General features: G+C 63.6%; 112 protein-coding genes, 1 tRNA gene, 1 pseudogene and 1 riboswitch (2 of these 115 running past the window's edge). Of the genes and pseudogenes, 56 read left to right on the plus strand and 58 right to left on the minus strand.

Features of this window, described 5'->3' with window-relative positions:
• The 4 genes from LSG43_RS02525 to LSG43_RS16670 all read right to left on the minus strand — a co-directional run.
• Window positions 1-2,367 carry the 5' portion of a VWA domain-containing protein gene (locus tag LSG43_RS02525; protein ID WP_231801037.1) on the minus strand. Its footprint begins 444 nt before the window's first position, so the window shows 2,367 of its 2,811 coding nt (coding positions 1-2,367); it begins with the start codon at window positions 2,365-2,367; its stop codon lies beyond the left edge, outside the window.
• Between the two features lie 115 nt (window positions 2,368-2,482).
• Window positions 2,483-3,322 carry an amino acid ABC transporter permease gene (locus LSG43_RS02530; RefSeq protein WP_231801038.1) on the minus strand — a complete coding sequence of 280 codons (840 nt, stop codon included), beginning with the start codon at window positions 3,320-3,322 and terminating at the stop codon, window positions 2,483-2,485.
• Between the two features lie 65 nt (window positions 3,323-3,387).
• Window positions 3,388-4,185 carry a transporter substrate-binding domain-containing protein gene (locus tag LSG43_RS02535; protein WP_231801039.1) on the minus strand — a complete coding sequence of 266 codons (798 nt, stop codon included), beginning with the start codon at window positions 4,183-4,185 and terminating at the stop codon, window positions 3,388-3,390.
• A 139-nt stretch (window positions 4,186-4,324) separates the two neighbouring features.
• On the minus strand, window positions 4,325-4,684 hold the full coding sequence (locus LSG43_RS16670; RefSeq protein ID WP_439651991.1) for a YegP family protein: 360 nt from the start codon (window positions 4,682-4,684) through the stop codon (window positions 4,325-4,327).
• 126 nt (window positions 4,685-4,810) lie between these two features.
• On the opposite strand from LSG43_RS16670, the gene LSG43_RS02545 reads away from it, so the two are divergent.
• Both LSG43_RS02545 and LSG43_RS02550 read left to right on the plus strand, forming a co-directional pair.
• Entirely contained in the window at window positions 4,811-5,092 is a 282-nt protein-coding gene (locus LSG43_RS02545) for an Rdx family protein (protein WP_231801040.1), read from the plus strand.
• Window positions 5,093-5,275: 183 nt separating this feature from the next.
• Window positions 5,276-5,908 carry a peroxiredoxin gene (locus LSG43_RS02550; protein WP_231801041.1) on the plus strand — a complete coding sequence of 211 codons (633 nt, stop codon included), beginning with the start codon at window positions 5,276-5,278 and terminating at the stop codon, window positions 5,906-5,908.
• Between the two features lie 60 nt (window positions 5,909-5,968).
• Here LSG43_RS02550 and LSG43_RS02555 read toward each other — a convergent pair whose 3' ends face one another.
• Genes LSG43_RS02555 through LSG43_RS02570 form a run of 4 tightly spaced genes read right to left on the minus strand, consistent with a single transcriptional unit; the run spans window position 5,969 to window position 7,991 of the window.
• Complete coding sequence (locus LSG43_RS02555; protein WP_231801042.1) at window positions 5,969-6,556, minus strand: DUF2799 domain-containing protein; 588 nt, start codon at window positions 6,554-6,556, stop codon at window positions 5,969-5,971.
• 29 nt (window positions 6,557-6,585) lie between these two features.
• Window positions 6,586-6,990 carry an MmcQ/YjbR family DNA-binding protein gene (locus tag LSG43_RS02560; protein ID WP_231801043.1) on the minus strand — a complete coding sequence of 135 codons (405 nt, stop codon included), beginning with the start codon at window positions 6,988-6,990 and terminating at the stop codon, window positions 6,586-6,588.
• Window positions 6,987-7,640, minus strand: a complete 654-nt coding sequence (gene msrA, locus LSG43_RS02565; RefSeq protein ID WP_231801044.1) for a peptide-methionine (S)-S-oxide reductase MsrA — start codon at window positions 7,638-7,640, stop codon at window positions 6,987-6,989. Before msrA ends, LSG43_RS02560 begins: the two co-directional genes overlap by 4 nt.
• Before the next feature lie 24 nt (window positions 7,641-7,664).
• Entirely contained in the window at window positions 7,665-7,991 is a 327-nt protein-coding gene (locus LSG43_RS02570) for a hypothetical protein (RefSeq protein ID WP_231801045.1), read from the minus strand.
• A gap of 291 nt (window positions 7,992-8,282) precedes the next feature.
• Here LSG43_RS02570 and LSG43_RS02575 point away from each other — a divergent pair.
• A tRNA-Ser gene (locus LSG43_RS02575) sits at window positions 8,283-8,372 on the plus strand.
• A 124-nt stretch (window positions 8,373-8,496) separates the two neighbouring features.
• Here LSG43_RS02575 and LSG43_RS02580 read toward each other — a convergent pair.
• On the minus strand, window positions 8,497-8,688 hold the full coding sequence (locus tag LSG43_RS02580; protein ID WP_231801046.1) for a hypothetical protein: 192 nt from the start codon (window positions 8,686-8,688) through the stop codon (window positions 8,497-8,499).
• Window positions 8,689-8,776: 88 nt separating this feature from the next.
• Here LSG43_RS02580 and LSG43_RS02585 point away from each other — a divergent pair, with 88 nt between their 5' ends.
• Window positions 8,777-9,670: a LysR substrate-binding domain-containing protein gene (locus LSG43_RS02585; RefSeq protein WP_231801049.1), complete on the plus strand. Its 894-nt coding sequence runs from the start codon at window positions 8,777-8,779 to the stop codon at window positions 9,668-9,670.
• 2 nt (window positions 9,671-9,672) lie between these two features.
• On the opposite strand, the gene LSG43_RS02590 is transcribed toward LSG43_RS02585, so the two are convergent.
• From LSG43_RS02590 to LSG43_RS02630, 9 genes are all read right to left on the minus strand, one after another.
• Entirely contained in the window at window positions 9,673-10,827 is a 1,155-nt protein-coding gene (locus LSG43_RS02590; RefSeq protein ID WP_231801050.1) for a metal ABC transporter permease, read from the minus strand.
• Between the two features lie 3 nt (window positions 10,828-10,830).
• Complete coding sequence (locus LSG43_RS02595) at window positions 10,831-11,958, minus strand: metal ABC transporter permease (protein WP_231801052.1); 1,128 nt, start codon at window positions 11,956-11,958, stop codon at window positions 10,831-10,833.
• The gene (locus tag LSG43_RS02600) at window positions 11,958-12,764 is read right to left on the minus strand and encodes a metal ABC transporter ATP-binding protein (RefSeq protein WP_231801053.1); all 807 of its coding nucleotides are present in this window, start codon (window positions 12,762-12,764) and stop codon (window positions 11,958-11,960) included. Before LSG43_RS02600 ends, LSG43_RS02595 begins: the two co-directional genes overlap by 1 nt.
• An 80-nt stretch (window positions 12,765-12,844) precedes the next feature.
• Window positions 12,845-13,825, minus strand: coding sequence for a metal ABC transporter solute-binding protein, Zn/Mn family (locus tag LSG43_RS02605; protein ID WP_231801054.1), 981 nt, complete (start codon window positions 13,823-13,825; stop codon window positions 12,845-12,847).
• A gap of 128 nt (window positions 13,826-13,953) precedes the next feature.
• The gene (locus LSG43_RS02610; protein WP_231801058.1) at window positions 13,954-14,586 is read right to left on the minus strand and encodes a GNAT family N-acetyltransferase; all 633 of its coding nucleotides are present in this window, start codon (window positions 14,584-14,586) and stop codon (window positions 13,954-13,956) included.
• Window positions 14,576-15,931 carry a beta-N-acetylglucosaminidase domain-containing protein gene (locus LSG43_RS02615; protein WP_231801060.1) on the minus strand — a complete coding sequence of 452 codons (1,356 nt, stop codon included), beginning with the start codon at window positions 15,929-15,931 and terminating at the stop codon, window positions 14,576-14,578. Before LSG43_RS02615 ends, LSG43_RS02610 begins: the two co-directional genes overlap by 11 nt.
• Before the next feature lie 4 nt (window positions 15,932-15,935).
• Window positions 15,936-16,775, minus strand: a complete 840-nt coding sequence (locus tag LSG43_RS02620; protein WP_231801061.1) for a carbohydrate ABC transporter permease — start codon at window positions 16,773-16,775, stop codon at window positions 15,936-15,938.
• Window positions 16,759-17,631 carry a carbohydrate ABC transporter permease gene (locus tag LSG43_RS02625; protein WP_231801062.1) on the minus strand — a complete coding sequence of 291 codons (873 nt, stop codon included), beginning with the start codon at window positions 17,629-17,631 and terminating at the stop codon, window positions 16,759-16,761. Before LSG43_RS02625 ends, LSG43_RS02620 begins: the two co-directional genes overlap by 17 nt.
• A 41-nt stretch (window positions 17,632-17,672) precedes the next feature.
• Window positions 17,673-18,935, minus strand: coding sequence for an ABC transporter substrate-binding protein (locus LSG43_RS02630; RefSeq protein ID WP_231801063.1), 1,263 nt, complete (start codon window positions 18,933-18,935; stop codon window positions 17,673-17,675).
• Between the two features lie 165 nt (window positions 18,936-19,100).
• Between LSG43_RS02630 and LSG43_RS02640 the strand changes: the two genes are divergently transcribed.
• Both LSG43_RS02640 and LSG43_RS02645 read left to right on the plus strand, forming a co-directional pair.
• Window positions 19,101-19,847 (plus strand): GntR family transcriptional regulator, encoded by a 747-nt coding sequence (locus LSG43_RS02640; RefSeq protein ID WP_304622642.1) that lies wholly within the window; start codon window positions 19,101-19,103, stop codon window positions 19,845-19,847.
• Window positions 19,848-19,897: 50 nt separating this feature from the next.
• Complete coding sequence (locus LSG43_RS02645; protein ID WP_231801067.1) at window positions 19,898-20,638, plus strand: SIS domain-containing protein; 741 nt, start codon at window positions 19,898-19,900, stop codon at window positions 20,636-20,638.
• Between the two features lie 4 nt (window positions 20,639-20,642).
• On the opposite strand, the gene LSG43_RS02650 is transcribed toward LSG43_RS02645, so the two are convergent.
• Window positions 20,643-20,960 (minus strand): ArsR/SmtB family transcription factor, encoded by a 318-nt coding sequence (locus LSG43_RS02650; protein WP_231801069.1) that lies wholly within the window; start codon window positions 20,958-20,960, stop codon window positions 20,643-20,645.
• A 346-nt stretch (window positions 20,961-21,306) separates the two neighbouring features.
• Between LSG43_RS02650 and LSG43_RS02655 the strand changes: the two genes are divergently transcribed.
• The 9 genes from LSG43_RS02655 to LSG43_RS02695 all read left to right on the plus strand — a co-directional run bounded on the left by LSG43_RS02655 (window position 21,307) and on the right by LSG43_RS02695 (window position 31,243).
• Entirely contained in the window at window positions 21,307-21,864 is a 558-nt protein-coding gene (locus LSG43_RS02655; RefSeq protein WP_231801071.1) for a sugar transferase, read from the plus strand.
• A gap of 73 nt (window positions 21,865-21,937) precedes the next feature.
• A complete protein-coding gene (locus LSG43_RS02660; RefSeq protein WP_231801073.1) occupies window positions 21,938-22,909 on the plus strand; it encodes a sugar-binding transcriptional regulator in 972 nt (323 codons plus the stop codon).
• A gap of 190 nt (window positions 22,910-23,099) precedes the next feature.
• Window positions 23,100-24,410 (plus strand): ABC transporter substrate-binding protein, encoded by a 1,311-nt coding sequence (locus LSG43_RS02665; RefSeq protein ID WP_231801074.1) that lies wholly within the window; start codon window positions 23,100-23,102, stop codon window positions 24,408-24,410.
• Window positions 24,411-24,695: 285 nt separating this feature from the next.
• Window positions 24,696-25,568 (plus strand): carbohydrate ABC transporter permease, encoded by an 873-nt coding sequence (locus tag LSG43_RS02670; protein WP_231801075.1) that lies wholly within the window; start codon window positions 24,696-24,698, stop codon window positions 25,566-25,568.
• A 2-nt stretch (window positions 25,569-25,570) separates the two neighbouring features.
• Window positions 25,571-26,401, plus strand: coding sequence for a carbohydrate ABC transporter permease (locus LSG43_RS02675; RefSeq protein ID WP_231801076.1), 831 nt, complete (start codon window positions 25,571-25,573; stop codon window positions 26,399-26,401).
• 12 nt (window positions 26,402-26,413) lie between these two features.
• A complete protein-coding gene (locus LSG43_RS02680) occupies window positions 26,414-27,412 on the plus strand; it encodes an ABC transporter ATP-binding protein (RefSeq protein ID WP_231801077.1) in 999 nt (332 codons plus the stop codon).
• Between the two features lie 41 nt (window positions 27,413-27,453).
• On the plus strand, window positions 27,454-28,929 hold the full coding sequence (locus LSG43_RS02685) for a mannitol dehydrogenase family protein (RefSeq protein ID WP_231801078.1): 1,476 nt from the start codon (window positions 27,454-27,456) through the stop codon (window positions 28,927-28,929).
• Window positions 28,929-29,666 carry an HAD family hydrolase gene (locus LSG43_RS02690; protein WP_231801079.1) on the plus strand — a complete coding sequence of 246 codons (738 nt, stop codon included), beginning with the start codon at window positions 28,929-28,931 and terminating at the stop codon, window positions 29,664-29,666. The genes LSG43_RS02685 and LSG43_RS02690 overlap by 1 nt, the downstream gene beginning before the upstream one ends.
• On the plus strand, window positions 29,663-31,243 hold the full coding sequence (locus LSG43_RS02695; RefSeq protein ID WP_231801080.1) for an FGGY-family carbohydrate kinase: 1,581 nt from the start codon (window positions 29,663-29,665) through the stop codon (window positions 31,241-31,243). The genes LSG43_RS02690 and LSG43_RS02695 overlap by 4 nt, the downstream gene beginning before the upstream one ends.
• A gap of 114 nt (window positions 31,244-31,357) precedes the next feature.
• Here the strand turns inward: LSG43_RS02695 and LSG43_RS02700 are convergent, their stop codons facing one another.
• From LSG43_RS02700 to LSG43_RS02735, 8 genes are all read right to left on the minus strand, one after another.
• Entirely contained in the window at window positions 31,358-32,083 is a 726-nt protein-coding gene (locus tag LSG43_RS02700) for an SIMPL domain-containing protein (RefSeq protein WP_231801081.1), read from the minus strand.
• A gap of 151 nt (window positions 32,084-32,234) precedes the next feature.
• The gene (gene cobO, locus LSG43_RS02705) at window positions 32,235-32,867 is read right to left on the minus strand and encodes a cob(I)yrinic acid a,c-diamide adenosyltransferase (RefSeq protein ID WP_231801082.1); all 633 of its coding nucleotides are present in this window, start codon (window positions 32,865-32,867) and stop codon (window positions 32,235-32,237) included.
• Window positions 32,867-33,220, minus strand: a complete 354-nt coding sequence (locus LSG43_RS02710) for a cupin domain-containing protein (RefSeq protein ID WP_231801083.1) — start codon at window positions 33,218-33,220, stop codon at window positions 32,867-32,869. The genes cobO and LSG43_RS02710 overlap by 1 nt, the downstream gene beginning before the upstream one ends.
• Before the next feature lie 108 nt (window positions 33,221-33,328).
• A complete protein-coding gene (gene cobN / locus LSG43_RS02715) occupies window positions 33,329-37,039 on the minus strand; it encodes a cobaltochelatase subunit CobN (RefSeq protein ID WP_231801085.1) in 3,711 nt (1,236 codons plus the stop codon).
• Window positions 37,039-37,473: a hypothetical protein gene (locus tag LSG43_RS02720; protein ID WP_231801086.1), complete on the minus strand. Its 435-nt coding sequence runs from the start codon at window positions 37,471-37,473 to the stop codon at window positions 37,039-37,041. Before LSG43_RS02720 ends, cobN begins: the two co-directional genes overlap by 1 nt.
• Before the next feature lies 1 nt (window position 37,474).
• Entirely contained in the window at window positions 37,475-38,527 is a 1,053-nt protein-coding gene (gene cobW, locus LSG43_RS02725; RefSeq protein ID WP_231801087.1) for a cobalamin biosynthesis protein CobW, read from the minus strand.
• Window positions 38,524-39,222, minus strand: a complete 699-nt coding sequence (locus LSG43_RS02730) for a CbtA family protein (protein WP_231801088.1) — start codon at window positions 39,220-39,222, stop codon at window positions 38,524-38,526. The genes cobW and LSG43_RS02730 overlap by 4 nt, the downstream gene beginning before the upstream one ends.
• A gap of 20 nt (window positions 39,223-39,242) precedes the next feature.
• Entirely contained in the window at window positions 39,243-39,422 is a 180-nt protein-coding gene (locus tag LSG43_RS02735; RefSeq protein WP_231801089.1) for a CbtB domain-containing protein, read from the minus strand.
• 42 nt (window positions 39,423-39,464) lie between these two features.
• Window positions 39,465-39,699, minus strand: a riboswitch (cobalamin riboswitch).
• A gap of 89 nt (window positions 39,700-39,788) precedes the next feature.
• Here LSG43_RS02735 and LSG43_RS02740 point away from each other — a divergent pair.
• On the plus strand, window positions 39,789-40,766 hold the full coding sequence (locus LSG43_RS02740; protein ID WP_231801090.1) for an aldo/keto reductase: 978 nt from the start codon (window positions 39,789-39,791) through the stop codon (window positions 40,764-40,766).
• 9 nt (window positions 40,767-40,775) lie between these two features.
• Here LSG43_RS02740 and LSG43_RS02745 read toward each other — a convergent pair whose 3' ends face one another.
• From LSG43_RS02745 to LSG43_RS02765, 5 genes are all read right to left on the minus strand, one after another.
• Entirely contained in the window at window positions 40,776-41,777 is a 1,002-nt protein-coding gene (locus LSG43_RS02745) for an ABC transporter ATP-binding protein (protein WP_231801091.1), read from the minus strand.
• A complete protein-coding gene (locus LSG43_RS02750) occupies window positions 41,774-42,754 on the minus strand; it encodes an ABC transporter ATP-binding protein (protein WP_231801092.1) in 981 nt (326 codons plus the stop codon). Before LSG43_RS02750 ends, LSG43_RS02745 begins: the two co-directional genes overlap by 4 nt.
• Window positions 42,751-43,698 (minus strand): ABC transporter permease, encoded by a 948-nt coding sequence (locus LSG43_RS02755; RefSeq protein ID WP_231801093.1) that lies wholly within the window; start codon window positions 43,696-43,698, stop codon window positions 42,751-42,753. The genes LSG43_RS02750 and LSG43_RS02755 overlap by 4 nt, the downstream gene beginning before the upstream one ends.
• A gap of 8 nt (window positions 43,699-43,706) precedes the next feature.
• Window positions 43,707-44,690, minus strand: a complete 984-nt coding sequence (locus LSG43_RS02760) for an ABC transporter permease (RefSeq protein ID WP_231801094.1) — start codon at window positions 44,688-44,690, stop codon at window positions 43,707-43,709.
• Window positions 44,691-44,763: 73 nt separating this feature from the next.
• The gene (locus LSG43_RS02765; protein ID WP_231801100.1) at window positions 44,764-46,341 is read right to left on the minus strand and encodes an ABC transporter substrate-binding protein; all 1,578 of its coding nucleotides are present in this window, start codon (window positions 46,339-46,341) and stop codon (window positions 44,764-44,766) included.
• Window positions 46,342-46,919: 578 nt separating this feature from the next.
• Between LSG43_RS02765 and LSG43_RS02770 the strand changes: the two genes are divergently transcribed.
• Both LSG43_RS02770 and LSG43_RS02775 read left to right on the plus strand, forming a co-directional pair.
• Window positions 46,920-47,465: an RNA polymerase sigma factor gene (locus LSG43_RS02770; protein WP_231801101.1), complete on the plus strand. Its 546-nt coding sequence runs from the start codon at window positions 46,920-46,922 to the stop codon at window positions 47,463-47,465.
• Entirely contained in the window at window positions 47,458-48,063 is a 606-nt protein-coding gene (locus LSG43_RS02775) for a hypothetical protein (RefSeq protein WP_231801102.1), read from the plus strand. Before LSG43_RS02770 ends, LSG43_RS02775 begins: the two co-directional genes overlap by 8 nt.
• A gap of 41 nt (window positions 48,064-48,104) precedes the next feature.
• Here the strand turns inward: LSG43_RS02775 and LSG43_RS02780 are convergent, their stop codons facing one another.
• Window positions 48,105-48,464, minus strand: coding sequence for a VOC family protein (locus LSG43_RS02780; RefSeq protein WP_231801103.1), 360 nt, complete (start codon window positions 48,462-48,464; stop codon window positions 48,105-48,107).
• Between the two features lie 187 nt (window positions 48,465-48,651).
• On the opposite strand from LSG43_RS02780, the gene LSG43_RS02785 reads away from it, so the two are divergent.
• Window positions 48,652-49,104 (plus strand): RrF2 family transcriptional regulator, encoded by a 453-nt coding sequence (locus tag LSG43_RS02785; RefSeq protein WP_231802773.1) that lies wholly within the window; start codon window positions 48,652-48,654, stop codon window positions 49,102-49,104.
• Here LSG43_RS02785 and nagA read toward each other — a convergent pair.
• Genes nagA through LSG43_RS02800 form a run of 3 tightly spaced genes read right to left on the minus strand, consistent with a single transcriptional unit; the run spans window position 49,101 to window position 52,048 of the window.
• Window positions 49,101-50,255 (minus strand): N-acetylglucosamine-6-phosphate deacetylase, encoded by a 1,155-nt coding sequence (gene nagA, locus LSG43_RS02790; RefSeq protein ID WP_231801107.1) that lies wholly within the window; start codon window positions 50,253-50,255, stop codon window positions 49,101-49,103. The two genes, LSG43_RS02785 and nagA, sit on opposite strands and share 4 nt — an antisense overlap.
• Window positions 50,252-51,262 (minus strand): SIS domain-containing protein, encoded by a 1,011-nt coding sequence (locus tag LSG43_RS02795; protein WP_231802775.1) that lies wholly within the window; start codon window positions 51,260-51,262, stop codon window positions 50,252-50,254. Before LSG43_RS02795 ends, nagA begins: the two co-directional genes overlap by 4 nt.
• A 33-nt stretch (window positions 51,263-51,295) precedes the next feature.
• Entirely contained in the window at window positions 51,296-52,048 is a 753-nt protein-coding gene (locus LSG43_RS02800; RefSeq protein ID WP_231801108.1) for a GntR family transcriptional regulator, read from the minus strand.
• A gap of 385 nt (window positions 52,049-52,433) precedes the next feature.
• Between LSG43_RS02800 and LSG43_RS02805 the strand changes: the two genes are divergently transcribed.
• The 5 genes from LSG43_RS02805 (at window position 52,434) to LSG43_RS02825 (ending at window position 57,636) form a co-directional block, all read left to right on the plus strand.
• On the plus strand, window positions 52,434-53,705 hold the full coding sequence (locus tag LSG43_RS02805; RefSeq protein WP_231801109.1) for an ABC transporter substrate-binding protein: 1,272 nt from the start codon (window positions 52,434-52,436) through the stop codon (window positions 53,703-53,705).
• Window positions 53,706-53,790: 85 nt separating this feature from the next.
• Window positions 53,791-54,726 (plus strand): carbohydrate ABC transporter permease, encoded by a 936-nt coding sequence (locus LSG43_RS02810; RefSeq protein WP_231801110.1) that lies wholly within the window; start codon window positions 53,791-53,793, stop codon window positions 54,724-54,726.
• Window positions 54,726-55,565 (plus strand): carbohydrate ABC transporter permease, encoded by an 840-nt coding sequence (locus tag LSG43_RS02815; RefSeq protein WP_231801111.1) that lies wholly within the window; start codon window positions 54,726-54,728, stop codon window positions 55,563-55,565. The genes LSG43_RS02810 and LSG43_RS02815 overlap by 1 nt, the downstream gene beginning before the upstream one ends.
• A complete protein-coding gene (locus LSG43_RS02820) occupies window positions 55,562-56,620 on the plus strand; it encodes a Gfo/Idh/MocA family protein (RefSeq protein WP_231801113.1) in 1,059 nt (352 codons plus the stop codon). Before LSG43_RS02815 ends, LSG43_RS02820 begins: the two co-directional genes overlap by 4 nt.
• Window positions 56,621-56,634: 14 nt before the next feature.
• Window positions 56,635-57,636, plus strand: a complete 1,002-nt coding sequence (locus LSG43_RS02825; protein ID WP_231801115.1) for an ABC transporter ATP-binding protein — start codon at window positions 56,635-56,637, stop codon at window positions 57,634-57,636.
• Here LSG43_RS02825 and LSG43_RS02830 read toward each other — a convergent pair.
• Genes LSG43_RS02830 through znuC form a run of 3 tightly spaced genes read right to left on the minus strand, consistent with a single transcriptional unit; the run spans window position 57,633 to window position 59,672 of the window.
• Window positions 57,633-58,034, minus strand: coding sequence for a Fur family transcriptional regulator (locus LSG43_RS02830; protein WP_231801116.1), 402 nt, complete (start codon window positions 58,032-58,034; stop codon window positions 57,633-57,635). The genes LSG43_RS02825 and LSG43_RS02830 overlap by 4 nt on opposite strands.
• The gene (locus LSG43_RS02835) at window positions 58,034-58,840 is read right to left on the minus strand and encodes a metal ABC transporter permease (RefSeq protein WP_231801117.1); all 807 of its coding nucleotides are present in this window, start codon (window positions 58,838-58,840) and stop codon (window positions 58,034-58,036) included. The genes LSG43_RS02830 and LSG43_RS02835 overlap by 1 nt, the downstream gene beginning before the upstream one ends.
• Window positions 58,833-59,672 carry a zinc ABC transporter ATP-binding protein ZnuC gene (gene znuC, locus LSG43_RS02840; RefSeq protein ID WP_231801118.1) on the minus strand — a complete coding sequence of 280 codons (840 nt, stop codon included), beginning with the start codon at window positions 59,670-59,672 and terminating at the stop codon, window positions 58,833-58,835. Before znuC ends, LSG43_RS02835 begins: the two co-directional genes overlap by 8 nt.
• Window positions 59,673-59,790: 118 nt before the next feature.
• Between znuC and LSG43_RS02845 the strand changes: the two genes are divergently transcribed.
• Window positions 59,791-60,852, plus strand: coding sequence for a zinc ABC transporter substrate-binding protein (locus LSG43_RS02845; protein WP_231801119.1), 1,062 nt, complete (start codon window positions 59,791-59,793; stop codon window positions 60,850-60,852).
• Between the two features lie 113 nt (window positions 60,853-60,965).
• On the opposite strand, the gene LSG43_RS16575 is transcribed toward LSG43_RS02845, so the two are convergent.
• Both LSG43_RS16575 and LSG43_RS02855 read right to left on the minus strand, forming a co-directional pair.
• On the minus strand, window positions 60,966-61,928 hold the full coding sequence (locus LSG43_RS16575) for an isoprenylcysteine carboxylmethyltransferase family protein (protein ID WP_231801120.1): 963 nt from the start codon (window positions 61,926-61,928) through the stop codon (window positions 60,966-60,968).
• Window positions 61,929-62,361: 433 nt separating this feature from the next.
• Entirely contained in the window at window positions 62,362-62,850 is a 489-nt protein-coding gene (locus tag LSG43_RS02855; protein WP_231801121.1) for a hypothetical protein, read from the minus strand.
• Between the two features lie 230 nt (window positions 62,851-63,080).
• On the opposite strand from LSG43_RS02855, the gene LSG43_RS02860 reads away from it, so the two are divergent.
• Both LSG43_RS02860 and LSG43_RS02865 read left to right on the plus strand, forming a co-directional pair.
• Window positions 63,081-64,100: a LacI family DNA-binding transcriptional regulator gene (locus LSG43_RS02860; protein WP_231801122.1), complete on the plus strand. Its 1,020-nt coding sequence runs from the start codon at window positions 63,081-63,083 to the stop codon at window positions 64,098-64,100.
• Window positions 64,101-64,190: 90 nt separating this feature from the next.
• Complete coding sequence (locus LSG43_RS02865; RefSeq protein WP_231801123.1) at window positions 64,191-65,180, plus strand: cobalamin biosynthesis protein; 990 nt, start codon at window positions 64,191-64,193, stop codon at window positions 65,178-65,180.
• Window positions 65,181-65,207: 27 nt separating this feature from the next.
• Here the strand turns inward: LSG43_RS02865 and LSG43_RS02870 are convergent, their stop codons facing one another.
• The gene (locus LSG43_RS02870; RefSeq protein ID WP_231801124.1) at window positions 65,208-65,957 is read right to left on the minus strand and encodes a cobalt-precorrin-6A reductase; all 750 of its coding nucleotides are present in this window, start codon (window positions 65,955-65,957) and stop codon (window positions 65,208-65,210) included.
• On the opposite strand from LSG43_RS02870, the gene cobA reads away from it, so the two are divergent.
• Genes cobA through cbiB form a run of 4 tightly spaced genes read left to right on the plus strand, consistent with a single transcriptional unit; the run spans window position 65,938 to window position 70,571 of the window.
• Window positions 65,938-66,855, plus strand: a complete 918-nt coding sequence (cobA, locus tag LSG43_RS02875; protein ID WP_231801125.1) for a uroporphyrinogen-III C-methyltransferase — start codon at window positions 65,938-65,940, stop codon at window positions 66,853-66,855. The genes LSG43_RS02870 and cobA overlap by 20 nt on opposite strands.
• A complete protein-coding gene (locus tag LSG43_RS02880; RefSeq protein WP_231801126.1) occupies window positions 66,842-68,140 on the plus strand; it encodes a cobyrinic acid a,c-diamide synthase CobB in 1,299 nt (432 codons plus the stop codon). Before cobA ends, LSG43_RS02880 begins: the two co-directional genes overlap by 14 nt.
• A complete protein-coding gene (locus LSG43_RS02885) occupies window positions 68,137-69,606 on the plus strand; it encodes a cobyric acid synthase (RefSeq protein WP_231801127.1) in 1,470 nt (489 codons plus the stop codon). Before LSG43_RS02880 ends, LSG43_RS02885 begins: the two co-directional genes overlap by 4 nt.
• The gene (cbiB, locus tag LSG43_RS02890; protein ID WP_231801129.1) at window positions 69,603-70,571 is read left to right on the plus strand and encodes an adenosylcobinamide-phosphate synthase CbiB; all 969 of its coding nucleotides are present in this window, start codon (window positions 69,603-69,605) and stop codon (window positions 70,569-70,571) included. Before LSG43_RS02885 ends, cbiB begins: the two co-directional genes overlap by 4 nt.
• Here the strand turns inward: cbiB and cobU are convergent.
• Entirely contained in the window at window positions 70,568-71,107 is a 540-nt protein-coding gene (gene cobU, locus LSG43_RS02895; RefSeq protein WP_231801132.1) for a bifunctional adenosylcobinamide kinase/adenosylcobinamide-phosphate guanylyltransferase, read from the minus strand. The genes cbiB and cobU overlap by 4 nt on opposite strands.
• 151 nt (window positions 71,108-71,258) lie before the next feature.
• Between cobU and LSG43_RS02900 the strand changes: the two genes are divergently transcribed.
• Genes LSG43_RS02900 through edd form a run of 4 tightly spaced genes read left to right on the plus strand, consistent with a single transcriptional unit; the run spans window position 71,259 to window position 76,237 of the window.
• Window positions 71,259-72,134 (plus strand): glucosamine kinase nucleotide-binding domain-containing protein, encoded by an 876-nt coding sequence (locus LSG43_RS02900; protein WP_231801134.1) that lies wholly within the window; start codon window positions 71,259-71,261, stop codon window positions 72,132-72,134.
• 27 nt (window positions 72,135-72,161) lie between these two features.
• Entirely contained in the window at window positions 72,162-73,643 is a 1,482-nt protein-coding gene (gene zwf / locus LSG43_RS02905; protein WP_231801136.1) for a glucose-6-phosphate dehydrogenase, read from the plus strand.
• A gap of 29 nt (window positions 73,644-73,672) precedes the next feature.
• Window positions 73,673-74,371 carry a 6-phosphogluconolactonase gene (pgl, locus tag LSG43_RS02910; RefSeq protein WP_231801138.1) on the plus strand — a complete coding sequence of 233 codons (699 nt, stop codon included), beginning with the start codon at window positions 73,673-73,675 and terminating at the stop codon, window positions 74,369-74,371.
• Window positions 74,372-74,422: 51 nt separating this feature from the next.
• Complete coding sequence (edd, locus tag LSG43_RS02915; protein WP_231801139.1) at window positions 74,423-76,237, plus strand: phosphogluconate dehydratase; 1,815 nt, start codon at window positions 74,423-74,425, stop codon at window positions 76,235-76,237.
• Window positions 76,238-76,297: 60 nt separating this feature from the next.
• Here edd and LSG43_RS02920 read toward each other — a convergent pair whose 3' ends face one another.
• The 10 genes from LSG43_RS02920 to LSG43_RS02965 all read right to left on the minus strand — a co-directional run bounded on the left by LSG43_RS02920 (window position 76,298) and on the right by LSG43_RS02965 (window position 85,483).
• Window positions 76,298-78,307, minus strand: a complete 2,010-nt coding sequence (locus tag LSG43_RS02920; RefSeq protein ID WP_231801140.1) for a BCCT family transporter — start codon at window positions 78,305-78,307, stop codon at window positions 76,298-76,300.
• Between the two features lie 114 nt (window positions 78,308-78,421).
• Entirely contained in the window at window positions 78,422-79,159 is a 738-nt protein-coding gene (locus tag LSG43_RS02925; RefSeq protein WP_231801141.1) for a DnaJ domain-containing protein, read from the minus strand.
• Window positions 79,156-79,884, minus strand: coding sequence for a class I SAM-dependent methyltransferase (locus tag LSG43_RS02930; protein ID WP_231801142.1), 729 nt, complete (start codon window positions 79,882-79,884; stop codon window positions 79,156-79,158). The genes LSG43_RS02925 and LSG43_RS02930 overlap by 4 nt, the downstream gene beginning before the upstream one ends.
• A gap of 72 nt (window positions 79,885-79,956) precedes the next feature.
• A complete protein-coding gene (locus LSG43_RS02935) occupies window positions 79,957-80,565 on the minus strand; it encodes an ATP-dependent Clp protease proteolytic subunit (RefSeq protein WP_231801143.1) in 609 nt (202 codons plus the stop codon).
• 52 nt (window positions 80,566-80,617) lie between these two features.
• Complete coding sequence (locus tag LSG43_RS02940) at window positions 80,618-80,971, minus strand: SRPBCC family protein (RefSeq protein ID WP_231801144.1); 354 nt, start codon at window positions 80,969-80,971, stop codon at window positions 80,618-80,620.
• Entirely contained in the window at window positions 80,968-81,282 is a 315-nt protein-coding gene (locus LSG43_RS02945; RefSeq protein ID WP_231801146.1) for an ArsR/SmtB family transcription factor, read from the minus strand. Before LSG43_RS02945 ends, LSG43_RS02940 begins: the two co-directional genes overlap by 4 nt.
• Window positions 81,283-81,323: 41 nt before the next feature.
• Window positions 81,324-81,758, minus strand: coding sequence for an ion channel (locus LSG43_RS02950; protein ID WP_231801147.1), 435 nt, complete (start codon window positions 81,756-81,758; stop codon window positions 81,324-81,326).
• Between the two features lie 30 nt (window positions 81,759-81,788).
• Complete coding sequence (locus LSG43_RS02955) at window positions 81,789-83,309, minus strand: coiled-coil domain-containing protein (RefSeq protein WP_231801148.1); 1,521 nt, start codon at window positions 83,307-83,309, stop codon at window positions 81,789-81,791.
• Between the two features lie 4 nt (window positions 83,310-83,313).
• Complete coding sequence (locus LSG43_RS02960; protein ID WP_231801149.1) at window positions 83,314-84,243, minus strand: DUF6384 family protein; 930 nt, start codon at window positions 84,241-84,243, stop codon at window positions 83,314-83,316.
• A gap of 28 nt (window positions 84,244-84,271) precedes the next feature.
• Window positions 84,272-85,483 carry a cell surface protein gene (locus tag LSG43_RS02965; RefSeq protein WP_231801151.1) on the minus strand — a complete coding sequence of 404 codons (1,212 nt, stop codon included), beginning with the start codon at window positions 85,481-85,483 and terminating at the stop codon, window positions 84,272-84,274.
• A gap of 152 nt (window positions 85,484-85,635) precedes the next feature.
• On the opposite strand from LSG43_RS02965, the gene LSG43_RS02970 reads away from it, so the two are divergent.
• A complete protein-coding gene (locus LSG43_RS02970; protein WP_231801153.1) occupies window positions 85,636-86,124 on the plus strand; it encodes an SRPBCC family protein in 489 nt (162 codons plus the stop codon).
• A gap of 17 nt (window positions 86,125-86,141) precedes the next feature.
• Here the strand turns inward: LSG43_RS02970 and LSG43_RS02975 are convergent.
• Window positions 86,142-86,369, minus strand: a pseudogene (locus LSG43_RS02975) (Atu4866 domain-containing protein); the annotation flags it as partial.
• A gap of 537 nt (window positions 86,370-86,906) precedes the next feature.
• On the opposite strand from LSG43_RS02975, the gene LSG43_RS02980 reads away from it, so the two are divergent.
• From LSG43_RS02980 to upp, 13 genes are all read left to right on the plus strand, one after another.
• Entirely contained in the window at window positions 86,907-87,845 is a 939-nt protein-coding gene (locus tag LSG43_RS02980) for an AraC family transcriptional regulator (protein ID WP_231801155.1), read from the plus strand.
• Between the two features lie 186 nt (window positions 87,846-88,031).
• Window positions 88,032-89,048, plus strand: a complete 1,017-nt coding sequence (locus LSG43_RS02985) for a BMP family lipoprotein (RefSeq protein WP_439651992.1) — start codon at window positions 88,032-88,034, stop codon at window positions 89,046-89,048.
• A gap of 10 nt (window positions 89,049-89,058) precedes the next feature.
• Complete coding sequence (locus LSG43_RS02990) at window positions 89,059-90,654, plus strand: ABC transporter ATP-binding protein (RefSeq protein ID WP_231801157.1); 1,596 nt, start codon at window positions 89,059-89,061, stop codon at window positions 90,652-90,654.
• Window positions 90,651-91,781, plus strand: coding sequence for an ABC transporter permease (locus LSG43_RS02995; protein WP_231801159.1), 1,131 nt, complete (start codon window positions 90,651-90,653; stop codon window positions 91,779-91,781). The genes LSG43_RS02990 and LSG43_RS02995 overlap by 4 nt, the downstream gene beginning before the upstream one ends.
• A gap of 3 nt (window positions 91,782-91,784) precedes the next feature.
• Window positions 91,785-92,753: an ABC transporter permease gene (locus LSG43_RS03000; RefSeq protein WP_231801160.1), complete on the plus strand. Its 969-nt coding sequence runs from the start codon at window positions 91,785-91,787 to the stop codon at window positions 92,751-92,753.
• Window positions 92,754-92,756: 3 nt separating this feature from the next.
• The gene (locus tag LSG43_RS03005; RefSeq protein ID WP_231801161.1) at window positions 92,757-93,167 is read left to right on the plus strand and encodes a cytidine deaminase; all 411 of its coding nucleotides are present in this window, start codon (window positions 92,757-92,759) and stop codon (window positions 93,165-93,167) included.
• A 52-nt stretch (window positions 93,168-93,219) separates the two neighbouring features.
• The gene (locus tag LSG43_RS03010; RefSeq protein WP_231801162.1) at window positions 93,220-94,017 is read left to right on the plus strand and encodes a purine-nucleoside phosphorylase; all 798 of its coding nucleotides are present in this window, start codon (window positions 93,220-93,222) and stop codon (window positions 94,015-94,017) included.
• Entirely contained in the window at window positions 94,014-95,003 is a 990-nt protein-coding gene (gene deoC / locus LSG43_RS03015; RefSeq protein WP_231801163.1) for a deoxyribose-phosphate aldolase, read from the plus strand. Before LSG43_RS03010 ends, deoC begins: the two co-directional genes overlap by 4 nt.
• A gap of 50 nt (window positions 95,004-95,053) precedes the next feature.
• Window positions 95,054-97,426 (plus strand): aldehyde dehydrogenase family protein, encoded by a 2,373-nt coding sequence (locus LSG43_RS03020; RefSeq protein WP_231801164.1) that lies wholly within the window; start codon window positions 95,054-95,056, stop codon window positions 97,424-97,426.
• Complete coding sequence (locus LSG43_RS03025; RefSeq protein WP_255713954.1) at window positions 97,416-97,670, plus strand: DUF433 domain-containing protein; 255 nt, start codon at window positions 97,416-97,418, stop codon at window positions 97,668-97,670. The genes LSG43_RS03020 and LSG43_RS03025 overlap by 11 nt, the downstream gene beginning before the upstream one ends.
• Window positions 97,667-98,995, plus strand: coding sequence for a thymidine phosphorylase (deoA, locus tag LSG43_RS03030; protein WP_231801166.1), 1,329 nt, complete (start codon window positions 97,667-97,669; stop codon window positions 98,993-98,995). The genes LSG43_RS03025 and deoA overlap by 4 nt, the downstream gene beginning before the upstream one ends.
• Window positions 98,995-100,215 (plus strand): phosphopentomutase, encoded by a 1,221-nt coding sequence (locus LSG43_RS03035; protein WP_231801167.1) that lies wholly within the window; start codon window positions 98,995-98,997, stop codon window positions 100,213-100,215. The genes deoA and LSG43_RS03035 overlap by 1 nt, the downstream gene beginning before the upstream one ends.
• 27 nt (window positions 100,216-100,242) lie before the next feature.
• Window positions 100,243-100,872, plus strand: a complete 630-nt coding sequence (upp, locus tag LSG43_RS03040) for a uracil phosphoribosyltransferase (RefSeq protein WP_231801168.1) — start codon at window positions 100,243-100,245, stop codon at window positions 100,870-100,872.
• 3 nt (window positions 100,873-100,875) lie between these two features.
• On the opposite strand, the gene LSG43_RS03045 is transcribed toward upp, so the two are convergent.
• From LSG43_RS03045 to LSG43_RS03060, 4 genes are all read right to left on the minus strand, one after another.
• Window positions 100,876-101,493, minus strand: coding sequence for an HAD family hydrolase (locus LSG43_RS03045; protein ID WP_231801169.1), 618 nt, complete (start codon window positions 101,491-101,493; stop codon window positions 100,876-100,878).
• 98 nt (window positions 101,494-101,591) lie between these two features.
• Window positions 101,592-102,413: a TadE/TadG family type IV pilus assembly protein gene (locus tag LSG43_RS03050; protein ID WP_231801171.1), complete on the minus strand. Its 822-nt coding sequence runs from the start codon at window positions 102,411-102,413 to the stop codon at window positions 101,592-101,594.
• 74 nt (window positions 102,414-102,487) lie between these two features.
• Window positions 102,488-102,970 (minus strand): TadE family protein, encoded by a 483-nt coding sequence (locus LSG43_RS03055; protein ID WP_231801173.1) that lies wholly within the window; start codon window positions 102,968-102,970, stop codon window positions 102,488-102,490.
• A gap of 181 nt (window positions 102,971-103,151) precedes the next feature.
• Window positions 103,152-103,613, minus strand: coding sequence for a pilus assembly protein N-terminal domain-containing protein (locus LSG43_RS03060; RefSeq protein ID WP_231801175.1), 462 nt, complete (start codon window positions 103,611-103,613; stop codon window positions 103,152-103,154).
• Window positions 103,614-103,964: 351 nt separating this feature from the next.
• On the opposite strand from LSG43_RS03060, the gene LSG43_RS03065 reads away from it, so the two are divergent.
• The 7 genes from LSG43_RS03065 to LSG43_RS03095 form a co-directional block, all read left to right on the plus strand.
• Window positions 103,965-104,183, plus strand: a complete 219-nt coding sequence (locus LSG43_RS03065; protein WP_231801177.1) for a Flp family type IVb pilin — start codon at window positions 103,965-103,967, stop codon at window positions 104,181-104,183.
• Between the two features lie 110 nt (window positions 104,184-104,293).
• Window positions 104,294-104,470, plus strand: a complete 177-nt coding sequence (locus LSG43_RS03070; protein ID WP_231801178.1) for a Flp family type IVb pilin — start codon at window positions 104,294-104,296, stop codon at window positions 104,468-104,470.
• 21 nt (window positions 104,471-104,491) lie between these two features.
• On the plus strand, window positions 104,492-104,992 hold the full coding sequence (locus LSG43_RS03075; protein WP_231801179.1) for an A24 family peptidase: 501 nt from the start codon (window positions 104,492-104,494) through the stop codon (window positions 104,990-104,992).
• Between the two features lie 295 nt (window positions 104,993-105,287).
• Window positions 105,288-106,247 (plus strand): Flp pilus assembly protein CpaB, encoded by a 960-nt coding sequence (cpaB, locus tag LSG43_RS03080; protein WP_231801181.1) that lies wholly within the window; start codon window positions 105,288-105,290, stop codon window positions 106,245-106,247.
• A 13-nt stretch (window positions 106,248-106,260) separates the two neighbouring features.
• Entirely contained in the window at window positions 106,261-107,637 is a 1,377-nt protein-coding gene (locus LSG43_RS03085; protein WP_231801183.1) for a type II and III secretion system protein family protein, read from the plus strand.
• 31 nt (window positions 107,638-107,668) lie between these two features.
• Window positions 107,669-108,943, plus strand: a complete 1,275-nt coding sequence (locus LSG43_RS03090; RefSeq protein WP_231801184.1) for a CpaE/TadZ family protein — start codon at window positions 107,669-107,671, stop codon at window positions 108,941-108,943.
• A gap of 12 nt (window positions 108,944-108,955) precedes the next feature.
• Window positions 108,956-110,056 carry the 5' portion of a TadA family conjugal transfer-associated ATPase gene (locus tag LSG43_RS03095; protein WP_231801185.1) on the plus strand. Its footprint extends 387 nt past the window's final position, so the window shows 1,101 of its 1,488 coding nt (coding positions 1-1,101); the start codon lies at window positions 108,956-108,958; its stop codon lies beyond the right edge, outside the window.

The following is a 110,056-nucleotide window of genomic DNA, read 5'->3' on the forward strand; positions in this document are numbered from 1 at the left end:
GGGGACGATGGTGATAAAGTCGCTGGCATTGACCGTCCCGGTCCAAGATACGCTGAACCGGTCCCCCGCGCGCACAGTCTCGGGCGCGGAAACGCTCACCTCCGGCGCCGTCAATTCGACGCTTGCGCTCGCCATCGTCCGGCGGCCCTCGTCGAGAACGTAGCGGACCTCGTAAAGCCCGGGCTCCCCTGGCGCGGTCAGTTCCCCCTCGGCCGCGTCGCGGACCCGCAGGTAGTTGCCCACCTCGCCCTCGTCGGCGCCGGCGGGCACGATGCCCACAAAGTCGTTGCCGTTGACCGTCCCGGTCCAGCTCACGTCGAAACTGGCGCCCGCGACGACGCTTTCGGGCGCCGAAACCGTAATCTGGGGCTCGGCAACCTCGACGCTTGCGCTCGCCATCGTCCGCCGGCCTTCGTCGAGAACGTAGCGGACCTCGTAAAGCCCCGGTTCCCCTGGCGCGGTCAGTTCCCCCTCGGCCGCGTCGCGGACCCGCAGGTAGTTGCCCACCTCGCCCTCGTCGGCGCCGGCGGGCACGATGCCCACAAAGTCGTTGCCGTTGACTGTCCCGGTCCAGCTCACGTCGAAACTGGCGCCCGCGACGACGCTTTCGGGCGCCGAAACCGTAATCTCGGGCTCGGTCACCTCGACGCTTGCGCTCGCCATCGTTCGGCGGCCCTCGTCGAGAACGTAGCGCACCTCGTAAAGCCTCGGTTCCCCTGGCGCGGTCAGTTCCCCTTCGGCCGCATCGCGGACCCGCAGATAATTGCCCACTTCGCCTTCATCGGCGCCGGCCGGCACGATGCCCACAAAGTCGTTGCCGTTGACCGTCCCGGTCCAGCTCACGTCGAAACTGGCGCCCGCGACGACGCTTTCGGGCGCCGAAACCGTAATCTCGGGCTCGGTCACCTCGATGCTTGCGCTCGCCATCGTTCGGCGGCCCTCATCGAGGACGTAGCGGACCTCGTAAAGCCCCGGTTCAGCGGGGGCCGTCAGTTCCCCTTCGGCCGCATCGCGGACCCGCAGATAATTGCCCACTTCGCCCTCGTCGGCGCCGGCGGGAACGATGCCCACAAAGTCGTTCGCGTTAATGACGTTCGACCAGCTCACGTCGAAGACGCTCCCCGCAGTGACAGTCCCGGGCGCCGACACCGAAACCTCGGCCTCGACAACCTCGACGCTGGCGGTACCGAGCGTTCGGCGGCCCTCGTCGAGGACATACCGCACCTCGTATAGTCCGGCCGCCGCCGGCGCCACGAGGTCGCCTTCGCGTCCGTCTCTGACCCGCAGATAGGTCCCCACCTGGCCTTCATCCGCACCCGCCGGCACAATGCCGACAAAGTCGTTGGGGTGGATCGCTTCGCTCCAGGTGACGTCGAAAGGCGCCCCCGCCGTCAAAGTCGCCGCGACGCCCAGGTCGACCGTGGCATCCACCACCTCGATTGGCGCCGCCCCGACGCTTTCGCGCGTCGCGTCGAGCACGTAGCGCACCTCGTAAAGCCCCGGCTCCGCCGGTGCGATCAGCTCGCCTTCGGTTTCCCCGCGCACCCGGATGTAGTTGTCCAACGCATCGGTATCCGCATCCGCCGGTACGATGGTGACGAAATCGGTGTCGGCGACCGCCTCGCTCCAGCCGGCCATAAACGCCGAGCCCACCACCACGCTCTTGGGCGCCGTCACGTCGATGCGTGCCGTGATCTCCGGTTCGGGTTCGGGCTCCGGCTCGGGCTCCGGATCGGGTTGCTCCTCGATGACGCTCTGCACTTGCGCGAGCGCGTCCCCCAGTTCCTCGGCATCCGCCGCCGGCAGGAAGATCCCGCCGGTATTCTCGGCGATGCAGGCAAGCTGTGCCTGCTCGTCGCTCGCCACGTCGAACCCGATCACATGCGTTTTAAAGGCGATCCCCTGCTGCGCCAATTGGCTCGCCAGCGCGCACGGATCGGCCTCGCAGTTTTCGATCCCGTCGGAAATCAACACCACGGTTGCCGGGTTCTCGCGGTAAGCGAGCGCTTCGGCCGCGTGCTCCACCGAGGCCGAAAGCGGCGTGCGCCCCAGCGGGTTGATGGCATTGACGACGTCGAGGAAGCGCGATTGCTCGAGCGTGCCCACCGGCACGACGGTTTCGATATCCCCGCAATCGGCCTCCCGCCGGTGCCCATAGGCCACGAGCCCGATATTGTTTTCGGGCGCCCAGCCCTCGACGAGGTCCGCCATCACCTCGCGGGCGATCTCGATCTTGGTCATCCCGTCGATCTGGCCCCACATCGAGCCCGATGCGTCATAGACCACCATGACGTCCTCGGCCCCAACCGTACTCGCGCTCAAAACCGCTACACCGATAACGACCGGAAATGCCGCCTGCCGGATCATGATACCGTCCCCTCTGCTGCGGCCGGGCAGGTCCCACCACCCCGCCATACTGGTGGCGGGATGATGGCAGGCCCAGCGCCACGGTCAACCTCGATGTTAAAGGGCAATTTACGCGCTAGCGCTCGCCTTGCCGCCCACGCGCCATTCTGTGCTCGAGCGCGCGCACCAGAAGCGAAAGCGAGATCGTCATGGTGAGGTAAAGGAATGCGACCACATTGTAGGTCTCGAAAAATTTGAAGCTCGAGGCCGAATAGACCTTGCCCAGCTGGGTGATGTCCTGCACCCCGAGCGCCGAAACAAGCGCGGAATCCTTGATCATCGAAACGAAGTCGTTGCCCAGCGGCGGCAGGATGGTCCGGATCGCCTGCGGCGCGATGATCAGCCGGAATGTGTGCCAGCGCGAAAGCCCCAGCGAGCGCGCCGCCTCGATCTGCCCTTTCTCGACCGCCTCGATCCCGGCCCGGAACACCTCGGCGATGAACGCCGAATACCCGATCGTCAGCGCAAAGATCGCGCGCCAGGTGAGGTCGAAATTGCGCACCGTCAGCGCCGGCATGGCCCCCGCATCGATGAGCGGCGACGCAGCCCAGTTGAACGCTTCCACCAGCGCCGGCGCTCCGACGAAGGCGACGTAAAAGAGCAGGACGAGGATCGGTATACCCCGCACGATCTCGGTATAGAACGTCGCGATTTCCCGCAGTACCCGCACCGAGGAGGTTCGCGCCATTGCCACCGCTAGTCCCAGCAGGCACGCCAGCGCAAACGCGATGAAGGTCACGTAGAGCGTGGTGATCACGCCGCCCGAAAGCGTGCGCCAGATCTGCCGGTAATCGCTATCCGCCACGATCGCCCAGCCTAAAATGACGCCGAGCAGAATGATGGCCAGCAGCCAGTAGGGGATGATGTCGCGGCGCTTGCGGTGGGGATTGGCGCGGGGCTTTTGAAAGGTCGTCATCGCGGGCCTAAAAAGATGCCGCGGCGGGAGGTCCGCCGCGGCTCGGTACGCATCGCGCGGGCGCGCTACTGCGCCGCGTTATAATCAAAGAACCATTTCTGCTCGAGCTCGGCCAACGTGCCGTCCTCGCGCATCTGCGCCAGTGCCGCATTGACGGGTTCGACAAGATCGGACCCGGGCGTGAAGATGAAACCGAACTGCTCGGTGCCCATCGGCTGGTCGATGACTTTGAACGCGCCAGGATTGGCGCCCATATACCCGGCAGTCGAGGTGGCATCCATCAGCACCGTATCGACGTCGCCCGCGCCGAGCGCGGCTACCGAAGCCCCGAAGGTCTCGAAGAGCTTGATGCGCGGATTGGCTTCGTCGCCATCGAGGAGGTCGTAAACGGCGACGTAGAAATTGGTCGTCCCGGCCTGGGCGCCCACAAACAGGTTCTCGTCGGCGGCGAACTCTTCGGGCGTTGCGAACCGGTCCTCATCCGCGCGCACCAACATGAACTGCTCGCTGGTTAGGTACGGATCGGAAAAATCGATCTGCGTCGCACGTTCCTCGGTGATCGTGATGCCGTCCATACCGACGTCGTATTGCCCCTCGCGCACGGCCTGGATCATCACGTCCCAGCTCGCGAGCTCCCACTGAACCTCGGCATTGAGCCGGTTGGCGATTTCGTTGAAGAGGTCGTATTCGAGCCCGATCCCTTCGCCGGTCTCCGGATCGGCAAAGTTGAGCGGCGTATAAGCGTTCTCGGTCACCGCAACGATCGTGCGGCCGCCAAGGTCCGGAAGCTCCTGAGCATTGGCGGATATGGCAAGGCCGGCCAACAGGGCGCCGGCAAGCGGCAGGCGGGTGAAAATCTTCATGATGGTCTTCGAGCTCCCCAAAAAGCAAATCCGGCCCGCCCGCGCACGGCTTGCACCATGCGGCGGGCCAACCGCGTCACACTATGACCGGACCGGGGCTCCGGTCCAGTTCGATTTCACAGGTGAAAGGCCTGGTTGATTACGTTTCGACCGGCGCGTCCGGCGCGTTCTTCTGGATCGAGGCGGCGCAATTGATGGCGTTGCGCTTGTCTGTGTAGGTTTCCGAGATCACCATCGTCTCGCCATTGGACGCAACGAAGCGCACGAAAAACTCGCCGTTCTTGGACGGTGCGATTTCGAAACGGTAGCCCTTGCCCTCTTCATCCTTGGTCAAGTCGACGATCGCCGCCCCAGGAGCGTTCTTCTTGAGCGAATCGATGCAGTTGGTCGCGCTCGATTTCGCCTTGTAGCTTTCCGACCAGACCATGATTTCGCTGTTGTAGAGGAATTGAACGCCGAACTGGTCATCCTTGCGGTCGACAATCTTGAACTTGTGCATTTTCCCTCGATCTCCAAATCGTTATTGTCGCGCCGCATGGGTCGTGGCGGCACGGTCCAGTTTGATCACCTACCTTAGCGAAGGCAACCCTGTCCTTGTCCAGTTCAAGCCTTTCGGAGCTCCTCGATGACCGGTAAGCCCGTGATCGCCATCACCTATTGTACCCAATGCAACTGGCTCCTGCGCTCGGGTTGGATGGCCCAGGAACTGCTTTCGACCTTCGGCGCGGATCTGGGCAGTGTCGCGCTGGTTCCGGGAACCGGTGGCATATTCGAGATCGCCATCGATGGGGCGCTGGTTTGGGAACGCAAGCGCGACGGCGGCTTTCCTGACGTCAAAACCCTAAAGCAGATCGTCCGCGATCATATTGATCCCGATCGCGATCTCGGCCACACCGACCGCGTCTGACACCGATTTGCGCATCGGCCCGCGATTGTGGCAACGCACTCGCGCCTAAACCCGGATAAAGGCCAAAATGTTTCCCGGTGTCATGATGGCTTCGCCACGCCCGATCACCATATGATGGGATGGCAGCGCGCGGCGACCGGGAGGCTAACGGCAACGCCACGCTATCCAAGAAGGAGTATTGTTATGCCCATCCTGATCGGCGATACCGCCCCCGATTTCGAAGCCCAGACCACCGAAGGTCCTATCCGTTTCCACGACTATATCGACGGCCATTGGGCGGTGCTGTTCTCGCACCCGAAGAATTTCACCCCCGTCTGCACCACCGAACTGGGCTACACTGCCAAACTCAAGCCCGAGTTTGAAAAGCGCGGCGTCAAGGTGCTCGGGCTTTCTGTCGACAAGCTCGAAGATCACGCCGGGTGGGCCAAGGATATCGAGGAGACCCAGGGCGCGGCGCTCAACTTCCCGCTGATCGCCGACGATGGGACGGTCGCAAAGCTCTATGACATGATCCACCCCAATGCCAACGACACGTTGACCGTGCGCTCGGTCTTCGTTGTGGGGCCGGACAAGAAGGTAAAGCTCAAGATCGAATATCCCGCCTCGACCGGCCGGAACTTCGACGAGGTTCTGCGCGTCATCGACAGCCTGCAACTGACCGCCAACCACCAGGTGGCTACTCCGGTCAACTGGAAGAACGGGGAGGATGTCATCATCGTCCCCGCAGTGTCCGACGAGCAGGCCAAGGAAAAATTCCCCCAGGGCTGGAATGCCGTGCGCCCCTACCTGCGCATCGTCAAGCAGCCCGGCGCATAACGCTCGCCGTCTCTCCAGAGGCAGAAAAAGGGGCCGGTTCCCGGCCCCTTTTTTTGTGTCTTAGTAGGAAATGCCAAGACGGCTCAGCCGCTGCTCCTCAATCCGCCGGATATCGGCCAGCCGCCGTTCGGCGGTGCTGATGCGGTTCTGCGCCAGCCGCAGGTCCGATTGCAGAAGCATCGCCCGCAGCCTCAGAGCCTGCCGCTCGCCGTCTGTCAGCCCCTCCTGCGCGATCTGATCGATCAGGCTGTCGAGCTCGCTTTCGGCGGAATTGTATTGCGCCTCGAGGTCGTAAACCTCCCTGGCTGCCGCGTAGACCCGCTGGAAGCTCACCCCTAATTCGCCTTCGCAGACCCCGTAATAGGTGTCCCCGTCCCGTCCCGCCTCCTCGGCACGGTCGAGCCGGCAATAATGGGTAAGCCCCCATTGCCGTCCGGCCTCGTAGGACTGCCGGTCGAGCGTGATGCCATATTCAGAACACGCCGAGATATGCTTGTCGACATAGCTCGCGGGCCGGCCGTTCGCCCCGTCGGCGATCCCGATCGAGCGCCAGTCGCCCGTCTGGCACTCGGCCTCCGAAAGCGTGGCGCAGGACGCCAGCACGGCGCCGGCGATCAGCACCGCAAGAAAAAGAAAGATCGGCTTCATGGATCGCGCCTCCCGGTCAGCTCGCGCGATTATGCTCGGTCCGGTCCCCGATGCAAGCGGCTCTGGAGCCCGAATTGTGCCCGCACGGCGCGCGTGAGTTTTGCGGCAACAAGCCCGTGGGCCTGCGTGATGTAGGCGCGGATGTCGTCCTCGCTCAACGCGCTCCCGGGTTGCACCTGCACCCATTTGGCACGCGCAAGATAGGGCGCCGGCCGGACGCCGTCGAGCGTCGGCAGCATCTCAAAGCTCATATCCGAGCACTTGAACGCGATCGCCGGGGCTTCGGTGGACCAGCTCGAAAGGATCGCGAAAATCTTGCCGCTACCTGGCGCGCCGACCTTTCCCACTGAGGCATCGCCCCACTGGTGCACGATTTCGACCGCGGGCAGCGCGGCAATCATCGCCTCGAACTGCGCGCGGTCGAACAGGGTCATGCGTTTGCCGGGATCGGGCAGGCGACGCCCGTGCCCTTGAGCCCGCAATACCCGTTAGGGTTCTTGGCGAGATATTGCTGGTGATAGGTCTCGGCAAAATAGAACGGCTCGGCGGGTGCGATTTCGGTCGTGATCGTCCCGCGCCCTGCCGCTTCGAGCTTGCGGTTATAGGCCTCCCGGCTCGCCTTGGCCGCGGCAAGCTGCGCATCGGATGTCGTATAGATCGCCGAGCGGTACTGCGTGCCCACGTCGTTCCCTTGCCGCATGCCCTGGGTTGGGTCGTGCGCTTCCCAGAACGTCTTGAGCAGGGTCTCGAGCGAAACCGCTTCGGGGTCGTAGACGACCTTGACCGCTTCGGTATGCCCGGTCATGCCCGAACAGACCTCCTCATAGGTCGGGTTGGGCGTCACCCCGCCCTGATAGCCAACGGCGGTGACGTGGACGCCCGGCAGCTGCCAGAACAGCCGCTCGGCGCCCCAAAAGCACCCGAGCCCGAAATAGACCGTCTCCAATCCCTCGGGATAGGGGCCCTTGAGCGGCCGCCCGGAAACGAAATGTTCGCGCGCAACCGCCATTTCGGTCGCGCGGCCGGGCAGGGCGTTCTCCCGGTCGGGCAAGGTGTCGGGTTTGGAAAAAAGCGAAAAGATCATGCGCCGGCTCCGCGTTGGAGAAGGCTAGAGCTGGTCGATGCTGACGACAGTGCGCCGGCGCGTTTTCGAGCGCCCCAGAAGCAGGAAGATAATGGCGATACCGCCCAGCACGGCCCAGCCCGGCCACGCCAGTAATGTGGTCAGGGTCGGGTCCCAGAGCAAGGGATGCACGTTTTCTTGAACGGCGGTGCGGGCGCTTTCGAGCGTCAGGGGGGCGATCTGCGCGATCCAGTTGCCCAAGGGCGTGGCGACATACCCGTTCGCTGCCAGCATGCGTGTGCCGTCCGCCACCAGCAGGATCAGCGCCAGCGCCAGAAAGACAAGACCGACAATCCGAAAAAAAACCCGCATGCGTTCTCCATACCCTTACGGGGCCCGCCGCGCCGCGGGCACACCGAGCATTTAGGCATGCCTCGACTTAAGATCAAATCCTAAGCGTTAGAATGGTTTACGCGCGCGCCGGGCGCCGGCGGTCCGCCGGCACAAGGCAAAGCAGACCATGTTTCGAAGCCCGTCTCACCGAATTTTTCGCGAAAATCGCTTCCGTACTCTTCACATCGGCGTCAAACCCGGATAATCGGGCACACGGCGTTCCTGGGGACGCCCGACGAGCAGGCCGTGCGCGCACGGCTCTGCCGATGCGGAGAGATGGCCGAGTGGTCGAAGGCGCACGCCTGGAACGCGTGTAGGCGGGCAACCGTCTCGAGGGTTCGAATCCCTCTCTCTCCGCCATAATTCAACCTGCAACCCCTGCCGGCCTTTGCCGTTGCGCTGGTTTCGGCGCCACGATTGGGAGCGATGACCCGCTCCCTCGATACAAGGCACGATCCAGACCGCGGCCGAAGAGGGCTGCTGGTTATCGATAAAGATAGGGGCGTGGACGGGCGTCGGGCTCCGCGGGCAACCCGATATCGTGGCGCAGCCAGCCATTGCCCGGCAGGGCCTCGAATTTACGGGTGTGTTGCAGCCGGACCGGGTTCCGGAAAAGCCGGAAAACCTTGGACATTGCGCCGATGTAAGGCATCTGGGGTATAGAGCTGTCGAACATGATCGTCACTCCTTTTTAGTGCCTTGAGTTGACAACGCCGCGTGCCTCGGGTCCAACTAAAATCCATCGACATCCATAAGGTGGATTTATGGATAACCTGCCTCCCCTCAGCGCCATCCGCGCCTTTGAGGCGGCCGCGCGCCACCTCAATTTCACCGCTGCGGCAGACGAGCTCGCGATGACGCAAGCCGCCGTCAGCTATCAGGTCAAGCTCCTGGAGGAGCGTCTCGGCGTAAGGCTTTTCGACCGGCGCAAGCGCAAGGTGGAGTTGACCGAGGCCGGCGCCCGCCTTGCGCCCATCGTCACGCGCAGCTTCAACGCCATGCGCGACGGCATTGCCGCCCTCAAGCAATCGGACGACGGCGTGTTGACCGTGAGCGCCGTAACCTCTTTCGGTACCAACTGGCTGGTTCCGCGACTGGGTGATTTTCAGGCGCAATATCCCGACATCGTCGTCCGCCTCGATATCAGGACCGAGTTGGTCGATTTCGACCTCGAGCCTGTCGACGTTGGTATCCGGGCGGGCAGGGGCGTCTGGCCGGGTACGCGCGCGCACAAACTGCGCGACGTCGCCTTCTGCCCGATGATCGCGCCCGAGCTTCTCGGGCGATTGGGGAAAGACCCCAGCCCGGCCGATATCCTCAAGCTCCCCCTCATCGATCCTACGGACGACTGGTGGGCCATCTGGTTCGACGCCGCCGGCGTGCCCGGCGCCGAGGTGCCGACCGGCCGTGGCCTGCAGGTCCTCTCCCAGCATCTCGCCGGCCGCGCCGCGATCGCGGGGCAGGGCGCCGCCATTCTCGAGCCCACGCTTTTTGCCCAGGAGCTGGCTTCAGGTCTCCTGGTCCAGCCGTTCGATATCCTCGCCTCGCGCGGCTACGCCTATTGGCTGGTCCATTCCGAGGTCAAAGGTCAATCCGCCAAGATCAGGCAGTTCCGCAAATGGATCGAAGGTTGCCTTGCCGCCGAGGCGGCGGGTTGACGCTACCGCATGGTTTGCGTGCCGGTCCCCTGTGCCCAAGGCTCCAGGATCTCCCGCGCCAGCGCCCGACCGCGCGGCGTGAGCGCCAGAAGCTCGCCCTGCCGCTCGATGAGCTTCTGATCGTAGCTGCGCAGGAGAACGTTCCGGGCCTTCGCTTCACCCCACAGCAGGTGCTCGCGCAACGCCGCCGCAACGTTCTCCTCGCCGGCTTCCGGCCCGCCTTCGTGGTTGTATAGGTGCACCGCAAGCGTGCGGCATTCGTTGACATAGGCCTGGTTGCGCCGCCGCAGGACCTGCGCGATGAGCCCGTATCGCGGCCCGAAGAGGAACGCGAGCGAGAGGAAGACGCCGGTCATCACCGCCATCATGCCGCCGATCGAAACATTGAGCGCAACCGCGAGATAGTAGCCCGAGACGCTCGAAAGTATGGAGACGAGCGAACCCAGCCCCAGCATCAGCCACAACCGGTCGGTCAGAAGATAGGCTGCCGAAGGCGGTACGATCACGAAGGCGATGAAGAGCACCGCGCCCACAGAGTCGAACGCCGCAACCGCTGTTGCGCTCGTCAGCGCCAGCAGCGCGTAAAAAATTACGCCCGGCGCGAACCCCAGCGCCTTGGCCAGCGCCGCATCGAAGGTCGAAAGCTTGAGTTCCTTGTAAAAGAGCGTGACGAAGGCAAGGTTGACCAGCGTCATCGCGCCCATCCAGACGAGCGACTGGGGAATATGCAACCCCCAGAGGTCGAAGGTGTCGAGCCAGACGAAGCCGATCTCGCCCAGAAGGACGGTATGTTCGTCGATATGGACGTCCCGCGCATAAAGGTTGAGCAACAGCACGCCGATCGAAAACAGCACCGGAAAGACGATCCCGATCGCCGCGTCGTTCTTCACGCGCTGTGTATTCGCGAGGAGTTCGGTGAGAAATACCGTTAGAACGCCCGCCAGCGCCGCGCCGAGGATTTGAACCGGCCCGCTCTGCTGGCGGGTCAGAAGCCAGACGACGACGATCCCGAACACGATGGAATGGCTGATTGCGTCCGACAGCAGCGAATTGCCGCGCAGGACGAGAAAGGTACCCACAAGCGTCGCCGCGATCCCCACGAGCGCGCCGGTCAGCATGATCATCAGGGGGACGTTGTCGAAAAAAGCCGCCAGCATCGCCTAGCCTTCCTGCTTGCCCAGTTCGGAAAGCACCCGCTCGGCCTCGGTAATGCCCGAAGGCGTCAGCACCCAGTGCGGCGTCATTTCCGGCGCGTGCTGGACCTGCTTGATCTGCCCGCGCGCCTCGAGCCGCTTGAGCACGCGCGTCGTGCCCACGCCGTGATAGGCGTCGACCATCGCCTCTTCGGCGGGATAGTCGGGATTGTCGTGATGCGCGGCGAGCCGATAAAGCGTGGTCAGGACGCGCGCGCCGCGCAATCGCCTGCGGTTCTGCGCCTGCCGCATCGCCTCCCAGAGGAGCCCGCGCCCCGGCGCGATCATGAGCGAAACGATGACGGCGGCGGACGCGGCGAGAATGATCAATGGCCCCGTCGCCAATCCGCGCCCGAGCGCGCTGATCACCGCGCCCAGGATCCCCGACGCCATCCCGATCAGTGCCGCCAGCACAACCATGGTTTCGAGCCGGCTGGCCCACTGCCGCGCGGCGACCGCCGGCGCGATCACCATCGCTGCCATCAGGACGACCCCGACCATCTGCAGCCCGACGACGACCGCAAGCGCGATCATCACCGTGAGTGCCACTTCGAGCGCGATAACGGGTAACCCCAGCGAGCGCGCGAACACCGGATCGAAGGAAACGAGCTTGAACTCCTTCCAGAAGACGACGACCAGCGCCAGCGCGACGACCGTCACCCCGCCCATGACCCAAAGGTCGCTCCTCAGGATCGCGGCGGCCTGCCCGAACAGAAACGAGTCGAGCCCGCCCTGCGCGGCGTTGCCCGAGTTCTGGATGAAGGTCAAAAGTACGACCCCGAGCGCGAAAAAAACACTCAGGGCCGTGCCCAGTCCGGCATCGGTCTTCAGCCGGCTGTTGCGGGTCAGAACCAGCATGAAGAGCGCCGCCGCCGCCCCGGTTATGAGCGCGCCGGCGAGGATGGCACCCATGTCGCGCGTCCCCGCGATGATGAACCCCAGGCACACCCCCGGCAGCGCCGCGTGCGAGAGCGTGTCGCCCAGAAGGCTCTGCTTGCGCAGCACGGCAAAGCTGCCCAACACCCCCGAAATGATCCCCAGAAGCGCCGCCCCCATGGCGACGTTCTGGATCGTATAGTCGAGCAGGAATTCCATCAGGTCCGCTCGCCGCTCATCGGCACGACCTCGCCCTGTGGTTTCTCGGCGAGGAACGTCTCGGCCTCCAGAAGCGCAATCTGGCCGCCATACGCCTTGCGCAGGTTGGACGCGGTATAAACCTCCGAAACCGGCCCCTGCGCCACCACGCGCACGTTCACGATCAAGAGCCAGTCGAAATAGCTCTTGACCGTCTGCAGGTCGTGATGGACCACGATCACGGTCTTGCCCTGGTTCCGCAGCGTCCTGAGAATATCGACGATGGCCCGCTCGGTCGTTGCGTCCACCCCTGCCATCGGCTCGTCGAGGAAGTAGACGTCGGCCTCTTGCACGAGCGCGCGCGCAAGGAATACCCGCTGCTGCTGCCCGCCCGAAAGCTGGCTGATCTGCCGATCGGCGAAATCCTGCATGCCGACCATCTCGAGCGCGGCGAACGCCTCGGCGCGCTCGGCCTTCCCCGGCCGCCGCAGCCACCCCAGCTGCCCGTACAGCCCCATCGTCACCACATCGAGCGCGGTGGTGGGGAAATCCCAGTCGACGCTCGAGCGCTGCGGCACGTACCCCACGCGCCGCCGCTGCGCCTTATAGGGCCGCCCGAAGATCGTCACGTGCCCCGCCGTTGGCTGCACGAGCCCCAGGATCGATTTGATGAGCGTGGATTTCCCCGCCCCGTTCGGCCCCACGATCGCCGCCATCACGCCCGGCGGCACGTCGAAGTCGATGTCCCAAAGAACGGGCTTGGAGTGATAGCTGACCGTCAGGTCTTCGACATGGACGGCGAGATCGGGCTCGTGCAATTGGCTCAAGGTGAGGTGCCTTACGTTCGTGCGGAAGCGCTGGGATGGCCACGCGCTTCCGGTGCGTTCGAAGATACGGTCAGTGGGGCCTATTCGGCAACGCCCCACTCGCGGGCCCACGCGGCAAGCGCCTCGGGCAGCGGTGCCGGCGTTCCGCCCAGGGCCTCTGTGATGTGCAGCGTGTTCTCGTAGATCATCCCGACATAGGTCCCGCCGGCGGTCCCGGCTTCGCCCATGGCGTCCGAATAAAGCTCGCCGCCGATCTCGATCCTGTGGCCCGCTTCCGCCGCCGCATCGATCACCGCCTGAATGGTCCGCGGATTGATCGTGCTTTCGATAAAGACAGCCGGTACGTTGCGCGCCGAAACCGTCTCGGCCATCTCCCGGATATCGGCGATGCCGGCCTCGGACTCGGTGCTGATGCCCTGGATGCCCGCGACCTCGATCCCGTAGGCGCGCCCATAGTAGTTGAACGCGTCATGCGCCGTCACGAGAATGCGCTGCTCTTCGGGGATCGAAACGATGCTTTCTTCGACCCACCCGTCGAGCGCTTCGAGCTGCGAGACATATGCGTCCGTATTGGCCGCGACCGTATCGGCGCAATCGGGTCGCAGCTCGGCGATCTGCCCGGCGATCGTCGGTGCGATCTTGGCCCAGAGCGAAACGTCCATCCAAAGGTGCGGATCGATCCCGTAGATATCCTCCACGCTGATCAGGTCCGCCGGCGGTATGGACGCGGGCGAGATCGCTACGGTGGGCGTGCGCTCGGAAAACCTTTCGAGCACGTCCCCGAGCTGCCCTTCGAGCGAATAGCCCGAATATAGGATCAGTTCGGCGTCTTGGAACGTTTGCACGTCCCGTGCGGTGGCCTGATAAAGGTGCGGATCGACGCCCGGGCCCATAAGCGCGATGGAATCCACGCATTCCCCGCCCACATTGGAGGCGACATCGGCGATCATGCCAATGGTCGAGACCACGTTGAGCGGTGCGTCCTGTGCGGAGGCGTTCAGCGGCACACCGGCGGTGCCGGCGAGAATGGTGGAGGCGAGAAGAGTTCGAGCAAGAGACATGGCGGCGGTATTTCCTCTATCGGGTTCGTCGTCATCTCGATGGGATATGGAATTCCCGCGCGCATGTCAATGCAAATGCGAACGATTTGCAATAAGGTCGAGCAGACCGCCAGCTTTCGGCCTTCCGCCTAGCGCAGGGCCTTCACCATCCAGCACGCATCCGGCACGTCCGCACCGCGCAGACGCCTGAAGCCGATCTTCTCGTAGAACCGGATCGCCCGCTCATTGGATGGCGCGACGCCCAGATGGAGGCCCCGGACATGCGCCGCGCTCAGCCGACCGATCAGGATGTCCATCATCCGCCGGCCCATCCCGGCCCCTTGCGCGCGCGGAAGCAGGTCGATGTGTCCGTGCGCCGGATAAGCGGCGAGCGCAGGGTGCGTAAGTTCGGGCGGATGGTGAATATGGTACCGCGCCCAGTCGCTGCCGTGCCAGCCGGACCGCTCCGGCCCGGGATCGCGCAGCCGCGCCCGCAACGGGGGATACCAATCGGTCAAAAGGCGCTTCTCGAACCGAGCGGTATCGGGCGCACCCAGCACATAGCCGCATACGCCGTCCGCATCTTCGAGAACGAAGGCGTAGTCGGGCTCGAACACCTGATAGGGCACCGCATAGATCAGCCCCAACAGGTCCGGATCGTCCTCGATCGCGCTGGCATCGCCCCCCGCATCGCCGGTCTTGAGGCAGATCGCCTTGAGTGCATCCTGGTCGCCCGCGTTCGCCCACCGCAGGGTGAACCCGTGGCCCAAGTCAAAGCTCATGAAAATATCTTCCGCTGCTGTCACGGCGCAAAAGCTCCTGGATCGCGGCGGAAAATCCCCGCCGGTAGAAATTGTAGATGCGGTCCTGACCGGGAAAGACGTCGTCGGGCCCTGGCCCCTCGTCGAGCCATTCGAGATAGCTCACCATATGCGTGATCTCCTCGCGCGCCTCCCAAAGGTAAGGATGCAGCGCATGGAACAGGTTGCGATCTCCGATTTCGGTCAGGCTTTCGAAGACCATCACGATCTGATCGCGCAGGTCCCGCATGGCGCAAAGATCGCCTTGCCACTGCTTGCCCATCGGGTCGGGCCATCGCGCGCCCAGCATGCGCCGCAACCGCGCCAGCGCCTCCTCGATCGCTGGTCCGCATGCGAAGGGCTGATAGAAGAGCGAAACGAGAAGGGCGATGTCCGCCGCCGGCAGCGTTTCCCGGTGCGGCCCGAATGCCGGCGCAAAAGCGCACCGCCACGCGGCAATGGCCTCTTCAGTGGCGCTCTCGGGCGTATAGTGTGGGTCGGTCAGGAACTGGCCAGTGGTCGCCACGGGTACGAAATTGGCGGCGCACTCGTTGTTGGGGTTGATGACATAACCCGCCACGTGTTTGAGAACGCCCCGTTCCCGCCCGCCAAGCGGCCCCAGATGAATACGGCGGACGTCGTAGTCGTTGACGTGGAAATTGTCCCAGATCACCGGCTTGCGGCCGAGGACGTCGGCGACCGCTTTCATATGGCTTGCGGTGATTTTTTCGGAGACGATCTCGGGCCCGGTCCAGAAGACGCCGATCTCGGGCGCGAGCGTTTCTCCGAGCGTCCGCAGATATTCGGAAGTCGCAACGTCGCCGTCGGCGAACCGTTCGCAATATTCAGTCGGACAAAAGAGCAGTTGCCCACCGTCCCGCACCGAAAGATGCGCGTGTATCGCGTTGGCGACATGCGCCTGGGCAGCGGCGAAGGATTTGAAATGCGGAACATCCTTGATCGGCAGGGCGCTGGGAATGTCGTCGAAAAGCAGAACGAAGTCGCGGATGCCCAGCGCAAGCAACTGGTCGATGCGTGCCGTCAGCGCGGTCAGTTCGGCTGGGTCCGAATAGGTGATGTCGAGGCACGGTGCGATGGCCACGAAAAACGTGATCCCCCGCTTGCGCGCGGCCGTGTTGAGGTTGACCAACCCCTTGCACATCGCTTGGTCGTAGGGCACGCGCCATCGCGCCCGCACATGCACGTCGTCCTTGGGCGCGTAAATGAAGCAGTTCATCCCCGCGCTCTCGATCCAGTCGAGCATGGTTTCCCGCTCTGCCGGGGTCCAGGCTTTCCCATAAAATCCCTCGATGACACCCGAAAGCATCGGTCTACTCCATTGCGGTTGCGGTGAGCCCCGCGATCACGTGGCGCTGCAGCAGGAAGTAAAGGGCGAGAATGGGAATGGTCGTGATCGTCAGCGCCGCGAAAACCAGCGCGTAATCGGTGCTGTGATATCCGTAGAACCGCACCAGCCCCACCGGCAGCGTGCGCTTGTCCTCGTCGGTGATGAACAACAGCGCGAAGATCAGCTCATTCCAGATATTGATGGTGTTGAGGATCACCATGGTCAGCATCGCCGGCCAGACCATGGGGACCGAAACCGTCAGGAATATCTGCCAGATATTGGCGCCGTCGAGCAGCGCGGCCTCCTCCATATCGGGCCGGACCGAATTGAAATAGGACGACATCAGAAAGACCGTGAGCGAGAGCGACCACGCCGCCCCCGGCAGGATCAGGGCCCAGAGCGTGTTGAGAAGGTTAAGGTCGCGCAAAAGCGAAAACAGCGGGATCGCGACGACCGGCGGTGGCAGCAGCAACCCGATCAGCATGATGCGGTAAAGCGCGCGGCGCCCCGGAAATTCGAGCCGCGTGAACGCGAAGGCCGCCGCCGTGGCGAAGCCCACGCAGATGACGACAGCGGTACCCGTCACGATCACCGAGTTGAGATAGAGTTCTCCAAGCCCGCCGACCTCCCACGCTTCGGCGAAGTTCTCCCAGCGCCAGTCCATCGGCAACCCGAAGGGCGCCGCGAAGATCTCGCGGTTGGATTTGAACGCGGAAAGCACCATCCAGACCGTGGGGTAGAACATCGCCAAAACGACCGTGGCGGCAACCGCAAGTTGTAGCCATTCTCCGGGCGTCCGCCGGCGCTCAGTAGCGTGTGACATGCGCTCGCTCCGAAAAATGCAGGTAGGCGATCGCAACGCTCATCACGACGACGGCGAGAATGACCGTAAGCGCCGTGCCATAGCCGAGCTGGTTCTGGTCGAAGGCCTGTTTGATGATCCAGGTGGCGGGCACCTCGGTCGCGCCGAACGGCCCGCCATTGGTGAGAATGAAAAAGAGATCGAACCCTGCGAACCCGCCGGTCACCGCAAGCAGTATGCAAACGAGCAGGTTCTGGCGCAAAAGCGGCAGGGTGATCGAGAAGAACTGCGCGAACGGCCCCGCCCCGTCGAGCCGAGCCGCCTCGTAGATCGAGCGCGGAATGCGCCGCAGCGCGGCAAAGAAGATGACCATATAAAGCCCGGAAAATTTCCAGCCCGAAACGATCATGATCGCGAAAAGAGCCGTGCTCGATTGGCTCAGCCAGGGTTGTGCGAAGGCGTCGAGCCCGATTGCGCGCAGCGTCGCGTTCAAGAGCCCCGTGCGATAGTCGAGCACGAAGGCCCACAGCACCCCCGCCGCGGTCATCGAGAGCACCATGGGCGAAAAGAACATCCCGCGCATCACCCCGAACCCGCGCCGGTCCGAATTGAGCAGCACCGCCATCATGAGCCCGAAGGCGACCTCGAAAACGAGGGTCCCGAGGATATAGAGCGTTACGTGCACGTAGGCGAAAAGGTGCGTGAGGTCGGCAAACGCGCGCTGGAAATTCGCGAACCCGACCCATTGCGGCGGCGAAAACCCGTTCCAGACGGTGAAGGCATAATAAACCGCCGAGGCCAGCGGGAAGAGCACGAACCCGCCAAAAAGCGCAACCGCCGGAGCCACGAAAAGAAGGTTCGCGGCGCCGGACGCCAATGGTGCTGTGCGGTCTTCCCGTGGTTTTTGCGGCACTTGGGCTACTGCGGCCCCATCGCGGCTATGGTTTCGTCGAGCCAGGTGAGTGCCTCTTCGGGTGTCCGCTCGCCCGCCGCCACATAAGCCGCGGCCTGATAGAACGCCTCGGCGACGGGCACCGGATAGGTCGTGTCCGGCGGCGGCACCATGGAACCGGCTTCCGCGATCATCGCTGCGACCGACTGGGTTTTCTCGTCGAGATCTGCGCTGTCGTTGACGCCGGCGACCGGGCTGAGCAATGCTCCGGTTTCGGCCCAGATGGTCTGGCTTTCCTCCGATGTGAAGAATTTCAGGAAGGTAATCGCCGCGTCCTTGTTCGCACTCTGGTCGTGAACGATCCATCCGGTCACCGTGCCGATCACGCTGTCGGAGAGCGGATGGTCCGGATCGATCATCGGTGTATCGAACTGGTCGTAGTCGAAACCCTCGTCGGCCAGTTCCGAGGCCGAGCCGATGAGCCATGACCCGATCGGGTGCATGGCCGCGGCGCCCTGGAAGAAACCGGCCATGGCCGGGTCGGCGCCCAGTCCCTGCAGGTCGCGGTTGAAGGCGCCGGCTTCCTGCAATTGGTCGATCAGCTCGAGCGCGCGGGTGAAGCCTGCCGTATTGAACGGACCGTCCTGATTGAACGCGGCCTCGTATTCTTCGACCGGCACCACGCGCGACGCGATGTGCGAGGCCCAGTTGCCCAGCGGCCAGAGCTCGGAATTGCCCTCGATGACCGGCGTTTCCCCGGCCGCGGCGAGCGTTTCGATCAGGGCGATAAATTCGTCCCAGGTTGCGGGGGGTTCGAGGCCATGTTCCGCGAACATCGCGGTGTTGTACCAAATCGTGTTCGTCAGATCGATCGACATGGGCACCATATAGGCTTCGCCATCGACCAGCGTGCCCGCGCCTTCGGTCCAGACCGATTCAAGAAAGCTGTCCTTCCAGCCGTCTTCGGCCAGCGCGTCCGACAGGTTCATCGCATAACCCGCGTCCGCGTCGCGCAGCACAGGATATCCGGCCCATTGGAAATAGATGTCGGGAACGCTCGAACTCTGGAGCTGCGTTATCAGCCCGGTGCCCGAATAAAGATCGTCGTCAAAGACGATCTGCTCGATTGCGATGTCGGGATGCTCGGCTTCGAAATTGGCGATGATCTGATCGAGCGCGTCGCGGTTGGAGCCGCCGGTCATCGAATGCGTGATGCGCAATTCGGTCTGGGCGATGGCGGGTGCGGTGAGAACGGCGACGACGGCGATGCTGATGGTCAGCGATTTCATGTCTTCCCCCTTTGGTGCAGAGACATGGGTCCCATGTGGTATGTTATTGGTTTTCAGAATTATGTCTAGTAACTAGGTAGTTCCAAATTTTGCGCCATTTTCGCTTGATTGTCGCATACCGAAGTCATACCAATGTCATATGAATGGAGATAATCCAGAGCGACTTTGGGGGGCATTGTAGCCGTGTTCGACGCGGTTTCGGCGAAAATGGCGGGTCAGCACGGACCTCTGGCCGATAGGCTGAGAAACGCGCTGGCAGGCGTCATCAATGAAGGCCTGCTGACGCCAGGTGAAGCCTTGCCGTCCGAACGGGAGCTCGCCGCGCGATTGGACGTATCGCGCTCTACCCTGCGCCATTGCCTCAAGGAATTGGGCGCAATGGGCCTCGTTCACACCCGTCCAGGCGCGGGGACGGTGGTGACGGGGCGGATTTCCAAGGCGCTGTCGCGCCTATCGGGCTTTTCCGAGGACATTCGGCTGCGCGGACTGCAGCCGTCCTCGGAAGTGCTTGAACTCACGATCGGGCCGGTGCCGTCCGACACCGCCTTCAGGACCGGGCTTCCCCTGGGCACGCGCACCCTGACGCTGGCGCGGTTGCGGAAGGCCGGCGGCGAGGTGCTCTGTTACGAGCGCGCCATCGTGCCGGTGAGCTCGGTGGGCGAAGACTATGACGGGGTTGGGTCGTTGTACGAACGTATGGACGCGCACGATGCCCGGCCGCGGCGCACATTGCAGACGATCGAGGCCGTCAATGCCTCCATCGAGCTTGCCGTACTGCTCGGCGTACCCGAGGGCGCGGCGGTGCTCAGGATCGATCAGGTTGGATACGGCCCTGACGGTGGTGCTGTCGAGGATGCGGTCAGCTGGTATCGGGGCGACCGGTACAAGTATGTCGGGGAAATTACGGGGTAAACGCTTTTGCGGCGCAGGAGCGGGCCGGACTAGGAATGGAATAGCAACAGATGGGCCAGCTCCGTTTCATTTATCGCGACCGCATCGTCGGGTTGATCGACGATGTGCTGTCGAGTCAGGCGGCGGCGCTGGACGCGGCCGTCAAAGCGGTTGCCGACACGCTCGCACGGGACGGGCTCATCCACGTCGCCGGATCGGGCCACTCGCATATGCTGGCCGAGGAAGTGTTCTACCGGGCCGGCGGGATCGCGGCGGCGCAGGCCATTCTCGATCCTGAGTTGATGCTACACCAGGGGGCGGAGCGCTCCACGCTATTGGAGCGCGAAGAGGGGAGGGCGGCGCGGGTCCTCCCCTCTTATAATCTCTCGCAAGGCGACGTGCTTTTCATCGCCTCCAATTCCGGCCGCAACGCCTACCCAATCGAAATGGCGCTCGCTGCCCGCGATAGGGGTCTAACGACCGTAGCGATCACCTCGATCAGTCACTCCACAAAGTCGCAGTCCCGCCACTCGTCCGGACAGTTGCTCTATGAGGTATGCGACATCGCCATCGACAATGGCGGGGACTATGGCGACGCCGGTCTCGATATCCCCGGCCGCAACGCGCGCATGGGTCCGACATCGACGATCGCGGGGGTCTACATTCTCAACGCGATACTGGCCGAGGCCGTCGCGCTCCTCGCGCAGCAGGGTATCACGCCGGACATCTACCAAAGCGCCAATGCTGAAGACCTTGCCGGTGGCATGTTGTCCATCCTGGAGCGCTGGCGCCATCGTATTCAGCACCTTTGATCTGTCAATGATCCGGCGCGTCGGGCTCTTCGTCGCTATGCGCGATCATGTCCGCGAGCATGTGCCGGATATGGTCGTCGGCCGCCTCGTAGATTACCTGCTTGGCCTTGCGCGTCCCCACCACCAGGCGTGCGGCGCGCAGGAGTCTCAAATGGTGGCTGACCAGCGACTGCGAAGCGTCCACGGCCTGCGCAATGTCACCCACCGGGCGCGGTCCCTCAAGGCAAACAAGCAGGATCTTGAGGCGCGTCGGATCGCCCAGGAGCCTGAATGTTTCGGCAATAATGGTGATATTGGCTTCGGGGATATGAGGTTCGGCCAAGAAAGGTGTCTCCGGTGCGTTCCGGTCCGTCTTCTCCAAATATCAATAGGTGTTCATATGAACATCGGCAACGCCGTAAAGTGGCAATCGCGCTGTCCGTGATTTTCCACAGCGTCAAGCCAGCCTGTTGAAAACTGCGGGGATAACATGGATGACGGTAGAGGATATCCTTTTCTTTACAATGTAATGGCTTGAAACGTCGCCATCGGTCTGCCTGTGCAAAGAGTGCGCCGGGTTGGGATGACGACGAACCCGTATATTTACCTATTCAAACTTGTGGCAAAGTTCCCTAGGCGGCAGGCGAAGATGCCGTGCCGCAGTTCTCGATGCATGGCGGGCAGGGGGCATGTTTGGTGAATCCGGCGCCTGGGGGCGCAACACGGTCGATCGGCGCCGCGCCGTTGCGGTCTTATCGGGACAGCCCGCACCGCACAGGGCGCTCCAACTCGCAATCAAGCACGCGATCGACCGGTTTGTCGGCCTTTTGGCGCTCGTCGCTTTTGCCCCGTTCATCGTTTTAGTCATTGTTGTCATCGTGGCAATCGGAGGCCGGCCGGTAACGCGTACGGCGCATATCGGTCAGGGCGGTCGGACCATCTGGCTCTACCGTTTCGGCAAACCGCCGCTTGCACCCGGGTTTGGCGGGTTCCTCGCCCGATCTGGCCTCGAAGATATGCCCATGCTCTTTAACGTTCTGCGCGGCGACCTGTCTCTCATCGGCCCGCACCCGAACCGCGATCCCGGCGCCTCCCACGCAATGCGGCCCGGCCTGTTCACGCCGACAACAGCGGATGGCCAAAAGCGTTCAGATCTTGACGATATCGAGCGCTACACGCTGTCGCGCGACCTCGCGATCGCACGGGCGGCCATCTGCGAGGCGCTCGCCTCAAAACGCACGGGGTAGCGCCAGCAATAGTCCGCACCGTCTGGTCAAAGTGCCTTGGCAATGTATAAAGGTCCGCCTGGGAGGATCGCCAATGGCCCGCCGACCCGAGTCCGGCAAAACAAAAGACATCAACAAAACCAAGCTCGACGACGCCGCGCGTGCGGGCTGGCTTTACTACGTGGCCGGCAACACCCAGGACGAAATCGCCTCCAAGCTCGGCGTCTCGCGCCAGACCGCCCAGCGGCTGGTGTCTCTGGCGGTGAGCGAAAAGCTGGTCAAGGTCCGGCTCGATCACCCGATAGCCCAGTGCATGGACTACGCCGCACGCCTGCAGGCCGCCTACGGTCTTGATGAGGTCGAGGTGGTGCCCTCCGATCCCGGCCATCCGGACACAACGCTGGGAATTGCCGAAGCTGTCGCCGCGCGGATCGAGAAAATCCTGTCGGCGAGCGATCCGGTGACTATGGGCATCGGCACGGGCCGAACGCTGAAGGCTGCCGTCGAGCAGCTCTCTTTCATCGATTGCCCTCATCATTTCATCGTATCCCTGGCCGGCAACATCGCCCCGGACGGGTCCGCCGCCTTCTATAACGTCGTCTTCAACCTCGCCAACAAGGTGAGCGCGCCGAGCTTCCCGATGCCGCTGCCCGTCATCGCCGCAAGCGCTGGCGAGCGGGCGCTTCTGCACGAGCAGGCTGGCATCGGCCGCACGCTCGCGCTCGCGCAAAAGGTGCAGATCGCCATCGTCGGCGTTGGCGATCTGGGCCCCAGCGCACCGCTTTACGAGGACGGTTTCGTGACGCTCGATGAGCTCAAGGCGCTCCAGAACGTCGGCGCCGTGGGCGAGATCCTGGGCTGGACCTTCGACGCCGAAGGCCGGGTGATCGAGGGCATGATCAATGAGCGGGTCGCCAGCGCGCGTCTTCCCGACCGCGACAACGCGCTCGTGATCGCCGCCGCCAAAGGCGGCAACAAGGTCGAGGCGATCAGAGCGGCCCTCCGCCGCCGCCTGGTCAACGGGCTCATCACCGACGAAGACACCGCGCGGGCGTTGCTCGGCTAGGCTTGGGCCCCTCATTCCACGTGAACTGCAGGCCAGACCGCGTTCGCGGCAACACGGCTGTGCGTCTGCGCGGAAGCGCGCATTTGCTCATTGTGTGAGAAAATGCTCTTGACATTGCGCCTTGAATATTGAGTAATTGCCCACGCGTATAGCAAATGCTCATACTCGAGCATATGGGAGGATTTACCTGATGAGACTACGCTCACTCGTTTTCGGGTCGGTGTCGCTCGTGGCCATGGCGGCGACGGCGCAGGCCCAGTCGCTCACCATTGCAACGGTGAACAATGGCGACATGATCCGTATGCAGGGCCTGTCCGACGCCTTTACCGAGGAGACCGGTATCGAGCTCGAATGGGTCACGCTTGAAGAAAACGTCCTGCGTCAGCGCGTCACCACCGACATCGCCACCCAGGGTGGTCAGTACGACGTCATGACCATCGGTGCCTACGAGACGCCGATCTGGGCCGGCCAGGGTTGGCTTGCCCCGCTCGATGACATGGGTGCGGACTATGACACCGCCGATCTATTGCCCGCCGTGCGCGACGCGCTCTCGGTTGACGGTACGCTCTATGCGGCGCCGTTCTACGGCGAAAGCGCCATGATCATGTACCGCACGGACCTGTTCGAACAGGCCGGGCTCGAAATGCCCGCCGAACCCACCTGGGATTTCATCGCCGACGCCGCGCGTCAGATCACCGACAAGGACAACGAACTCTACGGCATCTGCCTGCGCGGCAAGGCCGGTTGGGGCGAGAATATGGCGTTCATCACCGCCCTCGCCAACTCCATGGGCGCCGCCTGGTTCAATATGGACTGGGAGCCCCAGTTCGAGGCCGGAATATGGGGTGATGCGCTCCAGTTCTACGTTGACCTTATGAACGACGCAGGCCCTCCGGGCGCTTCGTCCAACGGGTTCAACGAAAACCTGGCGCTGTTCCAGCAGGGCAAGTGCGGTATGTGGATCGACGCCACCGTCGCGGCATCCTTTGTGTCGAACCCTGAGGAATCCCAGGTTGCCGACAGCGTAGGGTACGCGCTGTTTCCGACCAACGGCGAATATGACAATCACGGCAACTGGCTGTGGGTCTGGTCGCTGGCGATCCCCTCGAGCTCGGACAATGTCGATGCCGCCAAGCAGTTCCTCAACTGGGCGACGTCCAAGAGCTATATCGAGATGGTCGCCGAGGAAGAAGGCTGGGCCAACGTGCCTCCGGGAACCCGGACCTCGCTTTACGAGAACCCGACCTACCTCGAGGCGGCGCCCTTCGCCGATGAGACCCTCGCGGCAATGAATGCGGCTACGCCCGAGCAACCCTCGGTTCAGGAAACGCCCTATACCGGCGGTCAGTTCGTCGCCATCCCTGAATTCCAGGGTATCGGTACGGCCGTGGGTCAGGCCTTCTCCGCCGCGCTGGCCGGACAGACGACCGTCGAACAGGCGCTCCAGACGGCTCAGCAGGTGACCCGTATGGAAATGGAACGCAGCGGCTACTACCAGTAGGTGGTGGCATGCTCCTCCGCAGGGACCGGCGCGCTCGCCGTGCCGGTCCCTGAATGGTTCGGGCGGTGGCGAGCGACTCTGCGCCGCCATTGACATCCCGCTTCGAGGGGGAACCACCCGACTTGTAACCGAACCCTGCGGCGCAACTGGCGCACAAGCTTTCTTCGCGCCTACGGGGGACGGGCTCGGGTTGGGTATAGGCGAAAGCCGATTCAATAGACGACGCGACAACCGGCGCCAGCCAAAGCTATTCTCAACCAACAAAGCACGGCGCGAGGGAGAAAAATGGCAACGCTACACACACAAACAGCGGCACGCTTCATGATGGCGCCGGCGGTTCTGCTGCTTCTGGCGTGGATGCTGGTACCGCTTTCGATGACGCTGTGGTTCTCCTTCCAGCGGTACAATTTGCTCATGCCGGGGATGGAATACTTCACCGGCTTCGAGAACTACCGCTACTTCTTCTCCAATCCGAGTTTCTGGGCGGCGCTGTTCAACACACTCTATCTCGTCGGTGGCGTGCTGATCATCACCCTCGCGGGTGGCACGCTTCTGGCCCTGCTGCTCGACCAGCCGATCTTCGGCCAGGGCATCGTGCGGCTGCTGGTGATCGCACCCTTCTTCGTCATGCCGACAGTGTCGGCATTGGTTTGGAAGAACATGCTGATGCACCCGGTCAACGGGTTCTTTGCCTGGCTGGCGCGCGTCTTCGGCTTCCAGCCGGTGGACTGGCTGGCGCAGTTGCCGCTCGTTTCGATCATCATCATCGTCGCCTGGCAGTGGCTGCCGTTCGCGACGCTGATTATCCTGACCGCGCTGCAATCGCTCGATGAGGACCAGCGCGAGGCCGCGAGCCTCGACGGCGCCGGCCCGTTCTCGATGTTCTTCTACATCACGCTGCCGCACCTGGCGCGCGCGATCACGGTCGTAATGCTGATCGAGACCATCTTCCTGCTCTCGGTCTTTGCCGAAATCCTCGTCACCACCAATGGCGGGCCGGGGACGTCGACGACCAATCTCACCTTCCTCATCTACATCCAGAGCCTGCTGCAGTTCGACGTGGGTCTGGCATCCGCAGGCGGCATCGTGGCGGTCATCCTCGCCAACATCGTCGCCATCTTCCTGCTCCGCATCGTCGGCAGAAACCTGGAGGCGTAAGAATGGCCCGCGCTGTATCCACCCGCCGCAAGGTAGCTGTTTCCATCATCGCCTGGGCGATCGGACTGATCATCTTCTTCCCGATCCTCTGGACGTTCCTGACCAGCTTCAAGACCGAGGGCACGGCCATCGCCGTCCCGCCGAAGTTCCTCTTCTTCGACTGGACGCTCGAGAATTACTTCACCGTGCAGGAGCGCTCGGACTATTTCCGGCACTTCTCCAATTCGATCATCTCGGCAGTTGGCTCGACCATCGTGGGGCTCATCATCGCGGTTCCCGCGGCCTGGGCCATGGCGTTCTCGCCCACCAAGCGCACCAAGGACGTCTTGATGTGGATGCTCTCCACCAAGATGCTGCCCGCCGTCGGCGTGCTGGTGCCGATCTATCTTCTGTTTCGCGACTTCCGGCTGCTCGACACGCATATCGGGCTGATCATCGTGCTCACCATGATCAACCTGCCGATCATCGTCTGGATGCTCTTTACCTATTTCAAGGAGATCCCCAACGACATCCTCGAGGCCGCACGCATGGACGGCGCCGGGTTGCGCGAGGAGATCCTCTACGTCCTGACCCCGATGGCCGTACCCGGCATCGCTTCGACGCTTCTCTTGAACATCATTCTTGCCTGGAACGAGGCGTTCTGGACGCTCAACCTGACGACCACGGCGGCCGCCCCGCTAACCGCGTTCATAGCGTCCTACTCCTCGCCCGAGGGGCTGTTCTGGGCCAAGCTTTCGGCCGCCTCGACGCTGGCCATCGCGCCAATCCTCATCATGGGCTGGTTCAGCCAGAAACAGCTCGTCCGCGGCCTGACCTTCGGCGCCGTTAAGTAAAGGAAGACTAAGATGGGCTCGATTACACTCGACCACGTTCAAAAGAGCTTCGGCGGCGTCACCGTCATCCCCGACGTCAGCCTCGACATCAAGGACGGTGAGTTCGTCGTCTTCGTGGGGCCTTCGGGCTGCGGCAAGTCCACGCTGTTGCGGCTGATCGCCGGGCTCGAGGACGTCTCCGGCGGCAAGATCAGCATCGACGGCGAGGACATCACCAAGACCGCGCCGGCCCAGCGCAAGCTCTCGATGGTGTTCCAGTCCTACGCGCTTTATCCGCATATGAGCGTGCGCGGCAATATCGCCTTCCCGCTCAAGATGGAAAAGGCACCCAAGGAGAAGATCGAAGAGAGCGTCGCCAACGCCGCGGCGATCCTCAATTTGACCGATTATCTCGACCGCAAGCCGCGCCAGCTCTCTGGCGGCCAGCGTCAGCGCGTTGCCATCGGCCGCGCCATTGTACGCCAGCCCAAGGCATTTCTGTTCGACGAACCGCTCTCGAACCTCGACGCGGCGCTGCGGGTCAACATGCGCCTCGAGATCTCGGAGCTGCACAAAAAGCTCAACACCACGATGATCTACGTGACCCACGACCAGGTCGAGGCGATGACCATGGCCGACAAGATCGTTGTCTTGAACGCGGGTAATATCGAGCAGGTCGGCTCGCCCATCGAGCTCTATACCAGACCCTCCAACCTCTTCGTCGCCGGCTTCATCGGCAGCCCGAAGATGAACTTTATCTCCGGTGAGAAGGCCCGCAGCCAGGGCGCCGCGACCATCGGCGTGCGACCCGAGCACCTGCAACTGAACCGCGAAAGCGGCATGCTGACCGGCACGGTCGGCGTCGCCGAGCATCTGGGGTCGGATACGTTCGTGCACGTCAATGTCGAAGGCGTCGGCCAGGTCACCGCGCGGCTTCCGGGTGACATGCCCGTCAGCCACGGCGAAACCGTTCACCTCACCCCGCAGGAAGGCCGTATCTACAAGTTCGACGAAAAAGGTCTCGCGATTTGAGTGCACGGGACGCGCGCTCCTGCCAAGGTTCGGAATATCCAATGAGTATCAAACTGGCCGCATCATCGCTCGAACACCTGCCAGCTTCGGTCGCGGTGCCGAATTACGGCCGCAGTGACCTCACCCCGGGCATTGTCCATTTCGGCGTGGGTAATTTCCATCGTGCGCATCAGGCGGTCTATCTCGACGCGTTGTTCAATCTTGGCAAGGACCGCGACTGGGGCCTGATCGGCGCCGGCGTGCGGCCAGCCGACGCGCAGATGCGCGACGTGCTTGCAAGCCAGGATTTCCTCACGACTGTGGTCGAGCAAGAGGCCGACGGGACGACTGCGCGCGTCACCGGCCCGATGATCGACTACATCGCGCCGGGGGATACGGGCCGGCTGATCGAGACGCTCGCCAGCCCGGAAACCCGCATCGTATCGATGACGATCACCGAGGGTGGCTATTTTCTCGACGCCGAGGGGCATTTCAATCCCACCCACCCCGAGATCGTCGCCGACGCCGCTGCGCCCGAAGCGCCCAGGACGGTGTTCGGACTGATCGTCGCGGGACTTGTTGCGCGCCGGCAAAAAGGGCGCGCGCCTTTCACGGTTATGAGCTGCGACAACATTCCGGGCAATGGACACGTCACCGAAAACGCGGTTGCGGGTCTTGCCGAATTGATCGATCCGGCGCTCGCGCAGTGGATTCGCAAAAATGTTGCTTTCCCCAATTCCATGGTCGACCGCATCACTCCGGCCACCTCGGATCGCGAACGCGAGATCCTCGAACGGGATTTCGGGGTTGCCGACGGATGGCCGGTTTTCTGCGAAAAATTCACCCAGTGGGTGATGGAGGACGATTTCCCACTCGGGCGCCCAGGGCTCGAAAAGGTCGGTGTCACATTCGTTGACGACGTCGCTCCCTGGGAGCTGATGAAGCTTCGGATCCTGAATGGCGGGCACGCCGCCATCGCCTATCCGGCGGCCTTGATGGACATCCATTTCGTCCACGAGGCGATGGAGGAGCCACTGATTGCGGCCTATCTCGAAAAGCTCACCAAGGAAGAAATCATCCCGGTCGTCCCGCCGGTTCCCAATACCGACCTTGACGCCTACCGTGCATTGATCGCCTCGCGCTTTGCCAATCCCAAGATCGGAGACACCATCCAGCGCTTGTGCCTGGATGGCTCCAACCGCCAGCCGAAATTCATCCTGCCCTCAGCAAATGACCGGCTGGCGGTTGGCGCACCGGTGACAGGGCTCGCGCTCGTCGCGGCGTTCTGGTGCCGGTACTGCTATGGGGTTACCGATTCGGGCAAACCCATTGCACCCAACGATCCAAGTTGGGATCGCATCCAGGCCGCTGCGATCAAGGCCAAGGACGATCCGGCGGCATTCCTTGCGATGGACGACATTTTCGGCGCCGCCGCCAGAAACCCGGCCTATGTCGACGCCTTCTCCCGCGCGCTTGGCACCATCTGGGCCGCCGGCGCACGCGAGGCGTTGGCGCGGTATCTCAACGACAAGCTGTAATGGCCGAGGTGCGCGGGCAAGCAGCTGAAGCTACGCCCGGACCGGCCATCGCGCTCGTGATCTTCGATTGCGACGGCGTGCTTGTCGACAGCGAGCCTCTGGCGGTTCGGGTGCTTTGCGACACCCTCGCCGCCCATCACGGCATCACCGTGCCGCTCGATGCGGCTTACAGGGATTTTCTGGGCCGGTCCCTTGGGGCGATCTGCGCGACGCTTCAGACGGATTACGGGCTCGATATCGCGCCGGACGAACTCGCCGAGATGCGCCACGCGCTTTACGCGCGCTACCGGCAGAGCCTCAAGCCGATCCCGAACGTGGTTTCCGCTCTCGAGCGGCTGCAGACCCGCATCTGCGTGGCCTCGTCGAGCCAGCTCGAGCGCATAAGGCTCAGCCTTGAGTTGACCGGGCTTTATGATCGTTTCGCCCCCGACATATTTTCCGCCGGCATGGTCGAAAAAGGCAAGCCAGCGCCGGATCTGTTTCTTTATGCGGCCCGGCAGATGGGCGTTGCTCCCGGCAGATGTCTCGTGATCGAAGACAGCCCGGCGGGCATCGTCGCGGCCAAGGCGGCGGGCATGGCGGTTTTCGCTTTCACCGGGGGCAGTCATGTCGGCCCCGCTGGTCTCGCGCCGCGCGTTGCCGAACTCGCGCCCGATGCGATATTCGACGATATGCAGACGCTTCCCGATCTTCTAAGCTCCCTCGAAAACGGGAAGACAATCGGTCCGAGGGCATGAATCTCATTGCAGTAGATGTCGGCACGACGAGTGCGCGCGCCGGTGTTGTGACGCGCGATGGCGTCATGCTTGCGCGCACCACGCGGCCCATTGCACTCCAGCGCATGGGTGCCGACCGGGCCGAGCACCAGTCCGAAGACATATGGGCAGCGGTGTGCGCCGCGGTACGAGCGGCGGTCGCCGAGGCCGGGATAGATCCGGCAACCGTCGCCGGTATCGGGTTCGACGCCACCTGCTCGCTGGTCGTGCGCGACAAAAGCGGCGGTCCGCTGTCGGTTGCACCGGACGGGGCACCGGGATGGGATACCATTGTCTGGCTCGATCATCGGGCCCGCGAGGAGGCCCGGGCACTCACCGCGTCGGGCACGCGGGTGCGCGACTATTTCGGCGGCACCTTTTCTCCCGAGATGGAAATCCCCAAGCTCATGTGGCTCAAGCGGCATCTTCCCGAAGCTTGGGCACGCGCGGGTGCGATGTACGACCTCGCGGACTTCCTGACCTTTCGCGCCAGCGGCTCGGGTGCGCGTTCGCAGTCGACCCTGACGAGCAAATGGGGCTTTCTCGCCCATGAGAAGGCCGGCTGGGACCCCGATTTCCTCAAGGCCGCAGGGCTCGAAGATATTGTCGACCGGGCCGGGCTCCCTTCCAACGCCATGCCGATCGGGAGCGATCTGGGACCTCTCACGCCCGATGCTGCCAGGGCGCTTGGCTTGCCGCAAACCTGTCGGGTTGCCGCGGGCATGGTCGACGCGCATGCGGGCGCGCTTGGTGTCCTGGGTGCCTACACTGGCAATCCCGATAGCGCCGACCGGCACATGGGGCTCGTAGCGGGAACGTCGAGCGCGGTCATTGTGCTCTCGCGTGAGCCGCGTGCCGCAAAGGGGCTCTGGGGACCGCATTTCGGCGCCGTGGTGCCGGGGCTTTGGCTCAACGAGGGCGGGCAATCGGCCTCGGGTGGCGCGCTCGATTATCTGCTCGAAGTTCATTCGGCCGGAGGGGTGCCGAACGCCGCTACGCACGAGACCGTCATCAAACGCATCGCGCAGATGCGTGCCGATGCCGAGGGCGCCGACATTGCGCCGCGCTTGCACGTACTGCCCGATTTCCACGGTAACCGCACGCCTTTCGCCGACCCGGAAGCGTTGGGGGTCGTGTCGGGACTGAACCTCGACACCTCGTTCGATGGACTGTGTAAGCTGTATTGGCGGACCGCGGTAGCGATCGCGGCGGGCATACGGCAAATCCTCGAAACCCTCAGAACTGCTGGCTATACGATCGATATCCTTCACGTGACCGGCGGGCACACGCGCAATCCGCTCCTGATGGAGCTTTACGCCGACGTCACCGGCTGCATCGTGCGCGAACTGCCAAAGGCGGACGCGATGATCCTCGGGAGCGCCATGGGTGCAGCAACAGCGGCAGGGCTTTACCCGGACCTCGCTGCCGCCGGCGCCGCGATGTGCGCGAAAAGCGTCACCCGCGTGCCCGAACCGGCGCGTACGGCGCGCTATGAGAAAGACTACGCGGTGTTCCTCAAGCTTCACGCGCAGAGGAAGGAGCTCGAGGTTCTGTTCTAGGCCGCTTCTTGGGAGACAGCGCGTCAACCGCGACATTGACGCGCTATGCCGCGCGGCTTGGGCGCGATCGGCAAGCGGCATTGGTCGCGGCGCTTGATGGTCTTATTGCGGCGCCTACTGCAGGAAATAGGTGATCGTGGTGACCACGCGTACTTTCTTTTCGATCTGCTTTTCGGGCCTCTGATCGGGAATATCGACGGCTGCGAGAATCTCGAAGACGCCTTGATTGGCGGTTTGGATCGTCCCGACCTGAGCTTCCGCCTGCACGGCGAATTCCGCGGCAGCCTCCCGGGCGCGTTGGGTCGCTTCGCCAAGCATGTCGGTCTTGAGGTCGTTAAGGCCAGTGAAGATGTAGCTTGGCCCCGCATTGTAGCTATCGGACGAAAATACCACGCCTGCGCGTAGGAGGTTTCCAATATTGCGCGCGGCTTCGGCGACCGCCTCGACATCGTTGGAGGTCAAAAGGAACTCCTCTGTCACGACAAACCGCGCTTCTTCAGGAGTGCCCGATGCGTTGTATCCGGCAAGCCGATCCTCGACGAAAATGTTCTGCACGTTCATCGCGTCCTCGGGAAATCCCGCATCGGTGAGGAACCGCCGCACCGCCGCGTCCGACCGCTCAAGTGTAGCGCGGGCCTCCTCGAGTGTGGCGCCGGTGGCAACAAACTTGATTGGCCAGTTGGCCAGGTCAGCCGTCACGTTGCGCTCGGCGAGCCCCTTGACTGTCACGGTTCTTACCGGCCAGCGGCTTTCGATCAACGCCTGCCCGCCCAGCCACGCGGCGGCAGCCAGCCCGATCGCGACAAGCAGACCGGCGATGATGGTCGATAGCGATTGCATGATGTCATTCCCTGACCAAACCGCTCCAAGCGAGCTGATGCTAGCATACCGGATTCGCGCGTCCTGGAATATGCGCCTAAACCGGGCCGTACGAATTCGGTCTCGGTTCGCCATGAGGCGCTCCGGAACGCGGCCGGGTTTGCCGCCTTGGTCAAAACTCGATCCCAGCCTGCGCCTTGATGCCCTGTTCGCGGAAGGGGTGCTTGACCAGTGTCATTTCGGTGACGAGGTCGGCGATCTCAATCAGCTCGTCCTTGGCGTTGCGACCCGTGATGATGACATGCGTGTCCGCGGGCTTGGTCTTGAGCGTTTCGATGATCTCGCCGAGTGGCAGGTAGTCGTATCGCAGGCAGATGTTGAGCTCATCGAGGAGCACCATCTTGTAGCTCTCGTCCATGATCATGGCTTTTGCTGCATCCCACGCCTGGCGCGCCGCCGCGAGATCGCGCTGGCGGTCCTGCGTTTCCCAGGTGAAACCCTCGCCCATCGCCTTGATCGTCACCTGGTCGGGAAAATGCTCGAGAATGTCGCGCTCGCCCGTGCCCCACTTGCCCTTCACGAACTGGACGATACCAACCCTGAAGCCATGGGCGATCCCCCGGAAGACCATGCCGAACGCTGCCGTCGACTTGCCCTTGCCCTTGCCCGTATGGATGATAACGAGGCCCTTTTCGCCCTGGTTGGCGGCAACGAGCTTGTCGCGTGCGGCTTTCTTCTTGCGCATCTTTTCCGCGTGATAGGCATCGCGCTCCGCGTCGGTCATCGTATCGGTCTTCTTAGCCATCAGATCCATTCCTTTGTCGCCGCGGTCGCCTTGTCGCCGGTATTCGGCGTCCCGGCAGTCTCCATAAGCAAGACGTGTACTTCCCCATGAGCAACCGGCCTGTGGCGCACACCCCTGGGTATGACGTAGAGCTCGCCCGGTTCAAGATCGACGTCACCGTCTTCAGTTTCGATGGTCAGTGAACCCGACAGCACCAAGAAGAAATCGTCTGTATCGTCGTGATGATGCCAATCGAACGGGCCCTCGAGCTTTGCGACCATGACGTCGTGGCCATTGAACTGCGAGACGATTTTGGGCGACCAGTGTTCCGAGAAGAGGCGGAGCTTGTCCGCAAGATTGACGGCTTTGGGCATGATCGCGTGTCCTTGTCGCTTATTCCGGTGCGGGTTCAAAAAAGGCTGATAGACATTTTCGGTTCGAAACCGCGACAAAACAAAGGTTTGGAGCATGCTGGTTCCGATTCAACAGGAACCCTCTTGTTCCAGAAACCTATACGCCGAATTCGTCCGCGGCGACCACAGCCCGCGCTCGCGCGCTTCGTTGAACCGGGCGATCAGTTCGTCATAGCCGAAGCGGTTGTTGGCGATCAGAAACGCGCGTGTGTCGTCGTCCTCGATATAGGCCTCGAATGCGAGGTCAAAATGGTGCGGCTTGACGGCGCCGGTTGTGGCGGCGAATCCGAACATGTAATCGACCGTGGCGATGATCTCGAAAGCGCCCCGATAGCCGTGGCGCTTGACGCCGGCGATCCATTTGGGATTGACCACGCGGGCGCGCATGACCCTTGCGATTTCCTCTTCCAGCGTGCGCACGACAACACGTTCGGGGCGTGATGTGTCGGTGTGGTAGGTCGCGGGGCGTGCGCCCGCGAGGGCCTCGACTGCCGCGGCGAGCCCGCCTTCGAACTGATAGTACTGATCCGAATCGAGAAGATCATGCTCGCGGTTGTCCTGAACGTGGAGCACTGCATCGGACGCCCTGAGCCGGTGCGCGAAAAGGCCATGTTCGGGCTCACCCTGCACGTGCGCTCCATAGGCGTACTGCCCGGCATCGAGCACCGCTTGCGCAAGGTCAGCGCGCTCCTGCCAGCGCCCGTCTTCGATGCGTTTGCCCACTCCCGCGCCATAGCCGCCCGGCGCCGCGCCGAAGATGCGATGACCGGCTTTCAGCGCCGCTTCATCCATGCCGTGCCCCTCGCTCATCAGTGAAAGCGCGTCGGTGCGCATACGCGCGGCGATAGGGTTGTCCTCTTCGGGCTCGTCGAGCGCTCCGATGGCGCGCACGGCCTTGTCGAAAAGCGCGATCTGCGCGGGAAAGGCATCACGGAAAAAGCCCGAGATGCGCAAGGTGACATCGACGCGCGGGCGGCCGAGTTTGGCAAGCGGGATGATCTCATAGCCCGAGATCGTGAGCGACGCGCCCTGCCATGTGGGCCTGGCTCCGATCAGTGCAAGCGCCTGTGCGATATCGTCCCCCCCGGTGCGCATGTTGGCGGTACCCCATACCGACATGGCCACCGAGGCGAGCCAGGTACCCGTATCCTGGAAATGGCGCGTGAGCAGGCTTTCTGCGGCACGTTGGCCGAGCGCCCACGCGGTCTGCGTGGGAACGGCGCGATTATCGACGGCGTAGAAATTACGCCCGGTCGGCAGCGTATCGATGCGCCCGCGCGTTGGCGCGCCCGAGGGGCCGGGGGCGATGAACTTGCCGTCGAGCCCGTCAACGAGCGCCCTTACTTCAGCGGGGCCGGAGGCCGTCACGCGGGGGCGGATGTCGCGTTCGATGGTTTCGAGCACGGCCCGGGTCGCGATCCACTCCAGGTCGGGCGTACGGCCGGAGACGAGTTCTGCGGCGAGCGCCTCGAGCCGCTCGATCGTGTCGCCGCAACTGCGCCATACCCCGCCGGTATCGAGAACCTCTGGCCGCGGTCCGGTCCAAGCGGCACCGAGTTCGAGGGCAAGCGGGTCGGCGCCAAGCCGCAGGTCCTCAGCCAGCGCGCGAATGAGCGAGGCATCGCCCCCACGTCCTTCGCCGCGTGGCACACGGGCAAAGGCAACGACGAGGTCACGCTCGAAACTGCCCGTTGGCGACCGCCCGAAGACGTGCAGCCCGTCGCGGATCTGGGCTTCTTTGAGTTCGCAAAGGAAATTGTCGACCTGGTTGAGCGCTTGGGTCTCGTCCTCAGGCAGCCCGATATCCGCGTCAAGCCGGGTATCGCGGGTGAAATCGAGGATACGACGCTTGAGTGTGTCGAGCCGGCGCTGGTCCATTCCCATCGCCGTGTAATACTCGTCGAGCAGCGCCTCGAGGTCCTTGAGCGGGCCGTAGGTCTCTGCGCGGGTGAGGGGGGGCACGAGATGGTCGATGATCGTCGCGACCGTGCGGCGCTTGGCCTGCGTGCCTTCGCCGGGGTCGTTGACGATGAAGGGGTAAAGGTTCGGGAGCTGACCTGAAAGGATCAGCGGGTAGGCTTCCCCGTCGAGCGCATTGGCCTTGCCCGGCAGCCACTCGAGATTGCCATGCTTGCCATTGTGGATAAACGCATGCGCACCGAACACATCGGTAAGCCAGAGATAGGCCGCGATATAGGCGTGCGGGGGGACGAGATTGGGATCGTGATAGCTCTCCTCCTCGGGAAGACCGTAGGCGCGCGCGGGCTGGAGGAGGATGGCGACATTGCCGAGGATTTTGATGGGGAGATGAAAGGCATCGTCGCGTACGAACGCATCAGCCTCGGGCTCGCCCCAGCGTGCGGGGACGCCTTCGCGGATGCACGGATGCAGTTGGGCGAAGAGCGCGCGGTAGCGGGCGAGGGGGAGGAGGGCATCGGAGGTGCCGTGCTGTGGGCGGGCGTTGGTCGGACCGGTGAGGAGATGGTCTATGAGGTCCGTTCCTGTCTCGGGAACGCTGCCCACATCATAGCCTCCGCCCGAAAGGTGCCTGAGCATCTCCACGGTCGATTGCGGCGCGTCATAGCCGACGCCATTGGCAAGCCGACCGTCGCGCAAGGGGTAGTTGGCAAGGACGATGCCGATCCTGCGATCGGCGCGGGGCGTGGCGCGGAGCCTTGTGTAGTTCTTCGCGAGTTTGACCGCGCGCGCGATGCCGTCGGGTTCGGGAGTGAACGCGGTCAGCGGACATTCGGTGCGCGCATGCCAGACCGCCTCGGCCTTGTGTCCTACGAGAAGCCCGCCGATCCGCCCGTCGATCTCGGGCAGGACGACCTGCATGGCGAGGTCTTTCTGCGTCAGCCCCTGCGGGTCGGCTTCCCAAAGCGCGGGCGGGCGCGAGCCCTGCACAAGCTGGATGACAGGCGCATCGGTAAGCGCGAAGGGGTTGTCTTCAAACGTGAGATCGCCGACGCCGAGGGCAAAGCCCGTGAGATTGAAGATCGCGGCAGGGCGAAGCATGCCGAGCGCGTTGCGTACGAACTGGGCACAATCGGATTGCTTGAGTGAGGAGACGACGATGGGAAGCGGGGTAAGGCCGGCGTCTTCAATGGCATTGACCAGCGCTTCGAACGTCGCAGTGCCCGCGCCCTCAAGGACGGCGCGGTAGAAGAGCATGGGGATGCAGGGGGCGTCGGACGCGGTTTTGGGAAAATCGGCAAGGTTCTGCGTAATGCCTTTTTGCTTGTTCCAGAACCCGAATTTCGGCATGGGCGCTGCTGCCTCACCGGGCACAGCCCTGCCCTCCGCCAGCGCATTGAACGCGCCGAGAATCGCATCCGCCGCACCCGGCCCCCCGGTCAAGAACAGAGCGTGGAGCTTGTGCCAGTCGGCTTCGTCAATCGTTGAGCGTGACAACAGCACCGGGTCGGGCTGGGCGTCGCCGGGGAGGAACGCGAGCGCAATGCCTTTGGACCGCGCCAGCGTCTCGATCTCGTCGCAGCCATAGGGCCAATAGCCCGCCCCGCCGATCAGGCGGATGACGATGAGCTTGGCGTGGCCAAGGGTGTTCTCGCACCAGAGATCGACCGAGAAATTATGCGCCAGCCGCATGATGTTGGCGAGCCGCAGGCCGTCCTCGCCGGCGCGGTCGGCGGCCGCCGCGAGCATGGTCAGTTCGCTGTCGGCAGAGGATGCGAAGGCGATGCGGCCGGGGGATTGGGCGAGGTCGATAGCCTCGCCATCCTGCTGCAGGGCACCGGCTTGTGCGGCGAGAAGATGCATCAGTTCGCGGCCTTTCCGCTCAAGGGGCTCGCGGTTGTCACGAGCGCTACAGCACCGCAAAGCGCAAGGAGGCCCTGTATGTCCGCAGTCGGTACCGGGATATCGAGCACTGGTGTCATGAGCACGATGCCGCCGGCCCCGGCACAGGCACCGGTTGCCGCGGCCAACGCCATGCGCTGCAAGAGCGCCGATGGCTTGGGCAGAAACGCCCAGGCTGTGGCCGCAAGAAACGCCGGGAAAAGTCCCATGACCGATCCCATGATGAAAAGAAAAGAGACGATCTGAACGGTCTCTCCGCCCGGAAAAGCCCCACCCTCGATAAAGAGGGCAGCGATGACGTAAACCAGCGCACCGACCGGAGGACCGCCCAGAACGATAAGAGCGAAGCGCGCGCCGGAGAGCGTCGGTCTGCTGGTGATGCCGGCCCCGCCCACTTTATGCCGCCTGCGCGGTCCCCTTGAGCCGCGTTTCGATGCCTGGGCGGTCGAGCGGGCTTTCGCCGATCACAACGAGCCGCGTTTCGCGCGCCTCGTCCTCATGCCAGGGCCTGTCGAAATACGCATTGACGCGCGGGCCGACGGCCTGGATGGCAAGCCGGGCTTTTGCGCCGGGAATGGCCGCGAAGCCCTTGAGGCGCAGCACGTCATAGGCGGCAATGGTTTCCGCGATGGTCGCGAGTAGCGTGTCCCGCGCCGGCCCGGAGGGTAGCGTCACCGAGAAGCTGTCGAAGTCGTCGTGCTCGTGCGGCTCGCCCTCATGCTCGAGTTCGTGATGGCTCTCGCGCCCGGCAAGATCGTCTTCGGTGCCGATCCCAAGCCCCAGAAGCGCTGCGGCGTCGACGTGCCCATTGGCGGCGCGGATGATTTTTGTGCCCTTGCGCATATGCGTGCGCAACTGAGCTTCGACGGCCTCCAGATCGCTCTCCGAAACAAGGTCGGCCTTGTTGAGGACGATCATGTCGGCGGCGACCATCTGGTCTTCGAAAAGCTCTCCGAGCGGGGTTTCGTGGTCGAGCATCTCGTCGAGGCGGCGCTGCGCGTCGACCGCCTCTTCATTGGCCGCGAACCGGCCCTCGGCAAGGGCGGCTGCGTCGGCAACCGTGATGACGCCGTCGATGGTGACTTCGGCCTTGATCTCGGGCCAGTTGAAGGCTCGGATCAAGGGCTGGGGCAACGCGAGGCCGGAGGTTTCGATGACGATGTGGTCAGGACGTTCCTCGCGGGCAAGGAGTGCTTTCATCGTCGGGACGAAATCGTCGGCCACCGTGCAGCAGATGCAACCATTGGCGAGCTCGATCATATCCTCTTCGCGGCAGGTCTCGTCCCCGCAGCCAGCAAGGACGTCCTTGTCCACCCCGATATCGCCGAACTCATTGATGATGAGCGCGATACGTTTGCCCTTGGCGTGGGCGAGAAGGTGACGCACCAGTGTCGTCTTGCCCGCGCCGAGAAAACCCGTGATGACGGTGGTTGGGATCTTCGTGCTCATTGCGCACCTCCCGAAATCCGCTGGTTGAAATAGCCATAGGCGAGCCCGAGGGCCACCCAGAACGCAGCCGCGTTAAAGAGCACGGCGGAAACGAAGGCCGCCGCGAGGCCGGCAGGCACGCCGGTTTCTTCGATGGGCGGCTGGGGTGCGCCCACGAGGTGCGGCAGGGCGATGAGGGCAATGGCCATGACCGCCGCCCACCATGTCCGCAGCTTGGCGATGAGCACGAAGCCCGCGCCGGTGGAAACGGCGGCAAAGGCCCACCAGAGTTGGCGTGCGCCGGTTTCTGCAATCGGCATCCCGGGCAAGCCTGGCGGCAACCCCAAGGCCGGGGCGAGCGAGAAGGCCGCAAAGCCGCCCAGACCCCATAGAAGACCGGTCCCAGGCGTAATGGGCAAGCTGAAAACGAGCGAAACCGCCGCCATAACAAAAGCAAATCCTGCGCCGAGGAGCAGGTTGGCGAGAACCGTGTATGCCGTCCGCTCGACGCCGTCCGCCGGCATCCATTCGTCTTCTTCGTGAGTGTGCGGGGCGACGGCCTCGCCTTCGGCGTGCGTATGCTCGTGGCCGCCCGTGGTCTCATAGGTTTCCGCAGCGAGGATGAGCGGAGTGAGCCGAACCTGCTGGAGGACCGAGGTCAAAAGGCCAGCACAAAGGGCTGCGAGGATCGCAGCAAAAAAGAGGTTTCTGAACATTGGAATATCCTTGCCGTCCCCTAGTGGCAGGGGAAGCCCATGGCGTGCCGCGAATCGTGTGCGCCGTTATGCGCGCGATAATCGCCGGCGAAGCCGGTTCCGGCGACGAAAACGAAGCCGAGGACAAGGAACACCGCGCCCAATACCAGGCGCTGGGAAATCGAAAGCGGCTTGACCGCCGAAATGCTTGCAGACGTCATTGCAACACCCTCCGTGTGCGAACAAACAGGACTCCATCACCGGAGCCAACGAACGTGCCGGCAGGTCTCCTGGCTCGCCGCTCGAGCGGTTCTTCGCACGCCTTCCCGGACGGCGTTTCTTGCCCGCCCAGTGGTTATGCGCAAAGCCCATCGCGGCTTACAGTTGCGGGGGCAGCCACGGTCTTGGCCCTTACAAGAGGTTGTCCGCACCGTGTTCCCTTTTGCGTCCCCATACGTTTCTTGCAACGATTGGGGAACCAACACGGTTAAATCTGTGGCAGAGGCCACGGCGCAAGTCAATTGCGCGGCGCGGCGGTCCTGCCTATCAAAGACAATCACACGACTTCGGCACGGGAGACACGAACCATGAAAATGCGGCGGCTGGGAAAAACCGGATATGAAGTGACCGAGATCGGGCTCGGCTGCTGGCAGCTCGGGGGCGATTTCGGGCCAATGGACGATGAGGAGGCCGGGGCCATTCTCGCCAACGCCGCGCGGCTTGGCGTGACCTTCTGGGACACCGCCGACGTCTATGGTGCGGGCCTCTCCGAGCACCGAATCGGCACGTACTATGGCAAACCTGACGGCCTGATCATCGCCACCAAGGTCGGGCGGTCGGGTGCACTTTATCCGGACAAGTACACCCGCTCCGGTGTCCGCGAGAACCTCGAGGAGTCCGCGCGCCGCCTGTGCGTTGAAACCCTTGATCTCGTTCAGCTTCATTGCGTGCCGCCGCAAGTCTTGAAGGATGGCGAGATTTTCGCCTGGCTTGAGGATTTCAAGTCCGAAGGCCTGATCCGGCATTATGGCGCGAGCGTCGAAACCATCGAGGAGGCCTTTATCTGCCTCGAACACGACGGTCTGGCGACGCTCCAGATCATCTTCAATCTCTTCCGCCAGGACGCCAACAAAGAGCTTTTTGAGGCCGCCACCACCAAGGACGTCGGCATCATCGTGCGATTGCCACTCGCCTCGGGCCTGCTCTCGGGTAAGTTCACCAAGGACACGGAATTCCAGCCCACAGATCACCGCAGCTACAATCGCGACGGCGAAGCGTTCTCGGTCGGCGAAACATTCGGTGGGATTTCGTTCGAAAAGGGCGTCGAACTGGTCGAAGGACTGCGCCAGACCATTCCCGGCTCGATGAGCATGGCCGATTTCGCGCTGCGGTGGATTCTCGACCATCCGGCCGTTTCGACAGTCATCGCCGGGGTGTCGAGGCCCGAGCAGATCAGTGCCAATGTCGAGGCCGCAAGCGTACTGCCGCTCGATGCGGAGATCCATGCGAAGGTGGCCGCGTACTACGAAAACGAGGTGAGGCCGCACATCCGCGGAAAGATCTGAGACGCGCCGCTAGACCGTCTTGTCGCGCCCTTCTTCGACCGCATGACATGCCGCCCAGGTCGGGCCGTATTCGCGCAGCTCGGGCCGTTCGGTCCGGCACCGCGCATTGGCAAGCGGGCACCGCGGGTTGAAGGCGCATCCGGACGGTGGATCAAGCGGTGAGGGGATTTCCCCTTCAACGGGCTTGCGTGTCCGTCCCGTCATTTCGAGGTCGGGCACCGCGTCGAGCAGCATGCGCGTGTAAGGATGCTGCCGGGCGGTAAAAAGCGTCTTGGCATCTGCAACCTCGGCGAGCCGGCCGAGATACAGGACACCAATCCGGTCCGCCATGTGCCGCACGACCGAAAGATCGTGGCTGATGAAGAGGTAGGTCAGCCCGAGTTGGCGTTGCAGGTCCTTCATCAGGTTCAGGATTTGCGCCTGCACGGAAACGTCGAGCGCCGAGGTCGGTTCGTCGCAGACGATGAAATCGGGATTGGCCGCTAGCGCCCGGGCAATTGCGACGCGCTGACGCTGCCCGCCCGAGAATTGGTGCGGGAAACGCGCTGCGTCCTCCGGCGACAGCCCGACGAGCGAGAGGAGTTCGGCGACCCGCTCGCGGCGTTTCGCACCGGTTTCGGTCCTGAAGACCCGCAACGGCTCTGCGATAATATCGCCCACGTGCCAGCGGGGATTGAGGCTGGCAAACGGATCCTGGAAGATCATCTGGAAGCGCCGTCTCAACCGTCTCGCTTCGGCCCCTTCAAGTCCTGCCGAGAGCGACTTTCCCTCGAATAGGACGTCTCCCGACGAGGGGCCAAGGAGCCCGACGATGAGCCGTGCGATGGTGGACTTCCCCGAACCCGATTCCCCCACAAGCGCGAAGGTCTCGCCCTTGTTGATGGAAAAGGAAACATTGTCGACAGCCTTGAGAAACAGCTTGTCCTGCCGCTCGATCATCCTGTTGAGCCAGGGTTTTGAGACATCGAATGCGACCGAGAGGTTTTTGACGTCGAGAAGCGGAGCGCTCATGCCTCTGCCTCCGCCTTGTCATAAAGCCAGCACGCGACACGGCGGTCCTCGTGTGGCAGCGGATCGGGGCGGTCGTGGTAGCAGCGGTCGAACACTTTAGGGCACCGCGGGTTGAAGGCGCAGCCTGCGGGGATGGCCGAAAGGCGCGGCATGGCGCCGGGAATTTGCGTCAAGCGGTCCTCGTCGGTCGAAAGCGTGGGGATCGAGCCCATCAGTCCTTGCGTATAAGGATGCGCGGCGCTGCGGATGACCTTTTCGACGGGGCCGATTTCTGCAACCCGGCCTGCATACATCACCGCGACGCGGTCGGCGGTTTCCGCGATCACGCCCATATCGTGGGTGATCAGCATGATCGCCGCGCCACGATCGGCGCAAAGCCGTTTCATCACGTCGATGATCTGCGCCTGCACCGAGACGTCGAGCGCGGTGGTCGGCTCGTCGGCGATGACGAGGTCCGGATCTGCGCATAGCGCGAGCGCGATAACGACGCGTTGACGCATGCCGCCTGAAAACTGGTGCGGGTAGTCGTCGATCCGCCGCGCGGCATCGGGGATGCCGACATCGTCGAGCAGCGCGATGGCGCGCTTGCGCGCGTCCGCATGCGAAAGCGGGAGGTGCCTACGGATCGTTTCAATAAGCTGCTCCGCAATCGTATAGAGCGGATTGAGACTGGTGAGCGGATCTTGAAAGATCATGCCGATCTTGCGGCCACGGATTTTCCGCATGCGATCGCTAGAAACATTGTCGATCCGCTCGCCATGAAGCTTGATCTCGCCCGCCGCGATACGGCCGGGTGGTTCGATCAGACCGATGATCGCCGAGCCGGTCATGGACTTGCCTGCACCGGATTCGCCGACGACACCGAGCACCTCGCCCGGATTGATGGCGAACGAGACGTCGTCGACGGCCGTAAGGATGCCGCGCCGGGTCGGGAACTGGACCGTGAGGCCTTCGACGGAAAGGACAGGCTGGGTCATTGACGCAACCTCGGGTTGAGCGCATCACGCAGCCAGTCGCCGAGAAGGTTCACCGAAAGCGCCAGCAACACCAGCGTGACAGCGGGGAAAAAGAGGATCCACCATTCGCCCGAAAAGAGGAACTGCTGGCCGATCCGGATCAGGGTGCCGAGCGAAGGCTGGGTCGGTGGGACCCCGACACCGAGGAACGAAAGCGTTGCTTCCTCGATGATCGCAAGCGCCAGCCCGATGGTGGCGATGACCAGAACCGGCCCGGTGACGTTGGGCAGGATATGTTTAACGAGGATCATCACCGGATGCACCCCCATGATCCGCGCGGCCGCGACATATTCCTTCTGCCGCTCGACCATGGTCGCCCCGCGTACCGTACGGGCGAACTGCGCCCAGTTGGATAGTCCGATAGCGAAGATCAGCACCCAGACCGCAGCGGATTCCTGTTGCGCGGGCGGGATGATGCCGCGGGCGAAACCAAAGATCAAAAGCGCGATCAGGATTGCCGGGAACGTGAGCTGGATGTCGGCAATGCGCATGATGATCGCATCGGTCGTCTTGCCGCGATAGCCGGCGAAAAGGCCCAGCGTCACCCCGAGGACCATCGCAAAGAGGGTGGCGGAGATGCCGACGAACAGCGAGACACGGCTGCCGTACAGGATGGTCGAGAGCACGTCCCGGCCCTGATGATCCGTACCGAGCACGAAGTAGTTGCCCATCATGGAGTCCGACAGCGGTGCCGTGTAGCCGTCCATCAGATTCAGGGACGATGGATCGAAGGGGTTATATGGCGCGATCAGGGGCGCGAGGACCGCTGCGAGAATGAGGCCGGCAAGAACGATCGAGGCGACAACCGTCACCGGCGACTTGCGGTAGGAATAAAAGACGTCCGAATCCAGAACTCTTGCAAGAAGGCTGGTGGGTTCGGAATGGGTGGGTGCAGGTGAGGCCATTGTGGTTCCTAATGCCCCCGAGCCGGGCCGCTGACCCTGAGGCGCGGATCGACGACATAGTAGAGGATGTCGACGGTAAGGTTGATCACGACGAAGACGAAGGCGATGAACATCAGATAGGCCGCCATCACCGGGACATCGACAACGGCGACCGAATTGATAAAGAGCGAGCCGACGCCCGGCCACTGGAACACGGTTTCGGTGATGATCGCGAACGCGATCACCGACCCGAGCTGCAGCCCGGTAATCGTGATCACGGGTACTAGGGTGTTCTTGAGCGCATGGCCGAAATTGATGGCGCGGCTCGAAAGCCCGCGCGCTTTGGCGAACTTGATATAGTCGGTGCGCAGTACCTCAAGCATCTCGGCGCGCACCAGGCGCATGATCAGCGTCATCTGGAACAGCGAGAGCGTGATCGCAGGCAGGATCAGAGACCGCAGCCCGGATTCGGTCAGAAGCCCGGTGCGCCACCAGCCGATCTGCACGGTTTGCCCGCGCCCGAACGAGGGCAGCCACTGCAGCTCGACCGCAAAGACGTAGATGAGCGCGATGCCGATCAGAAACGTCGGAAGCGACACACCGATCAACGATCCTGTCATGATCGCTGCGGTCGAAATCGTCTTGGGCCGAAGCGCCGCGAAAACGCCGAAACCGACCCCGAAGACAAGCGCCAGCAGCGCCGAGGTAAACGCGAGTTCGATGGTTGCAGGCAGGCGCGAGAGGATGAGCTCCGTCACCGGTTGCTGCAGGCGGTAGGAGATGCCGAACTGGCCCTGCAGGGCATTGGTGATGAAGCGGAAAAACTGCTCGTAGAACGGATCGTTGAGCCCCAGCTGCTGCCGCAGGGCCTCCCGATCCGCGCTCGAGGCTTCCTGTCCCACCATCGAGGCGATGGGGTCGCCCACGTAGCGGAACATTATGAAGGCGATGAGAGCGACGACGAGCATGACGAGAACCGACTGCCCGAGCCGCCGCAGGATGAAGGCCAGCATGAAATGTGGTCTCCGTTACGAAAGGGCCGCCGCGCCGACAATAACAGCGCGGCGGCCCGATGCGTGAGGCCTGTTACTCGAACGTGACCGACGTCATGCTCGGCTGGTTTTCCGGATGCACCGGCAGCGTGATGTCGTCACGCATGGCATAGGCCAGCACCTGGTTGTGCACCGGCAGGAATACATGATCCTCCTGCACGGTCGCCCAGATCTCGGCAATGAGCGCGTCGCGTGCCTCGAGATCGGTCATCGTGCCGAGCTGAACGATCTTTTCGTCGAGCTCGGGGTTGGAATAGAGCCCGATATTGTAGGTCCCGTATTCTTCGCCCTTGGTGTGCACGAGGTCGTTGAAGTTATAGGCCGAATCGAAGGTCGGCACGCCCCAGCCAAGGAGATAGAAGTCCGTCTCGTTGTTGAGGATGATCGGCGAGTGCTGCGCAATCGGGCGCGAGACGAGCGTCACATCGATACCGATCTGTCCGAGCATGCCCACGACGGCCTGCGCGATCGCTTCGTCGTTGACGTAGCGGTCGTTCGGCGTGTCAAGCGTGACCGAGAAACCGTCCGCGTAACCGGCTTCGGCCATCAATTCACGAGCGCGATCGAGATCAGTCTCGGGGCAGGCGTCAAGTTCTTCGGTCCAACCGTTGACGAAGGGCGGAACATTGACGCAGGTCGGGATCGACTGGCCGCGCATCACGACCTGCTGAATGGCGTTCCTGTCGACCGCAAGCGACATGGCTTCGAGCACGCGCGTATCGGCAAACGGGTTGGCATCGGTGATGTTCGAGGACGCCAGCGGCTCGTCGGTCATCTTGTAGCCGAAATAGATCGTCCGGTTCTCGGGACCGGTTTCGATCTTGAAGCCTTCAGAGGACGACAGCCGCTCCACGTCCTGCACCGGAACGTCCTGGACGATGTCGACCTCGCCCGACAGCAGCGCGGCGACGCGCGTCGCATTCTCGGCGATCGGAAGATAAATGATTTCGGTGACTTCGGGCGTCTCGCCCCACCAGCCCTCGTAGTATTCGAGCACCGATTCGACGTCCACTTCACGCGAAACGAGCTCGTAGGGGCCGGTCCCGTTGGTGTTGCGCACAGCGTAATTGTCTTCGCCCGCGCCGAAATCCTGTACCGCGACGACATCGTTCTCTTCGGACCAGTCCTTGTCCATCATGAACGTGTTGGTGACGTTGTTGGGATAGAGCGGCGAGGGCCCGTTCATCTGCACCTCGACCGTGTAGTCGTCGACCGCGCGCACCTCGGCGACGTCGGCGTGTAGCTGACGCATGTTGGAGGTGTCCGAACGGGCACGATCAAGCGAGAAGACGACGTCTTCAGCAGTGAACTCATTGCCGTTGTGGAAAGTCACGCCTTCGCGCAGTTCGAACACCCATACGGTGTCGTCGCCTTCCTTCAGATACCATTCGGTCGCCAGCCGCGGGATGAGGTTGCCCTCAAGGTCGCGGATCAGCAGCGTTTCGTAGATGTGGTGATTGAACGTATGGGTCACGCCCTGATTCTGGGCATGCGGGTCGAGCGTCAGCGCATCGGACGCGCGCGCCCAGCGGACGGTTTCTGCGCTCGCGGCGGAGACGAGCATGGACGAAGCGAGCAGTGCTGCAGCAATGCCGGTCAGTTTTGTTCGCATGTGATATTCCCCTTGCAAATGGTCCGCCACCCGGGCGTGTTTGCCCACGCCTCGGGTGACGGAGAATCAAAAAAAGCGCGCTATCGCTTGTCCGGACAGATCGAAATGCAGTGGTCCGCCTTAACGAGCCAGTGATGTCGATAGTACGGTCAGTCCAATAGACGCGCTCTCTTGATCGACGTGCAGGGATTGTCGTTGTGCATGATGATCCTCCCTGCGACTTGGGGCCAGCAACGCCGGGAACCCGACGATGCATGCCGAGCCCGCAACAAAGCGACTTTTTTTTGATTGCGCAATGGGTATGTGGCAGCCCTTTACGTCAACGCTTCTGCCCTTTCTTGACCGGGCGGTCAAAAATCTCAAGCATTTCCGGGCGAGTCTGGCGTACCGGTTGGTACTATATGCTGAAATTTATGGCAAAATTTTTTCGTTGAGCGAACGGTGGGCAGGGCGTTCCATCCCTCTTTGCATACGCTTTAGCCGATGGTGACAGCAAAACTGCTGTGGAATCGGTAAGACATCCCGAGCGTTGCGGACTAAATCCTCAGGCGTTCGCGCCCTGGATGGAAAGGCAGTGCATGAATATGTCGGCATGCGGCGCGGATCAGGACACTCTATATGCGCAGGCTGCTGAGGCGTTCGGCAACGCAATCGCCCGTCTGGCGCGTGGATACGAAGCGAACCCGGAAGTGGCGCGGGACCTCGAACAGGACATCCATGTAGCGCTTTGGCGGAGCTTCGCTCAATTCCGGGGTGATGCGAGCCTTTCGACATGGGTTTGGCGCGTCGCGCACAATACCGGTGCCCGTCACGTCGAGGCGCAAAGCCGTGCCAAGCGCTCGGGAGCGCTGGTGCCGCTCGAGGCGATAGAGGCTGCGCCGCAGACGCCGAGCCCCGAGGCGGTCGTCGGCGAATCGATAACGCTCGAGCGTCTCTACGCACTGATCTATCGCCTGCGCCCGACGGACCGGCAGGTGATGCTGCTTTACCTCGAAGCGCTTGAGGCAAGGGAAATCGGGGAGATCACCGGCCTTTCGCCGCGTGCCGTCGCAACGCGGGTGCACCGCATAAAAGCGCTACTGGTGCAGCAGTTCGAAAATGATGGGGAGGGGAGAAATGTGTGAACCCGACCGCACCGGGCCAGCCAATCCGGCCCAGAATCTCTGGAAGGAGCAGACCATGACAACCCAGATATTTACCCCCCAGCGCTTGGCCGATCGCGCCGCGGGCCTCGAGCGGCGCATCAGGCGCCGCAACATCATCGAATATGCCGCAGCAGCAATCGTCGTTGCTGTCAGTTTCGGCGCGGCCTTGATGGCGGTGATGGCGGGAATCGAAACTCTCCCCGACGCCATCATCATCGCCGGGCTGGTTGTCCTCGGCATGGGTACGCTCGTTGTCGTCTGGCAACTTCACGCCCGCACAGGCAGTCCCAAGGCGTCCAATGGCAACCAGGCGAGCTTCAGGAGCTACCGGGCGGAACTCGTGCGCCAACGCGACGCTCTGCGCGCGGTCTGGCTCTGGTACCTTGCGCCATTTGTACCAGGGTTGTTGCTGATCTACGCCGCCGACCTGTTCCGGCCCGAGCCGAACTATGTGCTCAGCCTTTCGCTCCTTGCCGGAACTCTTGCGTTGGTGATTTTCCTGTGCTGGCTCAACCTGGTGGCCGCGCGTGGGATCGACGCGGAGATCGAGGTTCTCGACGCGGATCTCGACCGCTAGCGCGGCCTCCTTCGCAAAAGCGCCCCGCACCGGGCTACGCGCTATGTGCCGCCCGGACTGACGGGCTCCCAGAGCTCTATCGGATTGCCCTCGGGATCGTGAATGCGTGCGAAGCGGCCCACTTCCGGTGAGTCCCATTCTTCGCGCGTTTCTACCGGGATCCCTGCAACCACCAGGTCGGCAATCAACGCATCGAGATCGGCGACGCGGAAATTGAGCATGAATTGTTGGTCGTCGCTTCCGAAATAGTCGGTATCGTTCTTGAAGGGCGCAAAGACCGTGGGGCCAGCCTGTTGGCTCCACCAATCGGTCACACCCAAATGTTCCTGATACCAGGATGCCAGGGCCTTCGGATCCTGCGCCCTGAAAAACACCCCACCCAGGCCCAATACTTTGGCCATCGCCGCCCCCCGGTTCGGGTGAAGAAAAGCTATTGGCGCACAAGCGGTTGATAACGTCAATATAGTGGCGTGCTCTGCAATGTCGGACCGGGATGAAACGATTGATGTTGAACCCGATCCGCTCCGTGAGTATGACAAAACGGCCTTACTCCCTGCCATGCATCCGGAACGGTAGCCGCGCGTGTCGATGATTTCCCAAAAGTCCCGTTATGCCCTGCGCGCCCTTGTGGCGCTTACGAGGGCCGGACACGGCAATAGCCTCATGATTTCAGAAATCGCCGCGGACCAGGACATTCCCAAAAAGTTCCTGGAGCAGATTCTTCTAGAACTGAAGCGCAACGGAATCGTCGTCTCCAAGCGCGGTAAATCCGGCGGTTATCTCTTGCTCAAGGAGCCGGAGGACATCAGCTTTGGCGAAGTGCTGCGCATTATCGACGGGCCCATAGCGCCGCTGCCTTGCCTGTCCAAGATCGCCTACCGCCGCTGCAAGGACTGCAAGGACGAGGCCGAATGCGAAATCCGGCACGTTTTTGCAAAAGTAACCGACGCCACCCGCGCCGTGCTCGATCAGACGACGCTCGCCGATGCCGTGGGCGAAATCGACGTGTTGGCGAAGGCGGAGCGCACGGCGTCGATCTAGCCGATCATCCGCGCCCCATCAATCCAGACACCGGTGATGTTGAGGTCGTCGTCAAGGTGCACAAGGTTCGCGCGCGCACCGGGCATGAGGTGCCCCATCTCGCCCTGCCGTCCGATAGCCTGGGCGGGATAGAGCGAAGCCATTCGGAGCACCTCTTCAAGCGGCAGGCCCAACACGCGGTGCATGAAACGCACCGCGTCGATCATGGTCAGATCGGCGCCGGCCAGTGTGCCGTCGGCGAGCCGTAGCGCGCCATTGGCCCGAACGATCTCGCGACCATTAAGCGTGAAACGCCCGAGTTCCGTGCCGATCGTGGACATAGCGTCGGTCACGAGGAAAACTCGCCCCGGCCCCTCTTTGGCGCGCAGCGCGATGCCGATGCCGGCCGCATCGACATGAATGCCGTCCGCGATAAGGCCGGCCCAGACACCGGAGGATAGCGCCGCCCCGACGAGTCCCGGCTCGCGATTGCCGAGCTGACTCATGGCGTTGAACAAGTGCGTTACCATCGTCGCGCCTGCGGAAAAAAGCGCAACCGCATCGTCGCGGCTTGCATCGGTATGTCCGAGGCTGACGATGACGCCGGCCTCGGCAAGCGCGGTTATTTGCTCCGGTGCCACCGATTCCACGGCAACGGTCGTGAGCAGAGTCGCGAGGCCGGCCTTGGCCGCGACCAGCCGGGCGAGGTCTCCCGGCTCCATGGGGCGGATGAAATCTGGATTGTGCGCACCCTTGCGCGCGACCGAGAGGTGCGGCCCCTCGATATGCAGCCCTGCAAATCCCGGTACACCCTGCCTTTGTGCTGCCATACCGGCATCCAGGGCCTTTTGTGTTACCTCCGGGGTATCCGTGATGAGGGTTGGCAGGAGCGCGGTCGTGCCAAAAGGGAAATGGGCCGCACAGAGTGTGGCGAGGCTTTGGGCGTCCGGATGATCGTTGAACAGCACGCCGCCGCCGCCATTCACTTGCAGGTCCACAAAGCCCGGAACGATCAGACCACCGTCGAATTCGATCCGGGGCAGATCGCCGAAATGATCCTCGTCGGCGGCGATCTGATCCACGATCCCATCACGCAGCACAAGCGCGCGGCCCTGGTGCCAGCTTTCACCGTCGAAAATCGCGGCGCCTGAAAGAATGTTGCCGGTCCTCATAGCGTCGAGGTCTCTTTGCGCAGATGTGGCGGCGTATCGGGGTTGAAGCCGCGATGCCGCGCCAGCGCCTCGATGAACCCGTAAAAGCTCACAACCAGTGCGATCGGATCGGTGAGGGGATGGCGCGTCCGCGCGACAGGCAACGCAATGCCGCTGCCCGGTTCCGCGTCGGTGACGAACACCCTGCCGCCTTGATCGGCGAGCTTTCCGCACGTTTCGAGGATCGAGGCGCGCGCCGTGTCGTTGGCACACAGTGCCAGCACGGGAAATCCCTTCTGCACAATGGCCGCTGGTCCGTGCAGCACCTCCGCTGCCGAGTAGGCTTCGGCATGAAGCCCCGAGGTTTCCTTGAACTTGAGCGCCGCTTCGCTGGCAATCGCGGCGCCGGGGCCGCGGCCGACCACGTAGAGCGAATTGGTGCCTTCGAGCGCGGCGATGAGGTCCGACCAGTCGCATGAAAGCGCCGCTTCGAGCGCTTGGGGTAGCGCGGCGACCGCTTCGAGCAGGGCAGCGTCCTTATGCAAATGCGCGAGCACGGCGAGCCCGGCTACAGCCGAGGTGACGAAGGTCTTGGTCGCTGCGACCGACTTTTCCTCGCCTGCACAGATATCGATGACGTGGTCGGCCGCGTCCGCCAGGGGCGAGACCGGGGTATTGGTGATTGCGACGGCTACCGCGCCGCTGCGCTTCGCGCTTTCGAGCATGGCAATGATGTCCGGGCTCTTGCCCGACTGCGAAATGCTGATGGCACCGGCGCGCTCAAGCTTGAGATCCATGCCGTAGATCGAAGCGATCGAGGGGCCGATCGACGCGACGGGAATGCCCGTGGTGAGCTCGCAGGCATATTTGAGATAGCTCGCCGCATGGTCGGACGATCCGCGCGCAATCGTTACGATAAGCCGTGGATCCGCCGCTGCGAGGGCCGCTGCCGCAGCCTTGAAGGCGTCGTTGCCGGTTTCGAGGAGCCGCGCGGTTGCGGCAGGGATCTCGGCGATTTCGCGCTTCATATGCGTCATGGTTTCAGACAAGAGCGGCTCCTTTCAACGGTTTTGTAGTCGCAGTTCGGCGACGAAGTCATAGGCGTCGCCGCGATAGATCGAGCGCGTGAACTCCACGATCCGTCCCGAGGCGAGATAGGATGTCCGCTCGATCCTCAGAGCGGCCGCGCCCGATGTGGTTTCGAGCATTTTTGCTTCATCCGCGCCGAGGTTCATTGCAGCGATACGCTGGATGGCGCGGACAGGCCGGTGTCCCGACGCGTCCAGCACGGCATAAAGTGACGATGTGACAATCGTCGGGTTGGGCAGGATCGATGCCGAAAGGGACGCGCGCTCGATCGCCAGCGGCGTGCCGTCGGCAATCCGCAGCCGTGCGATGCGGGCGACCTGCTCGTCGCTCGAAAGCCCGAGCACCACCGTTTCCTCCGGAGAGGGTGGACAAAGCCCGCGCTCGAGCCAGATCGATCGCAGATCGAGACCGCGCCGCGCCATGTCTTCGGTAAAGGAGGTGAGGCTCGAGAGCGTCTGCTCGACATGCGTCACTTTGGGTGCGACGAAGGTTCCTGACCCGTGGCGTTGCACAAGCACGCCCTCGCGCACGAGGTCTTCGACAGCCTTGCGCACCGTGACCCTCGAAATGTCCATGCTCGCTGCCAATTCGCGCTCGGAGGGTAGCGCCTGCCCCGGGGTGACGAGCCCGCTGTCGACAGCCTCGGCAATTGCGCGGCGCAGGCGCAGGTAGAGCGGCCCACCCTCGGTGCCGCGCCGGAAGATATCGCCTATCGTCTGTTGCATCGCGAGGCCTCCAGCGAGGTGCGCTCGGCGCGATTGGTCCGAGATGGTCTTATGGGGCATAATACCAATAAAATACCATTGGCCAAGCCTCGCCCCCAAAAAAGTAGGGCGGTCACGCGCCCTGTAATTGGAAGGATTTCCCGCTCTATGAGCGCCGAACATCGGCAGTCGCGAGAGCTCGATTGCATCGCTGGACAAGTGGTATTTTGTTGGTACTCTGATTGGTCTGGTGGGGATACGCGGTGCAGACCGGCAATACCGCCAAGAGGAAACGACGACAGTCCGTGCCACAGCAATCCGCCAAAAGAGCGGGGACCGGTGGCCGAACGAGGGAACGGCGCGCGAGCGGGCTCGCGCGTCGCAATCAAAGAGAGGAAGGCCAATCATGCAAGGCTATAAAGGGTATCTGTTGGGCGCCACCGGGGCGCTCGCGCTCGGGCTGGCGGCATCGTCGCTTCTGGCCCAGGAAACGACGCTCACGATTGAAAGCTGGCGCAATGACGACCTGTCGATCTGGCAGGATACGCTCATCCCGGCCTTCGAGGCGGAGCATCCCGACATCAACCTCGAATTCACTCCGACCGCTCCGACCGAATACAACGCTGCGCTCAATGCCAAGCTCGAAGCCGGCTCGGCGGGGGATCTGATCACCTGTCGCCCGTTTGACGCATCGCTTGCACTCTTCGAACAGGGCTACCTCGCGCCGCTTGACGATCTCGAGGGTATGGCGAATTTCTCCGACGTCGCCAAATCCGCCTGGAACACCGATGATGGCGCGACGCCATTCTGCGTCCCTATGGCCTCGGTGATCCACGGCTTCATCTACAACGCCGACGCCTTCGCCGAGCTGGGGCTCGAAGAGCCGGAAACGCTCGAGGAGTTCTATGCACTTCTCGACGCGATCAAGGAAGATGGCGGCTACGTCCCGATGGCGATGGGGACCGTCGATCAGTGGGAAGCGGCCACCATGGGCTATCAGAATATCGGGCCCAACTACTGGATGGGCGAGGAAGGCCGGCTTGCGCTTATTTCCGGCGAGCAGAGCCTGACGGACGAGCCCTGGGTCGCGCCCTATCGCGAACTGGCCAAGTGGGGAGAGTATCTTGGCGATGGCTTTGAGGCTCAAAGCTATCCTGACAGTCAGAACCTCTTCACCCTCGGCCGCGCGGCGATCTATCCTGCCGGCTCTTGGGAGATTGCGTTGTTCGAAGAACAAGCCGACTTCGAGATGGGCGCGTTCCCGCCGCCGGTCGTCAATGAAGGAGACACCTGCTACATCTCCGATCATACCGATATCGGCATCGGCATGAACGCGGCGACCGACAACCCCGAGGCTGCGCGCACCTTCCTCAACTGGGTCGCCTCGCCGGAATTCGCCTCGCTCTATTCCAACGCGTTGCCCGGCTTCTTCGCGTTGTCGAATGAGCCGGTCTCGCTCGAAAACGACCTGGCCCAGGAGTTCGTATCCTGGCGCGAGGAGTGCGAATCCACGATCCGCTCGACCTACGCGATCCTGTCACGTGGCACGCCAAACCTCGAAAACGAGACCTGGAACGCCTCGGCCAATGTGATCAACGGCACCGAAACGCCCGAGGACGCTGCGGCGCGGCTGCAGGACGGTCTCGCAAGCTGGTACGAGCCGCAACAGGGCGAGTAGCGGCCGTCGGAAACCGGCACTATTGCGGCTCCGGGCGATTTTGGTCGCCCGGAGCCATGAGGCGCAACGAGGGGCACGCGAGAAAATGACATCAGGCGTAGGGGAACCGCTCAAACGCGCGCGGCGCTGGCATATCGCCGTATTCCTCGCGCCTGCGGTGCTTATCTATACCGCAATCATGATCGTCCCGCTTTTCGCCACGCTCTTTCTTGCGCTGTTTCAACGGGTGGAGGGGCAGCAGATCTTCGTCGGTATCGCCAATTTCGCGACGCTTTTCGGCGATCCGCGCTGGGCGGCGAGCTTCTGGAATGCGCTTTGGAACAACACCTGGTTCTTCATCGTCCACATGCTCGTGCAGAACCCCATCGGCATTCTGCTCGCTGCCATCCTCTCGAACCCGAGTCTGCGGTTGCGCGGCTTCTACCGCACCGCGATCTTCATCCCGACGATCCTTTCTTTCGTGATCGTTGGATTCGTCTGGAAGCTCATCCTTTCCCCGCTCTGGGGCGTCGCACCATCGATGCTCGACGCGATCGGGCTGCGGCATCTTTTTTCCCCCTGGCTGGGGCAGGAAGGCAGTGCCTTGACGGCGCTGGCGCTCATTTCGGTCTGGCAGTTCGTCGGCATCCCGATGATGCTGATCTATGCAGCGCTGCTTTCGATCCCCGATGAGGTCATCGAGGCTGCCGAATGCGACGGGCTGACGGGCTTCAAGCAGTTCTGGAAGATTCAGCTCCCGTTGGTCCTGCCCACCGTCGGCATCGTGGGCATTCTCACATTCGTAGGCAATTTCAATGCCTTCGACCTCGTTTATGTCAGCCAGGGCGCCCAGGCCGGGCCCAACTATGCGACCGATCTCCTCGGCACCTTCCTCTACCGCACGTTCTTTGGCTTCCAGCTCCAACTCGGTGACCGGAACATGGGTGCGACCATCGCCTCGGTGATGTTCTTCATCATCCTCGCTGGCGTTTCGATCTATCTGTTTCTGATTCAGACGCGATTGCGGAGGTATCAGTTCTGATGACGACCGCACGCAGCACTCTTGGCAACACCATAGCGGCCCATGCGATCCTGATCGCCTATACGCTCGTCGCGCTTTTCCCGGTATTTCTGATCGTCATCAACGCCTTCAAAAGCCGCCGCGACATCTTTGGCGAACCGCTCGCGCTGCCAACGCCAGAGAGCTTTACGCTGGTCGGGTTCGAGACGGTGACGCGCCAGGGCGACTTTTTGCTCTACTTCCAGAATTCGTTCATCGTCACCGTGGTTTCGCTCGCATTCGTGCTGCTTTTCGGCGCAATGGCCGCGTTCGCACTTTCCGAATACCGGTTCCGCGGCAATCCGCTGATGGCCCTATATCTGGCGCTCGGCATCATGATTCCGATCCGGCTCGGCACCGTGGCGATCCTCGAAATGATGGTGGCGACCGGCCTGGTCAATACCCTCACCGCGCTCATCCTCGTCTACACCGCGCAAGGGTTGCCGCTCTCGATCTTCATCCTTTCGGAGTTCATGCGCACGGTTTCCGACGACCTCAAGAATGCCGGGCGGATCGACGGGCTTTCCGAATACCGGATCTTCTTCACACTCGTCCTGCCGCTCGTGCGTCCGGCGATGGCGACGGTTGCCGTCTTCACCATGATCCCCATCTGGAACGACTTGTGGTTTCCGCTGATCCTCGCACCCGCCGAGACGACCAAGACCGTCACGCTGGGCGCGCAGGTCTTTATCGGCCAGTTCGTTACCAACTGGAACGCGGTGCTTGCGGCCCTGACGCTCGCTATCCTGCCGGTCCTGGTGCTTTATCTGGTCTTCTCGCGGCAATTGATCCGCGGCATTACTTCGGGAGCGGTGAAATGAGCGTGCAACCCATCCGTGTGCTTGTTGCCGGGCTCGGCAATATGGGGCGCAGTCACGCGCTGGCCTATCATCATCACCCCGGCTACGAAATCGTGGGGCTCGTAACGCGCGGGGTGTCGGCCATTCCCGATACGCTGGAACACTACGCCCATTGGACCGATTTCGAGGATGCGCTCGAAGCGACAAGGCCCGACCTCGTTTCGATCAACACCTATTCGGACACCCATGCCGAGTTCGCGGTCACCGCGATGGAGCACGGCGCGCACGTCTTCGTCGAAAAGCCCTTGGCAACGACGGTTGCGGACGCCGATCGCGTGGTAACCGCCGCCAAGGAGCACGACCGCAAGCTCGTCGTCGGCTACATCCTGCGCCATCACCCGTCCTGGCAAAGGCTAATCGCCGAAGCCCGTGCGCTTGGCGGCCCCTACGTCTTCCGGATGAACCTCAACCAGCAATCGACCGGCCGGTTCTGGGAGACGCATAAGACCCTGATGGAAACCACGAGCCCCATCGTCGATTGCGGCGTCCACTACGTCGACGTCATGTGCCAGATCACCGACGCACGGCCCGTCGAAGTCCGCGGCATGGGGCTGAGGCTCACCGACGAGATCGCGCCGGATATGTACAATTACGGGCACCTGCAGGTGCTTTTCGAGGATGGTTCGGTCGGGTGGTACGAGGCGGCCTGGGGGCCGATGATTTCCGAGACCGCGTTCTTCGTCAAAGACGTTATGAGCCCCAACGGTGCGGTGTCGATCGTGATGGAGGAGGGCGCCAAATCGTCCGACCACGAAACCCACACAAAGACGGACCGGATACGGGTTCACCGTGCGGCGCGCACCGAAACGGGCGAATTCGCAAATCCCGATGCGTGGCTTTCGATGACCGGAGAACCCGGGCATGACGCGCTTTGCGCCGCCGAGCAGGACTACGTGTACAAAGCGATCACCGAGGATATCGACCTTACCCGCCACATGCAGGATGCCATCCAGTCCCTGCGCATCTGCCTTGCCGCCGACGAGAGCGTCCGGACCGGCAAGCCGGTCAGTCTCTAGCCAAGAGCGAGAATATGGACGCACTCAAACTCACCGGCATCCGCAAATCCTTCGGCGCGACCGAGGTTCTGCACGGCATCGATCTCACCGCAAAAGAGGGCGAATTCGTGATCTTCGTCGGGCCCTCGGGCTGCGGAAAGTCGACGCTTTTGCGCATCATCGCCGGGCTCGAGGATGCCAGTGCCGGTACGGTCGAAATTGCAGGCGCGGTGGTCAATACCACGCCGCCGGCCAAGCGCGGCATCGCCATGGTCTTTCAGACCTACGCGCTCTATCCGCATTTGACGGTCAAGGGCAATATGAGTCTCGGCATGAAACAGGCGGGGGCGCCCAAAGCCGAGATCGAAGAGCATGTCGCGGCGGCCTCGAAGATGCTGGGACTGGATGCATTGCTCGAACGGCGCCCTGCCGAGCTTTCGGGCGGTCAGCGCCAGCGCGTTGCGATCGGCCGCGCGGTGGTGCGCGAACCCAAGCTGTTTCTCTTTGACGAGCCGCTTTCCAACCTCGATGCAGCGCTGCGCGTCAACACCCGGCTCGAAATCGCCCGGCTGCACCGGGAGTTGTCCGCGACCATGGTCTACGTCACCCACGACCAGATCGAGGCGATGACGCTGGCCGACCGGATCGTCGTCATGAATGCCGGGCGCATCGAGCAGATCGGCACGCCCATGGAGCTCTACAACCGCCCCGACAACCTGTTCGTTGCGGGGTTCATCGGCTCGCCGCAGATGAACTTCATACCCGCCGAAGCCCTCGGCGGCGCGGCGGGCGAGACGATCGGTATCCGCCCCGAGCATATGAACGTGGACCTCAATGGTGGCGAACTCGAATGCGAGGTCGTCCACATCGAGCAACTGGGCGCAGACACCAACCTCTATCTCAAGAACGCCCAGGCAGGAGACCTGACGGTCCGGCTCTTCGGCGAGCGCTATTTTGCGCCGGGTTCCAGGGTGTTCGTGACGTTCGACGCGGCCAAGCGGCACCTATTCGATGCCGGGGGGAGGGCGATCCGCTAGGCGGCCTGGGCCGCGCAGGCCTTACAGGCGCCACGGATTTCCATGGTCGTGCGGGTCGTGACGAACCCTTCACGCTCGGCCCACTGGGCGAGCCTGTCGCGTACGACGTCGTCGGAAAACTCCGAGACCTGGCCGCACGTTTCGCAGATCGCAAAGGCGATCAGCCCCGAGCTGTGGCAATGCGGGTGGGCGCAGGCGACAAACGCGTTGAGGCTTTCGAGCCGATGGGCGAGGCCCAGATCGAGCAACTTGTCGAGCGCGCGATAGACCTGCAGGGGCGCCCTCAACCCGTCCTCGCGCAACTCGTCGAGGATCGCATAGGCGCTCATGGGCGCTTCGGCGTTTTCGAGCCGGCCGAGCACGAGCGCCTGATTGCGGGTCAGTTCCTGTGTCGCCATCACTTGAGCTCCTTGTTGCGCCATTCGAGCGGCACCAGCGAGGTCACCGCGAAAACCCCCAGCGCCGCGACAACGATGGTGGGGCCCGACGGGGTGTTGAAATGGAACGATGCCCACAGCCCCATGAGCACCGCGGCGATTCCCCCGAGGACGGCATATAATGCCATGGCTTCGGGCGTGCGCGCCAGTCGTCGCGCGGCGGTGGCGGGAATGATCAGCATAGCGGTGATCAGAAGGACGCCGAGAAGCTTCATCGCGATGGCGATCAATGCGGCCAAAAGAACGGTGAAAATCAATGTGTTACGTTCCGGGCTCAGCCCTTCGGCCTGGGCGATTTCGGTACTGACGGTGCCCGCGAGCAAGGGCCGCCAGAGCCAGGCGAGAACGCCCAGGACCGCGATCCCGCCGCCATAGATGATCGCAAGGTCGGTGACCGACACCGCCAGAATGTCGCCGAATAAGAGCCCCATCAGATCGACGCGGACGTGGGGCATGAGCGACACCATGACAAGCCCGAGCGCCAGCGCCGAATGGCTCAGGAGCCCCAGAAGCGAGTCGGCGGAAAGCGTTCCCCGGCGTTGCAGGAAGGCGAGGATCAGCGCGACGACGACGGCGATGACGAAGACGCCAACCACCGGAGAAATCGAGAAAAACAGCGCCAGCGCGACCCCGAGGATGGCCGAATGCGCCATCGTATCTCCGAAATAGGCCATGCGCCGCCAGACGATGAAACTGCCCAGCGGACCGGTCACCGCGGCGAGCCCGATGCCCGCGATGAGGGCGCGCGTGAAAAAGCTCTCAAGCATGGTTGCGCGTCTCCTCTGCATGGTCGTGATCGCAGTGCGGACCGTGGGCATGATGGTCGAAATGCAGGTGCCCCGCCGCGTCGCGCACCGTACCGTCGGCAAGGTGCGTGTGGTCGTGATGGTGCCGGTAAACCGCCAGCGTTTCCGCCGCGCGCGGGCCGAAAAGCGCCGCATACTCGCCGCTTGCGGCGACCATGTCGGGCGTCCCCGAGCAGCAGACGTGGCCGTTGAGGCAGACGACCGTGTCGGTGCGCGCCATGACGACGTGCAGGTCGTGCGAGATCAGCAGAACCCCGCAGCCGGTCTCGTCGCGGATATCGCCGATGAGGTCGTAAAGCGCGACTTCGCCTGAAAAATCAACCCCTTGTACGGGCTCGTCGAGAACCAGAAGGTCGGGCTTGCCAATCAGCGCCCGCGCGATCAACGCGCGTTGGAACTCGCCGCCCGAGAGCGTCTGCACCGGAGCGCCGGCGAGGTGAGGAATGCCGACGCGCCCGAGGACGTTGGCGATTGCCGACGCCGGATGGCGTTTCGTCAATTGCATCAAGCGGTTGACAGTCATCGGCAGCGATCGGTCGAGCGCGATTTTCTGCGGCACATAGCCGATCTTGAGCCCCGGCGCGCGCCAGACGCGGCCCTCATCGGGCGCGATAATCCCCAGCGCAGCCTTGACCGTGGTCGACTTTCCCGACCCGTTCGGGCCGATCAGCGTGACGATCTCGCCGCGCGTCAAAGAGAGGTCCACCCCGCGCACGAGCCATCGCCCGTCACGGCGGACGCCGGCATTCTCGAGTCTAACCAGTTGTGCTGAAACGTCTTTTTTTCCGTGCACCGGTCGTGAAGCCTCGGCTTGATAAGTGTCAATTGAGCGGTTGCGCCGTTCCATACATAGCGTTATAGAGTAACGTTATCAAACGTTATGTCATAACATTCTCGCTTTAGGATCGCCCATGCGCGCTGCTCGCCTTATTGCCCCCGCCCTTGTCGCCCTTGTGACGAGCCCCGCCGTTGCCGCCCCCAATGTCGTCGCCTCGATCAAGCCGCTCCACTCGCTCGTCGCAGCGGTCATGGACGGGGTGGGCGAGCCCGCGCTTCTGGTTCAGGGCGCGGCGAGCCCGCATGGGTTCTCGCTGCGGCCGTCCGACGCGGCAGCGCTTGAGAACGCCGATATTGTCTTCTGGGTGGGCGAAAATCTCGAAACCTTCCTGCCCGGCCCGCTCGCAACGCTTTCGGGCGACGCGACGGCGGTGGAAATGTTGGAAATTGAAGGGCTTACGCTTCTCGAGACGCGCGAGGGCGGGCTTTTCGAGGCCCATTCCCACGATCACGACAATGAAACAATCGATGACCATCACGCCGGCGACGATGACCACGCTGACCACGACGATGGTGCCGACGATGACCACGATCACGACGATCATGCGCACGAAGACCATGCCCATGACGACGACGCGCATGAAGAGCACGCCCACGACGCGCACGACCACGATCACGGCGGGATAAACGGGCATATCTGGCTCGACACGCAGAACGCCCGCCTGATGGTCGCCGCGATAACCGACGCATTGATCGAGGCCGACCCGGAAAATGCGGAAATCTATAACGCCAACGGGCTGGCGCTTTCGCAGGACCTGTCCGCGCTCGAGGACGAAATCTCCGCCACGCTCGACCCGCTCGCGGGCACGCCCTATTTCGTCTTCCACGACGCCTACCATTATTTCGGTGCCCGCTTCGGCGTTGAGGCGACCGGCAGCTTTACCGTCAATCCCGAGATTGCGCCTGGCGCCGGACGGCTGTCGGAAATCCAGGATACGCTCGCCGAGACCGGCGCCACCTGCGTCTTCACCGAACCGCAATTCTCGCCCGCTCTTGTGGAGACCATCGCCGATGCGACGGGCGCCAGGATCGGCGTGCTCGATCCGCTTGGCGCGGACCTCGCCGACGGGCCGGAGCTCTATCCGCAGCTGATCCGCAATCTCGCTGCCAACCTTGCCGACTGTCTCTCCTCCTGAGATCGTTTCGCGGGCCCTTTCAAGGGCCCGCCCCCGCTTGAGGGTAAACGCAGGACACCGGTACGACGATAAGTCTCCAAGATGGCGAATTCCCGCGGCGGGGAGGCGTGCGACTAGGCCGGCCGCGCCTGAAATCGCAACGCTGGAAAAACAGTGGCCAGAGGCTTGAAGATCCCGCGCTCGTTCATGGCGAGCGCGTAGGCGGCATAGTCCGGGTCGGCGGAAAGATGCCGCTCCTCCGCGCGGGCGCGCAGCAGGTAGATGGCGTTGATCAATCCCAGCAACAGGCAGTTCTTGAGCGCCTCGACGGGTCCGGCGCTTGAGAGAAACGGCATGCTGATCAGCCAGAAGAACAGGCTTTTGGCGATATAGTCCGGGTGCTTGGTGAAGCGATATGGCCCATTGGTGATGATGCCGCGATGGGTCAGGTTGGACCATCGCAGTCCGAAGGCCGCGGTCGCCCAGAGCCAGAGCACAAAACTCAGGACAAGGGCAATCGACCAGGCAAGGGAGAGGACCGGCTGGTCCTTCAACCAGTCGAACCAGTAAACCCCGTCGCTATAGGCAAGCATTTCGCCACTTACGACGCGGTTGAACGGTTCGTAACACGCCAGGGTGACGATCCACCCCCACAACAGCGGATTGACCGAACGAATATGACTGTCGGTGAGCCGAAGCGTCAGGGTGTAGCCGACACAGACGATGGCAAGCTCGCAAGCCGCCACGAAGTCGGTCAGCCACCGCGTTGCCGCGATATGGCCGCCGCCGAGCATTCCGGCACCCGCTTCGAGCCGGCCAATCGTCGCCACCAGATAGACCAGCATGATGGGCAGGAAGAACCCCTTGACCAGCCATCCTGCCGCCAGATGCCGGATTTTCCTCACGTCGACATATTCGGTTCTGCCCCGAATGGCCATTCCCAGATGCCAGTAGCCATCCCTGGGTTCAACCATCACACGATCAACGATCACCTGATATGCGACGATGAAGGGCAACGCGATTGTCAGTACGATCGCGGCCAGGGTCCCGGCATATGACATGGCGTCCACCGGATAGATCCGGACAAGCCAATGCACGCATGCGGTAGTCCCCAGAGCAACTCCCAGCCCCAGAAGTTTGGTCGCAATGCGGGGCCAGTCGGCCGGGGCGCTGTGTCGTGTCCAGTCAAGGCCCGTCGTCTGCCTCCGGTGTACCTTGAGCACCGCAATCTCAAGGGTTGCAATAGGCAACGCGAACGCAAGGACGCACATCAGTGCCGTAGCCCCCGGGGGGACCTGGAGGTATATGCACAGGGACAACCCGCCGACGAGACAAGCCAGGCCCGCCAGGTTAATCCACTGCGATGTCACCGACTGTGGCATTACCAAATCCCCAGTGTTCAACTGCTTCTAGCCCGCCGGGGTTAAGGGCTGGATAATCCACAAAAGAGGATGATCGGCGGCCGCTCTCCGGCCGGGGCCTGCCCTTGCAGTTTCCAGGGGGCGCAATTGAGCCGCTGCGCACGGGTGCTCAGTAGCAGGCGCCGTCCTGCGCCAGCGAGCGGCCGAGGCGATTGGCGATGGAATCGAAGTCGGGGACGTCGAGGGCCGGGTAGGTGAGCCGCACATTGGCGGTTTGCCGTCCATCGCAGGTGGCGATGGATTTGGCGTAGAAGATGTGTCCGCCCCGCGCGCCGCCCCAGGCGGCCCAATCGGGGGTTTCGGAGCGATATGTGATGGCCCAGCCGTCGGCTTCGTCCATCGCGATGCGTGCCCGCATCTCGCTCGAAAAACCGCCGCCATCGACCGGCCCGCCCCAGACGAGGATGTGCGCGCGGCCGTTTTCGGCGCGGAAGAGCTTGCCCTCGCCCGCGACGTCGGCGGCGCCCTCGACCGAATAGCCGGGCGGGATATCGACCCCCGCGCCATAGCGCGGATTGGTATAACGCCCCCAATCCGCGGCCTGCAGCGGCAGGGCGGCAAGGGCGGCAATGCTGGCGAGGGCGAAAAGGCGACTCATAGTGGCGGAAATTGCCGCGCGAATGTGGCGCGCGCAAGGGGAAATGGCGCCGCATCTGCGGCCGAAAAACAGCCGGTTCGGGTGGCCCGTCACATGCCCCGGCCCGGCTGTGTGCCGTGGCGGCCCCGGCCGGGCATGGCACAGATGCGCGCGGGGCAATTCAGGTTCCGTTTTTGCCCCCTTTGGCCTAAACTCACCGATTGTGCTGGGGCCTTTGGGAGCGAGGACAAGTGAAAAGGGCATCGATCGGGGACGTCGCGCGGCACGCAGGCGTTTCGACCGCGACGGTTTCGCGCGCTATCAACACGCCCGAATCCGTGACCGAGAAAACCCGACGCAAGGTCGAGGCGGCCATCGAGGCGCTGCATTACGTCCAGAGCGAAACCGCCAAGAATTTCAAGAAACAGCGCTCGAATTCGGTGCTCGTCGTCGCGAGCGACATCGGCAACATCTACTATTCAGAGCTTTTCCGCGGCATTCAGCGCCGTGCAGAGGCCTCCAACTATGCCATCACCATCACCAACCCTACCCCCGGCGCGACCCAGGACATCATTTTCGCGCATCTGCGCACCGCCAAGGTTGACGGCGTCGTCATCCTCTCGGGCTATGAGGTTGCCGACAGCGACCTCGACCTTTTGACCAAGATCTATTCGGGCACGCCGCCCATCGTCGGGCTGTCCGAGGAACGGGGGTATCTCAAAATCCCCAACGTGCTGATCGACAACGAGCGCGCCGGCTATCTCGCGGGCCGGCACCTTATCGAGATGGGGCACAGAAAGATCGCGCACGCCTACGGCCCGCACCGTACGCCCGTGCGGCGCGCCCGCGCCAACGGGCTCAAGCGCGCGCTCACCGAGGCAGGCATTTCCCTGCGCAAGGAGTATTTCTTCGAAGGCGGCTTCTCCTCGATCGGCGGGCGTGCGGCGGCGCAAAGCTGGCTGTCGCTCAAGGACCGCCCTACGGCGATCTTCTGCGGCAACGACGAGGCGGCGATGGGGTTTATCTCGCAGTTGTCCAAATACGGGCTCTCCGTGCCCGACGCGGTCTCTGTAATCGGCTTCGACGATATCGTTCTGGCCGAGACCTACGTGCCCGCGCTGACCACCATCCACCAGCCCAAGGAAGAGATGGGACGCCAGGCGATGAGCCTGCTGCTCGACATCATCGAACAGCGCAATGTCGATGCGCACCCGGTGGTGGAACTGCCGGTGCATCTGGTGCCGCGCGATAGCGTGGCGCGGATCGGGTAGGCCCGGCGACGCTGACGCGATTGCCGCTCCGCGTCCTTCATGCTAAGCGGGCAAACCTGTGTGCCTCACTCAAGTTAGATTTTTTGCAGCGTGAAAACCCCGCTCGTTTTTTCCATGGGCCTCAAGGGCGACCGGATTGCCCGCCATATCGCCCAGCTCCTCGGCTCCCCGGTGCATCTGTGCGGTTCAGGTCGTGACGATGCCGCCCCGCTCGTCAAGAAGGCCTATGCCGAGCGGGCGCCGATCGTGGGGGTGTGCGCCGCGGGCGTGTTGATCCGGCTTTTGGGCACCGATCTGGGGGACAAGGTTTCCGAGCCGCCCGTGCTCGCGGTTTCCGCCGACGGCAAGATTGCCGTGCCGCTTCTGGGCAGCCACCGGGGCGCCAACGCGCTGGCGCGGTGGGTGGCCGAGGGGTTCCGGGGGACGGCGGCGGTCACCTCGTTTTCCGATACGCTTTACGATTTTTCCCTAGACGATCCGCCGCCGGGCTATGCCGTGGGCAACCCCGAGGCGGTGCGGCCGGTGATGGCGGCGCTTTTGAAGGGCGAAAAGCTCAACGTGGAGGGGCCCTCTGGCTGGCTGTCGCTTGCCGGGTATCCCGTCGATCCCAAGGGGAGCCTTTTACTGCGCGTGACCGAACGGGCCGAAGCGGGCCCGGGGCTGCTGGTGCATCCCAAGACGCTGGTCGTCGGGCTCGGGTGCAGCTCGAACGCGGAAAGCGCCGAGGTGATCGAGCTTGTCGGGCAGGTGCTGGGGTCCGAGGGGTTGTCCCCCCAGTCGGTGGCGGCATTCGCGACCATCGAGAGCCATGGCGACGCCGAGGCGATCCGGGCCGCGGCGCTGCATTTCGACGTGCCCTTGCGGGTGTTTACCAGGCGCGAGATCGGGCGCGAGAAGGCCCGGCTCCATTCGCCCTCCGATGCCGTGGAAGAGGCCATCGGCGTGCCGGGCGTGTGCGAGGCCGTCGCGCTCAAGGCAGGCGCGCTGCTGGTGCCCAAGCGCAAATCCGAGCACGTCACCTGCGCGGTGGGGCGCGCTGACGCTCCGGTCGATCCGCGGCGGTTCGGGAAGGCGGTCTGAGCAAAGGAGCGAGGCCGCGGATATCGCCTAGGCCGAAAGCCAGCTCAGCGTATCCTCGATCGTTGCGGCCGTTTCGGCCTCGGGCAGTCTGGGGCGGGCGATCATGAGGACCGCGACGCCGTGGGCGTGGGCTGCTTCAAGCTTGGCGGCCATGTGCGGGCTGCCGGAATTTTTCGTGACGAGATGCGTGATCGCGTGCGTTTCAAGGAGCGCGCGCTCCTGATCGATGGTGAAGGGGCCGCGCGCCGCAATGATCGTCCAGCCGGTCGGGACGGTTTCGGGCGGCTCGATGACGCGGGCGAAGATCGTGCAGTCCGAGACCCCGTGGAAGGCGGCAAGCTCCTGTCGTCCGATGGTGAGCAGGACGCGGGCGTTTTCGGGGATATTGCGCGCCGCGGCGGGCATATCCGGCACATCGATCCAGTTTGCGTCCGCCGGCGGCGTCCAGGCGGGACGTTCGAGGCGGAGGAGCCGGACGTTGGCCGCACGCGCGGCGATGACGGCGTTGGCCGAGATGCGGGCGGCGAAGGGGTGGGTCGCGTCGACAAGGTGGGTGACGGCGGTCTCGGCGAGGTAGCGGGCGAGCCCTTCGGCGCCGCCGAAACCGCCAGTGCGGACTTTCCCCACGGGCAGGGAGGGCGCCGAGGTGCGTCCGGCGAGCGATGTGATGACATCCTCTGCGCGCCCGGCCAGCCTGTCCGCGAGCGCGCGCGCCTCCGCGGTGCCGCCGAGAATGAGGATGCGCTTTGGCGCGGTCATGTCGTTGCCCTTGGTCATGCTGGGGTTCTATATGAGCCCGAAGGCAGATTCCATTAAGGAGACGCGAGTGCTGGGCTGGTTCAAACGCCGCGCGAGAGGCGAGGGGCATTTTGCGCGGCTCGACGCGGCGCAGTTCCCCCCGTTTGCGCCCGGCTCGGTCTGGCTGGTGGGCGCGGGGCCGGGCGCGCCGGGGCTGATTTCGCTGCTCGGCTATCATGCGCTCGGGCAGGCCGATGTGATCGTTTACGACGCGCTCGTCGGCAAGGGGCTGCTCGAGATGGCCAATCCCGGGGCCGAAACGATCTATGCGGGCAAAAGAGGTGGCAAGCCCTCGGCCAGGCAGGCCGATATTTCCTTAACGCTGATCGAGAAGGCCCGGGCGGGAAAGAAGGTGCTGCGGCTAAAGGGCGGCGACCCGATGATGTTCGGGCGCGGCGGGGAAGAAAGCGAAACGCTCGCGCGGGCCGGCGTGCCGTTCCGGATCGTCCCGGGGATCACCGCCGGGGTGGGCGGGCTCGCCTATGCGGGCATCCCCGTGACCCATCGCGACACCAATCAGGCGGTGATTTTTCTCACCGGCCATGACGACACCGGGGACGTGCCCCAGGCGGTGGACTGGCACGCGGTGGCAACGGCGGCGCCGGTGATCGTCATGTATATGGCGGTCAAGCATCTGGGGTCGATCGCCGAAAAACTGATCGCCGCGGGGCGCGCGGCGGACGACCGCGTGGCGATCGTTTCGAACGCGGCCACCGCCGAGCAGAATGTGACCGAAACGACGCTCGGGGCGGCCGGCGCGCTCGTTGCGTCGCGGGAGATCCCCACCCCTGCGGTGGTGGTGCTCGGGCCGGTCTCGCGCTATCGCGAGGCGCTCGACTGGTATACCGGCGCGCTGCGGGAGAATGCGCTTGGCTAAGGGGCTCGTCATCGCCGCGCCGCGCTCGGGCTCGGGCAAGACCGCCGTGACGCTGGGGCTCGCCCGCATGCTCACGCGGCGGGGCATGCGCGTTGCACCCGCCAAGGCGGGGCCGGACTATATCGACCCGGCGTTCCTGGCGCGCGCGGCAGGGACGCCGGCGGTCAATCTCGACATCTGGGCGATGGGCGCGGACCGCGTACGGGACCTCGCGGCGCGGCACGGCGAGGGGCACGACCTCGTTTTGATCGAGGGCGTAATGGGGCTGTTCGACGGTGCGGTGGGCGGCGGCGGCTCGACCGCGGATCTCGCCGCGGCGCTCGATCTGCCCGTGGTGCTGGTGGTCGACTGCCAGAGCCACGCGCAATCGGTCGCCGCGCTGGTGCACGGGTTTGCCTCATGGCGCGCGGACGTCGAGGTGGCGGGCGTCATCCTCAATCGTGTGGCCTCCGACAAACACGAGGCGATGCTGCGCGGGGCGCTCAAGAAGACGGGCATTCCGTGCCTCGGGGCGGTGCCGAGGCGCGGCGATCTTGAATTGCCCGCGCGGCACCTGGGGCTGGTGCTGCCCGGGGATGTCGAGGGCGTCGACGACTTCATCGCGCGCGCCGGGGCGGTGATGGACACCCATATCGACGGCAACCTGCTCGCTGCCATCGCCCGCGCGGTGGGGACGGCGGCGGTGCGGCCCGATCTGGCCCCGCTCGGGCAGCATATCGCGGTGGCGCACGATGCGGCGTTCGCCTTTGTCTATCCCCATATGCTGGACGGGTGGCACGGTGCCGGGGCACGGCTGTCGTTCTTTTCGCCATTGGCCGACGAGGCGCCCGCCGGGGATGCCGACGCGGTGTTTCTGCCCGGAGGGTATCCCGAATTGCACGGGGCGCGGTTGGCCGAGGCCCACGGGTTTCGCGCCGGGCTCGAAGCGGCGCGCGATCGCGGGACGCTGATCTACGGCGAGTGCGGTGGGTTCATGGTGCTGGGGGAAACGCTTACCGACAAGGCGGGGATAACCCACCCGATGACGGGACTTCTGCCCGTCGCCGCGCGGATCGACAGGCCCAGGCGGGTGCTGGGGTACCGGGTCCTGACCCACGCTTCGCCCCTGCCCTGGCCCGCACGGCTGATGGGGCACGAATTCCATTATTCGAGCGCCGCGCCGGCCAAGCTGCCGCCGCTCTATGAGGTCGCGGACGCGGCGGGGGAAGCGCTCGGGGCAATGGGCGCGCGCGACGGGCGCGTGATGGGGTCATACGCGCATGTGATCGCGGGGGCCGAGGGATGACCGCGCGGGCGTTGATGGTGATGGGGACGGGCTCGGACGTCGGCAAATCGCTGATCGTGGCCGGGCTGTGCCGGGCGCTGGCCAATCGCGGGCACAAAGTCGCTCCGTTCAAGCCGCAGAACATGTCCAACAATGCGGCGGTCACCGCCGATGGCGGGGAGATCGGACGCGCGCAGGCGCTGCAGGCGCGCGCCGCGCGCAAGGATCTCGTGACCGCGATGAACCCGGTGCTGTTAAAGCCCGAGCGCGAAACGGGATCGCAGGTCGTGGTGCGCGGGCGGCGCGTCGCCTCGATGTCGGCGCGGGAGTATTTCGCGTTTCGCGGGCGCTTGATGCCCGACGTGCTGGCGGCGTTTTCCGAACTGGCGGCGGAGAACGACTTCGTGCTCGTCGAGGGGGCCGGGAGCGCGTCCGAGGTCAATCTGCGGGAAAGCGATCTCGCCAATTTCGGCTTCGCGCAGGCGGCGGGGGTGCCTGTCGTGCTCGTGGGGGATATCCACCGGGGTGGGGTGATCGCGTCGGTGGTGGGGACGTTCGCGGTGGTCGAGCCGGAGGATCGGGCGCTGATCGCGGCGACGCTCGTCAACAAGTTCCACGGCGATCCGTCGCTTTTTGACGAGGGGCGGCGGCTGATCGCCGAAAAGACCGGCGTGCCGTGCCTTGGTCCCGTGCCGCATTTCCCCGGTGCGGGGCGGTTGCCCGCCGAGGACGTGCTGGCGCTCGAAGGACCCGACGCGGACAGCGGTGACGTCGTGATCGCGGTGCTGCGGCTGGGGCGGATCGCCAATTTCGACGATCTCGATCCCTTGCGCGCCGAGCCGGGGGTGCGGGTGGTGCTTGTGGCGCCGGGGGAGGCCATTCCGCGCGAGGCGCGGCTGGTCATCATTCCCGGCTCGAAGGCGACCCGGGCGGATCTGGAGTTCGTGCGCGCGCAAGGATGGGATATCGACATCGCCGCGCATATCCGCGCGGGCGGGCACGTGCTGGGGATCTGCGGAGGCTATCAGATGCTCGGGCGGTCCGTCGCCGATCCCGCGGGGATCGAGGGCGCGCGGGGCGAGAGTGCCGGGCTCGGACATCTCGATGTCGAAACCGTTATGGACGCCCATAAGCAATTGCGGGTCGAAGCGGCCCAGGACGCCGTGTCCGGCCTCTCCATTTCGGGCTATCATATGCATATGGGCATAACGCGCGGCGGCGATACGCAAAGACCGTTCGGGTATGTGGCGGGTGCGCCCGAGGGCGCGCGCAGCGCCGATGGGCGCGTGATGGGCACCTATCTGCACGGCCTTTTTGCCGCCGACGATTTCCGGCGCGATTTTCTCGCCCGGCTGGGCGTTGTTGCGGACCCGCTGCTCGATTACGACGCCGGGGTGGACGCGACGCTCGACGCGCTTGCGGGGCATCTCGAGGCCCACCTCGATCTCGACGCGCTCTTTGCGCTGGCGCGGCCGGTGACGACATGAGCGTCTGGGTCGCCCTGCTCGCGCTGATTATCGAGCGGATATGGGGGTATCCCGACCGCGTCTACCGGCTCTTGAACCATCCCGTGGCGTGGATGGGCTGGGTGATCGCCAGGGGCGAGGGGGCCTTCAACAAGCCTGATGATACGCCCGACGATGCCGGCCGTCTGATCGGTGCAGCGTTACTGGGAACCTTTCTGACACTCGTATTGCTCGCGGCCCATCCGGTCGGGCGGCTGCTTTCGGCGGTGCCGGGCGGCTGGGTGTTCGAGGCCGCACTTGCGTCGTCATTGCTGGCTCAAAAAAGTCTGGGCGATGCGGTGGCACGCGTTGCGGACGCATTGCGGGCGGGGCCGGTCGAGGCGGCGCGGGAGGCGGTGTCGCATATCGTGGGGCGCGATACCGCGGAACTCGATGAGGCGGAGATTTCGCGCGCGGCAATCGAAACGCTGGCGGAAAACGCGTCCGACGGCGTGGTGGCGCCGCTCTTTTATCTCGCCCTGTTCGGGCTGCCGGGGATCGCGGTCTATAAGGCCATCAATACGGCGGACTCGATGATCGGGCACAAATCAGACCGCTACCGCGCCTTCGGCTGGGCGGCGGCGAAGGTGGACGACGTCGCCAACTATATCCCCGCGCGCCTCACCGCGCTGCTGATCGCGCTCGCCGCGCGCTGGGTGCCCGGCGCGGCTCCGGGCGCGGCGCTGCGGGCCGCGCGGCGGGATTCGGTAAAGCACGCCTCGCCCAACGCCGGCTGGCCGGAGGCGGCAATGGCCGGGGCGCTGGGGTTCGGGCTCGGCGGTCCGCGGGCCTATAAGGGCGAGGTGCTCGATCTTCCCGCGATGGGGGACGGACGGCGGGACCTGGGGGCGGACGATATCGATGCCGCGCTGAGGCTGTACCGGCGGCTTCTCGACGTGCTGCTCGCGGTGAGCGCAGCTGCGGCCGTTGCGCTTTGGCTGTTCTAATTCAGGTCCTTCCACGGCGCTTCGCCCTTGACCACCATGGGGATGCCCGCGACGACGAAATAGACGTGGCGGCAGATTTCGGCGAGGCGCTGGTGGGCCGAGCCGGTAAGGTCGCGGAAGGTGCGGGCGAGCGCGTTGTCGGGGACGATGCCCAGACCCACCTCGTTCGAAACGATGATGAGCCGCGTATCCTCAATGGCGTCGAGCGTATCCACGAGGATTTCGACTTCCTCGGCAACATCGCGCTCCATGCTCAAGAGGTTGGTGATCCAGAGCGTGATGCAGTCGACCAGAATCACGTCGTGATCCTGGGCGGCTGCGAAGATCGCCTCGGCGAGTTCCATCGGCTCCTCGATGGTGTCGAACCGGCCCTCGCGCATGCGCTGGTGTGCTGCGACCCGCTCTGCCATTTCGTCGTCGAGCGCTTCGGCGGTGGCAAGGTAGGCAGGTCTCTTGCCCGCGCGCAAGGCGATCTGCTCGGCCAGCGACGTCTTTCCCGAGCGCGCACCCCCGAGAATCAGGATGTGATCGTTCACGCAAAACCCTCCGCAACTCTTCATATAGCTGATGATATGTCTATCATGCGATATCGGCCCTGCCACGGGCTGGTTTGCAGCCAATTTCCGATTTGACCGTCTACGACTTTTGTCTTAGGCCCTGTGTCCGTAAGAACTGGAGCGTTCGATTTTGACCAAATACTATCTCGGCGTCGACGGGGGCGGCACCAATTGCCGCGTGCGGTTGACCGATCTCGAGTTCAAGACCCTGGCCGAAGCCCGCAACGGGCGCTCCAATCTGCAACTTGAAGACGGCAACCCTGCCTACGAGTCGATCATGGCCGGGACGCGGGAAGCCTTCGAGAAGGCCGGGCTCGATTATTCCGAGACGGCGCAGACCGCAGCGTGCTTCGGCATGGCGGGCGGGCGCCTGCCTTCGGCGCGCGAGGCGTTCGAGAAGCGCGACTGGCCGTTTGCCAAGGTGCGGGTCTATGACGACATCGATATCGCCCGCGCCGGCGCCCATGAGGGCGAGGACGGCGCGGTGATTATCGTGGGCACCGGGTCGGCCGGCCTGGCGCTGGTCGAAGGCAACCGCTACCAGGTCGGCGGCTGGGGCTTCCACATCGGCGACCAGATGTCCGGCGCGATCCTGGGGCGCGAGCTCGTGCGTTATGCGGTCGAGGCGACGGACGGGCTCGTCGAGGGCTCTCCCCTCACCCAAAAGGTGATCGAAACCCTCGGGCCCACGCTCGACGCGGTGATGGACTGGAGCTTCGACAAACGCCAGCCTGCCGATTACGGCGCGCTGATGCCGACACTCATGGATTATTTTGAAAAAGGCGATCCGGTTGCCGAAAAAATGATCGATATCGAGCTTGGCCATATCGATCGCTATGTGGCTTACTTCAAAGCGTGTGGTGCAAAAAAACTCGCTGTCGTTGGCGGCTTCGGAAAGGCGTTGATGCCGCTCCTCGAAATCCGCTACGGCGACTATGTCAGCCTGCCCCGCGCCGAACCCTTGCACGGCGCCGTCATTCTGGCTCGCCAGAATTTCGGCAATTAGTTTCGTTTACGCACACGGAGGACTCGCGTGTCGTCCCGTATCATTCCTGTCCCACCCTTCGACTACGTCGTTTTCGGCGCCACCGGCGATCTGACCCGGCGCAAACTGATCCCGGCCCTGTTTCACCGCTTCTTCGACGGGCAGTTCGACGAGCGCTCGCGCATCATCGGGGTCTCGCGTACCGCCCTCAAGGATGCCGATTTCCAGAAGATCGCGCGCGACGCCGTCGCCGAATTCGTCGAGAAGGACTACCAGGACAAGGCCGTCGTCGACCGCTTCGTGTCCTGCTTTTCCTATGTCGCCAACGACGTGAACGACAAGAACGGCTGGGCCGAGCTCGAAGACAGCCTCAGGTCCGATCCCGAAGTCATCCGGGCTTTCTACCTGGCCGTGGCGCCCTCGCTTTTCGGCCCGATCTGCGACTATCTCGACAACAAGGGCTATTGGCGCCGCGATGCGCGCGTCGTGCTCGAAAAGCCGCTCGGGGACGACCTCGAATCCTCGATGGAGATCAACGACGCGATCTCCGAGGTCTTTGCCGAAGATCAGGTCTACCGCATCGACCATTATCTGGGCAAGGAAACGGTCCAGAACCTTCTGGCGCTGCGCTTTGGCAACATCCTTTTCGAACCCATCTGGGACGCTGCCCATATCGACCACGTGCAGATCACAGTGGCCGAGGACGTGGGCGCGGGCACGCGCGGCTATTACGACGAGTCCGGTGCGCTGCGCGATATGGTGCAAAACCATCTGATGCAGCTCCTGTGCCTCGTCGCCATGGAGCCCCCGGCGTCCGACGACGCCAACGCGCTGCGCGACGAGAAGCTCAAGGTGCTCCGGTCATTGAAGCCGATCACCGGCGATGCCGTGTCGAAAATGACCGTGCGCGGGCAGTATCGCGGTGGCGCGGTCAACGGCGGCTCTGTGCCCGGCTATCAGGACGAATTGCCCGAGGACAAGAAGGGCTCGAAGACCGAAACCTTCGTCGCCATCAAGGCCGAGGTGGAGAACTGGCGCTGGGCGGGCGTGCCGTTCTATCTGCGGACCGGCAAAAGGCTGTCGACGCGTGTTTCCGAGATCGTCATCCAGTTCCGCGAAATCCCGCACTCGATCTTCGATCACGCCGAGGGGGCGCCCAGGGCCAACAAGCTCGTCATCCGCCTCCAGCCCGACGAGGGCGTCAAGATGCTGATGATGATCAAGGACCCAGGCCCCGGTGGCATGCGCCTGCGCGAGGTGCCGTTGAACCTCTCGTTCGCCGAGACGTTCCACGAGCGGACGCCCGAAGCTTACGAGCGCCTGCTGCTCGACGTCATCCGCGGCAACCAGACCCTTTTCATGCGCCGCGACGAACTCGAGGCGGCATGGCGCTGGATCGACCCGATCCGCGAGGCCTGGGACGACGCGACCGATGCCCCCCAGCCCTATACCGCGGGCACCTGGGGGCCGACAGGTTCGGTGGCGCTGATCGAGCGCGACGGGCGCACCTGGCACGAGGGTGTGGAATAGTCCGGCGAACAAGAGGCGAGGAACCGATCATGAGCGTTGAACGTCACGTCTTTGCAACCAAGGACAAGCTCGCCGAGGCGCTTGCCGAGGCCGTCGCGGAAAACCTCAACACCGGGATCGACCAGCACGGAACCGCCGTACTCGCGGTCTCCGGCGGGTCGACGCCGAAGCGGTTCTTCGAAGCCCTCTCGAACCGCGAGGACATCGACTGGGAAAGCGTCGTCGTCACCCTCGTCGACGAACGCTGGGTGGACGAAACCTCGGACCGCTCCAACGCCAAACTGGTCAAGGAGAACCTCTTGAAAGGGCCGGCCGCCGCGGCGGCGTTCGTGCCGCTTTTTTCGGGCGGCGAGGAACCCGACGATGCCGGTATCGCAAGGACCAATGCCGCCCTCGCCGATCTGCCCGGGGGCTTTGACGCGGTGATCCTCGGCATGGGCAATGACGGGCACACCGCCTCGTTCTTCCCCGGCGGGGATACGCTTTCCGACGCGCTGACCGGCGAGGGGCCGGCCATCGCGATCCGCGCGCCCGGCGCCGGAGAGGCGCGCGTGACGTTCACTTTGCCCCGGCTTCTGGCAACGCGCGCGCTGTATCTCCATATCGAAGGAGACGAGAAGGCGCAGGTCTTCGACAAGGCGCTCGAAACCGGGCCGGTCGAGGATATGCCCGTGCGCGCGGTGCTGTCGCAATCGGCTGTGCCGGTTTCCCTATTCTGGTGTCCCTGAGCTCCTCCCCGCCCTCGGATACCCTCCACCTCACACCAAGGAGGCCCGAACATGAGTGTCAAATCGGCGATCAAGGACGTAACGGACCGCATCGCGGCCCGCTCGGAACTCTCGCGCCGCGATTATCTCGACAGGCTCGACAGGGCGCGCAAGCAGGGCGTCTACCGCTCCGCGCTCTCGTGCGGCAACCTCGCACACGGTTTTGCCGCGTGCGGGCCGGCCGACAAGGATGCGCTTGCGGGCGATACGGCGCTCAATCTGGGGATCATCACCGCCTATAACGACATGCTCTCGGCGCACCAGCCCTACGAGACCTATCCGGGGATCATCAAGGAGGCCGCGCGCGAGATCGGCGCAGTGGCGCAGGTCGCCGGCGGCGTTCCGGCCATGTGCGACGGGGTCACCCAGGGCCAGACGGGGATGGACCTCTCGCTGTTCTCCCGCGACGTGATCGCGATGGCCGCCGCGGTGGGGCTTTCGCACAATATGTTCGACGCGGCGGTGTTCTTGGGCATTTGCGACAAAATCGTGCCCGGACTCGTGATCGCGTCGCTGACGTTCGGGCACCTGCCGGCGATCTTCATTCCCGCCGGGCCGATGACCACGGGGCTGCCCAACGACGAGAAGGCGCGCGTGCGCCAGCTCTATATGGAAGGCAAGGTCGGGCGCGACGCGCTCCTCGAGGCCGAGAGCAAGTCCTATCACGGGCCGGGCACCTGCACCTTCTACGGCACCGCGAATTCCAACCAGATGCTCATGGAGATCATGGGGCTGCACCTACCCGGTGCGAGCTTCGTCAATCCCAGCACGCCGCTGCGCGATGCGTTGACAAAGGCGGCGACCAAGCGCGCGCTCTCGATCACCGCGCAGGGCAACGAATATACGCCCGCCGGGCACGTGATCGACGAGAAGGCCATCGTCAACGGGCTCGTGGGCCTGCTCGCCACCGGCGGATCGACCAACCATACGATGCACCTCGTTGCCATGGCCAATGCCGCCGGGCTCAAGATCACCTGGGACGACATGTCGGCGCTGTCCGACCATGTGCCGCTTTTGGCGCGCGTCTATCCCAACGGGCTTGCCGACGTGAACCACTTCCACGCGGCGGGCGGCATGGGGTTCCTGATCCGCGAACTGCTCGATGCGGGATATCTCCACGACGACGTTACGACCGTCTGGGGCAAGGGGCTCGAGGCCTATACCAAGGAGCCGCGTTTCGTCGGCGAGGAACTGACCTTCGAGCCGGCGCCCGAAGAAAGCGGCAACCCCAAGGTTCTGACCAAGGCGTCCGAGCCCTTCTCCAAGACCGGCGGACTGCAACTGCTCTCGGGCAATCTGGGCAAGTCGGTGATCAAGGTATCGGCGGTCAAGCCCGAGAACCGCGTCGTCGAGGCACCGGCGAGGGTATTCCATACCCAGCAGGGCTTGCAGGACGCCTTCAAGGCCGGGGAACTGACCAGCGATTTCATCGCGGTCATCCGCTTCCAGGGCCCCAAGGCCGTCGGCATGCCCGAGCTCCATAAGCTCACGCCGACGCTGGGCATTCTGCAGGACCGCGGGCTCAAGGTCGCGCTCGTCACCGACGGACGCATGTCGGGGGCCTCGGGCAAGGTGCCCGCGGCGATCCACATGACCCCCGAGGCCGCCGATGGCGGGCCGATCGCGAAAATCCGCGACGGCGACATGCTGCGGCTCGACGCGGAAAAGGGGACACTCACCTATCTGGGTGACGAGCACACCTTCCTGGCGCGCACACCGGCGACCGAAAACCTCGAGCACGAGCATTACGGCATGGGCCGCGAACTGTTCGCGGGGTTCCGGCAGCTGGTCGGCGCGGCCGACCGGGGCGCGAGCGTTTTCGCCTGAATAAACGGCTTCGCCTGAAAATGAACGGCCCGGGATGTGCCCCGGGCCGTTTTTCTTTGCCTAGGAGGCTTCCTTGTTAACCTCGACGTCGTGCTCGGGCGCGGCGGAGACGAGCTGGGACGCGGGGGACTGGACGAGCAGCAGATAGCGCTCGAACTGGACCAGAACGTCGTGGATGAGCTGCTCGCGGGTCATGCCCATGACGTCGTATCCCCGGCTGCCACCCGAGAAATAGGTCCGCGCCTCATGCCGTGTCCCCAGCCGCGCCGCCTCGAACGCGGTGAAGGCCGCGAGCTTCTGGGAGGCGGGGACGACGCCGTAAACGAAATCGCGCACGTCTTCGGCCGGTGATTTGAGCGCGACCGCGCCGGTCTCCTCGACATCGACAAAGGCTTCGCGGCCGCGCGCGGTGAGTTCGCCTGCGACCTGTTCGAGCGCCGGCTTGACCTCCTTATCGATAAAGGCCGCGACCTCGCGCTCGTTCGGCGCATGCAGCATGAGCGCCAGCCGGCGCTGCCATGTGAGCCCCGAGGCGGGCTGCGCCGGCGCCGCGAGCGGAACGGCCGCATGCGCCTCCTGCTGGGCGATATCCGCCTTCATGCCGACATAGAGCGCCCAGACGAGCGCCAGCATGACGAAGGTGAAGGGCAGGGCGCTCGCAATCGTTGCCGATTGCAGGGCCCCCAACCCGCCCGCAAGGAGCAGTCCCGCGGCGACCACGCCTTCGAGCGCGCACCAGAAGACGCGCTGGAGCGTCGTCGTCTCGGTTTCGCCGCCCGCGGCGATGGTATCGACGACGAGCGAGCCCGAGTCCGAGGAGGTGATGAAGAAGATCGCCACCAGAAGGATCGCCAGCGTGGAGGTGACCGCGGTGAGCGGCAGGTAGGTGAAGAACTGGAAGAGCCCCACCGATACGTCGTTGGCAACAGCGGCCCCGAGTTCGCCCGCGGCGACGCCGGTATCGATGAAAATCGCGGTGTTGCCGAACACCGTCATCCAGAAGAAGGTGAACCCGGCGGGGATGAAAAGCACCGCGGTAACGAATTCGCGCACCGTCCGTCCGCGCGAGATCCGTGCGATGAACATGCCCACGAACGGCGACCAGGAAATCCACCACGCCCAGTAAAAGAGCGTCCAGCCGTCGACCCACGGGGTCGGTTCGTAGGCGTAGATGTTGAAGGTGCGCAACAGCAGGGTATCGAGATAGAGCCCGATATTCTGCACGAAATCGCGGAAGAGGTCGGCCGTCGGCCCCACGAGCAGGACGAAGATCATCAAGAGGACGGCGACGACGAGATTGGTCTCCGAGAGGATGCGGATGCCCTTGTCGAGGCCCGTGACCACCGAGATTGTCGCAAGCGCCGTGATCACCGCGATGAGCGGCACCTGGACGAGCGGCCCCATGGGCAGGCCGATGAGGTAGTTGAGCCCGGCATTGATCTGGGTGACCCCGAGCCCCAGCGAGGTCGCAATGCCGAACATCGTGCCAACAATGGCGAAGATATCGACCGCATGACCGATGGGACCGTTGATGCGGTCCTTAAGGAGCGGATAGAGCCCCGAGCGGATCGTAAGCGGGAGGTTGTAGCGATAGCCGAAATAGGCCAGCGACAGACCGACGACCGCATAAATGCCCCACGCGTGGATACCCCAGTGGAAGAAGGTCACCGTCATCGCTTCGCGGGTCGCCGCGACGGTGCCCGGCTCGGCAGTGGGCGGGGCGAGAAAGTGCGTCATCGGCTCGCCGACCGCATAGAACATCAGCCCGATCCCCATGCCGGCGGCGAAAAGCATCGCCACCCAGGAAAGGTACCGGAAATCCGGCTCGGAATCGTCCGGCCCCAGCTTGAGGCGCCCGAACCGCCCGAGCGAGAAAAGGAGCACCGAAATAAGGAAGATGCCGACGGCAAGCAGATAGAGCCAACCAAAGGTGGCCAGAATATTGCCCTGTAATCCGGAGAAAATCTCTCCGGCCTGACCGGGAAAAACGACGCCGATCAAAAGAAAGATCGCGATAATGATCACGGCGCCGAAAAAGACCGGTGGGTTGATGATGAATCGGCTGAACATGCGCCCCCCACTTTCTGCTTCTCACTGATGGGCCCACGTCCCCCGGCGGGCCAGTTCGCACCTCAGAGTCTATCAGCCGTGCCTGCGTTTACAACCGAAGCTGGGGAAAACGTCTCAGGCGCTGCGGTCCGCGTGCTTGAGCAGCAGGTCCTTGGCCTCGTTGATCCTGGCCGCCAGGAAGGCCGAGCCGCCGGCGTCCGGGTGGACTTTTTTCATCAACGTGCGGTGCGCGGCGCGGATCTGATCGGGGGTCGCGCCGGGGGAAAGTCCAAGGATTTCGTAGGCTTCCTCGACACCGGAAAGCCCGCTGCCGGTATGCGGCTCGGCGTTCTCCCGCCCGCGCGCGTCGTCCATACCGAATTGCTCGGTGAAATATTCGCGCCAGCCGGTGCGGTTGGCGTCGAGCCAGCTTTCGAAAAGCGCGACAGAATCGGGGTCGGCCTCGACCTCGTCGTAAAGCGCCCAGCATTCCTCCGCCGAAAGATCGGCGAGGTCGCGCCCGGCAAAAAGGCCTTCGCGCACCTCGCCGGTGACCGCGCCGGTATCGTGGTCGAGCCGCATCGCGAAATAACGGCTTCTGACGCTCGACGCGTTGTTGGGGCTCGCCCGCCCCCCGCCGAAATCGATCGGCCCCAGCCGTCCACGCGTCAGAACGCCGACGCCCGCCGCGCCCAGAAGACCCGCCACGAACACATTGCCCCGCAGCCCGAACAGCGCGCCGATGGCCAGGAGCACGCCGCCGACCGCCCAGCGCAGCGCGCGCACGAGTTCGCGGATTCGGTTCTGGGTGTAGAGCGAATAAAGGTACAAAAGCCCCAGCGCGACCGCGAGGGCGGCGACAAGCCAGATCATCGCAATTGCTCGAGCAGTTTTTGCGCCCCGGAACTCTTTTGCAGTTTCAGCGCTTCACGCCCGCCGCTGGCATAGGCCGCGACCGCGCGCAGGAGCGCGGCGAGCTCGTGCGGCGCCGAGGAGTCGAAACGCGCGTAGGCGCCCTTGGTGAGCCGCGCGAACTCGCGGAACGCGGTTTCGGCGGTGCGGTCGTGACCTTCCTGGAAAAGAAAGATCGGGCAATGCAGCAGCCCCAGTTCGCCCGCCTTTTGCGCGAGCTTGTCGATATCCTCTTCCATGGCGTCGCCCACATAGACGACGGCGTTGATCTTTTCCTTCTTGTGCTCGTTGCGCGCGTGCGAAAGCACCTTGGAAATCTGGGTATGCCCGCCCCGGCAGTCGATGCCCGTCATCAGATCCGCAAGCGCGCGGGCATCGCGCACCCATTTGGAGGCCTGGCATTCCCCGAAGCCACGGAAGAAGATGAGCTGGACGTCGAGCCCGCCGGTCTTGGCGACCGTTTCGAACATTTCGGCCTGGAGCTGGCAGGCGAGGTCCCATGTGGGCTGCCGGCTCATTGTGGCGTCGAGCGCAAACAGAAGCCGGCCGCGGCCGGGGCCGGACGCCTTTTTGCCAGCCGTCATCGCACCGACCTGACTGATGAAGTCGGCGATCTCGCTCCTCGCGCTGGGCTTTTCGGCCTGCGGCGTTTTCTCATCACGCCGGGTCGGGGTTTTGTCCGCCAAAAGCGCCTCCCGTGAACTCCTTTCGAATATGGTCCGCGAGGCGCGGTGCCGCAAGTCCCGCGGGGGCGGCGGTTATTCGGTAGCGGTGGGACGCTCGCTCATCACGATGTCGATCAGCCCCCAGTCCCTGGCTTCTTCGGCGGACATGAACTTGTCGCGATCAAGCGCCTTTTCGACCTCCTCATAGGTGCGTCCGCAATGGTCCGCATAAAGCCGGGTGATCCGGTGCTTGGTTTTTTGCATTTCCTCGGCATGAATGGCGATATCGGACACTTGGCCCTGATAGCCGCCCAGGGGCTGATGGATATGGATCGAGGCGTTGGGCAGCGCGGCGCGGTGGCCTGCCTCCCCTGCCATCAGAAGGAACGACCCCATCGAGCGTGCCGTTCCCATGCACAGTGTATGGACCGGCGGGCGCACGAGCCGCATGGTGTCGTAGATCGCGAGCCCGGAGGAGATCACCCCGCCATAGGAGTTGATGTACATTTCGATGGGGCGCTTGGAATTTTCCGCCTCGAGAAACAGAAGCTGCGCGCTCACCACCGAGGCCATGTGGTCGTTGACCTCGCCGTTGACGAAGACGATCCGCTCGCGCAGGAGGCGCGAGTAGATGTCGAAGGCGCGCTCGCCGCGGCTCGATTGTTCGACCACCGTGGGGACAAGTTGCATCGCGTCGCGCATGGGCGACCTCCTTTCGCAAACGAAAAAAGCAGTGTGCGATGCGCGGGGTCGTCTACGCCGCGCGCATCGTTGTCGTGTTGCCGTTTGCCGCGCGCGGCGGCGCGAGCGGCAATGCCTCGCGGGCATGAACCACCCTGAGCACGGTGCCGCCATTCTCGTCGGGCGCCATGGTGAAGGCGACGATATTGCGGCTGGCGGGGTCGCCGGTGTCGTGGACGCGGTAGCGCACTTCGGTTCCCGGATCGGCATGCACGGGCTCGGTTTGAGCCAGATCGGTATCGGGAAGCCAGCGGTTGCGCAGGTCCTGTTCGGTAAGCGCCCGCCACACGGCGGCGGGCGGCGCGTCGAGCCGGGCTTCGAACACCAGCCTGGGGCCGTCGGGCATCTTGGCGTCCTCGGCGGTCATGGGTCCATATCCTTGAGCACGGTTTTAAGATCGTCGATCCGGGCCGGCCAATAGGCCCGGTATTTCTCGAGCCAGCGCCCGATCGCATCGAGGCCCTGCGGGTCGACGTGGTAATTGACGAAGCGCCCCTTGCGTTCCTCGCGCACGAGACCCACCTGCCGCAATACGGCAAGGTGCTGACTCATCGCCGGCTGGCTGATCGGCATCCCGTCGCGCAACTCGGTCGCATTGCGGCTGCCCTCGGCCAGCCGCTGGAAGATCGCATAGCGCGTGGGATCGCCGAGCGCGCGGAAGATGTCCTGCTCCATCATGGATGACAGATAAGCATAGACTTATCTGAGTCGCAAGAGGGCTAGTCCGCCTCTTCCCAGGTGCGCTGCATCACAACGAAGGTGAAGGACGCCGACCAGCCGATCAGGACGAAGCCCAGAAGCGCCTGCAGGCCCGCGATCAGGCGCATGTCGCCGGTCGCAATGACATCGCCGACGCCCAACGTGGTAAAGCTCATCAGCGAGAAATAGAGATAGTCGCGCGGCGACCCGTCGAACGTGCCGCTCAAAGAGCCGAGCCAGGGGCTTTCATTGATGAAGAAATACAAAAGCGCGAACAGGACGATAGAGACCGAGTGGGCCACGAGGACCCCCACGACACCCAGGGTGACGCGCAGCCGGTTGTTGAACCGCACGTGGCCAAGCAGGCGCGCCGTGTAGCTCAGCAGTTCGTAATGCAGCACAACCGACACAAGCACCATGACGATGCCCGCAAGCGCGGCGACTAGTGTTTCCATCGGGCGCCCTCCGCCACGGCCCGGTGCACGCTAGAACCCGCCGCCGGTCTTGAAACCACCACCACCGCTCCCGCCGAAGCCGCCGCCGGTCTTGAAGCCGCCGCCGCCAAAACCGCCCGAGCGCGGCCGCGTGAACCCGCCCGAGGAACTACCCGATCCCCACGGGCCGCCCGAGCGCGGGCGCGGGCTGAACCCGCCCGGCGGGATGGTGAACCCGCCCGAGCGCCGGCGCTTGCGGCTCCTGGCTGGCGGCACGATGGGCCCCGAACCGCCCGCCCAGTCCTGCGACTTGCGCCAATGGCCCCAATAGGTTGACGCCGAAATCGCGCCGCGCAGGAATTCGTTGAGCAGATCCCCGACCAGCCGGTCCTCGCCGAAGCGCGAGCGCGGATCGTCATAACGGGATTTCTTGAATTCGAACGCGATGTCCTCAAGCTCGCGGCGGCGCGTTTCGAGCGTCTTGAGCCGCGCGCGGTCCTCGCGAAGCTCCGCCTCGTCCTCGGCGATCCGGCGCCGCGTATCCTCGAGCTTGGTAACGATGGCGTCGTCCCGCGACGTGCCCGTGCGGCGCGCGTCCGCGAGCAATTGCGCGACGTCCATACCGCTTATGGCCTGGGCCAGAAGCCCGACCGCCTGCTCGTATTTCGGGTCCCCGCCCTCGGCCAGCTGCTTGTGCTGCGCGGTGAGCGCTTCACGGGCGTCCTCCGCGGCGATGATGGCCGCGTCGATCTCCTCGATCCGGGCTTCGAGGGCGCCGACGGCTTCGCGCGTTTCCTTGCCGCCTGCCGCGTCGATCGCGGCATCCTCAAGCGCCTCGCGTTTTTGCGCCGCCTGCGCCGCGTCCGCCTCGAGCCGCTCGGCATGGGCCTTGAGCCGTTCGGGGATCTCGTTGAGCATGAAGTAGTTGGGCCGCGCATCCGCATAGCCAACGAGCCGCGCGACCCACGCATCGAGCATGCGCGTCAGGCCGCGGTCACGGTATTGCGGCGTGGCGTAGCCGCGTTCCCAAAGATACATGAAAAGCGGATCGGCCCGATAGGGCGCGCCCTTTTCCGCGCGGTCGTTCTCGGCCTGGACGGCCTTTTCGAGCGCGTTCTCGGCGGTCGCCTCCAACTCGTCCTCGGCCTCGACGGCGCGCCTGTAGTCGGCCTCCGCCGAAAGCTCGACCGACAGCGCCTTTTTGAGCGCCTCGATCTCCTCACGCTTGGCCGAAAGCTCCTTTAGCACCGCGCCGCGCTCCTCGGTGAGCGCGTCGAGCGCCGTGTCCTGCTCGGCAAGCCGGGTCTGGAGATCTTCCATCGCCTCGCCGTGGGCGCGCAGCATCTCGTGCGCCTGCGCCTCGGCCTTGCTCATGCTGTCCGCGAGTTCGGCGCGGGCCTCCTCGGTCAGCCGCACTTGCGCCAGTTCGCGCAATTGCGACAGCTCGGTTTCGCGCAGCTTGCCCATGCGCTCGGTGGCGCGTGCGATCCGCTGCGTGATCTCGTCTTCTTCGCGCCGGATATCCTTGAGCGCCTCGTCGAGCGCCTTTTGGGCGTTGGGTCCGCTCAGCATGAAGCTACCATTGGGTTATTGCCCCATCGAGCACGGGCATTGTGTATTCGACATCGAGAAAGCCGTACTGCTTGATCCCGAGAATGTTGCGCTGGATGATGCCGTCGTCCAGCCGGTCGTCGCGGATGGCGTTGTAGGTGGTTTCGGGCACGCGCACCGCCCAGGTGCTGACGACGTCGGTGGCCCCGGTCTCCTCGTTCCGGATCGGCATTTCGACCGGCTGGTCCTCGAGCCCGACCGCTTCCACGACGATGTAGTAGTTCGTTGCGTCCGAATTTTCCTCCGGGAAGCGCCAGATGCCGGTGTTCTCGCCTTCGCGGTCGACGATGCGCAGGGAAAATTCCGCAAGGAGCCGCTGATGGATTTCCTCGAGTTGGGCAATCGCGGCACGCGCGGCTTCGCGATCGCCATCCGCCACGGCCGCATTGCCGCGCGCAACCCAGGGATCGGCCTCCTCGAGCGCGGCCTGGACCTTGGTATCGGTGTAGATGGCCTTGTAGACCGCGTCGATCCGCGCCGGCAGCGTTTCGGTTAGTTCGATCCGCGCGGCTTCCTGCTGCGCCGCAATATAGGGCCGGTAGGCGAAGACATAGCCCGCAAGCCCGATAAGAACCGCCGCCGCGATGGCGAGCGCCGGCTTGCCCCAGCGCCCGCGCGAGACGTAGATCCGCGCGAGCCGTGTTTGGAGGTTTTCGGGCGGCGGCGTATAGGTGAAGCGCGCCTCATCGAGCGCCTTGACGCCTTCGATGAGGATGTGGTCGGGGACATCGATGCCCTGCTCGTGGTAGAGCGCCCGCAAGCGTTCGACGAGCTGGGCCTCGCGCCTGGACGCGTCGAGCTCGCGGGCGACGAGGTTGCGCTCGTGCCGCAAGGTGTCGACCACATCCATCGCCAGCATGACCTCGTCGAGAGGCGCCTCCTGCCGCGTATTCATACCTTCGTGCCGCCCCACACTCTCGGGCTCAGTTCGCGGGGGCCGTCAGCGCGTTGCCTTCGGCGGCAAGCCGCGCGAGCCGCTTCTTGCCATCCTCGACCGCGTCGCGGATTTCGGCGGAGTTCTTCGTCGAGGCCTCGCGCATCTCGTGGATGATCTCGCGCGAGCGTTCCTGGAAATTGACGACGCTGTCCACCAGCGTCTTGACCGCGTCCGCGCGGATGGTCGGGCCGTAGCCGGCCTTCAACGCTTCTTCCTGCACCTTGCCGCCGATATCGGCGAGGGTTTCGAGGCTCTTGCTCATCCCCTCCTTCATCGCGTTGAGCGTTTCGGTGGATTCGTGCAGGCCGAAAAGCCCGGTGAACGACGCCGAAAGCGCGGTCAGAACCGTCTCGTTGGTCGAAAAGAACGAGACCGACTGCTGATAGACGCGCTCCTTGGCGTTGGTGGTCTGCATCAGCCGCGCCATGATGACTTCGGAGGTGGAATACGAGATCGTCAGATTGTCCGAGAGATCCTTGGCGATCTGATAGCGGCGCTCCTCGTTCTGGAGCGCGCGGACTTTCTCGTCGCGCGCCATTTCGAGCCGCGCGCGGTCCGCCGGCGTGCCCTCGGTGAACGCTTCGAGCGCGTCCGAGGCGGCCTTGAGGTCGGCCTTCTTTTCCGCGAGCTTGCCCTCGGCGATCTCGAGCACCTCAAGCGCCATCACCTCGGCTTGCTTGAGCGCGCCGCGGAAATCGCGATAGGCCTCAAGGATCGTGGTTTCGCGGTCGATCTGGTCCTTGGTGTCCTTGGAGACGTCGAGGTAGGTGTCGCGGATCTTGTCGAAGCGTTGGGCGATGTCGCCGCGCGTGACTTTCATCCAGACGTTTGAGGCGCGCTCGAGGATGTCGAGCTTGCCGTCCTCGAGCTGGTCGACCATGCCCTTGGCGTCGTCGCGGATGGAATTGAACTGGTTGGTGATCTCTTCGTAGCGCTCGCCGACATTCATCGCGGCGACCTGGCTGCGCACCACTTCGTTGAAGGCGCTCGCCTGGGTGAGCACGCGGCCGATCAGGACGACCTTGGTATCGTCGAGCGCCGTGATCTCGGCCAACAGTCCGGTAATCGGCGCTTCCTGCGTCCCGTTTTCGGGCCACAGCCCCATCTCCCGGATCGCGCCGACGGCGCGGTCGAGATACTGCAGGGGCGAATTGGCCGCCACGGGTGCAGTCTGGGTTTCGGTGAGATCGGTTGCCATTGGTCGTATTCCCTGTTGAAACTCCGCCGCTAACGGTGCCATGATTCCCCGAGCAGCCGTCAGTGACAATTGTCTAGCCACGTCAGACGGTTGTTTTTAGCATCAATGGTGCCAAAAAGCCGCAACGGGATAAGAGATATAGAGGGCGGACGATGGAATTCGGTGGCCGGTACGTCGTTGCGGCCCCCCGGCTTTCGGTCTGGGAAGCACTCAACGACACGACGGTGCTCAAGGCCTGCATTCCGGGCTGCAAGCGGATCGAGTGGGTCGGCAGCGCCGACCTCGTGCTCGAGATCGCGGTCAATCTGGGCGTGATGCAGCCGGTTTTTACCGGCGACCTCCTGCTCTCGAACGTCGTGCCGGCGGAAAGCTATACGCTCACCGGGCGCGGACGCGGCGGGCTCCTCGGCATGGCGGAGGCGTCGGCCGATATCGTGCTCGCGGATGCCGGACCTGAAACGCGCCTCGTTTTCATCGCCAGCGGTGGCGCGTCGGGTCAGATCATGAAGCTGGGCAGGAAACTCGTCGGCAATTCGGCGCAGCGGGTGATCGATGGGTTCTTCGAGCGCTTCGGCGACGCCATGGGGGTGAAGGTGACGCCGCTCCCGCCGGAAATGGAAAACGGGCCCAGCGACCGCTGAGCCCGTTGCAATCCGATCTAGAGGTCGGCTTCGCGGAACAGGATCATCCCCGCGTGGTGCAGCGCGCCGCGGCGGAATTCGCCGTCGGCGGTAAAGCCGGTCTCGTCTTCATATTCGATGCGGTTGCCCTTGACCGTGTAGCGCCCGGTATAGGCGCCTTCCTTTAGGCCGCGGGCCTCGACGTAGCGCCCGTCCGGCAAAAGCCTGTGGCGCACGAATTTGTCTTCGGTCATCCAAAGACCGACGGGATCGAATTCGACCATGGTTCACGCTCCTTGTCCTTGGGCAAGAGCCCCGGTTGCGAGCGGCCCGCCCTTGGGCGGACCGGGAGGGTAGTCTTGTCTTTTACCAGACGATCGGAATCGCGATTGTGACAAGCGATGCCGCCAGCGCCAGCCCGTAGGCGACGCGGGCGAAACGCCAGCGTCCGCCGCGGCGGACGCTAGCCATTGAGGGTTCTCCGGCGCCGCGGCCTGCCGCCAAAGATGCGGACCAGCCACGAAGCGAGGCCGGAACCGTTTGCCCGAACCTCTGGCGCGGGCAGGGCGGCACCGTAAATACGGCGGTTCAATCGGGTCATCGTGCGGCCTCCTTTCAACGAAAAATCGGAGCGGTCCACCACGCTCCGGCCAGCACACATTGCCCCACATAAGCCCGAATGCGGTAGACAGATCCCATCGATTGATTGCACGATTCTCCGTGCGCAAGGAAAAAGACGTGCACCCGCCAAACGACTGCGCTAGACCTTCTGTCAGGTCATTTCAACGGGAAGGCCAGAGAATATGCTTGAAATCTCGGGTGATGCGGATGCGGGCGCCGAAGTGGCGCGGCTGAAGCTCATTGAAGAAATTGCCAAATTCTCCGACGTGGACGGCGTTCATGCAACACCGGTTCCGCGGTTGAGCTTTATCCGCAGGAGCCACCCCACCGAGCCGATGCACGCGGTCCACAAACCGGCATTGTGCATGATCGTGCAGGGGACCAAACAGGTGGTGGTTGGCGAGAAGGTTTTCAACTACGACGCGAGCCGGCACCTCGTCGTCTCGCTCGACGTGCCCGTCATCGGCCAGGTTGTCGCCGCGACCCCCGAGGCGCCCTATCTATGCGTCAAGCTCGACCTCGACCCGGCCGTTATCGGGTCGGTGCTGCTTGAATCGCGCGTCGCGCCGCAGGCGGTAAACCCAGCCTGCAAATGCCTTGGACTTTCGCGCACGACGCCCGACCTTTTCGACGCCATGACGCGGCTGGCCAGCCTCGCACGGGCACCCCAGGACATTGCCTATCTCGCCCCGCTGATCGAGCGCGAAATCATCTACCGGCTGCTTTCGGGCGAACAGGCCGCGCAATTGCGCCAGATCGCGATCGCCGAGAGCCGGCTCGAGCAGGTCGGCCGCGCCGTCGAACTGCTGCGCGAGCGGTTCGCGGAAGCCGTGCGCATGGATGATCTCGCCAACGCCGCGGGCATGAGCGCGTCGTCGTTTTTCCAGCATTTCAAGCAGGTCACCGCCATGAGCCCGCTGCAGTATCAAAAGCGGCTGCGCCTGCAACACGCGCGGAAGCTGATTCTGACGCTCGGATATGACGCCGCGGCGGCGGGGCACGAGGTGGGCTACGACAGCCCGTCCCAGTTCAGCCGCGAATACGCGCGCCTGTTCGGCGCACCGCCGCTCAAGGACATCGCGCGGCTCAAGGCCGCGGGCGAAACCCTGCTCGACACGTGATTACCGCCTTCGCCGATGGCAGGTTTACCATCGGGCGGAAATTTTTTGCCCAAATGGTCAAAAAACTGAAATTCGTACTTGCAGACTAGCCATTTGCGCGGTTGTATTCCCTCATCATCGTGCGCGGAATGCGCGCGCGCCGGTTTTCGGCGCCGCGCCCCATGCCCGAGAACAGGGAGCATCTTCATGTCAATCAATAAAACTCTTCGCAAAGGCCTTGCCGCACTCGCTGGCGGTGTGGCCGTGACCACGCTGATGGCGGGCACGGCCCTTGCCGATCCGGCAATCATTTACGACCTCGGGGGCAAGTTCGACAAGTCGTTCAACGAAGCCGCCTACAACGGCGCCGAAGCCTGGGCTGCGGAAACCGGCGGCAATTATCTCGACTTCGAGCTCCAGAACGACGCCCAGCGCGAGCAGGCCCTGCGCCGCTTCGCTTCGCAAGGCGCCAACCCGATCGTGATGGCCGGCTTTTCCTGGACCGCCGCGCTCGAGGCGGTGGCACCGGAGTTCCCCGAAACCAATTTCGTCGTGATCGACACCGTCGTCGATCAGCCCAACGTCCAGTCGATCCTGTTTGACGAGCATACCGGCTCGTTCCTCGTCGGCGCGCTTGCCGCGATGAAGTCGGAAACCGGCACCGTCGCTTTCGTCGGCGGCATGGACGTGCCGCTCATCCACAAGTTCTATTGCGGCTACGCCCAGGGCGCCAAGCACGTCGACGAAGGCGCGACCGTCATCGAGAACTACACCGGCACGACCCCGGCCGCCTGGAACGATCCCGTCACCGCGGGCGAATTGACCCAGGCCGCGATCGACAACGACGCCGACGTCATCTTCGCCGCCGCCGGCGGCTCGGGTATCGGCGTTCTGCAGACCGCCGCCGACGCCGGCGTCTATTCGATCGGCGTGGACTCCAACCAGAACTACCTGCACCCCGGTTCGGTGCTGACCTCGATGGTCAAGCGCGTGGATACCGCCGTTCAGACAGCCTTCAACGAAGCCGGTGACGACGCGACCTTCCAGCCCGGCCTGTTGATGCTCGGCCTCGCCGAGGACGGCGTGGGCTTCGCTGTCGACGAAAACAACGAATCGGAAATCTCCGCCGAACAGATGGCCGAACTCGAAGCGCTCGAAGAGCAGATCATCGCTGGTGAAATCGAAGTGCACGATTACACCACCGACGGCTCGTGCCCGGTCTAAGCGGCCGTAGATGAGCGAGCAAACCACGAACACGCAGCGGCCGGACCCGGCCGCTGCTCCGTCCGGCGACAATGGCGACTGGGCGATCGAGCTCGAAAAGATCAACAAAAGCTTCGGCCCTGTCCACGCCAACAAGGACATCGATCTAAAGGTCAAGCGCGGCACCATCCACGGCATCGTGGGCGAAAACGGCGCCGGAAAGTCGACCCTGATGTCGATCCTTTACGGGTTCTATACCGCAGACAGCGGCACCATCCGCGTCAACGGCGTACCGCATGCGATCACCGACAGCCGCCATGCGCTGGCCCTGGGTATCGGCATGGTGCACCAGCACTTCATGCTGGTCGACAACATGACCGTGCTCGAAAATGTCGTTCTGGGCGCCGAGGACAGCCCCCTGCTCAACAAGACGCTCGCGCATGCGCGCTCGCAGCTTGTCGAACTGGGCAGGGAATACAGCCTCGAGGTCGATCCCGACGCGCTGATCGAGAACATCTCGGTAGGACAGCAGCAGCGCGTGGAAATCCTCAAGGCGCTGTTCCGCGGCGCCGACACCCTGATCCTCGACGAACCGACCGGCGTTTTGACCCCGGCGGAGGCCGATCACCTTTTTCGCGTGCTCGAGACCCTGCGCGCCGAAGGCAAGACGGTCATTCTCATTACCCATAAACTGCGCGAGATCATGGCGATCACCGACGAGGTGTCCGTCATGCGCGGCGGCGAGATGGTCGAGACGCTCAAGACGAGCGAAACCAACCCCGAAGAACTCGCCGAACTGATGGTGGGCCGCCGCGTGCTGCTGCGCGTGGAAAAGGAGCCCGCCAACCCTGGCGATATCGTGCTTGAGGTCGAGAACCTCTCGGTCACCGACCGCATGGGCGTCCAGCGCGTCAAGAGCGTGAGCTTTTCCGTCCGTGCCGGCGAAATCGTCGGTATTGCGGGGGTCGCCGGCAACGGTCAGACCGAATTGCTCGAGGCGATCTCGGGCATTGCCGACCCGACCTCGGGCGTCGTCAAGATCAAGGGCAAGCCGCTGGACATCCGTGGCGACGATGGGGCCGCCCGCGCCCGGCGCGCCGGGATGGCGCACGTGCCCGAGGACCGGCACCGCATGGGGCTGGTGACGACTTTTGAGGAATGGGAGAATTCCATTCTCGGCTACGAAACCTATCCCGACTACGGCAAGGGCATGATCCTCGATATCGCCGCCGCCCAGAAAGAGGCGCAGAGGCGGATCGAGATGTTCGACATCCGCCCCGACAATATCCGATTGCGGACAGCGAACTTCTCGGGCGGCAACCAGCAGAAGATCGTCCTGGCGCGCGAAATGGACCGCGAACTCGAAGTGCTCGTCGTCGGCCAGCCGACGCGCGGCGTCGATATCGGCGCCATCGAATTCATCCACAAGCAGATCATCAAGATGCGCGACGCGGGCAAGGCGGTGTTGCTGGTTTCGGTTGAACTGGACGAAATCCGCTCGCTTTCCGACCGTATTCTCGTGATGTTCGACGGCCACATTGTCGGCGAGGCCGATCCCGAAACCGCAAACGAGAGCGAACTGGGCATGATGATGGCCGGCATGAACCAGAAGGAGGCGGCTCAATGAGCGTGCGGCGTCCTTTGCCCCGATGGGCCGACATCGTCCTCCTGCCCGCGATCAACCTCGCCATGGCGTTCCTGATTTCGGGGATGGTTGTCCTGATGATCGGGGAGAACCCGCTCGAGGCGGTTCAGGTGATCCTCTACGGCGCATTCGGTTATGGCGACGGGGTGGGGTACACCCTCTATTACGCCACCAATTTTGTCTTCGCGGGGCTGGCTTTCGCCATCGCGGCGCATGCGGGGCTCTTCAACATTGGTGGTAACGGGCAGGCCTATGTGGCCGGTCTCGGCGCGATCCTCGTGGGGCTCGCGCTCGACCAGACCCACTGGCTGATCGTGATGCCGCTGGCGATGCTCGCGGCGGGTGCGGTCGGCGGCTTCTGGGCGCTGATCCCGGGCTATCTCCAGGCCAAGCGCGGCAGCCATGTGGTGATCACCACCATCATGTTCAATTTCATCGCCGCCGCGCTGATGGTCTACATGGTCAACCGGGTCCTCAAACCCAACAACACCATGGCGCCCGAATCCGAAACGCTCGACGTGATGGGCCGCGTGCCGCAATTGCGCGAGTTCATTCCCTATTTCGGCTATTCGCCGGTCAACCTCACCATCGTCGTTGCCGTCGCGTTCCTCGTGCTGGCCTATATCCTCATCTGGCACACCAAGCTCGGTTATCAGCTTCGTACGCTCGGGCAGAACCCGGTGGCCTCGAAATATGCCGGCATGTCCAACTCGCGGCTCATCATGATCGCCATGACACTCTCGGGCGCCTGCGCGGGCATGATCGCCATCAACGAGGTTATGGGCGTGCAGCATCGGCTCGTGCTCGATTTCGTCGCCGACGCGGGCTTTGTGGGGATCGCGGTGGCATTGATCGGCCGCAATCACCCCATCGGCATCGGGCTCGCGGCGATCCTGTTCGGCGCGCTCTATCAGGGCGGGCAGGAACTGCAGTTCGTCATCCCCGCGGTGACCCGCGAGATGATCGAAGTCATCCAGGCGCTCATCATTCTCTTTACCGGCGCGATGGAGGGGCTCTTCCGCCCCGCGCTCGAACGCGGGTTCGTGCTTTTGTCGCTCGAACAGAAGGCCGAAGCGACGGCCCGCGCAACCGTGGATTCGGAGAGCTAGGCCATGGATATCGATCTCATTCTTTCGATGGCCAACGCAACGATGCGGCTCGCAACGCCGCTGCTGCTGGCCGCGCTCGCCGGGCTTTATTCGGAACGCTCGGGCATTTTCGACATCGGTCTTGAAGGCAAGATGCTCGCCTCGGCCTTCGCCGCGGCCACGGTCGCGGCGGTAACGGGCAATGTGTGGCTGGGGCTGTTTGCCGGCGTCATCGTCTCGATCCTCACCACAATGCTGCAAGGCTTCGCCTCGATCACATTGAAGGGCAACCAGATGATCGCCGGTGTGGCCGTGACCATGCTTGCCATCGGCATGACGACCTTCCTCGGGCAGACCTGGTTCCGCCAGGGCGGGCGCACGCCGCAATTGTCCGGCGATGCGCGCTTTGCGCCCATCGAACTGCCCTTTGCCCGCGAACTGGCCGACGTGCCGGTCATCGGCGCGCTTTATTCGGACATTCTTTCGGGTCACTACATCCTCGTCTATGTCGCCTTCCTTGCCGTACCGGTGACCGCCTATGTGCTCTATCGCACGCGGTTCGGGCTGCGGCTGCGGGCCGTTGGCGAGAACCCAAAGGCAGTCGATACCGCGGGGATTTCGGTAACCCTGCAGCGCTATCAGGCGATCTTCATCACCGGCATACTCGCCGGGCTGTCGGGCGCCTATTTCTCGATCGCGCAGGGCGCCGGGTTCGGCAACGAGATGACCGCCGGCAAGGGCTATGTCGCGCTCGCGGCGCTCATCTTCTCGAAATGGCGGCCCGTGCCGGTGATGTTCACCTGCTTGCTCTTCGGCTTCCTCGACGCCTTGCAGATCCGCATGCAGAACGTCGAGCTGCCGCTCGTGGGGCAGGTGCCCGTACAACTGGTCCAGGCGTTGCCCTATATCCTCACCGTCGTCCTGCTGGCGGGCTTCATCGGCAAGGCCGTGGGGCCGAAGGCCGGCGGCGTGCCGTATGTGAAGGAACGCTAGGACATGACGCGCGCGGCCATCGATACGTCGCTCTTTGAAGCGGCCGAGGCCGTGCGCGCCAAGGCCTACGCGCCCTATTCGGGCTTTCAGGTCGGCGCAGCGCTCCTCGCGGACGACGGCCGGATCTATGCCGGGTGCAATGTCGAGAACGCGGCCTACCCGGTCGGCAATTGCGCCGAACCCTCGGCAATCGCCGCCATGCTCGCGGGCGGCGGCAAACGGATCGAACGGATCTACGTGACCGGGCCGGGCGTTCTGCCGGTGACGCCCTGCGGGGGGTGCCGCCAGCGCATTCGTGAGTTTGCCGCGCCCGACACGCCCGTCATCTGTCACGGCGTTGACGGCGAGCCGCTCTATACGACGCTGGGCGAATTGCTGCCGCACTCTTTCGGGCCCGACCATCTGGTGCGGTAATTCCCCCGTTTATGCCGCCGTCGCCTGCGACCCTATTCGAAATGGATTTGAGATGACAAAAGCAATAAAAACAATCCGCAAGCACGCCGGCGAAGAAACGATCGAGGCCGCGCTGATCCTGGGGTCGGGGCTTTCCGACATTGGCGATCTGCTCGCCGACAAGGTGACCATTCCGTTCGAGGAGCTGAAGGGTTTCCCGTCGGGCGGCGTCTCGGGCCATGGCAAGGATCTGATTGTCGGCATGCTCGGCGGCAAGCGCATTGCGGTCCTGACCGGGCGTCAGCACTATTACGAGCACGGCAACGCCGCGGCCATGCGCCCGGCGCTCGAGGCCATGGCGGAACTGGGCGCCAAAACGCTGATGCTGACCAATTCGGCGGGTTCGCTCGACCCGGAGGTGCGGCCGGGCGATCTGATGCTCCTCTCCGATCATATCAACTATGCGGGGATGAACCCGCTGATCGGCGAAGAGTCGGACGCCCGCTTCGTCAATATGGTCGACGCGTACGATCCGGGACTGCGCGCCAAGACCCACGAAATCGGGGCGCGCATGGATATCGGGCTCAAGGACGGCGTCTACCTGTGGTATTCTGGCCCCAGTTTCGAAACGCCCGCCGAAATCCAGATGGCGATCCGGCTCGGTGCCAACGCGGTGGGCATGTCGACCGCGCCCGAAGTGATCCTGGGGCGGTTTTTAGGGCTGAAGGTCTGGGCCTGCTCGTCCATCACCAATATGGGCGCGGGGCTTATGAAGGGAGAGGAAATCTCCCACACCCAGACCAAGCAAATGGCCAAACTGGGGGCGGAGAAACTCAAGCGCCTGATCCCGGCGCTGGTGGAGGAGATATGACGCTCAAGATCGTCGATAGCGAACACCGCGAGGTGCATCACAAACGCAACCCCGGCTTTCCGCTCGACCTCGACTGGGTCGGCCGCATCCGCATGAACCGCTCGGCGCTCGAACGGCGCGCGGCGACCATCGGCACGCGGCGTACGGTGAAGAAAGAGTACCAGCTCGCCTGGCTTTTGAAGGCTGTGGCGCTGATGGACCTGACGACGCTCAATTCCGACGATACGCCGGGGCGCGTCGAGCGGCTCTGCGCCAAGGCGCGCAATCCGGTCCGGCCCGATATCCTCGAGGCGATCGGCGCGGCAAAGATGGGGGTGACCCCGGCGGCGGTCTGCGTCTATCATGCTTTCGTCGCGACGGCGGTCGAGGCGCTGGAGGGGACGAACATCCCCGTCGCGGCGGTTTCGACCGGCTTCCCGCACGGGCTGACGCCGCTCGAAACGCGGCTCGGAGAGATCCGGGCCTCGGTCGCGGACGGGGCTCGGGAAATCGATATCGTCATCGAGCGCGGCATGGTTCTGCGCGGGGATTGGCAGGGGCTTTACGACCAGGTCAAAGCCATGCGCGAGGCGTGTGGGGATGCGCATATCAAGACGATCCTCGGGACAGGCGAACTGGCAACGCTGACCAATGTCGCCAAGGCCTCGCTCGTTTGCATGCTCGCAGGCGCCGATTTCATCAAGACCTCGACGGGCAAGGAAAAGACCAACGCGACGCTCGCGACCTCGCTGGCGATGATCCGCATGATCCGCTGGTTCCATGAAGAGACCGGTATCGAGATCGGCTACAAGCCCGCTGGCGGTATCTCCAAGGCCAAGGATGCGCTCACCTATATGGCGCTGATGAAGGAGGAACTCGGGCGCAAATGGCTCGAGCCGCATCTGTTCCGGTTCGGGGCGTCGTCCTTGCTGACCGATATCGAGCGGCAATTGGAGCACGGCGCAACCGGGCATTACGCGGCCGATTACCGGATGGCGATGGCCTAACGCGAAATATCGCATGCCTCGCCTTCGGGCTTGAGGCAGGGAGAAAGAGAATGGCAAACGTGGCGGAAATTTTCGAAACGCTCGACTACGGTCCCGCACCCGAAAGCGCGGCGCCGGCGCTCGACTGGCTGGATCGGCACAAGCGCAAGTTCGGGCACTTTATCGACGGCGCCTTTACCAAGCCGTCCAATACCTTCGCCTCGACCAACCCGGCCAATGGCGAGGAACTGGCGCAGATTTCGAGCGCCGGGAAGGCCGAGATCGACAAGGCGGTGAAGGCCGCGCGGGCGGCGTTCAAGGATTGGTCGGCACTTTCGGGTTTCGAGCGTGCGAAATATCTCTACGCGATTGCGCGGCAGATCCAGAAGGACAGCCGCATGTTCGCCGTGCTCGAAACGCTCGACAACGGCAAGCCGATCCGGGAAACGCGCGACCTCGATATCCCGCTCGTCGCGCGGCACTTCTACCATCACGCCGGTTGGGCGCAGCATATCGGGAAGGCCTTTCCCGATCACGTGCCGTATGGCGTTTGCGGGCAGATCATTCCGTGGAATTTCCCGCTTCTTATGCTCGCCTGGAAGATCGCGCCGGCGCTCGCGGCGGGCAATACGGTTGTTCTGAAGCCCGCAGAATTCACCTCGCTGACCGCGCTGCGTTTTGCCGAAGTATGCGAAAAGATCGGATTGCCCAAAGGTGTGGTCAACATCGTGACCGGCGCGGGCGAGACGGGCGAGGCCATCGTCAATCATCCCGATATCGACAAGATCGCGTTTACCGGTTCGACCGAGGTGGGCAAGATCATCCGCCGCGCGACGGCAGGTTCGGGCAAGGGGCTGTCGCTTGAACTGGGCGGGAAATCGCCCTTTATCGTCTTCGAGGATGCCGATCTCGACAGCGCTGTCGAGGGACTGGTGGACGCGATCTGGTTCAACCAGGGGCAGGTGTGCTGCGCGGGGTCGCGGCTTCTGGTGCAGGAATCGATCGAGGAAAAATTCATCGCCAAGGTGAAGGCGCGGATGAAAACGCTACGCGTCGGCGATCCACTCGACAAGTCCATCGATATCGGCGCGCTGGTCGCGCCGGTGCAGGTGGAGCGCGTGCGCGATCTTTTGAAAAAGGGCGCAAAGGAAGGCGGGGAGTTCTATTCGCCCGATGGAGACTTGCCGGAAAAGGGCTGCTATGTCGCCCCGACCCTGGTGACCGGCATTTCGCCTGCCCATACGCTCATGAGCGAGGAAATTTTCGGCCCCGTGCTCGTCGCGATGAGCTTCAGGACGCCCGAGGAGGCCGTCGCGCTGGCCAACAATACGCGCTACGGGCTCGCCTCGAGCCTCTGGACCGAGAACGTCAATCTCGCGCTCGATATCGCGCCGCAGATCAAGGCTGGCGTCGTGTGGGTCAATTCGACAAACCAGTTCGATGCGGCAGTTGGTTTCGGCGGCTATCGCGAAAGCGGCTTCGGCCGCGAAGGCGGCAAGGAGGGCATGGCGGTTTATCTCAAGCCCGCATGGGAGAAGGCGTTGAAAGCGGCGCCCGAAGTCAAGGCGCCCGAGGAGATGACCGGGTCCGGCCTTTCCGCGCTCGACCGCACGGCGAAGCTCTATATCGGCGGCAAGCAGGCGCGCGGGGATTCCGGGTATGCCCGGACGATCCTTGCGCCGGACGGCAGGGCCATCGGCGAGGTGCCCGATGGCAACCGCAAGGATATCCGCAACGGCGTAGAAGCCGCGCGCAATGCGCTCGGTTGGTCGAAAGCAACGGCGCACAACCGCGCGCAGATCCTCTATTATCTCGGCGAGAACCTCGACTACCGCAAGACCGAGTTCGCCGATCGGTTGCGCCAGATGACGGGCGCCAGCGCCAATGCGGCCAAACGCGAGGTCGAATTGTCCATCGAGCGGCTGTTCGCCTTTGCCGGCTGGGCCGACAAATATGACGGCGCGGTGCATAATCCGCCGGCGCGGATGATGGCGGTGGCCATGGTCGAGCCCATCGGCGCGATGGGGATCGTTGCGCCGGCCGAAGCGCCGCTTTTAGGCGCGGTGTCGTTGCTGGCGCCTGCGGTGGCGATGGGCAACACCGTGGTGCTTGTGCCCTCCGAGCCGCATCCGCTGGCGGTGACGGACCTTTACCAGGTGATGGAAACCTCGGATGTGCCCGGCGGCGTCATCAATATCGTGACCGGTGACGCCCCTGCGCTGGCAAAAGTGCTCGCCGAGCATGACGGGATCGACGCGCTATGGGTCGCCGGGTCTGAGGCGACTTGCGCGATGGTCGAGACGGCAAGCGCCGGCAACGTCAAGCAGACCTGGACCACGTGCGGGCGGGCATTCGACTGGGCCGACGGCGACGCGCTGGGTGGCGACTACCTGCTGGCGAAGGCGACGCAGGTCAAGAACGTCTGGGTGCCGTATGGGGCGTAGAGGCACCCACGACGGGTTTGACCGCATTACGCTTGTTCCGGGCCTGATGTCGGGGCGACCGACAATCCGTGGTATGCGCATTACCGTCCGCATGATTGTCGGGCAAATCGATGCCGGCGTATCTATGGAAACGCTGCTGGACGATTATCCGCACCTGGAACGCGAAGACATCGAACAAGCGCTTCGTTTCTGGCAAGCAAATGTGAATAAACACGCCGATTGGGGGGACCACGACTGGCCATGACCGTACTCCCCCAGGAAATCATTGCCAAAAAGCGCGATGGTCACGCCCTTGACAAGGACGAGATCGCGGCCTTCATCGGCGGGATCACGTCGGGCGCGGTGTCCGACGCGCAGGCGGCGGCGTTCGCTATGGCGGTGTTCTTCCGCAATATGAGCGTGCCCGAGCGTGTTGCGCTGACCCTTGCTATGCGCGACAGCGGCAAGGTGCTCGACTGGTCGGATCTCGACGGGCCCGCCATCGACAAGCACTCGACAGGCGGGGTGGGCGACAACGTCTCGTTGATGCTCGCGCCGATGCTCGCGGCCTGCGGCGCCTACGTGCCGATGATCTCGGGGCGCGGGTTGGGGCATACCGGCGGGACGCTCGACAAGTTCGACGCGATCCCCGGCTACACCACCAATCCCGATAACGACACCTTCCGCAGGGTGGTCAGGGATGTCGGCTGCGCCATTATCGGACAGACCGACGATCTCGCGCCCGCCGACCGGCGGCTCTACGCGATCCGCGACGTGACGGCGACGGTCGAGAACATTTCGCTGATCACGGCCTCGATCCTTTCGAAAAAGCTCGCGGCCGGGCTCGACGCGCTGATCCTCGACGTCAAGACAGGAACCGGCGCCTTCATGCAGACGCTCGACGGCTCGACCGCGCTGGCGCAGAGCCTTGTCGGTGTCGCCAACGGCGCCGGAATGAAGACCGGGGCGCTTATTACCGATATGAACGAGCCGCTGGCGAGCGCGGCGGGCAATTGGCTCGAAGTGAAAAACGCCATCGACTTTCTGACCGGCGCGCATCGCGATCCCCGGCTCCTCGAGGTAACGCTCAACCTCTGCGCCGCCGGGCTCACGCTTGGCGGCATGGCGCTCGAGCACGACGACGGCTATCTGCGCGCCAAGGTGGCGCTCGAATCCGGCCGGGCCGCGGAAATCTTTTTCAGGATGGTTGCCGCGCTCGGCGGGCCCGCGGACCTCGACGCGCACCACGGAACGCACGCGCGCAAGGCGGCGATCGTACGCGATGTTTACGCCGACGGCGACGGCGTCGTGACGGCGGTCGATACGCGGGCTGTCGGGATGGCCGTGGTCGTGCTCGGCGGCGGCCGGCGCGACCCCAAGGACAAGATCGACTACGCGGTCGGGTTCGACCGTCTTGCCGGGATCGGCCAGCGCGCGGGCGCCGATGCACCGATCGCCCGTATCCACGCCCAGGACGAGGCGCGTGCGAAAGAGGCCGAGGAGCGGATCAGGGCCGCCTACGCGGTCGGCGGCGGGGCGCCGGACAACCCCGTTATTTATAGCCAGCTCGATCCGCAGGGAGCCGCCTGATGCCGCGTGCCATACTTTGTGTCCTCGACAGCTTCGGCATTGGCGGGGCGCCCGATGCCGCCGAATTCGGCGATGAGGGATCCAACACGCTTCTGCATATCGCCAAAGCCTGCGCGGATGGCCGCGGCGATGTGGCCGGCGTGCGTTCCGGGGGGCTCAATCTGCCCAACATGGATGCCATGGGTCTGGGCGCCGCCGCGACGCTGTCCTCGGGCGGTGTGACGCCGCCGGGGCTGAGCGATACCCCCAAGGGCGGGCGCTGGGGCGTCGGGCGCGAGGTCTCCATCGGCAAGGATACCCCGTCGGGGCATTGGGAGATCGCCGGGGTGCCGGTGCCGTTCGAATGGGGGTATTTCCCCGATACGCGGCCGGCTTTCCCCGAGGCTTTGACCGACGCGATTATTGCCGAGGCGGGGCTTCCGGGCATTCTGGGCAATTGTCACGCCTCGGGTACCGCGATCATCGAGGAATTCGGCGAGGAAAGCGTCCGGACGGGTAAACCCATCTGCTACACCTCGGTGGATTCGGTCTTCCAGATCGCGGCCCACGAGACGCATTTCGGGCTCGAACGGCTTTACGAACTCTGCAAGCTCGTTTTCACCCACACCGCGCCCATGAAGATCGGGCGCGTGATCGCGCGGCCTTTTCTCGGCGAAACGGCCGAGACGTTCAAACGCACGGGCAACCGGCGCGATTTCGCCATCGATCCACCCGAGGACACGCTGCTCGACCGCGCCAAAGCGGCCGGCCGGCAGGTCTTCGCCATTGGCAAGATTTCCGATATCTATGCCGGGCGCGGGGTGACCCACAAGCTCAAGGGCGCCTCGAACATGGAGCATTTCGACCAGACGCTCGAGGCCATGGAGATGGCGCGCGACGGCGATCTGATCTTCACCAATTTCGTCGACTTCGACACCGAATACGGCCACAGGCGCGATCCGGGAGGATACGCGGCGGCGCTCGAGCAGTTCGACGCGCGCCTGCCCGAACTGATCGCCCGGCTTGGCGACGGCGATCTGCTGGTTCTGACCGCCGATCACGGCAACGACCCGACCTGGCGGGGGACAGACCACACCCGCGAACAGGTGCCGATCCTCATGTTTTCCCCCGGTATGGCCGCGGGCAGCATTGGCTTGCGCCCGGTTCTGTCCGATATTGGCGAAACCGTCGCCCACTGGCTCGGGCTGCCACCCGGCCCGCACGGCACGAGCGCGTTTTAAGACAGAAGACACAAGCGAGCCCGCCTCATGCAGAACCTTACGGTCGTCGATCACCCACTCGTCCAGCACAAGTTGACGATCATGCGGCGCAAGGATACCTCGACGGCGAGCTTCCGGCGGCTTCTCCAGGAGATTGCACACCTCCTGTGTTACGAGGTGACGCGCGATCTCGAGGTCGAGATGATCGATATCGAGACCCCGGTCGGCCCGACCAGGGCGCCGACATTGAAGGGAAAGAAGCTCGTCTTCGCTTCGATCCTGCGGGCCGGTGAGGGGCTTCTGACCGGCATGCTCGACCTCGTGCCCTCCGCCCGTGTCGCCCATATCGGGCTTTACCGCGACCCCGATACGCTCGAGGCCGTCGAATATTACTTCAAGGCACCGTCCGACGCCGCGGATCGGCTTGTGATCGTCGTCGATCCCATGCTCGCGACCGCCAATTCGGCAATCACCGCTGTGCAGAAGCTCAAGGACCGCGGAGCGAACAATCTGAGGTTCCTGTGCCTGCTCGCCGCGCCGGAAGGCGTCGAACGGTTCAGCAGCGCGCACCCCGACGTGCCGATTTTCACCGCGAGCCTTGATGAGAAGCTCAACGAGCACGGCTATATCGTGCCGGGGCTGGGCGATGCGGGCGACCGGATGTACGGGACGCGGTGACGTTTATGCCTTGAGCGGCAATCCGTAGCTGACCAGCTCCGCACGCAGCGCCTCTGGCGTCGTGAAGTGAACGGCTTCCATGCCGAACTTGCGCGCGGCGATCACGTTGGCTTCGTTGTCGTCGATGAAGACGCACGCATCCGGCGCGAGGCCATAGCGCTCGCAAAAGACCCGGTAGATGCGCAGGTCCGGTTTGACCATGCGCTCGAGGCCCGAAACCACGACGCCGTCGAACTTTTCAAGAAACGGCCAGTCGGGCAGGACCGATACCCACTTCTCCCAGGAGAAATTGGTGATCGCGAAGGTGGGGATCTCGGCGGCGATCAACTCCTCGTGGATATCGATCGTGCCCTGGATGAGGCCACCGATGGTTTCCTTCCAGCGCTGGTCATAGGCCTGGATCTCGCGCCAGTAGCGGGGAAACCGCGTGATAAGCTTGGCGACGCCCTCCGAATAGACGTCGCCAGCGTCGAACTCGAGGTTCCAGTCGAGCGTGCAGATGTTCTCGTGGAACCAGACAGCTTCCTCTTCGGTCTCGAAAAGTTTGCGGAAGAGATAGAGCGGGTTCCAGTCGACGAATACGCCGCCGAGATCGAAGACGGGGACGAGCGGTTCGGACATGGGGACGCTCCGGGCAAAAGGGGCGGGAGGAAAACTACCGCCCCATTTGGCAGAGTGGCGGGTTCATTGCAAGAGCCGCCACGGCCGCCCCGGTCGGGCTACCACCCGTCCCAATTCAGGCCTCCGCCGCCTCCGCCGTGATTGTTGCCGCCGCCACGACCATTCCCGCCGCCACGGCCATTCCCGCCACCACGGTTATTTCCGCCACCGCCGCCATTATCACGGCCGAAATTGTTGGTGATCCCGCCGCCCTGGCCGTTGCCATTGCCCCAGCTGTTATTTTCCTCGTTACAGTTGTTGCCCTGGCCGCGGCCGCCGCTATAGCCGGCACAGACGTCCACTCCTTCACCGTCCGGATCAACGCCGACACCGACATCAACGCCGTCGTCGTCGAGGTCGATATCAACATCAATCAGGCTATCGGCCTCACAACCGTCGCTTTCAAACCGCGGGATATGGATCGACCGTTGGTAGAGCGGCACATCGGCCTGGAAGACGTAACTGAACATCGGGCTGTAGTCGTACCAGCCTTCGGCAACCACCACGCATCTGTCGGCAGCGAGCTCGGCCATGTCGCCGGGCAGGTCGATCGACGTGCCTCTTGCCAGGGCCGCAACGCCATTGTTTGCGACGCTTTCGGTAACCTCTGCGTCGCCATCGTCGTCAACCGCCACAATGGAAATCCGCATCGGCGTCGCTGCGGCGGAGTAGGGCTGCATGAGCGCTGTGCTCGCCTCGAAATAGCCCTCGATATCCTCGTTTGTGATTTCGCCGAGCTTGTCCTGGGCGACGAGATCGCCCAGCGTTCCGGCCAGGTGAGTGAGCTTGCGGTCGGCCATGAGCCCCTGTGTCACGTCGACGGCCCCAAGATAGGCCAGCAGCATGATCGGGACGATCAACGCAAACTCGACGGCAGCCATGCCCTGTTCGGATCGCGTGAACCGGCGCGTGGGGGAAACTGCGGGCAAAACGCGTGTGCTGTGTGCAGGAAACATCAGAATGGCTCGTTACGGAAGACCCGGACCGCCGAGAGTAGGCGTTTTCCGTCAGGCGTCAGCCCGACCATCAAACCGGGTATGTTGAGAATTGTCGGCCACTTGTAATAGGCCTCTATTTTCATGACCGATGAGCCCGCACCCACATCGTAGGTTTCGGGCCCGGACAGATCGCCGGTGTTGGGGTCCATCGGGTTTTCCGCGGAGTAGTCGGAAAAATCGGAAATTGGTGTGACGGTGAGGTGGATCTCGTCGCAATCGAAGATGCCGTAAAGGCGGTCACAAACCTCGCTGCGGAACCCATCCGCGCCCAGAGGCTGCGCCTGACCGGTCCGTACGATGCGCGAGGTGTCCTGGACCGCGGAATCGAGCGCCTGGCCGGCAAAGTAGACCACAGCGGTTTCCATCGTCGCACCGATGAGCGCGAAGAAGATCGGGCCGAGAATGGCGAATTCCACTGCGGTTGCGCCGCTGGTCGCCATGCCGAAACGCCGGCGAAGGCGGTCTATTGCTTTTAAATATTTGCCTATACGGGTCAGCATCCAAGTGTCCGCAAGTGTGTCCACGTATCAATAGTGGTGCACACTACGGGCAAGACACCTAATTGGTGGTTATTGAATTGGGCCGACTTTGCGCAAAATGGATAGCTGCGTGAACGAAAGGTTAACGCGCAGCCGACGTTACCATCTGGCTGCCACCGATCACGGTAGAGGTATAGGAGGGATCGTCCCCCAGCGCGATGGTGGGCTGGCAGTCGGGCGCGCAGGCGAGCGACGTGCGCTGGGCGCCCTGGAAAACGGTGAGGGTATCGGACTGCAGCTGGGTCACCTCGACGATCGTATCGGCAATCGGTTCGCCTGCCGCGTCGAGAATGATGAGATTGGTGCGCCCGAAGCTCTTGCCCGTAAGGACCAGCGTTTGCGGATCCTGAATGGTGACATCGGCCACGGCCGGGTTTCCAATGATGACGGTCGCCGCAGGCGCGTTGATGCGCAGGACCCGCGCCATATTGGTGTTGACGTTGACCACGACGCCGTCGTCGGCGGCCACACCGCTTCCCGCGTGCAGAGCCGCGAGACCGAAAAGACCGGCAGCAAGAACCGCGCTGCGAACGAAACCGGGCATGGCAAACTTCCCAACTCTCAGAACTATGGTTACCCGAGAATGGCCGGGAATGGTTTATATTTGGCAAATACAGGGCAAGGTTCGGTCGCAGAAGCACTGGCGATGGTTTTGCGCACCGATGCCCGGCGCCGGAAAGACCCCGTCTTCCACGGCGTTCGCTGCCAATACTTAAATTTTGATGCGAAGCGGTAACTAATTAAAAAGTATAGAAAATACGCGTCCGAACATCGGGCTTCCGCGCAAGCAGATTAACTTATTTTCAACAGCTCAAGACTAGCTTGGCGCCAAGTTCGATGTGTGACGCGTCGGACGGATGTCGTCACCTAGTGGACGCAGAACAAGGAGCTAGACATGAACCTCTTCACCAAGTTTGCCAAGGACGAATCCGGCGCCACGGCAATCGAATACGGTCTTATCGCGGCCCTGATGGCCGTTGTTGTTATTGCGGCGATCGGTTTCCTCGGTCAGCCGCTTCAGGACGCCTTCTCCGGCATCGGTGACACGCTCACCGCCAATACGCCGGGCAGCGATGCATCCCCGACCCCGACCCCGACGCCCGATCCTGAATAAAGTCGTCAGAAGAATTTTTGAGAAAGGGGCCGTTCGGCCCCTTTCTTGTCATTGCCGTTGCCGTAATATGCAACACGCATGTATCCGGTGAAATGGGGCGGGGGGCGTATATGAAAAAGTCAGCAGCATCATTCATCCGCTGCAGCAGCGGCGCAACAGCCATCGAGTATGGCTTGATCTGTGCACTTCTCGCGGTCGTGATTATTGTCGCCGTTGGATTTTTGAATGGGCCGACGCAGGGCCTATTCTCAAGCGCCGTTTCCGGCTTCAGCGACATCGAATTCTAGCGCCGCCGGGACCGTATATTCATGACGTTCGTAGCAACATTCGTATTCCCCGCCTTTATGCTCGCTGCGGCAATCTCCGACCTGCTTACGATGCGCATCCCGAACTGGATGGTTTTGGCGCTCGCCGCAGCATTCCCAGTCATTGGCCTCGCCATCGGCCTGCCACTCGAGACGATGCTGGTGCATTGTCTTGTCGCCACTGGCTTTCTCGTCGTTGCGTTCGGCATGTTCGCCGCAGGATGGATCGGCGGTGGTGATGCCAAGTTATCTGCCGCCACCGCCTTGTGGCTGGGCCTCGGAGCGTGGCTGCCGTACCTGCTCTATAGCGCGGTTGCCGGGGGCGTCCTGACAATCACGATGCTCATCCTGCGCCGCTTCGCCTTGCCCCCGAGCCTCGCCGGTGTGCCATGGGTCGCGCGTCTGCACGACCGGGTCACGGGAATACCCTATGGGATTGCCTTGGCAATTGGCGGGCTGTTGGCGTACCCCCAATCGGCTGTCTTCTTGCTGCTTGCCTCCTGAAGCGGGTGAATAACGTCCAAGTGCTTCCGCCTGGGGCGGAAGTTGTATCGGTCTCGGGACGCAATGCAGTCGGCCGTTTCGACCCATACAACTTTAAACGCTTAATTAACCTTCACAAAAAAGCTCCGGTTAACCAAGTTTTGACCCTTTGCCGGCCATAGTGCCGGCTGCCTGATCATGCCTTTGCGCTCTGCGCGTCCGGGCCGGTCGGCGCATAAAGGGGGCGAGGGGAGAACCCTTCGTTCGCGACCCGCGGGGCGCGTTGTGCGCGCGTCGCGTAATGCGGAGTTTGAACATGAAACCGGCGCGTATTCTGCTGATTGTTGTCGCCCTTGTGGCCGGAGGACTGGCCGCCTTCCTCGCAACGCGTGGCGGTGACCCCGAACCACAGACGGTCGAAGTCACAGAAGTGCAGCAGGAGCCGCGGGTACAGGTGCTCGTCGCGCGCAGCGCGATTGGTCTGGGACAGCGGGTCGCAGCTGACGACGTTCAATGGCAGGATTGGCCCGAAGGGGCCGTAAGGCCGGAATATGTTACACGCACCGCGGTTCCCGATGCGCCCGAACTGCTGACCGGCGCTGTCGCGCGTTTTGAAATTTTCGCAGGCGAGCCCATCCGGGAGGCCAAGCTTGTCAATTCGGACCGTGGCTACATGTCCGCGATCATTCCCGAGGGCATGCGGGCGGTCTCCGTACCGGTTACCCCGGAATCCGCTTCGGGCGGCTTCATAACCCCCAATGATCGAGTGGATGTGGTCCTGACGCGTTCGGGATCGCGCTATTCCGAAACGATCCTCAACAATGTCCGGGTACTCGCAATCGGCGCGCGGCTCGGCGAACTGGGAGAAACCGGCGGTGGCGAAGACCCTGACGAACCCGCCGGGCAGCGCTTTGCCAAGGACGATATTGCAACCCTCGAGCTGACGCCGCATCAGGCCGAAGTGCTTCTGAATGCAACCTCGGCGGGCCGGCTTGCGCTCGTCCTGCGTTCGGTGGCCGATTTCAACGACCCGGCCACGGGCCTGGCGACCCCTGGATCGGCACAGGCCCAGGCCATCAAGCTGATCCGCCACGGCAATGAGCAGTCGGTGGTCTCCACCGTCGTCAGCCAGCCGACCCAGACCGCGCAGGCGGAACCGGCCGAGACGGCCAGCGAGCCATGGCCGTACTACGACGTATTCCTCGATTCCATCAGCCCCTCCGGACCCGAAGCCCCCGATGCAGGGGACGCCGGGGCCGAGGCGGGTTCACAATAGGCGGGACGTACCGATGAAGACGCTTATCAACCTCCCGTTTGCCAATCGCCGCACCTTTGAGAAGGTTGCCGTAGCGCTGGCACTCGCGTGCGCCGCGCTGACGACCGTCCCGGCGATGGCGGCGTCACCTCACCTGCGAATCGCCAGTAGCGAGATCGGGCGCACGCAACATATCGAAGTGGGGGTCAACAAGTCCGTCATCGTCGATCTGCCCGTCGAGGCGGGTGAAGTCATCGTCTCCCAGCCCGGCGTCGCCAACGCGATCATGCGGACCCGGTCCCGCGCCATCATCCAGGGCATGGCGCCCGGCGAAACCAATATCTTCTTCCTCGATCCCGCCGGCGCCGGCATCGCCGTGATCGAAATTTCCGTCGCCCAGGATTCGACCGGGCTTGCCGCGACCATCAATCGGCTCATCCCCGGCGCCCGGGTTTCGGTGGAGTCGCTGGCCGATTCGGTCGTGCTTTCGGGCAACGTCAATTCGGGTGCCGACCTTGAGAAGGCCATCGAAATTGCGTCTCAATACGTTGGCGGGGCCGGTGTCACCAGCGTTATCGAAGTCGCCGGCGGTCAGCAGATTGCCCTCAAGGTCACCGTCGCCGAAATACAGCGCGAAACCGCGCGCCAGCTGGGCATCGATCTGTCCGCGTCGGTTGCGATGAGCTCGAGCCAGATCGGCCTTGCGGGCCCGACCTCCTCGGTGGACGCCGGCGCCGGAAACTACAGTTTCGGCCTGTCGGTGCCCAATGTCGAGATCGAGGCCGCCTTGCGCGCACTCGAATCCCAGAACGCGGTCCGGCTTCTGGCCGAACCCGTCCTGACGGCGATGTCGGGCCAGGAAGCCACGTTCCATGTCGGGGGTGAGTTCCCGGTCGAGACCCGTGACGCCGACGGCAATCCCACCGTCACTTACAAGCCCTATGGCATTCAGCTGGCCTTCACGCCCACAGTGCAATCCAACGGACAGGTCGGGCTGGTGCTCGATACCGAAGTCTCCGAGCCGCAGCTGGACAACACCCTCAATATCCGCAGCGCGACGACGTCGGTCGAACTGGGGACCAATCAGACGCTGGCCATCGCCGGGCTGATCGACGAGCGCATGCGCCGCCAGCTCTCTTCGCTGCCCGGACTGGGCAACATCCCGATCCTCGGGGCGCTGTTCCGGTCCTACGAGTATGTCTCCGAGCAAACCGAACTGGTGATCCTCGTCACCCCGATGATCGCGCAGCCCACGCCGTCTTATGCCCGGGCCCCGTTGCCGACCGATACCTATCAGCCCGCCTCGGACGCCGAGTCGATGTTCCTGGGCCGCATGGAAAGCCTTTACGGCGTCACCGGCGGCGGCGGCGCCGGTGAGTTCCGCGGCTCGGTCGGCTTTGTGCTCGACTAAACGATAAGGCCCTCGAAGGGGTAAGGACACCATGAGCGATTTCGACGGCGAGACCACACCGATGACGAGCCAGACCGATGCGCCCAGCGGCGCCCGGCTTATCCCGCGCATCACCATTCAGGCGTTTTGCGAACACTCCCAGACTGCGCAGGTGATCGAGAGCGCGGCCCATGACCGGCGCATGTCCAAGGTGGCGCTCACCACGCACAATGGCGGTCTCGATGGCGCGGTGGAGACCTACAAGACCAATCCGACACCGAACCTCGTCATCGTCGAGACTTCGCTGGAGGCCGGCGCGATCCTCAATGCGCTCAGCCGTCTCGCCGAAGTGTGCGACGCCTCGACCCGCGTCATTGTCATCGGGCACGTCAACGACGTCGTGCTCTATCGCGAACTGATCCGCGCAGGCGTATCGGAATACCTGGTCATGCCGACCACCACTCCGGTGCTCATCAGCGCGATTTCCGATTTGTTTGCCGGCGACGACGCGGCCCCGATCGGTCGGACGATCGGATTTTTTTCGGCCAAGGGCGGCGCGGGCGCGTCGACGGTCGCGCACAACACCGCCTGGGCGATGGCGCGCCAGTTCCGCCAGGACGTGCTGATACTCGACCTCGACCTTGCTTTCGGCACTGCTGCGCTCGACTTCAACCAGGATCCGCCCCAGGGGATCGCCGATGCGGTCTATGCCAATGACAAGATGGATGCGGTGATGCTCGACAGGCTGATGAGCAAGGCCGCCAATCACATCAACCTGCTCGCCGCGCCTGCGGTTCTCGATCGCACCTACGACCTTTCCGAACGCAGCTTCGAGCAGATCATCGAACTGAGCCAGAAGCACGTGCCCATGGTCGTGATCGACATTCCGCACATGTGGACCGATTGGGTACGCCATACGCTCAGCGCTGTCGACGAGGTGGTGATCGTCGCCGAGCCCGACCTCGCCAATCTGCGCAATGCCAAGAACATCGTCGATACGATCAAGGCCGCCCGGCCCGCCGAGACCGATCCGGTGCTCGTGATCAACAAGGCCGGCATTGCCAAGCGGCCGGAGATCCCGGCGGCTGAATTTGCATCTTCGATCGAATGCCGGCTGGCGGGTGAAGTGGCCTTCGATCCCGGCCTGTTCGGAACCGCGGCCAACAACGGTCAGATGATCGCGGAGGTTTCGGCATCCCACAAGCTCAACGACGTGTTCAAGGCGATCAGCCAGCAGGTGACCGGGCGCAGCCAGGGTGCGCAGTCCGGCAAGCCGGGCGTTCTGCGTCTTCCTGACCTCTTCAAAAAGCTCAAGCGCGCCTCCTAGGGGAAGTCTTTCATGTTCGGCAAGCGTACCAGTTTCGGTGGCAATACCCAGGCCGCGCCCGCGCCCCGGCGCGAGGCTCCTCCGAGCCCCGAACACCAGACCGAGCCGAGGACACCGCCGGCCGCCGAAGCGCCCCCGCCCCCGCCGCGCCCCGGACGGCAGGAGGTCATCGACGTCGGCAATGCGGGCGACGCCGGCGGGCGCGATAAGAACTATTTCCAGACCAAATCCTCGATCTTCAACGCACTGATCGATTCCATCGATCTCTCGCAACTTGCGGCGATGGACCAGGACGCCGCGCGTGAGGAAATCCGCGATATCGTCGCCGAGATCATCGCGCTCAAGAATTTCGTGATGTCGATCTCCGAGCAGGAGGACCTGCTCGAGGACATCTGCAACGACGTTCTGGGTTATGGCCCGCTCGAGCCGCTTCTGGCGCGCGACGACATCGCCGACATCATGATCAACGGCTCGCAGAAGTGCTATATCGAAGTGGACGGCCGCGTGCGGCTCACCAATGTGCGCTTCCGCGACGACGCGCACCTGATGAACGTCTGCCAGCGCATCGTTTCCCAGGTCGGCCGCCGCGTCGACGAATCCTCGCCCATATGCGACGCGCGCCTCCCCGACGGTTCGCGCGTGAACGTCATTGCGCCGCCGCTCTCGATCGACGGCCCCGCGCTCACCATCCGTAAGTTCAAGAAGGACAAGCTGACGCTCAATCAGCTCGTCAAGTACGGATCGATCTCGCCGGAGGGCGCCGAAGTGCTGCGCGTGCTCGGCCGCGTACGGGCGAACGTCTTGATCTCGGGCGGTACCGGCTCGGGCAAGACGACGCTTCTGAACTGCCTTACCGGATTCATCGACCGCGACGAACGCGTGATCACCTGCGAGGACTCCGCGGAACTGCAACTCCAGCAGCCTCACGTGGTGCGGTTGGAAACACGCCCGCCCAACCTCGAGGGCGAGGGCGAGATCACCATGCGCGAGCTGGTGAGGAACTGCCTGCGTATGCGTCCCGAGCGCATCATCGTCGGTGAAGTGCGTGGCCCGGAGGCATTCGACCTCCTCCAGGCCATGAACACCGGCCACGACGGCTCGATGGGCACGCTC

It is taken from the genome of Pelagibacterium xiamenense, assembly GCF_021166475.1.
GTDB lineage: Bacteria > Pseudomonadota > Alphaproteobacteria > Rhizobiales > Devosiaceae > Pelagibacterium > Pelagibacterium xiamenense.

What these genes read in the sequence shown, in the direction of transcription:
- LSG43_RS02530 (WP_231801038.1), bottom strand. Translation starts at nt 3,322, where the DNA reads ATGACGACCTTTCAAAAGCCCCGCGCCAATCCCCACCGCAAGCGCCGC.
- LSG43_RS02535 (WP_231801039.1), bottom strand. Translation starts at nt 4,185, where the DNA reads ATGAAGATTTTCACCCGCCTGCCGCTTGCCGGCGCCCTGTTGGCCGGC.
- LSG43_RS16670 (WP_439651991.1), bottom strand. Translation starts at nt 4,684, where the DNA reads ATGCACAAGTTCAAGATTGTCGACCGCAAGGATGACCAGTTCGGCGTT.
- LSG43_RS02545 (WP_231801040.1), top strand. Translation starts at nt 4,811, where the DNA reads ATGACCGGTAAGCCCGTGATCGCCATCACCTATTGTACCCAATGCAAC.
- LSG43_RS02550 (WP_231801041.1), top strand. Translation starts at nt 5,276, where the DNA reads ATGCCCATCCTGATCGGCGATACCGCCCCCGATTTCGAAGCCCAGACC.
- LSG43_RS02555 (WP_231801042.1), bottom strand. Translation starts at nt 6,556, where the DNA reads ATGAAGCCGATCTTTCTTTTTCTTGCGGTGCTGATCGCCGGCGCCGTG.
- LSG43_RS02560 (WP_231801043.1), bottom strand. Translation starts at nt 6,990, where the DNA reads ATGACCCTGTTCGACCGCGCGCAGTTCGAGGCGATGATTGCCGCGCTG.
- msrA (WP_231801044.1), bottom strand. Translation starts at nt 7,640, where the DNA reads ATGATCTTTTCGCTTTTTTCCAAACCCGACACCTTGCCCGACCGGGAG.
- LSG43_RS02570 (WP_231801045.1), bottom strand. Translation starts at nt 7,991, where the DNA reads ATGCGGGTTTTTTTTCGGATTGTCGGTCTTGTCTTTCTGGCGCTGGCG.
- LSG43_RS02580 (WP_231801046.1), bottom strand. Translation starts at nt 8,688, where the DNA reads ATGTTCGACAGCTCTATACCCCAGATGCCTTACATCGGCGCAATGTCC.
- LSG43_RS02585 (WP_231801049.1), top strand. Translation starts at nt 8,777, where the DNA reads ATGGATAACCTGCCTCCCCTCAGCGCCATCCGCGCCTTTGAGGCGGCC.
- LSG43_RS02590 (WP_231801050.1), bottom strand. Translation starts at nt 10,827, where the DNA reads ATGCTGGCGGCTTTTTTCGACAACGTCCCCCTGATGATCATGCTGACC.
- LSG43_RS02595 (WP_231801052.1), bottom strand. Translation starts at nt 11,958, where the DNA reads ATGGAATTCCTGCTCGACTATACGATCCAGAACGTCGCCATGGGGGCG.
- LSG43_RS02605 (WP_231801054.1), bottom strand. Translation starts at nt 13,825, where the DNA reads ATGTCTCTTGCTCGAACTCTTCTCGCCTCCACCATTCTCGCCGGCACC.
- LSG43_RS02610 (WP_231801058.1), bottom strand. Translation starts at nt 14,586, where the DNA reads ATGAGCTTTGACTTGGGCCACGGGTTCACCCTGCGGTGGGCGAACGCG.
- LSG43_RS02615 (WP_231801060.1), bottom strand. Translation starts at nt 15,931, where the DNA reads ATGCTTTCGGGTGTCATCGAGGGATTTTATGGGAAAGCCTGGACCCCG.
- LSG43_RS02620 (WP_231801061.1), bottom strand. Translation starts at nt 16,775, where the DNA reads ATGTCACACGCTACTGAGCGCCGGCGGACGCCCGGAGAATGGCTACAA.
- LSG43_RS02630 (WP_231801063.1), bottom strand. Translation starts at nt 18,935, where the DNA reads ATGAAATCGCTGACCATCAGCATCGCCGTCGTCGCCGTTCTCACCGCA.
- LSG43_RS02645 (WP_231801067.1), top strand. Translation starts at nt 19,898, where the DNA reads ATGGGCCAGCTCCGTTTCATTTATCGCGACCGCATCGTCGGGTTGATC.
- LSG43_RS02655 (WP_231801071.1), top strand. Translation starts at nt 21,307, where the DNA reads ATGTTTGGTGAATCCGGCGCCTGGGGGCGCAACACGGTCGATCGGCGC.
- LSG43_RS02660 (WP_231801073.1), top strand. Translation starts at nt 21,938, where the DNA reads ATGGCCCGCCGACCCGAGTCCGGCAAAACAAAAGACATCAACAAAACC.
- LSG43_RS02665 (WP_231801074.1), top strand. Translation starts at nt 23,100, where the DNA reads ATGAGACTACGCTCACTCGTTTTCGGGTCGGTGTCGCTCGTGGCCATG.
- LSG43_RS02670 (WP_231801075.1), top strand. Translation starts at nt 24,696, where the DNA reads ATGGCAACGCTACACACACAAACAGCGGCACGCTTCATGATGGCGCCG.
- LSG43_RS02675 (WP_231801076.1), top strand. Translation starts at nt 25,571, where the DNA reads ATGGCCCGCGCTGTATCCACCCGCCGCAAGGTAGCTGTTTCCATCATC.
- LSG43_RS02680 (WP_231801077.1), top strand. Translation starts at nt 26,414, where the DNA reads ATGGGCTCGATTACACTCGACCACGTTCAAAAGAGCTTCGGCGGCGTC.
- LSG43_RS02685 (WP_231801078.1), top strand. Translation starts at nt 27,454, where the DNA reads ATGAGTATCAAACTGGCCGCATCATCGCTCGAACACCTGCCAGCTTCG.
- LSG43_RS02690 (WP_231801079.1), top strand. Translation starts at nt 28,929, where the DNA reads ATGGCCGAGGTGCGCGGGCAAGCAGCTGAAGCTACGCCCGGACCGGCC.
- LSG43_RS02695 (WP_231801080.1), top strand. Translation starts at nt 29,663, where the DNA reads ATGAATCTCATTGCAGTAGATGTCGGCACGACGAGTGCGCGCGCCGGT.
- LSG43_RS02700 (WP_231801081.1), bottom strand. Translation starts at nt 32,083, where the DNA reads ATGCAATCGCTATCGACCATCATCGCCGGTCTGCTTGTCGCGATCGGG.
- cobO (WP_231801082.1), bottom strand. Translation starts at nt 32,867, where the DNA reads ATGGCTAAGAAGACCGATACGATGACCGACGCGGAGCGCGATGCCTAT.
- LSG43_RS02710 (WP_231801083.1), bottom strand. Translation starts at nt 33,220, where the DNA reads ATGCCCAAAGCCGTCAATCTTGCGGACAAGCTCCGCCTCTTCTCGGAA.
- cobN (WP_231801085.1), bottom strand. Translation starts at nt 37,039, where the DNA reads ATGCATCTTCTCGCCGCACAAGCCGGTGCCCTGCAGCAGGATGGCGAG.
- cobW (WP_231801087.1), bottom strand. Translation starts at nt 38,527, where the DNA reads ATGAGCACGAAGATCCCAACCACCGTCATCACGGGTTTTCTCGGCGCG.
- LSG43_RS02730 (WP_231801088.1), bottom strand. Translation starts at nt 39,222, where the DNA reads ATGTTCAGAAACCTCTTTTTTGCTGCGATCCTCGCAGCCCTTTGTGCT.
- LSG43_RS02735 (WP_231801089.1), bottom strand. Translation starts at nt 39,422, where the DNA reads ATGACGTCTGCAAGCATTTCGGCGGTCAAGCCGCTTTCGATTTCCCAG.
- LSG43_RS02740 (WP_231801090.1), top strand. Translation starts at nt 39,789, where the DNA reads ATGAAAATGCGGCGGCTGGGAAAAACCGGATATGAAGTGACCGAGATC.
- LSG43_RS02745 (WP_231801091.1), bottom strand. Translation starts at nt 41,777, where the DNA reads ATGAGCGCTCCGCTTCTCGACGTCAAAAACCTCTCGGTCGCATTCGAT.
- LSG43_RS02750 (WP_231801092.1), bottom strand. Translation starts at nt 42,754, where the DNA reads ATGACCCAGCCTGTCCTTTCCGTCGAAGGCCTCACGGTCCAGTTCCCG.
- LSG43_RS02755 (WP_231801093.1), bottom strand. Translation starts at nt 43,698, where the DNA reads ATGGCCTCACCTGCACCCACCCATTCCGAACCCACCAGCCTTCTTGCA.
- LSG43_RS02760 (WP_231801094.1), bottom strand. Translation starts at nt 44,690, where the DNA reads ATGCTGGCCTTCATCCTGCGGCGGCTCGGGCAGTCGGTTCTCGTCATG.
- LSG43_RS02765 (WP_231801100.1), bottom strand. Translation starts at nt 46,341, where the DNA reads ATGCGAACAAAACTGACCGGCATTGCTGCAGCACTGCTCGCTTCGTCC.
- LSG43_RS02770 (WP_231801101.1), top strand. Translation starts at nt 46,920, where the DNA reads ATGAATATGTCGGCATGCGGCGCGGATCAGGACACTCTATATGCGCAG.
- LSG43_RS02775 (WP_231801102.1), top strand. Translation starts at nt 47,458, where the DNA reads ATGTGTGAACCCGACCGCACCGGGCCAGCCAATCCGGCCCAGAATCTC.
- LSG43_RS02780 (WP_231801103.1), bottom strand. Translation starts at nt 48,464, where the DNA reads ATGGCCAAAGTATTGGGCCTGGGTGGGGTGTTTTTCAGGGCGCAGGAT.
- LSG43_RS02785 (WP_231802773.1), top strand. Translation starts at nt 48,652, where the DNA reads ATGATTTCCCAAAAGTCCCGTTATGCCCTGCGCGCCCTTGTGGCGCTT.
- nagA (WP_231801107.1), bottom strand. Translation starts at nt 50,255, where the DNA reads ATGAGGACCGGCAACATTCTTTCAGGCGCCGCGATTTTCGACGGTGAA.
- LSG43_RS02795 (WP_231802775.1), bottom strand. Translation starts at nt 51,262, where the DNA reads ATGAAGCGCGAAATCGCCGAGATCCCTGCCGCAACCGCGCGGCTCCTC.
- LSG43_RS02800 (WP_231801108.1), bottom strand. Translation starts at nt 52,048, where the DNA reads ATGCAACAGACGATAGGCGATATCTTCCGGCGCGGCACCGAGGGTGGG.
- LSG43_RS02805 (WP_231801109.1), top strand. Translation starts at nt 52,434, where the DNA reads ATGCAAGGCTATAAAGGGTATCTGTTGGGCGCCACCGGGGCGCTCGCG.
- LSG43_RS02810 (WP_231801110.1), top strand. Translation starts at nt 53,791, where the DNA reads ATGACATCAGGCGTAGGGGAACCGCTCAAACGCGCGCGGCGCTGGCAT.
- LSG43_RS02815 (WP_231801111.1), top strand. Translation starts at nt 54,726, where the DNA reads ATGACGACCGCACGCAGCACTCTTGGCAACACCATAGCGGCCCATGCG.
- LSG43_RS02820 (WP_231801113.1), top strand. Translation starts at nt 55,562, where the DNA reads ATGAGCGTGCAACCCATCCGTGTGCTTGTTGCCGGGCTCGGCAATATG.
- LSG43_RS02825 (WP_231801115.1), top strand. Translation starts at nt 56,635, where the DNA reads ATGGACGCACTCAAACTCACCGGCATCCGCAAATCCTTCGGCGCGACC.
- LSG43_RS02830 (WP_231801116.1), bottom strand. Translation starts at nt 58,034, where the DNA reads ATGGCGACACAGGAACTGACCCGCAATCAGGCGCTCGTGCTCGGCCGG.
- LSG43_RS02835 (WP_231801117.1), bottom strand. Translation starts at nt 58,840, where the DNA reads ATGCTTGAGAGCTTTTTCACGCGCGCCCTCATCGCGGGCATCGGGCTC.
- LSG43_RS02845 (WP_231801119.1), top strand. Translation starts at nt 59,791, where the DNA reads ATGCGCGCTGCTCGCCTTATTGCCCCCGCCCTTGTCGCCCTTGTGACG.
- LSG43_RS02855 (WP_231801121.1), bottom strand. Translation starts at nt 62,850, where the DNA reads ATGAGTCGCCTTTTCGCCCTCGCCAGCATTGCCGCCCTTGCCGCCCTG.
- cobA (WP_231801125.1), top strand. Translation starts at nt 65,938, where the DNA reads ATGTCGTTGCCCTTGGTCATGCTGGGGTTCTATATGAGCCCGAAGGCA.
- LSG43_RS02870 (WP_231801124.1), bottom strand. Translation starts at nt 65,957, where the DNA reads ATGACCAAGGGCAACGACATGACCGCGCCAAAGCGCATCCTCATTCTC.
- LSG43_RS02880 (WP_231801126.1), top strand. Translation starts at nt 66,842, where the DNA reads ATGCGCTTGGCTAAGGGGCTCGTCATCGCCGCGCCGCGCTCGGGCTCG.
- LSG43_RS02885 (WP_231801127.1), top strand. Translation starts at nt 68,137, where the DNA reads ATGACCGCGCGGGCGTTGATGGTGATGGGGACGGGCTCGGACGTCGGC.
- cbiB (WP_231801129.1), top strand. Translation starts at nt 69,603, where the DNA reads ATGAGCGTCTGGGTCGCCCTGCTCGCGCTGATTATCGAGCGGATATGG.
- pgl (WP_231801138.1), top strand. Translation starts at nt 73,673, where the DNA reads ATGAGCGTTGAACGTCACGTCTTTGCAACCAAGGACAAGCTCGCCGAG.
- edd (WP_231801139.1), top strand. Translation starts at nt 74,423, where the DNA reads ATGAGTGTCAAATCGGCGATCAAGGACGTAACGGACCGCATCGCGGCC.
- LSG43_RS02920 (WP_231801140.1), bottom strand. Translation starts at nt 78,307, where the DNA reads ATGTTCAGCCGATTCATCATCAACCCACCGGTCTTTTTCGGCGCCGTG.
- LSG43_RS02925 (WP_231801141.1), bottom strand. Translation starts at nt 79,159, where the DNA reads ATGATCTGGCTTGTCGCCGCCCTCGCGGTCGCGCTGGGGCTTTTGTAC.
- LSG43_RS02935 (WP_231801143.1), bottom strand. Translation starts at nt 80,565, where the DNA reads ATGCGCGACGCGATGCAACTTGTCCCCACGGTGGTCGAACAATCGAGC.
- LSG43_RS02940 (WP_231801144.1), bottom strand. Translation starts at nt 80,971, where the DNA reads ATGACCGCCGAGGACGCCAAGATGCCCGACGGCCCCAGGCTGGTGTTC.
- LSG43_RS02945 (WP_231801146.1), bottom strand. Translation starts at nt 81,282, where the DNA reads ATGATGGAGCAGGACATCTTCCGCGCGCTCGGCGATCCCACGCGCTAT.
- LSG43_RS02950 (WP_231801147.1), bottom strand. Translation starts at nt 81,758, where the DNA reads ATGGAAACACTAGTCGCCGCGCTTGCGGGCATCGTCATGGTGCTTGTG.
- LSG43_RS02955 (WP_231801148.1), bottom strand. Translation starts at nt 83,309, where the DNA reads ATGCTGAGCGGACCCAACGCCCAAAAGGCGCTCGACGAGGCGCTCAAG.
- LSG43_RS02960 (WP_231801149.1), bottom strand. Translation starts at nt 84,243, where the DNA reads ATGAATACGCGGCAGGAGGCGCCTCTCGACGAGGTCATGCTGGCGATG.
- LSG43_RS02965 (WP_231801151.1), bottom strand. Translation starts at nt 85,483, where the DNA reads ATGGCAACCGATCTCACCGAAACCCAGACTGCACCCGTGGCGGCCAAT.
- LSG43_RS02970 (WP_231801153.1), top strand. Translation starts at nt 85,636, where the DNA reads ATGGAATTCGGTGGCCGGTACGTCGTTGCGGCCCCCCGGCTTTCGGTC.
- LSG43_RS02980 (WP_231801155.1), top strand. Translation starts at nt 86,907, where the DNA reads ATGCTTGAAATCTCGGGTGATGCGGATGCGGGCGCCGAAGTGGCGCGG.
- LSG43_RS02985 (WP_439651992.1), top strand. Translation starts at nt 88,032, where the DNA reads ATGTCAATCAATAAAACTCTTCGCAAAGGCCTTGCCGCACTCGCTGGC.
- LSG43_RS02990 (WP_231801157.1), top strand. Translation starts at nt 89,059, where the DNA reads ATGAGCGAGCAAACCACGAACACGCAGCGGCCGGACCCGGCCGCTGCT.
- LSG43_RS02995 (WP_231801159.1), top strand. Translation starts at nt 90,651, where the DNA reads ATGAGCGTGCGGCGTCCTTTGCCCCGATGGGCCGACATCGTCCTCCTG.
- LSG43_RS03000 (WP_231801160.1), top strand. Translation starts at nt 91,785, where the DNA reads ATGGATATCGATCTCATTCTTTCGATGGCCAACGCAACGATGCGGCTC.
- LSG43_RS03005 (WP_231801161.1), top strand. Translation starts at nt 92,757, where the DNA reads ATGACGCGCGCGGCCATCGATACGTCGCTCTTTGAAGCGGCCGAGGCC.
- LSG43_RS03010 (WP_231801162.1), top strand. Translation starts at nt 93,220, where the DNA reads ATGACAAAAGCAATAAAAACAATCCGCAAGCACGCCGGCGAAGAAACG.
- deoC (WP_231801163.1), top strand. Translation starts at nt 94,014, where the DNA reads ATGACGCTCAAGATCGTCGATAGCGAACACCGCGAGGTGCATCACAAA.
- LSG43_RS03020 (WP_231801164.1), top strand. Translation starts at nt 95,054, where the DNA reads ATGGCAAACGTGGCGGAAATTTTCGAAACGCTCGACTACGGTCCCGCA.
- LSG43_RS03025 (WP_255713954.1), top strand. Translation starts at nt 97,416, where the DNA reads ATGGGGCGTAGAGGCACCCACGACGGGTTTGACCGCATTACGCTTGTT.
- deoA (WP_231801166.1), top strand. Translation starts at nt 97,667, where the DNA reads ATGACCGTACTCCCCCAGGAAATCATTGCCAAAAAGCGCGATGGTCAC.
- LSG43_RS03035 (WP_231801167.1), top strand. Translation starts at nt 98,995, where the DNA reads ATGCCGCGTGCCATACTTTGTGTCCTCGACAGCTTCGGCATTGGCGGG.
- upp (WP_231801168.1), top strand. Translation starts at nt 100,243, where the DNA reads ATGCAGAACCTTACGGTCGTCGATCACCCACTCGTCCAGCACAAGTTG.
- LSG43_RS03045 (WP_231801169.1), bottom strand. Translation starts at nt 101,493, where the DNA reads ATGTCCGAACCGCTCGTCCCCGTCTTCGATCTCGGCGGCGTATTCGTC.
- LSG43_RS03050 (WP_231801171.1), bottom strand. Translation starts at nt 102,413, where the DNA reads ATGGCTGCCGTCGAGTTTGCGTTGATCGTCCCGATCATGCTGCTGGCC.
- LSG43_RS03055 (WP_231801173.1), bottom strand. Translation starts at nt 102,970, where the DNA reads ATGGCGACCAGCGGCGCAACCGCAGTGGAATTCGCCATTCTCGGCCCG.
- LSG43_RS03060 (WP_231801175.1), bottom strand. Translation starts at nt 103,613, where the DNA reads ATGCCCGGTTTCGTTCGCAGCGCGGTTCTTGCTGCCGGTCTTTTCGGT.
- LSG43_RS03065 (WP_231801177.1), top strand. Translation starts at nt 103,965, where the DNA reads ATGAACCTCTTCACCAAGTTTGCCAAGGACGAATCCGGCGCCACGGCA.
- LSG43_RS03070 (WP_231801178.1), top strand. Translation starts at nt 104,294, where the DNA reads ATGAAAAAGTCAGCAGCATCATTCATCCGCTGCAGCAGCGGCGCAACA.
- LSG43_RS03075 (WP_231801179.1), top strand. Translation starts at nt 104,492, where the DNA reads ATGACGTTCGTAGCAACATTCGTATTCCCCGCCTTTATGCTCGCTGCG.
- cpaB (WP_231801181.1), top strand. Translation starts at nt 105,288, where the DNA reads ATGAAACCGGCGCGTATTCTGCTGATTGTTGTCGCCCTTGTGGCCGGA.
- LSG43_RS03085 (WP_231801183.1), top strand. Translation starts at nt 106,261, where the DNA reads ATGAAGACGCTTATCAACCTCCCGTTTGCCAATCGCCGCACCTTTGAG.
- LSG43_RS03090 (WP_231801184.1), top strand. Translation starts at nt 107,669, where the DNA reads ATGAGCGATTTCGACGGCGAGACCACACCGATGACGAGCCAGACCGAT.